122 protein-coding genes (2 of these 122 cut by a window edge) are annotated in these 112,450 nt (G+C 55.4%); 52 read left to right on the top strand and 70 right to left on the bottom strand.

From position 1 onward, the window contains the following. On the bottom strand, window positions 1-63 hold the 5' portion of the coding sequence (locus G523_RS0116065) for a diacylglycerol/lipid kinase family protein (RefSeq protein ID WP_022696091.1). 774 nt of this gene lie to the left of the window's left edge; the window shows 63 of its 837 coding nt (coding positions 1-63); the start codon lies at window positions 61-63; its stop codon lies off the left edge, out of view. 175 nt (window positions 64-238) lie between these two features. On the opposite strand from G523_RS0116065, the gene G523_RS20745 reads away from it, so the two are divergent. The 4 genes from G523_RS20745 to G523_RS0116045 all read left to right on the top strand — a co-directional run bounded on the left by G523_RS20745 (window position 239) and on the right by G523_RS0116045 (window position 2,706). Beyond that, window positions 239-412, top strand: coding sequence for a DUF1328 domain-containing protein (locus G523_RS20745; RefSeq protein ID WP_022696090.1), 174 nt, complete (start codon window positions 239-241; stop codon window positions 410-412). Window positions 413-484: 72 nt separating this feature from the next. Further along, window positions 485-673: a YqaE/Pmp3 family membrane protein gene (locus G523_RS0116055; RefSeq protein WP_022696089.1), complete on the top strand. Its 189-nt coding sequence runs from the start codon at window positions 485-487 to the stop codon at window positions 671-673. A gap of 112 nt (window positions 674-785) precedes the next feature. Further along, window positions 786-1,805, top strand: coding sequence for a tRNA dihydrouridine(20/20a) synthase DusA (dusA, locus tag G523_RS0116050; protein ID WP_022696088.1), 1,020 nt, complete (start codon window positions 786-788; stop codon window positions 1,803-1,805). Between the two features lie 76 nt (window positions 1,806-1,881). Further along, entirely contained in the window at window positions 1,882-2,706 is an 825-nt protein-coding gene (locus G523_RS0116045) for a sulfite exporter TauE/SafE family protein (protein ID WP_022696087.1), read from the top strand. A gap of 7 nt (window positions 2,707-2,713) precedes the next feature. Here G523_RS0116045 and G523_RS0116040 read toward each other — a convergent pair whose 3' ends face one another. Together G523_RS0116040 and G523_RS20740 are read right to left on the bottom strand one after the other, a co-directional pair. Continuing rightward, on the bottom strand, window positions 2,714-3,235 hold the full coding sequence (locus G523_RS0116040; protein WP_022696086.1) for a retropepsin-like aspartic protease family protein: 522 nt from the start codon (window positions 3,233-3,235) through the stop codon (window positions 2,714-2,716). A gap of 15 nt (window positions 3,236-3,250) precedes the next feature. Further along, window positions 3,251-3,448, bottom strand: coding sequence for a DUF1289 domain-containing protein (locus G523_RS20740; protein WP_081648862.1), 198 nt, complete (start codon window positions 3,446-3,448; stop codon window positions 3,251-3,253). Window positions 3,449-3,604: 156 nt separating this feature from the next. Here G523_RS20740 and G523_RS0116035 point away from each other — a divergent pair, with 156 nt between their 5' ends. The 7 genes from G523_RS0116035 to G523_RS0116000 all read left to right on the top strand — a co-directional run bounded on the left by G523_RS0116035 (window position 3,605) and on the right by G523_RS0116000 (window position 9,794). Further along, entirely contained in the window at window positions 3,605-4,588 is a 984-nt protein-coding gene (locus G523_RS0116035) for a nicotinate-nucleotide--dimethylbenzimidazole phosphoribosyltransferase (protein WP_022696085.1), read from the top strand. Between the two features lie 128 nt (window positions 4,589-4,716). Further along, on the top strand, window positions 4,717-5,907 hold the full coding sequence (locus tag G523_RS0116030; protein WP_022696084.1) for an acyl-CoA dehydrogenase family protein: 1,191 nt from the start codon (window positions 4,717-4,719) through the stop codon (window positions 5,905-5,907). Window positions 5,908-5,966: 59 nt separating this feature from the next. Next, complete coding sequence (locus G523_RS0116025) at window positions 5,967-7,124, top strand: acyl-CoA dehydrogenase family protein (protein WP_022696083.1); 1,158 nt, start codon at window positions 5,967-5,969, stop codon at window positions 7,122-7,124. 73 nt (window positions 7,125-7,197) lie between these two features. Continuing rightward, window positions 7,198-7,851 (top strand): hypothetical protein, encoded by a 654-nt coding sequence (locus G523_RS0116015; RefSeq protein ID WP_155802854.1) that lies wholly within the window; start codon window positions 7,198-7,200, stop codon window positions 7,849-7,851. A gap of 80 nt (window positions 7,852-7,931) precedes the next feature. After that, window positions 7,932-8,462 (top strand): hypothetical protein, encoded by a 531-nt coding sequence (locus tag G523_RS20505; RefSeq protein ID WP_022696081.1) that lies wholly within the window; start codon window positions 7,932-7,934, stop codon window positions 8,460-8,462. A gap of 71 nt (window positions 8,463-8,533) precedes the next feature. Beyond that, window positions 8,534-9,334, top strand: a complete 801-nt coding sequence (locus G523_RS0116005; protein WP_022696080.1) for a crotonase/enoyl-CoA hydratase family protein — start codon at window positions 8,534-8,536, stop codon at window positions 9,332-9,334. A gap of 82 nt (window positions 9,335-9,416) precedes the next feature. Next, window positions 9,417-9,794, top strand: coding sequence for a VOC family protein (locus G523_RS0116000; RefSeq protein WP_022696079.1), 378 nt, complete (start codon window positions 9,417-9,419; stop codon window positions 9,792-9,794). On the opposite strand, the gene bla is transcribed toward G523_RS0116000, so the two are convergent. The 10 genes from bla to G523_RS20500 form a co-directional block, all read right to left on the bottom strand. After that, window positions 9,791-10,768, bottom strand: a complete 978-nt coding sequence (bla, locus tag G523_RS0115995) for a subclass B3 metallo-beta-lactamase (protein ID WP_162141067.1) — start codon at window positions 10,766-10,768, stop codon at window positions 9,791-9,793. The two genes, G523_RS0116000 and bla, sit on opposite strands and share 4 nt — an antisense overlap. Before the next feature lie 89 nt (window positions 10,769-10,857). Next, the gene (locus G523_RS0115990; protein WP_022696077.1) at window positions 10,858-11,622 is read right to left on the bottom strand and encodes a peptidoglycan recognition protein family protein; all 765 of its coding nucleotides are present in this window, start codon (window positions 11,620-11,622) and stop codon (window positions 10,858-10,860) included. Further along, the gene (locus G523_RS0115985) at window positions 11,619-12,539 is read right to left on the bottom strand and encodes a DMT family transporter (protein ID WP_022696076.1); all 921 of its coding nucleotides are present in this window, start codon (window positions 12,537-12,539) and stop codon (window positions 11,619-11,621) included. The genes G523_RS0115990 and G523_RS0115985 overlap by 4 nt, the downstream gene beginning before the upstream one ends. A gap of 43 nt (window positions 12,540-12,582) precedes the next feature. Further along, on the bottom strand, window positions 12,583-13,506 hold the full coding sequence (locus G523_RS0115980; protein WP_022696075.1) for an RDD family protein: 924 nt from the start codon (window positions 13,504-13,506) through the stop codon (window positions 12,583-12,585). Continuing rightward, complete coding sequence (locus G523_RS0115975; RefSeq protein WP_022696074.1) at window positions 13,506-14,498, bottom strand: stage II sporulation protein M; 993 nt, start codon at window positions 14,496-14,498, stop codon at window positions 13,506-13,508. The genes G523_RS0115980 and G523_RS0115975 overlap by 1 nt, the downstream gene beginning before the upstream one ends. A 2-nt stretch (window positions 14,499-14,500) precedes the next feature. Then, window positions 14,501-15,808 (bottom strand): DUF58 domain-containing protein, encoded by a 1,308-nt coding sequence (locus tag G523_RS0115970; protein ID WP_022696073.1) that lies wholly within the window; start codon window positions 15,806-15,808, stop codon window positions 14,501-14,503. A gap of 3 nt (window positions 15,809-15,811) precedes the next feature. Beyond that, window positions 15,812-16,771: an AAA family ATPase gene (locus tag G523_RS0115965; RefSeq protein WP_022696072.1), complete on the bottom strand. Its 960-nt coding sequence runs from the start codon at window positions 16,769-16,771 to the stop codon at window positions 15,812-15,814. Continuing rightward, window positions 16,758-17,987, bottom strand: coding sequence for a hypothetical protein (locus G523_RS0115960; protein ID WP_022696071.1), 1,230 nt, complete (start codon window positions 17,985-17,987; stop codon window positions 16,758-16,760). The genes G523_RS0115965 and G523_RS0115960 overlap by 14 nt, the downstream gene beginning before the upstream one ends. Then, the gene (locus G523_RS0115955) at window positions 17,987-18,637 is read right to left on the bottom strand and encodes a hypothetical protein (protein WP_022696070.1); all 651 of its coding nucleotides are present in this window, start codon (window positions 18,635-18,637) and stop codon (window positions 17,987-17,989) included. Before G523_RS0115955 ends, G523_RS0115960 begins: the two co-directional genes overlap by 1 nt. A 155-nt stretch (window positions 18,638-18,792) precedes the next feature. Then, the gene (locus G523_RS20500) at window positions 18,793-19,329 is read right to left on the bottom strand and encodes an SPOR domain-containing protein (RefSeq protein ID WP_022696069.1); all 537 of its coding nucleotides are present in this window, start codon (window positions 19,327-19,329) and stop codon (window positions 18,793-18,795) included. 268 nt (window positions 19,330-19,597) lie between these two features. On the opposite strand from G523_RS20500, the gene G523_RS0115945 reads away from it, so the two are divergent. The 3 genes from G523_RS0115945 to G523_RS0115935 all read left to right on the top strand — a co-directional run bounded on the left by G523_RS0115945 (window position 19,598) and on the right by G523_RS0115935 (window position 21,056). Continuing rightward, window positions 19,598-20,074 carry a GAF domain-containing protein gene (locus tag G523_RS0115945; RefSeq protein ID WP_022696068.1) on the top strand — a complete coding sequence of 159 codons (477 nt, stop codon included), beginning with the start codon at window positions 19,598-19,600 and terminating at the stop codon, window positions 20,072-20,074. 10 nt (window positions 20,075-20,084) lie between these two features. After that, the gene (locus G523_RS21060; protein ID WP_022696067.1) at window positions 20,085-20,237 is read left to right on the top strand and encodes a hypothetical protein; all 153 of its coding nucleotides are present in this window, start codon (window positions 20,085-20,087) and stop codon (window positions 20,235-20,237) included. A gap of 69 nt (window positions 20,238-20,306) precedes the next feature. Beyond that, entirely contained in the window at window positions 20,307-21,056 is a 750-nt protein-coding gene (locus tag G523_RS0115935) for an SIR2 family NAD-dependent protein deacylase (RefSeq protein ID WP_022696066.1), read from the top strand. Here G523_RS0115935 and G523_RS0115930 read toward each other — a convergent pair. Further along, entirely contained in the window at window positions 21,053-21,469 is a 417-nt protein-coding gene (locus tag G523_RS0115930; protein WP_022696065.1) for a secondary thiamine-phosphate synthase enzyme YjbQ, read from the bottom strand. The genes G523_RS0115935 and G523_RS0115930 overlap by 4 nt on opposite strands. Before the next feature lie 41 nt (window positions 21,470-21,510). After that, entirely contained in the window at window positions 21,511-23,436 is a 1,926-nt protein-coding gene (pepF, locus tag G523_RS19700; protein WP_022696064.1) for an oligoendopeptidase F, read from the bottom strand. 194 nt (window positions 23,437-23,630) lie between these two features. On the opposite strand from pepF, the gene ypfJ reads away from it, so the two are divergent. Beyond that, window positions 23,631-24,485 (top strand): KPN_02809 family neutral zinc metallopeptidase, encoded by an 855-nt coding sequence (gene ypfJ / locus G523_RS0115920; protein WP_022696063.1) that lies wholly within the window; start codon window positions 23,631-23,633, stop codon window positions 24,483-24,485. Window positions 24,486-24,542: 57 nt separating this feature from the next. Here ypfJ and G523_RS0115915 read toward each other — a convergent pair whose 3' ends face one another. The 3 genes from G523_RS0115915 to G523_RS0115905 form a co-directional block, all read right to left on the bottom strand. Next, window positions 24,543-25,382 (bottom strand): aldo/keto reductase, encoded by an 840-nt coding sequence (locus G523_RS0115915; RefSeq protein WP_022696062.1) that lies wholly within the window; start codon window positions 25,380-25,382, stop codon window positions 24,543-24,545. A gap of 55 nt (window positions 25,383-25,437) precedes the next feature. Next, window positions 25,438-25,914 (bottom strand): DUF3775 domain-containing protein, encoded by a 477-nt coding sequence (locus G523_RS19695; protein WP_022696061.1) that lies wholly within the window; start codon window positions 25,912-25,914, stop codon window positions 25,438-25,440. A 66-nt stretch (window positions 25,915-25,980) separates the two neighbouring features. Next, on the bottom strand, window positions 25,981-26,445 hold the full coding sequence (locus G523_RS0115905; protein ID WP_022696060.1) for a DUF3775 domain-containing protein: 465 nt from the start codon (window positions 26,443-26,445) through the stop codon (window positions 25,981-25,983). A 158-nt stretch (window positions 26,446-26,603) separates the two neighbouring features. Here G523_RS0115905 and G523_RS0115900 point away from each other — a divergent pair, with 158 nt between their 5' ends. Next, the gene (locus tag G523_RS0115900; RefSeq protein ID WP_022696059.1) at window positions 26,604-27,125 is read left to right on the top strand and encodes a thioredoxin family protein; all 522 of its coding nucleotides are present in this window, start codon (window positions 26,604-26,606) and stop codon (window positions 27,123-27,125) included. Here the strand turns inward: G523_RS0115900 and G523_RS0115895 are convergent. The 9 genes from G523_RS0115895 to G523_RS0115855 all read right to left on the bottom strand — a co-directional run bounded on the left by G523_RS0115895 (window position 27,122) and on the right by G523_RS0115855 (window position 38,064). Then, complete coding sequence (locus tag G523_RS0115895) at window positions 27,122-27,487, bottom strand: hypothetical protein (RefSeq protein ID WP_022696058.1); 366 nt, start codon at window positions 27,485-27,487, stop codon at window positions 27,122-27,124. The genes G523_RS0115900 and G523_RS0115895 overlap by 4 nt on opposite strands. Before the next feature lie 45 nt (window positions 27,488-27,532). Further along, window positions 27,533-28,699: a flagellin N-terminal helical domain-containing protein gene (locus G523_RS21320; RefSeq protein ID WP_022696057.1), complete on the bottom strand. Its 1,167-nt coding sequence runs from the start codon at window positions 28,697-28,699 to the stop codon at window positions 27,533-27,535. A 185-nt stretch (window positions 28,700-28,884) separates the two neighbouring features. After that, window positions 28,885-30,315, bottom strand: a complete 1,431-nt coding sequence (locus tag G523_RS0115885) for a coniferyl aldehyde dehydrogenase (protein WP_027441822.1) — start codon at window positions 30,313-30,315, stop codon at window positions 28,885-28,887. A gap of 71 nt (window positions 30,316-30,386) precedes the next feature. Further along, window positions 30,387-31,169 (bottom strand): transglutaminase-like domain-containing protein, encoded by a 783-nt coding sequence (locus G523_RS0115880; protein WP_022696055.1) that lies wholly within the window; start codon window positions 31,167-31,169, stop codon window positions 30,387-30,389. Window positions 31,170-31,259: 90 nt separating this feature from the next. Further along, window positions 31,260-32,042 (bottom strand): hypothetical protein, encoded by a 783-nt coding sequence (locus G523_RS0115875; protein ID WP_155802852.1) that lies wholly within the window; start codon window positions 32,040-32,042, stop codon window positions 31,260-31,262. A 273-nt stretch (window positions 32,043-32,315) separates the two neighbouring features. Continuing rightward, on the bottom strand, window positions 32,316-32,957 hold the full coding sequence (locus G523_RS0115870; protein ID WP_022696053.1) for a hypothetical protein: 642 nt from the start codon (window positions 32,955-32,957) through the stop codon (window positions 32,316-32,318). 37 nt (window positions 32,958-32,994) lie between these two features. Further along, window positions 32,995-34,968, bottom strand: a complete 1,974-nt coding sequence (gene rpoD / locus G523_RS0115865; protein ID WP_022696052.1) for an RNA polymerase sigma factor RpoD — start codon at window positions 34,966-34,968, stop codon at window positions 32,995-32,997. Between the two features lie 51 nt (window positions 34,969-35,019). Continuing rightward, the gene (dnaG, locus tag G523_RS20490; RefSeq protein ID WP_022696051.1) at window positions 35,020-36,903 is read right to left on the bottom strand and encodes a DNA primase; all 1,884 of its coding nucleotides are present in this window, start codon (window positions 36,901-36,903) and stop codon (window positions 35,020-35,022) included. A gap of 132 nt (window positions 36,904-37,035) precedes the next feature. Next, complete coding sequence (locus G523_RS0115855; protein WP_155802850.1) at window positions 37,036-38,064, bottom strand: acyltransferase family protein; 1,029 nt, start codon at window positions 38,062-38,064, stop codon at window positions 37,036-37,038. Between the two features lie 167 nt (window positions 38,065-38,231). On the opposite strand from G523_RS0115855, the gene G523_RS19680 reads away from it, so the two are divergent. Together G523_RS19680 and G523_RS0115845 are read left to right on the top strand one after the other, a co-directional pair. Further along, window positions 38,232-38,798: a pyridoxamine 5'-phosphate oxidase family protein gene (locus G523_RS19680; RefSeq protein WP_022696049.1), complete on the top strand. Its 567-nt coding sequence runs from the start codon at window positions 38,232-38,234 to the stop codon at window positions 38,796-38,798. Then, on the top strand, window positions 38,795-39,196 hold the full coding sequence (locus G523_RS0115845; protein WP_022696048.1) for a VOC family protein: 402 nt from the start codon (window positions 38,795-38,797) through the stop codon (window positions 39,194-39,196). The genes G523_RS19680 and G523_RS0115845 overlap by 4 nt, the downstream gene beginning before the upstream one ends. Window positions 39,197-39,198: 2 nt before the next feature. Here the strand turns inward: G523_RS0115845 and G523_RS0115840 are convergent, their stop codons facing one another. Continuing rightward, window positions 39,199-40,218, bottom strand: a complete 1,020-nt coding sequence (locus G523_RS0115840; RefSeq protein ID WP_022696047.1) for an adenosine deaminase — start codon at window positions 40,216-40,218, stop codon at window positions 39,199-39,201. Window positions 40,219-40,391: 173 nt separating this feature from the next. Here G523_RS0115840 and metA point away from each other — a divergent pair, with 173 nt between their 5' ends. Further along, entirely contained in the window at window positions 40,392-41,330 is a 939-nt protein-coding gene (gene metA / locus G523_RS0115835; protein ID WP_022696046.1) for a homoserine O-acetyltransferase MetA, read from the top strand. 98 nt (window positions 41,331-41,428) lie between these two features. Then, window positions 41,429-42,199, top strand: coding sequence for a formyl transferase (locus G523_RS0115830; protein ID WP_022696045.1), 771 nt, complete (start codon window positions 41,429-41,431; stop codon window positions 42,197-42,199). Between the two features lie 7 nt (window positions 42,200-42,206). Here G523_RS0115830 and G523_RS0115825 read toward each other — a convergent pair whose 3' ends face one another. After that, a complete protein-coding gene (locus G523_RS0115825; protein ID WP_022696044.1) occupies window positions 42,207-42,692 on the bottom strand; it encodes a GatB/YqeY domain-containing protein in 486 nt (161 codons plus the stop codon). Between the two features lie 159 nt (window positions 42,693-42,851). Here G523_RS0115825 and carA point away from each other — a divergent pair, with 159 nt between their 5' ends. After that, the gene (carA, locus tag G523_RS0115820; protein ID WP_022696043.1) at window positions 42,852-44,048 is read left to right on the top strand and encodes a glutamine-hydrolyzing carbamoyl-phosphate synthase small subunit; all 1,197 of its coding nucleotides are present in this window, start codon (window positions 42,852-42,854) and stop codon (window positions 44,046-44,048) included. Between the two features lie 115 nt (window positions 44,049-44,163). Continuing rightward, window positions 44,164-45,483 carry a dicarboxylate/amino acid:cation symporter gene (locus G523_RS0115815; RefSeq protein ID WP_022696042.1) on the top strand — a complete coding sequence of 440 codons (1,320 nt, stop codon included), beginning with the start codon at window positions 44,164-44,166 and terminating at the stop codon, window positions 45,481-45,483. 46 nt (window positions 45,484-45,529) lie between these two features. Here G523_RS0115815 and G523_RS0115810 read toward each other — a convergent pair whose 3' ends face one another. After that, a complete protein-coding gene (locus G523_RS0115810; RefSeq protein WP_022696041.1) occupies window positions 45,530-46,327 on the bottom strand; it encodes a 16S rRNA (uracil(1498)-N(3))-methyltransferase in 798 nt (265 codons plus the stop codon). Window positions 46,328-46,417: 90 nt separating this feature from the next. On the opposite strand from G523_RS0115810, the gene ubiA reads away from it, so the two are divergent. After that, window positions 46,418-47,350 carry a 4-hydroxybenzoate octaprenyltransferase gene (gene ubiA / locus G523_RS0115805; protein WP_027441818.1) on the top strand — a complete coding sequence of 311 codons (933 nt, stop codon included), beginning with the start codon at window positions 46,418-46,420 and terminating at the stop codon, window positions 47,348-47,350. Between the two features lie 99 nt (window positions 47,351-47,449). Beyond that, window positions 47,450-48,391, top strand: coding sequence for a fatty acid desaturase family protein (locus G523_RS0115800; protein ID WP_233347318.1), 942 nt, complete (start codon window positions 47,450-47,452; stop codon window positions 48,389-48,391). Between the two features lie 39 nt (window positions 48,392-48,430). On the opposite strand, the gene G523_RS0115795 is transcribed toward G523_RS0115800, so the two are convergent. Both G523_RS0115795 and pyk read right to left on the bottom strand, forming a co-directional pair. Next, entirely contained in the window at window positions 48,431-49,663 is a 1,233-nt protein-coding gene (locus G523_RS0115795) for a serine hydrolase domain-containing protein (protein WP_022696038.1), read from the bottom strand. Window positions 49,664-49,743: 80 nt separating this feature from the next. Next, window positions 49,744-51,171, bottom strand: a complete 1,428-nt coding sequence (pyk, locus tag G523_RS0115790; RefSeq protein ID WP_022696037.1) for a pyruvate kinase — start codon at window positions 51,169-51,171, stop codon at window positions 49,744-49,746. A 149-nt stretch (window positions 51,172-51,320) separates the two neighbouring features. Between pyk and G523_RS0115785 the strand changes: the two genes are divergently transcribed. Continuing rightward, window positions 51,321-52,010 (top strand): DsbA family oxidoreductase, encoded by a 690-nt coding sequence (locus G523_RS0115785; protein WP_022696036.1) that lies wholly within the window; start codon window positions 51,321-51,323, stop codon window positions 52,008-52,010. Here the strand turns inward: G523_RS0115785 and G523_RS0115780 are convergent. The 6 genes from G523_RS0115780 to G523_RS0115755 all read right to left on the bottom strand — a co-directional run bounded on the left by G523_RS0115780 (window position 51,998) and on the right by G523_RS0115755 (window position 57,387). Further along, window positions 51,998-53,710: an ABC transporter ATP-binding protein gene (locus G523_RS0115780; protein ID WP_022696035.1), complete on the bottom strand. Its 1,713-nt coding sequence runs from the start codon at window positions 53,708-53,710 to the stop codon at window positions 51,998-52,000. The two genes, G523_RS0115785 and G523_RS0115780, sit on opposite strands and share 13 nt — an antisense overlap. Before the next feature lie 67 nt (window positions 53,711-53,777). Then, on the bottom strand, window positions 53,778-54,032 hold the full coding sequence (locus G523_RS0115775) for a DUF4170 domain-containing protein (RefSeq protein ID WP_022696034.1): 255 nt from the start codon (window positions 54,030-54,032) through the stop codon (window positions 53,778-53,780). A 39-nt stretch (window positions 54,033-54,071) separates the two neighbouring features. Next, on the bottom strand, window positions 54,072-54,890 hold the full coding sequence (locus tag G523_RS0115770; protein WP_022696033.1) for a 3'(2'),5'-bisphosphate nucleotidase CysQ: 819 nt from the start codon (window positions 54,888-54,890) through the stop codon (window positions 54,072-54,074). Further along, on the bottom strand, window positions 54,877-56,217 hold the full coding sequence (locus tag G523_RS0115765; protein WP_022696032.1) for a TldD/PmbA family protein: 1,341 nt from the start codon (window positions 56,215-56,217) through the stop codon (window positions 54,877-54,879). Before G523_RS0115765 ends, G523_RS0115770 begins: the two co-directional genes overlap by 14 nt. A gap of 92 nt (window positions 56,218-56,309) precedes the next feature. Beyond that, window positions 56,310-56,588: a hypothetical protein gene (locus G523_RS0115760; protein ID WP_022696031.1), complete on the bottom strand. Its 279-nt coding sequence runs from the start codon at window positions 56,586-56,588 to the stop codon at window positions 56,310-56,312. A gap of 79 nt (window positions 56,589-56,667) precedes the next feature. Further along, complete coding sequence (locus G523_RS0115755) at window positions 56,668-57,387, bottom strand: fused DSP-PTPase phosphatase/NAD kinase-like protein (protein WP_022696030.1); 720 nt, start codon at window positions 57,385-57,387, stop codon at window positions 56,668-56,670. A gap of 87 nt (window positions 57,388-57,474) precedes the next feature. Here G523_RS0115755 and G523_RS19675 point away from each other — a divergent pair, with 87 nt between their 5' ends. From G523_RS19675 to G523_RS0115730, 5 genes are all read left to right on the top strand, one after another. Continuing rightward, window positions 57,475-58,218 carry a lysophospholipid acyltransferase family protein gene (locus tag G523_RS19675; protein WP_022696029.1) on the top strand — a complete coding sequence of 248 codons (744 nt, stop codon included), beginning with the start codon at window positions 57,475-57,477 and terminating at the stop codon, window positions 58,216-58,218. Continuing rightward, window positions 58,215-59,492 (top strand): 3-deoxy-D-manno-octulosonic acid transferase, encoded by a 1,278-nt coding sequence (locus G523_RS19670; protein ID WP_022696028.1) that lies wholly within the window; start codon window positions 58,215-58,217, stop codon window positions 59,490-59,492. The genes G523_RS19675 and G523_RS19670 overlap by 4 nt, the downstream gene beginning before the upstream one ends. Next, on the top strand, window positions 59,489-60,478 hold the full coding sequence (gene lpxK, locus G523_RS0115740; RefSeq protein WP_022696027.1) for a tetraacyldisaccharide 4'-kinase: 990 nt from the start codon (window positions 59,489-59,491) through the stop codon (window positions 60,476-60,478). The genes G523_RS19670 and lpxK overlap by 4 nt, the downstream gene beginning before the upstream one ends. Beyond that, complete coding sequence (locus tag G523_RS0115735; protein ID WP_022696026.1) at window positions 60,475-61,434, top strand: lysophospholipid acyltransferase family protein; 960 nt, start codon at window positions 60,475-60,477, stop codon at window positions 61,432-61,434. Before lpxK ends, G523_RS0115735 begins: the two co-directional genes overlap by 4 nt. Window positions 61,435-61,524: 90 nt before the next feature. Then, on the top strand, window positions 61,525-63,237 hold the full coding sequence (locus G523_RS0115730; RefSeq protein ID WP_022696025.1) for a hypothetical protein: 1,713 nt from the start codon (window positions 61,525-61,527) through the stop codon (window positions 63,235-63,237). A 3-nt stretch (window positions 63,238-63,240) separates the two neighbouring features. Here the strand turns inward: G523_RS0115730 and G523_RS0115725 are convergent, their stop codons facing one another. Next, on the bottom strand, window positions 63,241-63,969 hold the full coding sequence (locus tag G523_RS0115725) for a sulfite exporter TauE/SafE family protein (RefSeq protein WP_267879333.1): 729 nt from the start codon (window positions 63,967-63,969) through the stop codon (window positions 63,241-63,243). A gap of 211 nt (window positions 63,970-64,180) precedes the next feature. Between G523_RS0115725 and G523_RS0115720 the strand changes: the two genes are divergently transcribed. Beyond that, entirely contained in the window at window positions 64,181-64,660 is a 480-nt protein-coding gene (locus G523_RS0115720; protein WP_022696023.1) for a hemerythrin domain-containing protein, read from the top strand. A gap of 15 nt (window positions 64,661-64,675) precedes the next feature. Here the strand turns inward: G523_RS0115720 and G523_RS21045 are convergent, their stop codons facing one another. Then, window positions 64,676-64,843, bottom strand: a complete 168-nt coding sequence (locus G523_RS21045; protein WP_022696022.1) for a hypothetical protein — start codon at window positions 64,841-64,843, stop codon at window positions 64,676-64,678. A 134-nt stretch (window positions 64,844-64,977) separates the two neighbouring features. Here G523_RS21045 and G523_RS0115710 point away from each other — a divergent pair, with 134 nt between their 5' ends. The 3 genes from G523_RS0115710 (at window position 64,978) to G523_RS19660 (ending at window position 67,594) form a co-directional block, all read left to right on the top strand. Beyond that, window positions 64,978-65,388 (top strand): DUF4345 family protein, encoded by a 411-nt coding sequence (locus G523_RS0115710; protein ID WP_022696021.1) that lies wholly within the window; start codon window positions 64,978-64,980, stop codon window positions 65,386-65,388. 52 nt (window positions 65,389-65,440) lie between these two features. Then, window positions 65,441-66,382: a pseudouridine synthase gene (locus G523_RS19665; RefSeq protein WP_022696020.1), complete on the top strand. Its 942-nt coding sequence runs from the start codon at window positions 65,441-65,443 to the stop codon at window positions 66,380-66,382. A 111-nt stretch (window positions 66,383-66,493) separates the two neighbouring features. Then, a complete protein-coding gene (locus G523_RS19660; protein ID WP_022696019.1) occupies window positions 66,494-67,594 on the top strand; it encodes a DUF2855 family protein in 1,101 nt (366 codons plus the stop codon). Window positions 67,595-67,597: 3 nt separating this feature from the next. On the opposite strand, the gene G523_RS0115695 is transcribed toward G523_RS19660, so the two are convergent. From G523_RS0115695 to G523_RS0115675, 5 genes are all read right to left on the bottom strand, one after another. Further along, on the bottom strand, window positions 67,598-68,491 hold the full coding sequence (locus G523_RS0115695) for an alpha/beta fold hydrolase (protein WP_022696018.1): 894 nt from the start codon (window positions 68,489-68,491) through the stop codon (window positions 67,598-67,600). Between the two features lie 23 nt (window positions 68,492-68,514). Next, window positions 68,515-69,795 (bottom strand): metal-dependent hydrolase family protein, encoded by a 1,281-nt coding sequence (locus G523_RS0115690; RefSeq protein WP_027441815.1) that lies wholly within the window; start codon window positions 69,793-69,795, stop codon window positions 68,515-68,517. A gap of 79 nt (window positions 69,796-69,874) precedes the next feature. After that, a complete protein-coding gene (locus G523_RS0115685) occupies window positions 69,875-70,990 on the bottom strand; it encodes an FAD-dependent oxidoreductase (protein ID WP_022696016.1) in 1,116 nt (371 codons plus the stop codon). 111 nt (window positions 70,991-71,101) lie between these two features. Then, window positions 71,102-71,626, bottom strand: coding sequence for a DUF1993 domain-containing protein (locus G523_RS0115680; protein WP_022696015.1), 525 nt, complete (start codon window positions 71,624-71,626; stop codon window positions 71,102-71,104). A 130-nt stretch (window positions 71,627-71,756) separates the two neighbouring features. Next, a complete protein-coding gene (locus tag G523_RS0115675; RefSeq protein ID WP_022696014.1) occupies window positions 71,757-72,701 on the bottom strand; it encodes a hypothetical protein in 945 nt (314 codons plus the stop codon). Window positions 72,702-72,831: 130 nt separating this feature from the next. Here G523_RS0115675 and G523_RS0115670 point away from each other — a divergent pair, with 130 nt between their 5' ends. Next, a complete protein-coding gene (locus G523_RS0115670) occupies window positions 72,832-73,626 on the top strand; it encodes a DUF1206 domain-containing protein (protein ID WP_022696013.1) in 795 nt (264 codons plus the stop codon). Here G523_RS0115670 and mtgA read toward each other — a convergent pair. After that, on the bottom strand, window positions 73,623-74,312 hold the full coding sequence (gene mtgA / locus G523_RS0115665; RefSeq protein WP_027441814.1) for a monofunctional biosynthetic peptidoglycan transglycosylase: 690 nt from the start codon (window positions 74,310-74,312) through the stop codon (window positions 73,623-73,625). The genes G523_RS0115670 and mtgA overlap by 4 nt on opposite strands. 234 nt (window positions 74,313-74,546) lie before the next feature. Beyond that, window positions 74,547-75,635 carry a phosphotransferase family protein gene (locus tag G523_RS0115660; RefSeq protein ID WP_022696011.1) on the bottom strand — a complete coding sequence of 363 codons (1,089 nt, stop codon included), beginning with the start codon at window positions 75,633-75,635 and terminating at the stop codon, window positions 74,547-74,549. Window positions 75,636-75,815: 180 nt separating this feature from the next. Here G523_RS0115660 and G523_RS0115655 point away from each other — a divergent pair, with 180 nt between their 5' ends. Continuing rightward, on the top strand, window positions 75,816-76,367 hold the full coding sequence (locus tag G523_RS0115655; protein ID WP_022696010.1) for a heme NO-binding domain-containing protein: 552 nt from the start codon (window positions 75,816-75,818) through the stop codon (window positions 76,365-76,367). Next, window positions 76,364-76,801, top strand: a complete 438-nt coding sequence (locus tag G523_RS0115650; RefSeq protein WP_022696009.1) for a histidine kinase — start codon at window positions 76,364-76,366, stop codon at window positions 76,799-76,801. The genes G523_RS0115655 and G523_RS0115650 overlap by 4 nt, the downstream gene beginning before the upstream one ends. Here G523_RS0115650 and purD read toward each other — a convergent pair. Beyond that, the gene (gene purD, locus G523_RS0115645) at window positions 76,765-78,048 is read right to left on the bottom strand and encodes a phosphoribosylamine--glycine ligase (RefSeq protein WP_022696008.1); all 1,284 of its coding nucleotides are present in this window, start codon (window positions 78,046-78,048) and stop codon (window positions 76,765-76,767) included. The genes G523_RS0115650 and purD overlap by 37 nt on opposite strands. Before the next feature lie 131 nt (window positions 78,049-78,179). On the opposite strand from purD, the gene G523_RS19655 reads away from it, so the two are divergent. Continuing rightward, on the top strand, window positions 78,180-78,560 hold the full coding sequence (locus G523_RS19655; RefSeq protein WP_022696007.1) for a c-type cytochrome: 381 nt from the start codon (window positions 78,180-78,182) through the stop codon (window positions 78,558-78,560). A 6-nt stretch (window positions 78,561-78,566) separates the two neighbouring features. Here G523_RS19655 and G523_RS19650 read toward each other — a convergent pair whose 3' ends face one another. Then, a complete protein-coding gene (locus G523_RS19650; protein ID WP_022696006.1) occupies window positions 78,567-79,445 on the bottom strand; it encodes a rhamnogalacturonan acetylesterase in 879 nt (292 codons plus the stop codon). A gap of 126 nt (window positions 79,446-79,571) precedes the next feature. Here G523_RS19650 and G523_RS21040 point away from each other — a divergent pair, with 126 nt between their 5' ends. Together G523_RS21040 and G523_RS20485 are read left to right on the top strand one after the other, a co-directional pair. After that, window positions 79,572-79,709: a hypothetical protein gene (locus tag G523_RS21040; protein WP_022696005.1), complete on the top strand. Its 138-nt coding sequence runs from the start codon at window positions 79,572-79,574 to the stop codon at window positions 79,707-79,709. 74 nt (window positions 79,710-79,783) lie between these two features. Then, on the top strand, window positions 79,784-80,548 hold the full coding sequence (locus tag G523_RS20485) for a CPBP family intramembrane glutamic endopeptidase (protein WP_162141065.1): 765 nt from the start codon (window positions 79,784-79,786) through the stop codon (window positions 80,546-80,548). Here G523_RS20485 and G523_RS0115620 read toward each other — a convergent pair. Then, the gene (locus G523_RS0115620) at window positions 80,520-81,458 is read right to left on the bottom strand and encodes a lipid II:glycine glycyltransferase FemX (protein WP_022696003.1); all 939 of its coding nucleotides are present in this window, start codon (window positions 81,456-81,458) and stop codon (window positions 80,520-80,522) included. The genes G523_RS20485 and G523_RS0115620 overlap by 29 nt on opposite strands. A gap of 158 nt (window positions 81,459-81,616) precedes the next feature. Between G523_RS0115620 and G523_RS0115615 the strand changes: the two genes are divergently transcribed. Then, window positions 81,617-81,802, top strand: a complete 186-nt coding sequence (locus G523_RS0115615) for a hypothetical protein (RefSeq protein WP_022696002.1) — start codon at window positions 81,617-81,619, stop codon at window positions 81,800-81,802. A 3-nt stretch (window positions 81,803-81,805) separates the two neighbouring features. Here the strand turns inward: G523_RS0115615 and G523_RS21145 are convergent, their stop codons facing one another. The 12 genes from G523_RS21145 to G523_RS19635 all read right to left on the bottom strand — a co-directional run bounded on the left by G523_RS21145 (window position 81,806) and on the right by G523_RS19635 (window position 92,847). Continuing rightward, window positions 81,806-81,961 carry a hypothetical protein gene (locus G523_RS21145; protein WP_022696001.1) on the bottom strand — a complete coding sequence of 52 codons (156 nt, stop codon included), beginning with the start codon at window positions 81,959-81,961 and terminating at the stop codon, window positions 81,806-81,808. Window positions 81,962-82,288: 327 nt separating this feature from the next. Further along, on the bottom strand, window positions 82,289-83,047 hold the full coding sequence (locus G523_RS0115605; protein WP_155802846.1) for a hypothetical protein: 759 nt from the start codon (window positions 83,045-83,047) through the stop codon (window positions 82,289-82,291). Window positions 83,048-83,389: 342 nt separating this feature from the next. Next, window positions 83,390-83,650, bottom strand: a complete 261-nt coding sequence (locus G523_RS0115600) for a hypothetical protein (protein ID WP_162141064.1) — start codon at window positions 83,648-83,650, stop codon at window positions 83,390-83,392. Between the two features lie 402 nt (window positions 83,651-84,052). Then, a complete protein-coding gene (locus tag G523_RS0115595; protein ID WP_155802842.1) occupies window positions 84,053-84,298 on the bottom strand; it encodes a hypothetical protein in 246 nt (81 codons plus the stop codon). Window positions 84,299-84,503: 205 nt separating this feature from the next. Then, the gene (locus G523_RS0115590; RefSeq protein ID WP_155802840.1) at window positions 84,504-85,244 is read right to left on the bottom strand and encodes a hypothetical protein; all 741 of its coding nucleotides are present in this window, start codon (window positions 85,242-85,244) and stop codon (window positions 84,504-84,506) included. A 92-nt stretch (window positions 85,245-85,336) separates the two neighbouring features. Beyond that, window positions 85,337-85,915, bottom strand: a complete 579-nt coding sequence (locus G523_RS0115585; RefSeq protein WP_022695996.1) for a hypothetical protein — start codon at window positions 85,913-85,915, stop codon at window positions 85,337-85,339. Window positions 85,916-85,946: 31 nt separating this feature from the next. Further along, a complete protein-coding gene (locus G523_RS0115580; protein WP_022695995.1) occupies window positions 85,947-86,981 on the bottom strand; it encodes a hypothetical protein in 1,035 nt (344 codons plus the stop codon). Between the two features lie 10 nt (window positions 86,982-86,991). Next, window positions 86,992-89,124 carry an excinuclease ABC subunit UvrB gene (uvrB, locus tag G523_RS0115575; protein ID WP_407674764.1) on the bottom strand — a complete coding sequence of 711 codons (2,133 nt, stop codon included), beginning with the start codon at window positions 89,122-89,124 and terminating at the stop codon, window positions 86,992-86,994. A 131-nt stretch (window positions 89,125-89,255) separates the two neighbouring features. Beyond that, entirely contained in the window at window positions 89,256-89,870 is a 615-nt protein-coding gene (locus G523_RS0115570; RefSeq protein WP_022695993.1) for a TetR/AcrR family transcriptional regulator, read from the bottom strand. Window positions 89,871-90,032: 162 nt separating this feature from the next. Continuing rightward, a complete protein-coding gene (locus tag G523_RS0115565; protein WP_022695992.1) occupies window positions 90,033-91,064 on the bottom strand; it encodes a threonine aldolase family protein in 1,032 nt (343 codons plus the stop codon). 11 nt (window positions 91,065-91,075) lie between these two features. After that, on the bottom strand, window positions 91,076-91,846 hold the full coding sequence (locus G523_RS0115560) for an SDR family oxidoreductase (RefSeq protein WP_022695991.1): 771 nt from the start codon (window positions 91,844-91,846) through the stop codon (window positions 91,076-91,078). Beyond that, the gene (locus tag G523_RS19635) at window positions 91,813-92,847 is read right to left on the bottom strand and encodes a sodium:calcium antiporter (RefSeq protein WP_022695990.1); all 1,035 of its coding nucleotides are present in this window, start codon (window positions 92,845-92,847) and stop codon (window positions 91,813-91,815) included. The genes G523_RS0115560 and G523_RS19635 overlap by 34 nt, the downstream gene beginning before the upstream one ends. Window positions 92,848-93,328: 481 nt before the next feature. Between G523_RS19635 and G523_RS0115545 the strand changes: the two genes are divergently transcribed. Further along, window positions 93,329-94,678 (top strand): globin-coupled sensor protein, encoded by a 1,350-nt coding sequence (locus G523_RS0115545; RefSeq protein ID WP_022695989.1) that lies wholly within the window; start codon window positions 93,329-93,331, stop codon window positions 94,676-94,678. Window positions 94,679-95,171: 493 nt separating this feature from the next. Here G523_RS0115545 and xseA read toward each other — a convergent pair whose 3' ends face one another. The 3 genes from xseA to G523_RS21035 form a co-directional block, all read right to left on the bottom strand. Beyond that, window positions 95,172-96,749, bottom strand: coding sequence for an exodeoxyribonuclease VII large subunit (xseA, locus tag G523_RS0115540; RefSeq protein ID WP_022695988.1), 1,578 nt, complete (start codon window positions 96,747-96,749; stop codon window positions 95,172-95,174). Window positions 96,750-97,183: 434 nt separating this feature from the next. Continuing rightward, window positions 97,184-97,849, bottom strand: a complete 666-nt coding sequence (locus tag G523_RS0115535; protein WP_022695987.1) for a hypothetical protein — start codon at window positions 97,847-97,849, stop codon at window positions 97,184-97,186. Window positions 97,850-98,089: 240 nt separating this feature from the next. After that, window positions 98,090-98,614, bottom strand: coding sequence for a hypothetical protein (locus G523_RS21035; protein ID WP_155802839.1), 525 nt, complete (start codon window positions 98,612-98,614; stop codon window positions 98,090-98,092). A 318-nt stretch (window positions 98,615-98,932) separates the two neighbouring features. Between G523_RS21035 and G523_RS20480 the strand changes: the two genes are divergently transcribed. Beyond that, a complete protein-coding gene (locus G523_RS20480; protein WP_022695984.1) occupies window positions 98,933-100,807 on the top strand; it encodes an ATP-binding response regulator in 1,875 nt (624 codons plus the stop codon). Between the two features lie 128 nt (window positions 100,808-100,935). Next, window positions 100,936-101,328 (top strand): response regulator, encoded by a 393-nt coding sequence (locus G523_RS0115515; RefSeq protein ID WP_022695983.1) that lies wholly within the window; start codon window positions 100,936-100,938, stop codon window positions 101,326-101,328. 9 nt (window positions 101,329-101,337) lie between these two features. Here G523_RS0115515 and G523_RS19625 read toward each other — a convergent pair whose 3' ends face one another. Beyond that, entirely contained in the window at window positions 101,338-102,129 is a 792-nt protein-coding gene (locus G523_RS19625) for a ZIP family metal transporter (protein WP_081648858.1), read from the bottom strand. Window positions 102,130-102,238: 109 nt separating this feature from the next. Between G523_RS19625 and G523_RS0115505 the strand changes: the two genes are divergently transcribed. From G523_RS0115505 to G523_RS21030, 5 genes are all read left to right on the top strand, one after another. Continuing rightward, window positions 102,239-102,892 (top strand): ZrgA family zinc uptake protein, encoded by a 654-nt coding sequence (locus tag G523_RS0115505; protein ID WP_022695981.1) that lies wholly within the window; start codon window positions 102,239-102,241, stop codon window positions 102,890-102,892. Window positions 102,893-102,903: 11 nt separating this feature from the next. Continuing rightward, complete coding sequence (locus G523_RS0115500) at window positions 102,904-103,608, top strand: ABC transporter ATP-binding protein (protein ID WP_022695980.1); 705 nt, start codon at window positions 102,904-102,906, stop codon at window positions 103,606-103,608. After that, a complete protein-coding gene (locus tag G523_RS0115495) occupies window positions 103,605-104,876 on the top strand; it encodes an ABC transporter permease (RefSeq protein WP_022695979.1) in 1,272 nt (423 codons plus the stop codon). Before G523_RS0115500 ends, G523_RS0115495 begins: the two co-directional genes overlap by 4 nt. Window positions 104,877-104,886: 10 nt before the next feature. Then, window positions 104,887-105,513: a DUF3299 domain-containing protein gene (locus G523_RS0115490; RefSeq protein ID WP_022695978.1), complete on the top strand. Its 627-nt coding sequence runs from the start codon at window positions 104,887-104,889 to the stop codon at window positions 105,511-105,513. Between the two features lie 280 nt (window positions 105,514-105,793). Further along, window positions 105,794-105,958: a hypothetical protein gene (locus G523_RS21030; protein ID WP_155802834.1), complete on the top strand. Its 165-nt coding sequence runs from the start codon at window positions 105,794-105,796 to the stop codon at window positions 105,956-105,958. On the opposite strand, the gene G523_RS21310 is transcribed toward G523_RS21030, so the two are convergent. After that, the gene (locus G523_RS21310) at window positions 105,948-106,463 is read right to left on the bottom strand and encodes a response regulator (protein ID WP_022695977.1); all 516 of its coding nucleotides are present in this window, start codon (window positions 106,461-106,463) and stop codon (window positions 105,948-105,950) included. The two genes, G523_RS21030 and G523_RS21310, sit on opposite strands and share 11 nt — an antisense overlap. 213 nt (window positions 106,464-106,676) lie before the next feature. On the opposite strand from G523_RS21310, the gene G523_RS21365 reads away from it, so the two are divergent. Then, on the top strand, window positions 106,677-107,639 hold the full coding sequence (locus G523_RS21365; RefSeq protein ID WP_051134878.1) for a cold-shock protein: 963 nt from the start codon (window positions 106,677-106,679) through the stop codon (window positions 107,637-107,639). 77 nt (window positions 107,640-107,716) lie between these two features. On the opposite strand, the gene G523_RS20475 is transcribed toward G523_RS21365, so the two are convergent. From G523_RS20475 to G523_RS19610, 3 genes are all read right to left on the bottom strand, one after another. Further along, a complete protein-coding gene (locus G523_RS20475) occupies window positions 107,717-108,448 on the bottom strand; it encodes an RDD family protein (protein ID WP_081648857.1) in 732 nt (243 codons plus the stop codon). A gap of 100 nt (window positions 108,449-108,548) precedes the next feature. Beyond that, window positions 108,549-109,184, bottom strand: coding sequence for a class I SAM-dependent methyltransferase (locus G523_RS0115470; RefSeq protein WP_022695975.1), 636 nt, complete (start codon window positions 109,182-109,184; stop codon window positions 108,549-108,551). 36 nt (window positions 109,185-109,220) lie between these two features. Further along, a complete protein-coding gene (locus tag G523_RS19610; RefSeq protein WP_022695974.1) occupies window positions 109,221-110,834 on the bottom strand; it encodes an ABC-F family ATP-binding cassette domain-containing protein in 1,614 nt (537 codons plus the stop codon). A gap of 327 nt (window positions 110,835-111,161) precedes the next feature. Here G523_RS19610 and G523_RS0115460 point away from each other — a divergent pair, with 327 nt between their 5' ends. Both G523_RS0115460 and G523_RS0115455 read left to right on the top strand, forming a co-directional pair. Continuing rightward, entirely contained in the window at window positions 111,162-111,602 is a 441-nt protein-coding gene (locus G523_RS0115460) for a hypothetical protein (protein WP_022695973.1), read from the top strand. Window positions 111,603-111,710: 108 nt separating this feature from the next. Beyond that, a protein-coding gene (locus tag G523_RS0115455) for a LysR family transcriptional regulator (RefSeq protein WP_022695972.1) crosses the window boundary here: on the top strand, window positions 111,711-112,450 show its 5' portion. It continues 199 nt past the right edge of the window; the window shows 740 of its 939 coding nt (coding positions 1-740); the start codon lies at window positions 111,711-111,713; its stop codon lies beyond the right edge, outside the window.

Raw genomic sequence — 112,450 nt, 5'->3', positions numbered from 1 at the left:
CAGAACATCTCCATTATCTGGAACCGAACCTGAGCGCGTATTTACAATGACCGAGAACTTCATGGATGTGAGATTCCGAATGACCGGACAATTCTCCCTTCAAAACAGACGTGTACGCCCGCAATAACGCCGCAGATTCAGGAAAGTTCCAATAATAAAAATCGGAACCGATGCCCTTTCCGGCGGTTGTTTTTGGCATAGGCGCAGTCACCGCGTCGCAACACATAGGAGACACATCATGCTCGGTTGGGCACTTGGATTTTTCATTCTGGCGATCATCGCCGCTGCATTCGGTTTTGGTGGTATTGCGGGTGCTTCCGCAGGTATCGCACAACTACTCTTCTTCGTATTCCTCGCGCTTCTCGTGATTACATTTGTTGCCCGCGCGGTCCGGGGTCGAAGCGTACTGTAGAGTTCGCAAACCAGACGCACTTTAATTGAGGCTCCTTTCGGAGCCTCTTTTACAAAGCAAAGGGAACACATCATGTCAGACATTCAATCTTCAAATTCGAGTTCAGACCTTCTTTTGATCATCATCGCCATCCTGCTTCCGCCTGTCGGCGTTGCACTCGCCCGCGGTATTGGTGGCGCATTTGTTCTGAACCTTATCCTCACCATTCTTGGTTACATTCCTGGCATCATTCATGCCGTCTGGGTCATCGCCCGGCGATAAACACCAGACCGATCCAACAAGCGCGCTCCGGCGCGCTTTTTGCGTTGTAGGACCGGTTCAGCTATAGGCGTCGAAAAACTTTGCGCCTGACCGACCGGACCTTCTTAAAAACATGCTGACACGCGACACCTATCGTTTCTCGGTTGCCCCGATGATGGACTGGACAGACCGGCATTGCCGCGCCTTCCACCGCGAATTGTCCGCCTGCGCCCTGCTATATTCCGAAATGGTCACCGCTGATGCCGTTATTCATGGCGAGCGCGAGCGACTGATCGGCTATTCAGACGCTGAACATCCGCTGGCGCTTCAGCTTGGCGGCAACGAACCGGCCAAGCTCGCTGAAGCTTCAAAAATTGCGGAAGATTTCGGCTATGACGAAGTCAATCTGAACTGCGGCTGCCCATCTGATCGGGTCCAGTCGGGAGCCTTTGGTGCCTGCCTGATGCGTGAGCCTCAGCTGGTCGCTGACTGTCTGGCTGCCATGCAGGACGCCGTCAAAATCCCTGTGACAGTCAAACACCGGATTGGCGTCGATGAGGACGAACCGCGCGAACGCCTGTTCGGTTTTGTAGAAACCGTATCGAAAAACTCACCCTGCACTGTGTTTCATGTTCATGCTCGCAAAGCCTGGTTGAAAGGCCTCTCTCCTAAAGAGAACCGCGAAATTCCGCCGCTGGATTACGACCTTGTCCATGAGCTGAAGACGGCTTATCCCGATCTGCTGATTACTCTGAATGGCGGTCTGGAGACTGTGGAACAAAGCCTGCCCCACCTCGATCATCTTGACGGGGTAATGCTTGGTCGCGCCGCCTATCACGACCCGACCATTCTTTTGCAGGTGGACAATACAATCTATGGCGCACCGACCCGACATGACGACATGCTGGACGCGTTGAAAGCCTATCGTGCTTATATCGCCTCCGAGCTTGCGAAGAAAACACCGCTGCACGCGATCACGCGTCACATCCTCGGTGCATTCAATGGCCGGCCAGGCGCTCGCCTCTGGCGTCGTCACCTCTCAGAGAATGCTCCGCGACGCGAAGCAGACATACAGGTCTTCGATGAAGCCCTCGCTATCGTGGAAGAGCAAATGGCCCGCGCAGAAGCCGCGCAAGAGGCACGCTCGGCCTGATCCACACAAGACGACCTCCCCGTAGCTTGATCAACTCTAAGCTTGCCTAAGCCTGCGCGCGCTGCAAATAGAGCGCATGATTGAAGCGCTTACTCCTTATCTGCCAATGCTGGCAGCCCTTGTCGCGGCCGGTGCGTTTGCTGGCCTGATTGCCGGTCTGTTCGGAATTGGTGGCGGCGTTGTGATCGTCCCGACGCTCGCCTTCGTCTTCACCCAGCTCGGCTATGAGAGCGTCGCCATGCACGCCGCAATCGGCTGTTCGCTTGCGACTATTGTTGCGACCTCCATCCGCTCGGCCATGTCTCACCACAAACGCGGCGCGGTCGATATGGATGTGGTGAAAGGCTGGGTGCCGTGGATCATGGTTGGGGCGGTCGCCGGTGCAGCCATTGCGGGTTATCTGCCGGGCGCCGCCCTGCGAGGCATTTTCGGCGCGATCCTGCTTCTGGTCTCGCTGCAGTTTATTCTGGGTCGTCCAGACTGGAAGCTGAGAGACAGCCTGCCAACGGGAATTGGCCGCTTTTCAATCGCCAGCAGCCTCGGTGCTCTTTCGGGCATTATGGGGATTGGCGGCGGTGTATTTGGCGTCACTCTGATGACGCTGTGCGGGCATTCTGTTCACCGTGCTGTCGGAACAGCGGCGGCCTTCGGTGCCGCGATCGGCCTACCAGCCGCCATTGGCTACGGGTTCACCGGTTTCGGCATAGACGGTCGACCACCCTTCTCAATCGGTTATCTGAATATACCAGCTATTCTGGTGATCGCGCTGATGACTACCAGCCTTGCCCCAGTAGGTGCTATGCTCGCGCACAAACTCAACGCGAAGACACTCCGCCGCGTCTTTGGATGTGTCATGATCCTCGTTGCGCTGAATATGGTGCGGATCGCGTTCGGCTTCTAGCGGAAAACTATTCGCGGATAATCATTGAGCTGGAGCGCACTTCATAGCTGTGAAGCTTGCCCATAAAGCTCATACCCAGAAGTGACTGTTGAAGATCGGATTCCAGCACCAGCGCTTCCACATCCTCAACCTCAACATTGCCGACCCGGATTTCGTCAAGCAGCACGAATGCGCCTCGCGTTCCACCGCCAGCCGTGCGGACTTCATACTGATAATCCAGCTCGTCCAGATCCACACCGATGCGACGCGCATCATCTCGCGTCAACGCGACCATGCTCGCACCGGTATCGACCATGAACCGGACGCGCGTGCCGTTGATATTCGTATCGGCCCAGAAGTGATTGTCATCGCCCTTGCGCAGCACTGCGGCATTCGGGCCAGGCGCTTCCGGGCGGAAGGACGCACGGCGCTCTTCTTCGGCGAGCTCTGCAGCTGCAGTTTCGCTGGCTTCGATCTGGTTGTTAGCGCGGATTGCGACCGCAACACTGACGCAGACCAGAACGAAAACGGGGATCGCAACTTTCATCATGAGTTTTGAGGGTCCTTACCCAAGTTTGCCCATTTCGCGCAGTGTTTCCAGACGCGCTTCAGACTCGTGTATAACGGCATCTCGTTGCTGATCGGTATATTTCGTCCATTGACTTATCTCTTTCAGAGTCCGGGCGCAGCCAAGACACCAACCGGTCGGACCATCAATGACGCAAACTTTGATGCACGGAGATTTTACTGGGGTGACACTCATGCGAGCAGTTTTCGCCTATGGCGCGTTTTCCCGCAAGTATGTTTCAGCTCGTAACAGGAATGTCACAGACTATATTTAAGGCCGGACCAGACGATGCACCGTTGCATTCGCAGTCATATCATCCATAACGGCACCAAACAGACCAGAAGTGTATCAATGACCGGCGATATTCCTACACCACTCGAAGACGTTCGCGACCTTGTTCTGAACCATCCTGTCGTAGACCTGCCGAAGGACTATAACTCAGATGGCAGCGTTCGCCGCTCCAAATATGGCCGCATCGAACGCCTTGGTGAGTGGATGGCAGCATGCCAGCGCCGCGAAAAGCCAAAGCTTGAGAAATCCACCATTGCGCTGTTCGCGGGTACACACGGCCTCGCAAAGCATGGTGTATCTGTCTCCGATTCAGGCGCGACCGAAGCCCGCGTCAAAGCACTTCAGGAAGGTAAGCTGGCAGCGAACGGTCTGGCGGCCATGTCGAATTCTGCGCTGCGCGTGTTCGAACTCGCGCTGGAATTGCCGACGAAAGACATCGCTGAAGCGCCTGCCATGTCTGCGCAGGAATGCGCGTCCACCATCGCCTTTGGCATGGAAGCAATTGCTGAAACCCCGGACGTTCTAGCTATTGGCGTGCTGGGCGTTGGGGGCGGCACCGCTGCGGCAGCAGTCGCGAACGGACTTTATGGCGGCGAGCCGCAGTACTGGGTCCGTGCCGGTCAGGGCGTTCCGGAGGAAGTGAATGTTGCGCGCGCGGATGTCATCCAGAAAGCGCTGCAGGCTCACCGTCATCATCTGAACTCACCGCTCGAAATTCTCCAGCACCTTGGCGGCCGCGAACTGGCGGCCTGTGTCGGCGCGATTATCGCAGCTCGCCATCAGGGTATTCCTGTGATTCTGGATGGCTTTGCGACAGCAGTAGCCGCGGGCGTTGTTCACGCCATCGAGCCGCGCGCAATCACACATGTGATTGCCGGACAGGCGACAAATCGTCCCGCTCACCAGGCAATTCTCGACCGTCTGGAAATGGAACCCCTGCTCGATTTGAAAATGCAGGCGGGTGAAGGCATGGGCGGAATGCTAGCAATGCCGTTATTACAGGCCGCTAGCATCGTTGCGAATTCCGGTGAAACAGAAAGCTGATAACCTACGGGCATAATCAGACGATTTGTCCTAATCTCCCTCGAATTAAGGCCTTCCCCCTGCGGCATCTTGAAGGCATAAGACTTCGACATATTATGACGCACTGAGACGTCATGGGAGAAACACATATGAACCTCGATTTTTCACCTGAGGACATTGCCTTTCGCGAAGAGGTAAGAGCCTTTATCGAAGAGAACTACCCTGAGGACATTAAGGGTAAGCACCGCGAAGAACTGACGAAAGAGCAGTTCCTGTCGTGGCACCAGATTCTCGGCAAAAAAGGCTGGTCTGTACCATCCTGGCCGACTCAGTACGGCGGTACTGGCTGGACACCGACACAGAAATACATCTGGTCAGAAGAGAATGCGCGCGCGGACACAATCATGCCGCTGCCATTCGCAGTCTCAATGGTAGGTCCGGTTATCTACACATTCGGCAGCCAGGAACATAAAGACCGTTTCCTTCCAGGAATCGTCGACGGCACAACATGGTGGTGTCAGGGCTTCTCCGAGCCGGGCGCTGGTTCCGACCTTGCTGGTCTGAAAACAACAGCTGTCCGCGACGGCGACGAGTGGGTCATTAACGGCCAGAAAACTTGGACGACACTTGGTCAGCACGCTGACTGGGGCTTCTTCCTTTGCCGCACAAACCCAGACGTGAAGAAGCAGGAAGGTATTTCCTTCATCCTCGTCAAGATGGACACTCCGGGCGTTGAAGTTCGCCCGATCATCATGACGGATGGCGGCCACGAAGTGAACGAAGTCTGGCTCACAGACGTTCGCGTTCCTGTCGACAACCTCGTTGGCGAAGAAAACAAAGGCTGGACTTACGCGAAGTTCCTGCTCGCTCACGAGCGTACAGGTATCGCAGGCGTTGCTCGCTCCAAGCGTGGCATTGAGCGTCTCCGCGAAATCGCGTCTACAGAATACGACAACGGCAAGCCACTGATCGAAAATCCTGACTTCGCAGAAAAAATCTCGAAGCTGGAAATCGACCTCACCGCACTCGAGTTCACAGAACTTCGCGGTCTTGCAGCTGTCGCAGCTGGTAAACCACCAGGACCTGAATCTTCCCTCCTGAAGATTAAAGGCACCGAGGTTCAGCAGCGTCTGACAGAGCTCACAATCGAAGCTGTCGGCAATTATGCGGCTCCATACTTCCGTGGTTTCCCGGAAGAAGGTGGCAACCGTTTCCCAATCGGGCCGGATTACGCGCACCACGCGCTGCCGGAATACCTGAACATGCGTAAGACCTCCATCTACGGCGGTTCTAACGAAATTCAGCGTAACATCATCGCAAAGGCTGTTCTGGGGCTTTAAGCGCCCCTGCAGCTTCGCAACAGATACAAAAATAAACCCGATTTTGGGGAGATATACTCGTGGATTTTAGCTTCACAGAAGAACAGAACATGATCCGGGACTCTCTGTCCCGCCTCATTAAAGACCAGTACGACTGGGAAACACGCAACAAGGTTCTCGCTTCAGAGAGCGGCTGGCGTCCGGAAATGTGGGCTCAGTTCGCTGAACTCGGCATTCTGATGGCTCCATTCTCCGAAGAAGATGGCGGCCTCGGCGGTAACGCGGTCGACGTTATGGTTGTTATGGAAGAGTTCGGTAAAGGCCTCGTGGTCGAGCCTTACGTACCGTCTGTCGTTCTCGGCGGCGGCTTCCTGAAGCATGCTGGCTCTACAGCGCAGAAAGAAAACTTCCTCGCACCAATGATGGGCGGCGAAGTTGTTCTGGCATTCGCTTATGCAGAACCAACATCACGCTTCAACCTGAACGACGTTACGACAACAGCGCGTGCGAACGGCTCTAACTACGTCCTGAACGGTCAGAAATCTGTCGTTCTCGGCGCACCTTGGGCAACGCACCTGATCGTGTCTGCACGTACATCAGGCGACCGTTTCGATGACAGCGGCATTTCGCTCTTCATCGTACCGAAAGACGCTGCTGGCATTTCCACACGCGACTACCCGACTATGGACGGTTACCGCGCGTCAGAAGTCTACTTCGAGAATGTTGAAGTTTCCGGCGACGACATGATCGGTGCAGAAGGTTCTGCTCTGCCACTCATCGAGAAAGTCTGCGACGAAGGCATCGCGGCGATCTCTGCGGAAGCATGTGGCGCAATGGAAATCGCGAACGCTGACACACTCGACTATGCGCGCCAGCGTAAGCAGTTCAACGTGCCGATTGCCTCTTTCCAGGTTCTCCAGCACCGCATGGTCGACATGTTCATTGAACAACAGCAGTCCATGTCCATGACCTATCAGGTCACGCTGCGCCTCGAAGAAGACGAAGCTACTCGTAAGAAAGCTGCGTCTGCTACGAAAGTTCAGATCGGTAACTCCGGCCGCTTCATCGGTCAGGCTGCAACCCAGATCCATGGCGGTATGGGCGTAACTGACGAGCTTCGCCTCGGCCACTACTTCAAGCGTCTGACGCTTATCGACACTCAGTTTGGTAATGTCGATTACCACCTGCGTCGCTATGCCAACCTCGCTGAAGGCGTTGTGAAAGCAGCTGCAGAATAACTGCACGCGCATCTTGATTTAAATGCCCACCTCGACTTCGTTGAGGTGGGCGTTTTTCTGCCGGGAGTCATTCATGTTCAGCAAGTTCAGTTCAGCCACAGCCATGCTTGCAGCCTTTGCCTGCACTGCCGGAACCGCATGGGCTGAGACCGCGCCGAACCTGCCTGTCGGTACGCGCCTTGCGTACGAGGTTACCGAAGCCAATTCGGTGTCAGACCGGATCGAACTTCAGGTGATCGGCGCGCACGGCCTCTGGACGATTTATCTCGGTGATCCGGGCGGACATGAATTCTACTATGCAGAGACGGCGTTTGGCCTCTTCTCTTCAGATTGCCTCCACCCTGAACTGCCGACAGACGAACGCATTGCCTCCACGCAGCAGACCATTCGTGACCTTGAGGCTGCAGATGCGCTCGATTTCACTATTGAGGGCACCACGCAGCGTGTAGAAGTCTCTGAAGCCTTTCCGTTTGAACCAACAGGTCTGGAGACTGAGCCAACCAGCGCGCGGACCATCACCGTCACCCATACCGAATACGACACTCCGATCATCTACACGGCCGACTCAGAAACCGGCATCGTCTATCGCGCACAGTGGACAGAAGGCTATTTCGACAAGCTGGTAGAGCTGGAACCAGACGACGCAGCCGCACTGGAAGCCCATAGCGCAGAAGACCTTCAATCGGTCTGCCCTCCCGTTTTCACTATTCGTGAGAGCGCCGAGTAAGCGCGAAGCCCGCCAGCTTGTAAAATCCCACCAGCCTGTCATCCTCCCCCGAGAAAGATGTTTCACGGGGGAATGCCATCATGTCAGCACTTCGGGCGATGCTTATCACGGGGATGATCTGCTTTGCGACACCTGCATTTGCGCAGTCTGCGGGCAATACGCCGCCCCCGCCCTGCACCGACGAAGCCTATTACCAGTTCGATTTCTGGCTGGGCGAGTGGGAGGTTTCCGGCCCGAATGGAAATCTCGCTGGCCACAACACGATTGAACGCGCTGAAAACGGCTGCCTGATCACCGAGAGCTGGGTGAATACAGCCGGTGGCACAGGCCAGAGCCTGAACTTCTACAATCCGGATACGGGCCTGTGGCGTCAGGTCTGGGTCAGTTCCGGCTCAATCATAGATTATACCGGCGGCCTGACCGAAACCGGCTCTATGAAGCTTGAAGGCACCATCACCTATCATGGTAATGGCACCAGCTTCCCCTTCACCGGCGAATGGACACCGAATGAAGACGGCTCCGTTACCCAGCATTTTGAACAGTACAATCCCGATACCGAAGACTGGGTTGTCTGGTTCACAGGGCGCTATGTGAGAACTGAAAACGAATAATGTAAGCCCGCTGCATATTGCATTTTGTCCCCAGTCGGGCAGAACCAGACCAGCATAATTGGGAGTGAAACATGCAGGACCTGCTTACAGTCGAGAAGCGCGGCAAAATTGCCATCATCACAATCAACCGCCCGGACCAGCTGAACCCTCTGGGCAAAGCAGGCGACGGCGATGCTTTTGTGGAAGTGACAAAGGAACTGGCAGCGGACAAAGAGCTGCGCTGCTGCATTCTCACTGGCGCAGGCCGTGCCTTTTCTGCGGGCGGAGACCTGAAGGCCATGAAAGAGCGCACAGGCGCTTTTGGCGGCACACCGGCTGAAGTCAAAGAAGGCTATACTGGCAACATCCACAAGATCGTGAACTCGCTCTGGAACTTTGAACTGCCCCTCATCGCGGCGGTAAATGGTCCTGCGGTTGGTCTTGGCTGCGACGTTGCCTGTATGGCGGACATGCGCATCATTGCGGACAGCGCACGTTTCGGCATGTCTTTCCTGCGCATCAACCTCATCCCGGGTGATGGCGGCTCATGGCTGATGCCACGCATTGTTGGCTTGTCCCGAGCGTCTGAGATGATCTTCACCGGCACGATGTACGACGCTGACACCGCAATCGAGTGGGGCTGGGCATCACAGAAAGTCTCTAACGAGGCTCTTATGGACGCGGCTATGGAGCTGGCAGAGAAAGTCGCTGCGCAGCCACCTATGGCGCTGCGCGCTGCAAAAATGCTGCTCCGCAAAGCGCAGAATGCGGACTATGCGACCATTATGGAAATGTCGGCGTCCCAACAAGCGCTCCAGCACCACACAGAAGACCATATTGAAGGTGTTACAGCGCTTCTTGAAAAGCGTGCGCCAAACTTCACGGGGAACTGATTTCCTGACACGCTGCTGACAGAATGCTGTCAGTAGTCTCGTACTACACCTCCTCTGTAGATCATACAGAGGAGGACATCACATGATCGCCTACGCAACCATCGGCGTATCTGACCTGAAGCGCGCTTACCCGTTTTATCAAGCTCTCGCGGACGAGCTTGAGGCCAAGCATTTTCTGGGCTCACTGGACGATTCCTTCATTGCATGGGTCGGTCCGAACCATGAGCCGGGTATCGGAATCACCCTGCCCTATAACGGTGAGCCACAGACTGTGGGCAACGGCATGATGATCGCGCTGGCGGCCAAAAATCCGGCGCAAGTCGACCGACTGTATGACATTGCCATCGCTCAGGGCGGAAGCTGCGAAGGAAAGCCCGGACCACGCGGCGACAATTTCTACGCTGCGTATTTCCGCGATCTTGACGGTAATAAACTGAACGCCTTCGTTCAAACGGCTTAATCGTCCTGCTCTTCCTGTTGGCGGCTCAGGGCAGCATTGAACTGAGCCTCCGACGCATCATTGAATCGTTGCAGCGCGCCCGCTTCCACGAAGGCAAGCTCCTCGCCTGCCAACAGGCGCTCATAACGGTCCAGCATTCCGAACATGCTCGAATGGAACGCCAGAAACACATCAGCATCAATGCTGCGCACACGCTCGAACGAGGCGCGATAATCATCCACCATGCCCGGATAGCTTTCCGGCGCGATGCGCTGGCCACCAAGGCTCGTGCTACAATGGAAGAAGGCCTGATGCGGATTACCGTCTTCATCGGTCACATCCATCAACCATGAGGTACAGCCCGGCGAGTGCCCCGGCATGACGACTGCGGTGAGCGTTGTGTCGCCAAGCGTGAGCTGATCGCCGTCCTGAATGATCTGATCCACACGAACAGGCGGAAATGGCATTGTGGAGGTCGGCCCGAAATCAATAGCGCCTGCTTCAAGGATGGGCGCGTCTTTTTCGCTGGCCACCATTACCGCATCCGACGCCTGCTGTAGAGCCGCAAGGCCGCCTGCATGGTCGATATGGGCGTGACTGTTCAAAAGATAACGTACATCGGCGATGTCATAACCAAGGGCAGCGATGTTCTCGAGGATCATTGGCGGGCTCTGCGGCAGAATACCGTCGATCAGAAAGTGCCCCTCATCTGTCGTGATGAGATAAGAACTCACGCTGGCTCCGCCCACATGATGGATATTGTCGATCACGGTGAATGGGGCATGCGGAGGCGCGAATACGCGCATAGCGTCCAACACGGGCGACTGGATGGCAAACTCGATCTCGTCCGGTGAAGCCAGAGGCGCGACATCATCCCTTTCACCTTCAGGTATCGGGATCAAAAGCTCCGCGTCTTCGACGGGCTGTGGCTCGGTCCTGTCCTGCGCGCAGGCAGCCATAATCATGGCCAGCGCCAGTATAGAAATCCGGTTCATATATGCGTCCTCCGTTTTGCGCATATGCAGCCTGAATGCGGACTTTTTGTTGTTCGTATTCCGCCGGCTCAAAGGTTGTTTTCAGTCAATCAGCGCGCTGATGCCAATGCCGCAACACGGCGGATGAGTTCGAATGTCAGCGGGTCGACTACGCCGGACACATCGCCCTGGTTCCATCGACGCTGAAACGCCATGACAACCTTCTCCGTCTGTTCTTCGAATGCGCCGGACACATCGATCGGATAACCAATCGCTTTCAGATCTTCCTGCAGTCCGGTCACGCGTTTGCCCCATGCGCCAAGTTTTAAAGGCGCATCCTTTTCGGAGAGCTTAACCAGCTCTCCCTCGTCCGGCAGCTCAGGCCAGAAGCCTACGCCGCGTGCCGCAAACTCTTCCCACGGGAAATGCTCGCCCGGATCATCCTTGCGATCGGGCGCAATATCGGAATGGCCGACAACACGATTCATCGGAATTTTGTGGCGCTCGATGATGGTGCGGCTGAGTTCAATCACCGCTTCGATCTGCACGCGGGAATAAGGCTGAAGGCTGCCATCCGGTAGCTTCACATTGTGACCGCCATTGACGATTTCGATCCCCACGGAGCGCGAATTGAGGTCGCCATCGCCCTGCCAGTTCGAGACGCCCGCATGCCATGCACGCATATCCTCCGGCACGAGCTGATAGATCACCCCGTCCACATCCACCATATAGTGCGCGGAAACCTGCGCTTTCTCATCTCGCATGCGCTCAAGTGCGGACGGGCCATCTTCCATGCCCGTGTAATGCAGCACGAGCATATCCACCGGAAAGCGGCGCTTATTCTGGTTGGGTGACGGAGCCTCGATGATCTTCATGTGCCACTCAGTAGTTTCTTAGCTACCGAAGCTAAAGGAAATTTGCTGTTCGGGCGCAAGGCAATGATCAAAACACCCAGCAGGGAAACCACACCGCCGATCAGAAATTTGACAGTGATTGTCTCTCCAAGGATCAGCACGCCAAAAGCCACGCCCCAGATCGGCGTCATAAGCGTGAGCGGCGAGAGAAGCGTCATTTCATGGCGGGTGATGAGCCAGTAAAACGATCCGTGCCCGAATATCGAAACACCAAACACGGCAAACAGGGTCGCCAGCCAGATCAGCAGACCACCATCAATAAAGGCCTGAAACTGTCCTGTGACCCCGCCCTCAAATCCATTGAGCAAAGCTGAGACAACCAATAGAGGCAGACACGACATTGCCCCCATCCATGCCTGCATATGTATCGCTGGCATGGGTGTGATCTGCTTCATCATGATCGCGCCCATTGCGCCAACGAACGCTGATCCAATCACAAAGAACAGTCCGACTTCCATATTAAAATTGCCCGGATCAATCGTGATGATAATCACCCCAAGGAAAGCCAGTACGATACCGAGCCCACGTCTCCAACGGACCTTCTCGCTAAGGAAGATGACAGACAGAATGGTTGTGAACGGTACGCCGAGCTGCCCGACGACAGCGGCGGCGCTTCCACTCGCATTCGCAAGACCGATAAAGAGCAGCGCAAAATGCGCCGAGCCCATGCATGTCGCGATCAGGAACAGCTTGCCCAGATTTTTGGGCACACGCCTGAACAGAATTGGCAGCAGAACCAGAGCGATAAGACCGAAGCGGAGCGCCGCATAAAACACCGGCTGCACATCAGAATTCAGGAACACCCATCGCGTGACGATGACATTCAGTCCCCAGACCATGCACACAAGGAAGAGCAGTCCGAAATCACGGATCGGCATGTCTGATCATCTCCAGAAGCTACCGACTGAGTGAGAATTGAGGTCAGGAAGACTCGCCGGTGTCGTATTTATCTTTTTTGCGATTCCCGAACAGCATGCGCGTCTCAAGCGTTTTACGCAATTGTTTATAGAAGGCTTCCAGAAACGGACCGTCTCTTTCCAGAGGTGCAGCTTCCCATCCGATACGCGCGCGAATGCGTGACGCTACGGCAGCTTTCACTTCGCCTGTCCCGCTGCGCAAAACGTCTTCCAGCACCTGCAATTCATGCTCACCATAGGTCTGCAATTGCTCCTGCGAGAAGACAAAAGCGTCGTCGTCTGCATTCGCGCTTGTGGAAGTCACATCCTTTGCGAGCTCCGGTTTCGGATTACGGATAACCCAGGTACCCGCGACGAGATCACCGCCCCGTAGCTTGTCTCGGTTAAACACCGGCATGAAGACAAATACGCCAAGCCAGACCAGAACCAGCAAGGTCATCATACCGTTGAGGGTATCGCCCCCCATTCCTGTCAGCAGAAAGGTGAAAGGCAGAAAGACTTCAAGCTCGCGCATTACATTACGGGCAAAAACAGCATTCGCCGTCAACTGGCGACCTTCGCGGGCTACCACGCGCAACTTCATAATGCGCTTACCCGGCGTCGCAGCGCGCCGGCCCATTTCGAAAATAGTAAAATAGAAGGCGCGAAGCATGAAAAAGAAGAGGTTGAACAGGATCTGCCCGATTTCAGCCCACTCACCGAAATAACCATCAGGAACGCCAAAAGCGATGATCATGCCGCCGACAATCAAGGTCACAAGCATGATACCAGCATCAATGAACAGCGCCCCTGCCCGCTCGCCCGCGTCAGCAAGACGAAGACGAATGACAGCGCCCTCCGGGGTCGTCACCTCACGCCACATACGGGCGTCATGCGCATTCGTCTGATAGCCCTGCGGCCGGGCTTTTTCTGCCTTAGCCCTCGCCATCAGCGTTTCGCCCCCGGACGTAGATAGAAATAGCTGAGCCAGCCCAGAAGCGAGACGCCTGCCACCATATAGCGCGTCAGGTCATCATTGATCAGTTGCCGCCCAAAGCCTTCGAGCAAGGCGGCAAGGAACAGCATAACGACAACGCCCATGCCGACATTGCCCGCGCGTTTACCTGCGTCTGCCATCGCGTCCACACGCCGCTTCTCCCCGGGAAAGGCGAGCGTTTTGCCAATAACAAGACCGGCTGCAGCCGCCAGAATAATGGCAAACAGCTCTGTCACGCCATGGATCATGAGCCAGCCTATAATCTCGAAGCCAAGCCCTTTGCTGACATAAAGCCCGACATACGCCCCCAGAATACAACCGTTATAGGCGAGCAGAATGGCCGTCGGTATGCCGACCATAAAGCCAAGCGCAAAGCATAACAGCGCCACCATCGTATTGTGCGTGAAGAGCTGGGAGGCGAACACACTCAGCATGCCCGCTATGTCCTCATCCTCGGTATAGAGGGTCGCACGTAGCGTTTCCTGCGAAGCCTCGGGAGTGCGCTCATCGAGGAATGCAGCAAACGGGTAGAACCATTCTGAATCGGAAAGCACGAGCATCATTACGATGAGCGCGAAACCAAACATGATCGCTGATGAGAGAATAGTCGCCCCGACCATGCTGCGCACAGCATCGGGCCAGTCGCGTCGGAAGAAGCTGCCAAACCGCTCCCAGAAGGAAACGCGCGGCCCGTACATGAAGAGATAGCCGCGCGTGCACAGCGTCTCCAGATAGGTGATCAGGTTCCGGTCCAGAGAGACCGCCCGCGCCGTCGAGAGGGAGGATACCGCCGTGCGATACAGTTGCGGCAGCGCCACCAGCTCGTCAGGCTTCAGCGCGTTCACGCCAGAGTTCTGGATACGCTCCAGAAGGCCTTCCAGCGCGCGCCAGTCGTCTTCTCTTTCTGCACGGAAGCGATAGCTCTTGAGATCAAGCTCGGACATGGTCAGATCCGCTCCTGTTGCAGAATAGTGAGATATCGGTTGAGCAGCGCAGACGAGAACTGATGCGCCGGTGCTTCCAGCACATCAATGCCAAGACGGGACAGGCGCTTGATCACGGTACGCCGCTCCTGAATGAGATTGTCTGCGATCACCGCGCGGGTCACATCTTCGGGCGTTTCAGGTTCTTTCACCGCGAGCGCTTCAAGGTCTTCATCCTTGAATACGGCAAATACAACCAGGTGGCGCTTAGCCAGCCGCGCTGCATTCTCGACCATGAGTTCGGCCTGCGCGGTATCGATAAAATCTGTGAACAGCACGATCAGCGAACGACGGTTCAAACCGGCAGAGAGACGCGTGAGCCCCAGCGTATAGTTCGCATCAAGCGTCGAATAGCTAAGACGCGCCATTTCAGACTGAAGCTTGCTGAACGCTGCATTACCGCGCACCAAACCGGTCATGACACGCGGCTGCGTATCAAAGCCATAAACGCCCACGCGATCACCTCCGCGCAGCGACGCGTAAGAGAGTAGCATTCCCGCATGAACTGCATGATCCAGGCGCGAAATGTCCCCGAGCGGTTCGCACATCAAACGGCCGGTATCATACGCCAGCACAATATTGTGGTTACGTTCCGTGCGATATTCTTTCGCCATCAGCGCCATGTGACGGGCTGATGCTTTCCAGTCCACGCTACGCCGGTCCATGCCCGGTACGAATTCGCGCATGGCATCGAATTCGGAGCCATCACCGCGATCAAACTGCGCCTTGATCCCGAAATCAGCTTCACGAGCGATCCAGCGCAGAGCATCGGACTGCAGCGTGCGAATATCCGGATTGATTGGCCGGGCCAGCTCAGCAGGCAGACGCATTTGTTTCCACGCCAGCCCGAGCGGGCCAGACCAGCGCATCCAGAGACTATCCAGCCGAGCCTCACCACGCCTCAGCATATGCAATTCGAACTCGGCCAGGCCCTCTGCACTCAGTATCACCGTTTCCGGTTGAACCACAGCTTCGTTGAATTCAGGGCGTACCTGAATAGAAGGCAGATAGTCACGCTTAGGATCACTGATCTTCAATGCAAACGGATTGCCTGTGCCCACAAAGAAAACAGGCGGAACATTAGTTTCCACATTCAGTGCACGAGACGAACGTGCCGCCATGGCATCAATCGAAATGAGCAATACAATCGCTGTAATGCCGGCAAAGCTCATCACCCACAGCGCTGGCGCAAGCCACGCAATGATCAGGAGCAACGGAATACCCGCGCCCGTCAGCATGATTGCCAGCTGAGATGGACGAATGCTTGCCATGAATCAGCGCGGCGCCTCGGTCTCTGAGAGGATGTCTGAAATCACGCTCTTAGCTGTTCGCCCTTCAATTTCGGCAGATGCAGACAGCACGACGCGGTGACACATGGCAGGCCCGGCCAGCTGTTTCACATCATCCGGAATGACATAGTCGCGGCCGGCCAGAGCTGCTTTCGCGCGTGACGCGACCGCAAGGTTCACCGCAGCGCGCGGCGAAACGCCTACATCCAGAAGGTTCGGTCGCTCACGCGACGCGCGCACCAGACGAACCGTATAGTCAATGATCTCGTCAGAGAGCGTAACCGAGCCGATATAATCAGAAGCCGCGCTCAGTTCATCCTTGGTGACCACTTGCTTGATACCAAGCTCTTCCATGGTCGGCATGCCAACGCCTTTGGCGTGAGATTGCACAATCCGGATTTCCTCTTCCGCGCTCGGATACGCCATTTCATGCTTGAACAGGAAGCGATCGAGCTGGGCTTCTGGCAGCGGATAAGTGCCTTGCTGCTCAATCGGGTTTTGTGTCGCCACCACCATGAAGTGATCACTGAGAAGGTGGGTTTCTCCATCAATGGTGACGCGGCGCTCCTGCATGGCTTCCAGCAAGGCAGCCTGTGTCTTTGGCGGCGTCCGGTTAATCTCGTCAGCGAGCAGAACTTCCGTGAAGATTGGTCCTTTGGTGAGCAGGAACTGACTGGTCTGGAAGTTGAAGAAGTTTGTGCCGAGCACATCGCCCGGCATCAGATCGGGCGTAAACTGGATGCGTCCGTAATCAAGCGCCAGACAAGCCGAGAAACACCGCGCAAGAAACGTCTTCGCAGTACCAGGCGGGCCTTCCAGAAGAAGGTGACCTTTAGAGAATAGCGCGATCAGCATGAGGTCGACCGCATCCGACTGACCCACAATCCCGCGGCCGATTTCGGCTTTCAGCTTTTCGCCAAGCGCTTGGATATCATTCGCGTTCATCGCTCATTTCCCTTTTCCAGACGTGAAAATCCTTCACGAAGTTCATCAACTGACTGTGTGTTCTGACTCTGGCCGGATCCGGCCATGGCGGTGCATCCGCGTGCTTAGCGCGCACGCGCGCCTCTCTTTGTTTGAGGATACGATCCATCTCTTCTATCGGCAGGTCTTCCGGATAACCGAGCTCTCGGATGATCATACGCCGTGCAAGCTTTGCATAATCGCCCGCCAGAGCCGGCTCGCGATTTGTCTGACGGAACAGCCCCGCCGTGCTCTCAATCAGCGACTGTCGCCCTGTCGCCGCAACGGGTGGCTCAGCCTGCGGACGGCCAAAGCGCATAAACGCGGCCCAACCAAGCAGGATCATTGTAGCAATTGCGAACAATGTTGCGCCGAGCAGCGGAGGCTCGAAGATCAGGCGCAGAAGATCGCGAGAGCGTTGGAAGCCGTGGATCGTCGTATCAAAAATCACGCTACGCACGTCAGACTTGGCGGAAAAATGCGCGATCATCCGAACGAACACTTCCGCATTTTCACGATGCGCAAGCCCGTGTGTGTTCATGAGTTCAGGATCAGATAAAATGTATATCCGCGTGCTGGGAACACGCCCCAAAAGAACGCCGCCATCAAGCGTGATGACCGGCTCGATGCCCTGAGGATGCAAGACCTGAACAGTGTCCGAGAAAACCACGGGCAGAGTTGATCCCATCATGTCAACTTCATCCGGCGCTTCTGTACGCTCAAGACTGATATCCCCGGACAGTGGTGCCAGCAGGTCGGCAAGGCGATTGATCGGTAGCGCAAATGTCTGACGGTAATGCCGCGGGTTTGACCGGTCACGCAGGCCGTTTCTCTTCGGCAAAACGACGAGAGTGGGTTCGCCATCACGGTCGAAATTGACTTCATCAAGGTCACGCGCATCATAAGCGCTGGCCGGCGTCAGAATGAGAAGCCCTTCACTCGCTCCGCCCCTGAGAACGCCGGTATCGCGGCTGATATCAACGTTATAGCCCTCGCGCGCTAGCAACTCTGAAGCAAAGTTATAGCCTAGCGCGGAGGTCGAATAGGCATGCAGGCCAGCTGCGCGGCGGTCCCGGAATTCGGGCGCGAATGCAGACAGTACAATCACTGATGCAAAGCTGATCGCCGCGATGAGCACCGCAATAAGCGCCGTTTTCGCGGAAATAATCGGCGTGGCGTTATCCGAAACCGAACTCATCAGAACGCTTCTCTTTGTGCGAAGACATCATAGTCCTTACGAGCCGCCTGATAGTCTTCCGACGTGAGATGCTGACCGGCAAATGCACTGCGCTCTACCGAGAGGATAAGACGCCGCAAAGCATTGCGTGATAGCTCTGGCATCTGGCCTAGTTCACCGATTTCCCGCCCAGTCAGCGACTTGCCTATCCGGTTTCGCACACGCTGCTGCATATCCTGAAAGGATGAGTGCAGGATAAGGCGTACAGCGGCATCGAAATCGCCTGTATCAGCCAAGGCGTCTGCACGTTTTAAAAGGTCTGAGGAGAACGACTCATCTGGTCGCAAATCCACGTCGGCGAGTTCGTCACGCGCATTGGCCGGTTTCCTGTCGCCAATGGTCTGGCGACGGTCCATGACGCCTTTGACGATGGAATAGATGATGTAGCCCACCAGCAAAACGGCAGCGCCGATCAACAGCACCCGCCATAGCGGACCAAGCGCAGCAATCATGTCTCCGATAGCACCGAATATGCGCCATCCCGGGTTTCGGTCCGGGTCGACGGCTTCAGGCGTCACGTCTATTGGATCGACGGGAAGCTCGAACTGATAGCTGCCATCGCTGCGCATCGCGGCATAGGCGTCATCAAAGCTTTCAGTTTCGTCCGGCATAAAGTCTCCCCACCGGATTCAGTTTGAGCGTGGAAAACGGCGAAAAGCAACCTCAAAGCAAGGCAATATTACGCAAACTTTTCGTACCGCTGAAATCACGAAAGGCCACACCCGTGGGGCATGGCCTTATATAAAACCTGACTGGCAAGATGCGCCTAGCTGGCGCGCGTTACAAAGCCCTCAAATCCGCGGGCCTTGATGAGGTCCAGCATAGGGGCCGCCTGTTCGCGGCTAACCCAGCCACCCAGCATCACCCGATAGATCGGACGACCGTTCGTGACCCCCTCAACAATGCGGGTTTCGCCATAGCGGCGCAGAGCGACCGCCTGCAGGTCTGCATTCGCATAAGAAGAGAACGCGCCCGCCTGAATGGCATACGCCATGCTCAGCGGTGCCGGTTCAGCAGGCGCTGGTGCATAAGACACCATTTGCGGCTCTCGCGCAGGCGCTGCCGGAGACGGCTCGCTGACAACGCCGGTAGAGGTCAGCGAAGATGTCGGCATTGCACGCGGTGCAGCGCGGCGAGGAAGCTCGGAAATGTAGGAGTCATAGCGCTGGCCCATCACCGACTGGGCATCTGCCAGTTCGATAGCCTCTGGCAGATCACGATACTCGATTTCAGCGCGTTGGGCTGATGCCGTCATCGCCCAGGCTGAAACAGCAACGCACACACTCACTGCTAAAATCTTCATGGCAGATAAGCCTCCCACCCTTCTGAGTTATAATATGAAGCGCATATTCAGTGCGCCCTCACCTCAACATCGTGATAGCTCTTTTAGATTAATAGCGACGTTTAGATGGTCATTCAAATTAGGCGGTCCGTTTTAAACCCTTCATTCAGGCCTGTGCGATGATGCGCCGATGCATCGGCTTCTCACAAAAAAGCGCGCAAATGCGACTGCCCCTTGAAGCGCCACGCGTTTCGATACACATGCACGCGATAAACGAGGAATGCCCGCTATGACCGATCAGGAACGCCAGACACGCTATGAGCAACTTCGCGAAGAAATCTTCGCTGTCGTTTCCGGCGAAACCTATCTGCCTGCGCGGCTTGCAACAGCCTCCTGCCTGCTGGCCGAGGCCTTCCGCCCACGCTTTTTCTGGACGGGGTTTTATGTTGTCGATCCGCTGAAATCTGAAGAGCTGGTAGTAGGGCCTTATGTCGGCACGCTCGGCTGCCTGCGCATTCCATTTACGCGCGGTGTTTGCGGTGCATGTGCTGCGAGCGGCGAAACCCAGCTTGTGCCGGATGTTCACGCGTTCCCTGGACACATTGCGTGCGACAGCCGTACAAACTCTGAAATTGTGGTTCCTGTCTTCAATGAAGATGGCACGCTTGCAGCCGTTCTCGACGTCGACTCTGAACAGCCTGACGCATTTGACGAAATCGACAAGGCAGGTCTCGAAGCGATTTGCGCCGGTCTCCTGACCGCGTAAAGATCAGGCCATGCTGCTCGTCATCGTTCTTCCCGCACTCATTATCGGCTGGTTCTTCTACCAGATGGGCCGTCGTGCACGCTGGAAGGAACAGCAGAGGAAGCTGAATAGCCGCCTCGATGATCCAAACACGATCGAACACCAGCCACGTAAAAAGAAATAGGCTGCACCCTTGCGTGCCCGCCCTACTCGCTGACACACTTACAGGCGTTCACAGTCGTAGGAGCCTTGTATGTCAGATGCCGCCCAACTCGCTGAAATGATTCAGAACGCAAACCGCGTCCTCATCTTCACGGGTGCTGGCATCTCCACCGAAAGCGGTATTCCGGATTTCAGAAGCCCCGGCGGCGTGTGGAGCAAGATGACTCCGATCTATTTTCAGGATTTTGTCGCCTCACGCGACCAGCGCCGCGAATCCTGGAGACGTGTCTTCAACAAGACAGCCGGCTGGACCGGCGCCAAACCAAATACCGGTCACTACGCCGTCGCTAAACTTGTGGATATGGGCAAGGTCTCACGTGTCGTGACGCAAAATGTCGATAATCTGCACCAGCACGCAGGCATTGATGATGACAAGGTTATCGAAATTCATGGCAATGCCAGTTACGCCAAATGCCTCAATTGCGGGAAACGCTATGAGTTTGATGATCTGAAACCACGCTATGAAGCGGATGAAGACCTCACCTGCCTATTTTGCGAGGGGCTTTTGAAATCGGCGACCATTTCATTCGGTCAGGCCATGCCGGAAGAAAAAATGGCACTTGCCGAAGCCGAAGCTGAAATCGCCGATCTGTGTCTGGCTATCGGCTCGTCGCTGGTCGTCTATCCCGCAGCGAATATTCCGATCATCGCCAAACAGACGGGCGCGCAATACGCCATCATTAATCGCGAGCCGACAGATCAGGACCCTTACGCCGATCTCGTTCTGAATACCGAGATCGGCCCGCTTCTGTCTGAGGTCATCGAGCTGCTGGAAGCCTAGTCTTCGCGGAAATGCGCGATCACACGGCGGGTATGCGGCGCGTTTCGATGCTCGAACAGATAAATGCCCTGCCAGGTGCCCAGCATCATCCGTCCGAACTGAACAGGAATGGATAGGTTCACCTGCGTGAGCGCCGACTTGATATGCGCAGGCATATCGTCAGGCCCCTCGGCGCGGTGACGTAGAAAACTCATCTGGGGATGATCAGAATCCGGCACGAGCCGCTCGAAGAACGCATTGAGATCGCGGATCACATCGGGATCGGCATTTTCCTGAATAGTGAGTGAGGCCGAAGTATGCTGGCAAAACAGTGTCAGAAGGCCGTCGCCCTGCCCGCGCAGGAAAACGGCCGCCTGATCGGTAAACTCATAAAGGCCCGGTCCACGGGTCGGAAGGGTCAGAACAGTCTGCATGCATTCTGTCTAACACCGGGCCTCATGATCGTGAAACGCTGTTATTCTTCTTCAGCTAGAAGCGCGTCCATGCGGTCCATAATGTCATTCATCCGGCGCACAACCGCTTCATACGGGTCAGGCTGGGTCATATCGAGACCTGCCTCATTGAGCAGGATCTGGTGCGGATAGTCTGAACCACCGGCACGCATGACATTTAGGAAGTTCTCACGCACCTGATCATCACCGGCCAGGAACTGTTCTGCAAACCAGACAGCACCTGAAATCGATGTCGCATACTGGTAGACATAAAACTCATAATAGAAGTGCGGAATGTAAGCCCACTCAATGCCGTATGGCTCGTCAATCGTCATCACGCCTTCTTCCTCGCCGTGATAGCGGCGCAGAAGGTCGAGATAGATTTCAGAGAAACGTGCACCAGTTAGCGGTTCGCCTGCCTCGGCAGCTTCGTGGATTGCAAGTTCGAACTCACCAAACATGGTTTGACGGAAGAAGGTACCACGCAGGCTTTCCAGTGCCTGACCAAGATAGAAGAGCTTTTCTTCCCGCGTCTCTGCATTCTCAATCATGTATTCCTGAAGCAGGATTTCGTTGATCGTGGATGCCATCTCCGCGATGAATGTCGAATAGCCTGCAGTTTCAAACGGCTGGTTCTGACGCGCCAGCTGGGTATGAACCGCATGGCCCCATTCATGAGAGAATGTGGAGAGCGAGTTAAAGTCGTCATTATGGTTTAGCAGGACGTACGGGTGCACGTCATAGGCTGAACCAGACATGTAAGCGCCCGTCTCTTTTCCTTCCTGCGGATGGGAGTGCATCCAGTCGCCATCAAGGCCTTCACGCAGCAAGCTCAGATATTCCTCACCAAACGGACGCAGAGACTCAAATGTAATCTCTTCAGATCGCGCGAGGTCAAACACGCCCGTGTCAGCTTCAATGATCGGTGGATAAATGTCGTAGTAACGAAGGTCGTCCACGCCGAGCATACGTCCGCGCAGTTCCAGATAACGGTGGAAGACGGGCAGCGCCGCGTTCACCTGATCCACGAGTTCTGTGTAGATTTCCGGTGGCAGCGCGTCGTCGAACATATTGCGCTCAAGCACGCTATCGAAGTTACGCGCACGTGCACGGAAGACTGCCGACAGAACCTGCGAGTTCAGCGTGGCGCCCATACCCGCTTCATAGTCATTCCAGGCGCCCCAGAACGTATCGAACACCAACTGACGGTCTTCACGGTTCGGGTGGGAACGATAGCGCGAATAAGCTGCCTGATTAAGACGCACTTCCGTACCATCAGACAGGGTAACCATCGGCCACTGAATAGATGCGTTCGCGAACAGGCTGTAGATTTCGTTCGGCTGTGACAGTGCGAGACCCGCCAGCGCCAGCAGCGCCTCACCATCTTCATCAAGCGTATGCGGTGCCTGACGCAGCGTGTCTTCCAGCTGGAAATGGAATGGCTCGAGCGCAGGCTCCGCGGCCATAAACTCGCGGACGCGCTCCTCACCGATGGAAAGGATTTCAGGCGACAGCCAGCTCACAGCCTCGGAGAAGGCCTGATAGAGCGACAATGCACGACCGAAACGCTCGAGGTTTTCAGACACACGCTGATCTTCATCCCGGCTAAGCGAGGAATAGACATAAAGACGGACAACTTCTTTTGCCGTGTCAGACATAGAGCGCATCGCATAGGCAAGACTTTGCGGACTCTCACCCAAGGTGCCCTGAAGTTCACTCAACGTCGCGACCTGCGCCTGCATGGCTGTGAACTCTTCGTCCCATGCTTCCGCGGACTCATAAAGAGCCGTCAGGTCCCAGACATATGTTTCAGATGTTTCGGTCGTTTCCGCCGCTGCGGCCTCGTCCTGAGGAAACGGTTCGGCGTGAGACACACCAGACAGCCCAGCAATCGCGAAGACTGCGACCGAGCAGACACCCATTTTCAGAAATGTTTTGAAATCAGCCATTCGAAAGCCCCAACTTTCCGTTAATCAATAAATCTTTTCACCATGAATGGAGTTTTCTGCCAAGCGCAGAACGCCAACCTGTCTTCGGTTTAATATTTGCGCTCATCTGGCGGGCAACGGTATTTCCTTGGTGACCACACTCAGAAGCTCCGCTAACTATATCTCAAACGGCATGTGAGCAGTGGGAGCGGTATATGCGCTGGAAAGACGGACGGACGAGCGGTCGGGTGGAAGACCGGCGGGGTATGCGCGGCGGCGCAGCAGCAGGTGGTGGTATTGGTGTCATCGCCATCGCGCTGATCGGCTATTTCGTATTCGGCATCAACCCAGAACAGACCATGCAGATCGCCAGCCAGTTCGGCGGCGCAGGCTCCTCAGAACAGCAGCAAGGCACGGCCGGAACACCTGAAGACGATGCAGGCATGTTCGTCGATGTTGTCGGCACAAATGCGAATGACGTCTGGCAACTCTTCCTGTCCGACTATCAGCCGCCAAATACTGTTCTCTACACGCAAGGCACCAATACAGGCTGCGGCTATGGACAGGCAGCTATGGGCCCATTCTACTGCCCGGCTGACCAAACAGTGTATCTCGACCTCTCCTTCTGGCAGGAAATGGAAACGCGTCTTGGCGCATCGGGCGCAGACTTTGCACGCGCCTATGTGATCGCGCACGAATTCGGCCACCATGTTCAGACGCTGACCGGCGCATCCCAGCGCGTACGTCAGGCACAGCAGAGTGCCCGCAGCGAGGCAGAGTCCAACCAGTATCTCGTCATGCTGGAACTACAGGCTGATTGCTATGCTGGCGTCTGGGCGGCGAATGCCGCACGCGTCTCTAACGGCAATGTTGCACTGGAACGTGGTGACCTGCAGGAAGGCCTGCAAACAGCGAATGCCATTGGCGACGATACACTCCAGCGAAATGCAGGTCAGCGCGTCACGCCCGAAGCCTTCACGCACGGCACCTCGGCGCAGCGTCAGGAATGGCTGATGCGAGGCTATAACTCTGGTGACCCAAACCAGTGTGACACCTTCTCCGAGCTTTAAGCTCACACAAAAAAGCCTCCCGCATGGGAGGCTTTTTCTTTTCGTTTCCTAATCGGATTACGCGGCGAGCGGATTGTCCCAGACCGGCGCAAAGTCCGGATCGACAATACGATCATGGTGCATACGCAGAGCTGAGATACACGCCATCTCATCGCCATCCAGATGGATTTCATCAATCGCAAAATTCTGGCGGATATGTTCCGGGTTTGAAGATCGCGGGATGGCGACAACGCCGGGCTGCTGCACAAACCAGCGCAGCACGATTTGCGCAGGTGTCACGCCATAGCGTTCAGCAATCATCTTGATCGTTTCATTCTTGAAGACACGTCCCTGCGCCAGTGGGCAATATGCCGTCAGCGCGCTGCCTTTATGGCCAGCTTCAGCCAGAAGCTTCGTCTGGTCGATGAACGGGTGGTACTCAACCTGATTGACCAGAATTGGCGCATCGGAGAGCTCTACGGCCTTATCAAACTGATCCCTGTTGAAGTTTGAAACACCAATATTCTTCGTCAGGCCCTGCTTGCGTGCATCATTGAGGGCGCCAATTGTTTCTTCCATCGGCACATCATCATTTGGCCAGTGCAGCAGAAGCAGATCGACCTCGCTCACGCCGAGGCGTTTCAGGCTTTCCTTGGTCGAAGACTGCAGGTCGCCGTCTTTAAACTGGTCGGTCCAGACCTTGGTTGTCAGGAAAAAATCTTCACGTGCAGTGCCGGCCGCCTGAATGCCATCGCCGACGGCCTTCTCGTTTTCATAAGCCTGCGCTGTATCAATGTGACGGTAACCTGTTTCCAGCGCCGTTTTCACGGCCTCCGTCGCGGTGTCGCCTTTCAGCTGCCAGGTACCAAAGCCAATGGATGGAATTTCAACGTCAAAATGTTTCGTGGTCAGTGTCATAAACACGTGCCTTTCTGTCTGAATAAATTGGAGGATTGGGAGTTCGATACGCTACTTATTTCAAAGCGCGCATCGGATCCGGGTTCTGATCGTGTGTCAGGATTTCAGCTTTCGCATCAGTCACATTGATGCCGAGCTCGGCAGCGCCGTTTTCAAGATGGTCCGCCAGCATCGGAATTTCGGAAAGGTAGTGCGATGTAGCAGTGCCATCGCGATCCTGAGCAATGCTCAGCGCTTCTTTCCATTCAGCGGCAGAATAATCACCGCGACCTACCCAGGTAAGCGCTACGAGGGTGTTTCGCTGCTCGTCACTCAGATTATTGATCGTCTTCTCAAGTGACATGCGTGCCGGATTGTCTAGCTGGTCTTCCAGCGCATCAATCATGCGGTCATCAGACCCGTTAGACGACTCGCGCGGATCACTTTCCGGTACAATCGCGCCAAAGGATTTGGCTCTGAGAATGATACCGGCCAGCGCGTTTTCAGAAATCGCGAGGTCATCAATTAAAGGGCCGGTTTCAATGGTTTTCATAATTTGCTCCTGCTTTGTCGTCTGCGAAACCAACGTGCAGGAGCAAAAATTGTTTCAGGACAGCGCCTAGAATTCGGCGCGCTTCTGAGGATGCGACATAGTCTGCGCTTCTGTCTCGGACAGGTTTATGCCCAACGCATCGGCGCCAGCCTCCAGATAATCGCCGAGCATTGGAATGCCAGCCAGATAGCCAGCCACATCGCCATTATCGCGTTCGGCAGCCATGGCGCGGGCCTCATCCCACTCGTCGGCATCGAAGTCACCGCGTCCAAGCCAGACAAGCGCAACCAGCGTTTCCTGCTCTTCCATGGAAAGGCTCTTAATGGCTTCTGTCAGCACCTGAAGGGCAGGATTGTCATCCTGATCCTCAAGCACAGAAATCTCGTCATCGTCGACGTCGTTAGAGCCCTCATCCTCATCAACCTCAGGCATGGTCGCATCGAATGTGCGGGCCTCAAGAATGATTGCGGCCAGCGTATTCTCCGAGACGCCCAGCTCCTCGACCTTAGGTCCGGTATCAATCGTCTTCACGGCAGTATCCTTTCTTTTATTGTGACTATACAATAACACCCATTCAGCGCCTATCTTCATGGCGTATTTGGTCGTAGCCCTCATTAATTTGAGAATGCCCTTCCCTCAACGGCCACGCACATCGTACTGATTGGCAGTAGAATTTTCGGGGAGCCATTATGCGTCGACTAACACTTCTTTCCGCCCTCATCGCGCCGCTATTCATGATCGCGGCTTGCGGCGGTTCGGATACGCCTGCGGAGACGTCAGCAGAGGCCGCGTACACACCGACGCCAATTACCCATATTAATGAGGATTTCAGCCCGGACGACGATCCGGTGGCAGACCTCGCAGAGGCTATGGAACTCGCTCAGGCCGAAGGCAAATACATCCTCATGGATGTTGGCGGCGAATGGTGCTCCTGGTGCCATCTGATCGATGCCTACATCGAAACCAACCAGCCGACGCATGAAGCATTTGCCTGCGCTTTCGTGGTTCTGAAAGTGAATTATTCAGACGAAAACGAGAATGAGGAATTCCTTTCGGCGTACCCTGAACGCCAAGGCTATCCGCACTTCTTCGTTCTGGATGCGCAGGGCGAGTTCGTCGCCTCACAGGGCACAGGCGAGCTGGAGGAAGGCCGTGGCTATAACGAAGAGGCTATGGTCGGCTTTGCCAACCAGTATTGCGAAAGCGCCTAGCGCCGGAACATATCTTTCAGCGTCTCGAATGTGCCGCGCGCATACTGGCTGACAGTCGGTGAGCGGCGCGTTGCGTGACGCGCAAAGTCGATACAGTTTGAACCGGCCAGATGGTAGTCATGCCCCAACCTGCGATGAGCGTTGTGATCGGCATGATAGCCATCTGCAGAGCTGCGCCGCGGATCGACCTGAACCTCGCGCCCCTGCGCAAACTCCTCGAAGGTCTGGGAAATCACCCCGCCGCGTTCGCCATTATTGGATACGATGCGGCCACCGAAGGTGACGACGCCATAATGGCGCAGAACACCCGCAAATCGCACGGAGACGACGTCGCCCGGCTCGAGATCATACTTATTCGTCATCGATAAACGATAAATGTATTTGTCGAGCCGGTCAATCAGAATTGATTAGCCGAACAGACGCAGCACCATGTTCGGAGCCTGATTGGCGATTGAGAGCGCCTGAACACCAAGCTGCTCTTTGGTCTGGATCGCAGAGAGACGCGCACTCTCGCGGGCCATATCCGCATCCACCATGCTGCCTTTGGTCTTCATCAGAACGTCATTCTTGATCTGGAGAAAATTGTTCTGAATGTCAGCGGCTTTGGCAAGCGAGCCGAGCTTGGACGAGTAATTTGCGAGGCCTGAAATCGTATTCTCGATAGAGGCGACCATGCCCGTATAATGGTAATGAAGGTCCTGCTTCGGATCGAAGGAGAACGGATCTTCTTCATAGCCCTCCACGCCGCCGTATGTCCGGCCGAGATAATCCGCCGCCGTTTCATCCGCCGCTTCAATTGTAACTTCCTGAGGCGGTGTGACCGAGCCATTGTGAACCGACCCCGACGTACTTCCATTCACGACACCGTTAAAAGTGCCATAGATATCGCCAGTATAATTGCCGTTTATGACACCGGTGAAATCGCCATAAATGTCGCCGTTATAGTCACCATTCACAACGCCCGACATGTCGCCATATGTCGTCCCGGAGAAGTCACCATTGACGACACCCGAAAAGTTACCCGTCACAGTCGCGCTATGGTTGGAGTTCACCACTCCAGTGAAATCGCCGGTGCGTGTAATGCCGTTTTCCAGAATGTCAGCCAGGTCGAAGCCTTCAATCGCGCTGAGCGATGTCGTTTCCAGCGTCAGGGTCGAGCCGTCCAGCAGATTGATATCGTTGAAAGCTGCGTTGCGCGCAACCGTCTGCGCCTGATCAAACAGCGCGTTAAAATCCTCGTTGAATGCTTTCAGCTGCTCGTACGTCATGGACTCATCAGTCATGGCGAGCGCTTTTTCCTTCATGTCGATCATGAGATCGGAAATACTGTCCAGAGCCGACAGGGTCACATCGAGTGTTGAGGAAACACGGTCCAGCTGGGACTGCTCGACACTGGCGGAAACCATGTCGGCATCGAGTCCTTTGGCGATGGCATAGATAGCGCCGTTATCCTTCGCGCTTGCCACGGCAAGCCCCGTATTGATCCGGCTTTGTATCTTGGACTTCTCAGAAGACGTCGCAGATAGATTCTGCAGTGCCGTCATGGCACCGTAATTGGTGTTTACGCTCAGCATTCTGCCTCGCCCTTAACCACGTTCCATTTTGGAACGTGCAAAAATTTTCCCGAGAACCCAGTCAGAGCCCCCCTCCTATTTCCTCCTATAAGACCAAGTATTTTACTCAGTGTTCCAGAGATCGATAAAATTTCATCGATCTCTGAATTTGTTCAGTCTTCTGAATTTGTTCCGGTTTTCAAATTCTAGCCTTTCAGGCGCCCCGCAAGCTGCTTGCGAAAGGTCTCGCCATAAGGCGGCCGAAACATCGCAAGAATTTCATTTCCGGTCTGCGTGTAGACCGATTTCTTGTGCGAAAATTCCTTAAAGCCATCATGGCCGTGATAAGAGCCCATACCGGATGGCCCGACCCCACCAAATGGCAGATCTTCCTGCGCGACATGGAAAATCACATCATTCACGGTAACGCCGCCAGAGGTCGTACTGTTCAACACTTTAGCTTCCTCAGCCTTGTCCGCGCCGAAGTAATAAAGCCCCAGCGGACGGTCATGCGCATTCACGTAGGACACCGCATCCTCAACGCCCTTATAGGTTTTCACCGGCAGCAGAGGGCCGAAAATCTCGTCCTTCATGATGTCCATATCGTCCGACGGATTCAGAACCAGTGTTGGCGGGATTTTATGGTGCGGCTGTTGGGAGAAGTTCTCGCCCGCCGGATTGATCTCCACGATTTCGCCGCCCTTGGCTTTGGCGTCTTCAAGATAGCCTTGCAGGCGATCATAATGGCGCTGGTTGATGACGGACGTATAGTCATCATTGTCCTTCAGCCCCGTTGGGAACATCTTCGCGACAGCCTTCTGCGAGGCATCAACAAAGGCACCTACGCTCTCTTCCAGCGTGAACACATAATCCGGTGCGAGACAGATCTGCCCCGCATTCAGCGCCTTGCCGTTCATGACGCGCGCAGCCGTTTTCTCCATATCTGCCGACCGGCCGATAATGACTGGCGATTTACCACCGAGCTCCAGCGTCAGCGGCACCAGGTTCTCCGCTGCTGCACGCATAACGTGATGGGCAATCGAGGTCGCGCCTGTGAAGATGATATGGTCAAACGGCAGAGCGCAGAACTCGCCGCCGACTTCCGGTCCACCGGTAATCACGGCAATCTCTTCCTCGTCGAACACTTCAGAGAACATCTTCTCCATCAGCGCAGAGGTTGCCTCAGTGAACTCGGAAGGCTTGATCATGGCACGGTTGCCCGCAGCCAGAATGTTCGCCAGCGGCGCAAAGGTGAGCTGAACCGGGAAGTTCCATGGCGAGATGACGCCAATAGTGCCCTTGGGCTGGTATTCCAGCCGCGCTTTAGCGCCCAGCAGGTTCAGCGGCGCTTCCACCTTACGCTTTTCAGGCTTCATCCATTTGCGAAGGTTCGCCTTGGAATGCTTGAGCGGCCCGAGCGAGGACACGACATCAGTAAAGGTCGTCTGGTCTTTAGAGCGATGTCCGAAATCCTCGCACAGCGCATCAGCAATCTCATCCTTGTATTTGATGAGCTGGCTGATGCAGCGGTCAATCCGGTCCATACGTAGTTCGGCAGATGGCGCGCCCTCACGAATGTGCGCGGCCTTCTGCTTGTCGAGGATTTCGCGCATCCGCGCTGCATTTCCTGAAGCCATTTGTCTCTCTCCCATGATCTTTTGGAGAGAGCTTAACCTGACGCAGGCGTCAGCAAAAGTATGACGCTAGGTCAGGCGACTTCAGCGACGAGAACAGACTGGCTCTGTAGCTCGGCATAGCCGAAAATCGTCATGAAGCTGATATCCGTCGCGTCACGGCCATAGGTAATACGCACAAGGCTCTCTTCAGCGGCCATGCCCGCCGGATCGATCAGGTGCCAGTTCCCATCCAGCCAGACTTCAACAACCGCATGGAAATCAGGCGGGTTCAGCCCCGGTGCATAGACAGACACCATGCGGGCAGGCACGCCCATCGCACGGGCGAGCGTGATCAGCACGTGGGAATAGTCACGGCAAACGCCCTGTCGCCGGAGGAAACTGTCTGTTGCCGTCGTGGAATTATCAGACGATCCAGGTACATATTCGAAATTGTGACGGATCCAGTCGGTCATTTCCAGTACGAGGTCCCCGCCGCTGCGATGGCCGAACTTGCTCATCGCATAGGTTTCCAGCTTATCGGATTCGCAATAACGGCTCGGAAACAGATAGTGGACAACATCAGGCGGCAGCTCACGGCGCGGCGGCACATCGAGGCCCGCTATAGAAAGCGGCGGGCGTTCCACATCAACCAACGCTTCATACCGGATCTGAACCCGATCATTCGCCTCAGTCCACTGACTTCGCCCCGGCGTGCCATGCTCCTGAAAGCTACGCAGCGGGGTCGCTTCTCCGGCAACCGTCAACTTATCCCGGACAAGCTTCTGATCTTTCATTGGAATGGCTTCCACCGCCAGCAGCACATCGGCTGGTTCAGGGAAAAAGTAATCGAGGTCTGCCGCAATCGACACACGCATGAATAGCTCCAGACAGAGTTAGCATTAAGTTCGGGAAATCTACTCCAGCGCTCTCAACACGTTCTGGTGTAACACGCAACCATAGTTCGACTAAGCGGGAAAATCCGCCGCATCAGGTGCAGTCTGGCCCTTAGTTTGAAGCCAGAACGGCTGGACACACCAATCCCCGCCCCAGCGCTTCATTTCCTGCATGAAAGTCAAAGCTATCTGGCCGATCTCCTGCTTGGTGACTGTCTGTAGATAGGTGTCATAAATCCAGCTTTGCTGCATCGGTTTAGTGAACCAGATTTCTAGGATCTGCCTATCCGGATCAGCTCTGTTCGGAACGGTCTTACAGCGCCAACGCCAGCTTTTTTCACCGAAACGCTGACGCCACTCAGCCAGTGCGGCTTCCAGTTCTTTGCGAAAAGCCTCCGCATCCACATCCGGCGATTTACAAATCCGGAACAGCACATGCATATCCACCAGATCATACCAGATATTGATCCATGTTTGGCGTTCGCCGTCGCTCAGGCAGTATTCAGCGCCGCGCCTCTGCGGACGTAGATTGTATTCCTTGTAATCGACTGCCTTTCCGACCCCCTCCATCTGATACGGAAAATTGATCCGAAACTCGTTTGGCAGTTCGAGCGTAAAAAAGCGCTCGACGCGCTTGGCGATCTGATTTTCCGGCATATAGCGACGTCCAAATGCCGCCACGAGAAAGGCAAAGAAGGCGGGAACGACAAGGCTCAGAAATGAGAGCGGTACGGCAGGGCTATCGATCACTACCTGGCAGATAACAGCATCTGCGATCAGCCATAGTCCAAGTACAATGAAAAAAAGAAAGCCGAGCAGCGTGCTGATGCGCACCCATGCCGGCATGTAGATCAAATTGTTTCCTGAAGGCCCGCCCGTCGTCATATTGGCATGCTTGCACAACCTCAATTATGCTGCAAGCTGGAGCGGTTACGCCTTGAAATGCTCCACGCCATCCGCGCCAGCGCGCTAGAACTCGCCCTCATCGCCCTGCACTTTCGCGTTCAGCAGCTTTGCAAGATTTAGTGCGATCAGTATCGCCTCAGGGATTCTCAATGTCCTCGCCAGAGATATACAAGCACGTCACAAACGAAAGAAGCTGCTCTCCTTCGTCATCCTATGTTCCGATTAAATATGAGGCTTCCAAAATCGGCCAAATGCCTCGCTGAGACCTGGCTCCGAGCGCTCCCGACCGATAATTTGGAACCGCGACAGATGCGGCAACCCAACGAGGCGTGCCGCTGCGCGCTCTGCAAACCTGATCTTAACCTCGCCCCAACCGGCCGGAGTGCAAGATTCATGACCAAAGCCGTAAATAGCCTTCACCGATCGAAAGACTTCACCACCGATGCAAATCACTAACGCCGGAGAAGTTCGCTCGAGTACCTCTGTCCACAATTCTAGACCAAAAGCGAGTTGCTCTCTTTGCCCTTTTAGCTGTTCCCAAGATGGCGATCGAAAAGGAACCAAATGCCCCGACAGCACGTCACGGGGGTCTGCGGCCAGCGCCTTAAATAATCGCTGAACTTGAATTTGCAGGGCACTCTGACCTACCGGTTTCCCTTCCCAGCTCTCATCGAAGTACGCGCTTCCGCTCTCACGACAGAAACTAGGGTTAATCAAATCGTCTTGAGACCCTCCCGGATTCAGGGTGATAAGAGCAATATTTGGAGATTTTGAAGATGCTAGTGTGCTTGTGAAAAATCTCCACCCCAACGAATGACCATCTGCTTCGTAACGGTTTTTGATTTTGTCTTTCAGATGTAACATCAGCAAAACGGGCGCCGAAGCGCCCGTCCTTTTTTTCTTAGGTGTCGAGGAAGCTGCGCAGTTTGCGCGAGCGGCTCGGATGCTTGAGCTTGCGAAGCGCTTTCGCCTCGATCTGACGAATACGCTCACGTGTTACCGAGAACTGCTGACCGACTTCTTCCAGCGTGTGGTCGGTGTTCATACCGATACCGAAGCGCATACGCAGGACACGTTCTTCACGCGGTGTGAGCGATGCCAGAACGCGCGTGGTTGTTTCACGCAGGTTAGACTGGATCGCCGCATCCACAGGCAGAAGCGCCGCCTTGTCTTCGATGAAGTCGCCAAGGTTTGAATCTTCGTCGTCACCAATCGGCGTTTCCAGAGAAATCGGCTCTTTCGCGATCTTGAGAACCTTGCGGATTTTCTCAAGCGGCAGACCAAGCTTTTCAGCCAGCTCTTCCGGTGTCGGCTCGCGACCAATCTCGTGCAGCATCTGGCGCTGTGTCCGGACGATTTTGTTAATCGTCTCGATCATATGCACAGGAATACGGATCGTCCGCGCCTGGTCCGCGATAGACCGTGTGATCGCCTGACGAATCCACCATGTCGCATACGTGGAGAACTTATAGCCGCGGCGATACTCGAACTTATCAACCGCTTTCATCAGGCCGATATTGCCTTCCTGAATGAGGTCAAGGAATTGCAGCCCGCGGTTTGTGTATTTCTTCGCGATGGAGATCACGAGACGCAGGTTTGCCTCGACCATCTCTTTCTTCGCAATGCGCGCCTCGCGCTCACCTTTTTGAACGGTCGAGACGATACGGCGGAAGTCATCAATCGGAATACCGATTTCCTGAGCCGTGTCAGAAATCTCACCGCGCAGGTTTTCAACCTTTTCGGCTTCGGCCGCCACGAAGCGTTCCCACTTCTTGGACTTGCCGCGTACGTCCTCAGACCAGTCAGGGTCGAGTTCGTGGCCGAGATAGGCTTCAAGGAAATCGCGACGCGGAACGCCATGCGCATCCGCCAGACGCATCAGCTTGCCTTCAAGGCCCATCAGACGCTTGTTAATGGCGTAAAGCTGCTCAACCAGCGCTTCGATACGCGCATTGTTGAGGTGCATGGTTTTCAGGTTTTCGATGATCTCGTTCTGGATGGAGCTTAACTTCTCCTGATCCTTGCTCGAGAGCTCCTTGCCTTCCATACGAAGACCAATGAGCTTTTCCTGGAGGGCCTGGAAGGTTTTGAATTCGCGTGCAATCTCGTCGAGCTTGGATGTCACGCCGTCACGGAGTTCAGCCTCCATGGCAGACATGGACATAGCCGCGCCTTCGTCTTCGTCGTCATCGTCGTCACGGCGGCGACGTTCACCGTCCTCGCCTTCTTCACCTTCTTCGGAGTTTTCGGACTCTTCTTCTTCCTCGTCCTCTTCTTCCTCTTCAGGCTCTGGCGGCGGATTTTCCGCGCCATAGGTCGCTTCGAGGTCGATAATGTCGCGCAGAAGAACGCGCTCATGTACAAGCTCGTCGCGCCAGACCATCATAGCTTCGAAGGTCAGCGGGCTTTCGCAGAGGCCACGGATCATCGCATCACGACCCGCCTCAATGCGTTTCGCGATCGCGATTTCGCCTTCACGTGAAAGCAGCTCGACAGAGCCCATTTCGCGCAGATACATGCGCACAGGGTCGTCTGTCCGGTCAGAACCGCGCGCATTACCTTTTGTCGTGGTAACCGCTTTAGAACCGCTTACCGTCGCGAGTTCTGTCTTTTTCTCGGTTTCTTCCTCGCCTTCTTCTTCAGAATCAACGACAGAGATACCCATCTCGGACAGTTGGGACATGATGTCCTCAATCTGGTCTGGATTCACTTCGTCGGAAGGCAGAACCTTGTTCAGCTCATCATGAGTGATGTAGCCGCGGGTTTTGGCTTTCTTTATGAATTTCTTGACGCTGGCGTCGCTGAGATCGAGGACCGGCCCGTCCTGTGTTTCGTTCTCAGTCTCTTCCTTATTGGCAGCAGCAGCCTTGCTCATGCAGTGTCTCTCCAGGTCGTGACCGGGTGCGCACGCCAGTCACCGGGGATTTTAAGAGCCCCATTTTTTCCTAGCCACTTCATCCATGCGGCGGATGGCGGCGTGTAAATCTGACTTCGCTTCCGGCGCAGAGTCTTCTTCCCCGCGCGTAAGATCGCGAATATCGGTCTTCAGACGGAGTTTTTCAACAACCCGTCTGCGTTCCAGAACATTAGAGTCAGCTCCAGAAGACCGAAGCTGTTGCTCATCCTGGGAAAGTTCATCCACTGCGCAAAACCGCTCAAGGGCACTTAGCCATTCCTGACCCTCTGGAGATGCGGGGTTCAGGGGAATTCCAGCCGGTTGTGTTCGCAGGAGTTGGATAGCTTGATCCTTCCCGAATAAACGTAGATGGCTTGTCAAGCCCGTTCGGTCAACCTCTTCACCACTTTCAAATAGGTCAAAAACTGCATCTTGCAGCCCTGCGACCACCGGATCGGGGAATCTGGCCACCGCCAAACGCTCTAATCCGGCTTTCAAAAGTTCCGGCGAATCAATCATCCTGATGAGGATTCTCACACCGCGCGGGTTAAGATTCAGTTCGGGTTTCCGGGATTTACCGCCCCCCGGGCCAAATGGCGTTTTACCGCCCTGTCGCCCCGGCCGGCGCATCTGGAAGAGGTAATCACGTAGCCGCTGGTGAAGCTCACGGCCATACGCCTTCTTCACACCCGCATGCTGGATATGGGCAACCGCATCATCAAGACGCTGTTCGAAACCCGCTTTACGTTCCGGCGTATCGAGCGGGCTTTGCTCCAATTCACGGTCCCATAGAAGATCGACCAATGGTTTGGCGTTCTTCAGAACTGCATGCATCTCTTCCTTGCCGCGCTCGCGGATGAGATCATCCGGATCGAGCCCATCAGGCAGAAGCGCAAAGAAGAGCGACCGGCCCGGCTCCAGATGCGGCAAGCCGCGATCAATCGCCTTATGTGCGGCGCGCACACCAGCCGCATCACCGTCAAAGCAAAGCACAGGCTCACCGCCCACCTTCCAGAGGAGAGAGAGCTGATCTTCAGTCAGGGCAGTACCGAGCGGCGCCACGGCATAATCAATGCCCGCCTCGCCAAGCGCGATGACATCCATATAGCCTTCGCAGACGACGAGGCCTTCGACATTCGCCATAGCTGCAGCTTCGCGCGCAGCTTTATAGCGGTAAAGCTGCGCCCCCTTATGGAAGAGTTCTGTTTCCGGCGAGTTCAGGTATTTCGGCTTGGCGTCCTTTTCCATGGCGCGGCCGCCAAAGGCGATCACCTTGCCGGTCGTGTCCTCGATGGGAAACATGACGCGCCCGCGGAACCGGTCATACGGGTCGCGGCCTGTATCAGGCTGGATGATCAGCCCCGCATCCAGCATGTCTTTCTGGCTGGCACCGGTTTTTGCCAGATATTCCTGCAAAGCCCGCCAGCTATCAGGCGCAAAGCCGAGGCGATATTTCTGCCAGCTCGAAGGCTGCAGCCCTCGCCCTTCCAGATAAGATCGCGCCTGCGCCCCGTCCGGACCACGCAATTGTTCTTCGAAATACCGGGTTGCCGCTTCGCAAACATCAATCAGACGGCCACGGCGCGAGCGTTCTGCTTTGGCTTGCGGTGTATCGCTCGGCAGCTGCATACCCGCTTCAGCGGCGAGCTTCTCAACGGCTTCAGCAAACGAGACGCGCTCGGTCTCCTGCAGGAAGGTGATCACATCGCCGAACTTGCCGGAGGAGAAGTCCTTGAAGAACTGCTTCTGGTCATTGACGTAGAAGCTTGGTGTCTTCTCGGCACTGAAGGGCGAAAGGCCAGACCATTCCTTGCCCTTTTTGACCAGTTTCACCTTGCGACCGACCACGTCCGAAATCCGAATGCGGGATTTCAGCTCGTTGAGGAACTGTTCATTGAAGCGATGGCCGACCATTGCGTGATATTACAGTTTATGGGCGGTTAATCCAGATGGGTTGCAGCCTACGAATGCTTTCTTTTGTGGATGCCCGAATTAGTTTTGCGCCTTGTCTTATGCAATTCGAAATCGCCTCCCATATGCTGTAGATCAGCCGACGTTTTCTGAAACAGCGCGACCCGGTCTGATCCTTCCCCGGATGGGCTCGATAAACCGTGCCGCCAACCAGTTTACGCCAAAGGCCAGGATCAAAATGAACGGGATACTCAGCGCGAGTATGTCGAACCCTCGTGCTTTGCCATCAAACACAAACTGGCTGACCAGAAAACCGACCTGCCAGTGCAGCAGGAAGATCGGATAAGCGAGATCGCCCAGCATCTTACTGATGCCGGTCGCGCGCATATTCAGAGACGAATGGCTGAACCCGACCATGATCACGATCATGAAGAGCAGGTTCAGATAGAAATAGAGATCGAAATTATCGGCAAAACGGCCCTCTACGAAGCCCGCGGCAATCATATTGCCGACCCAGAGCACACCGCCTGCGCCAGCTACCAGCATGGCCTGCACAGCCGACAAACGTTCAACGTAACCTCTCGCATGGAAAAGCGCAGCGCCCAGCGCGAATGGCAGAATAGCGGCGACGAACGGGTCATATCGCGCCAGCCATTCCGGATTGGTGAGAAAGGTCCACACATGATAGCCGACGCCCGCCGCTACGCCGAGCGCTGTGAAGAGCGCAGATCGTGAAATCAGCAGCCACAGCAGGAAGTAGTTGATCAGCTCAACACCGACCGACCATGCAGGTGGAACGAGACGGAAGCGCTGGTCGAGAAATTCAAATGGAAAAATGAACAGATTTCCGAGCCACGCACCAAGCGTTTCTCTGATCCGCCAGACAGGTTTCCAGGTTTCTGCCTCCGGAAGCAGGAAGATCATAATCAGCGTCGCCGCCGCTATGATGTAGTAGACGGGAAAAAGGCGTAAAAAACGGTTGATCGCGAAAGGCGCGAACCTGAACTCGTATGTTGTGTTCAGGATCAGCGTGATCAGATAGCCAGACAGTAGATAGAACCCGAACACCGCGAAAATGCCGGTATGGCTGGTAAATCGCGCACCTTCTGTGAGATGGGCCAACACAACAAGCCACGCCAGAAGAAACCTGAAACTACTCTGCACCCTGCCCTCTCAGACGCCATCCCGCTGATCAGCCAACTATGAGGGTAGCCGCAACGATCGGCAACTCATCTGTCGTACGGTCTCGAATATATTGTTCCACGTTCCGGAACACTGAGTGTCATTTTTTAGGAATTACCTATGATTTCCTAAAGAGCTATCTGTCGCTCATGACAGCCAACTATCTCAAAACCTTGCTCAGCCCGACCGCTCGCGCCCTTCAAACCTTCGATGGATCTCGCGAGCTTTACGCCAACATGGAAGCCAACGCGACGAACGGGGATGATCGCCTAACCTCCAGAGAGGCGACTTTCATCATGCAGCGTAACAGCTTCTACATGGCGAGTGTTACAGATGATGGATGGCCCTACGTCCAACATCGCGGCGGAGAGACGGGCTTTCTGCAGGTCATATCCCAGAGCCGTATCGGCTTTGCAGACCTTCGGGGCAACCGCCAGTTCATGTCGGCTGGCAATGTACGCGTAAATGACCGTGTTTCACTGTTTCTGATGGACTACCCAAACCGTCGCCGGCTGAAAATCGCCGGGCGCGGCGCTTATGTGACGGCGCAGGATGCCCCCGATTTCGTCTCCCAGATCGCTCTGCCCGCACACCGCGACAAAGCTATTGGTGCCTTCCTGATCAACATCGTCGCGTTCGACTGGAACTGCCCGCAATACATCACGCCGCGCTGGACGGCGGACGAACTCAAAGCCCAAAAGGAAATTTCAGAATGAGCACAACACTTGGCGTCCATCATGTCGGCCTGTCAGTACCGGACCTGAAAGCTGCGACCTGCTTTTTTGTAGAGGCTCTGGGCTTCAAAGAAGTGGGCGGAAAGCCGGATTACCCGTCTGTGTTCGTATCTGACGGCACCACCATGCTCACACTCTGGCAGATTGCCGAGCCGGAAGCCGCAACACAGTTCGACCGGAAAACGAATATCGGCCTTCACCATCTGGCACTGAAAGTCGCCGACAAATATCACCTCACCGCACTCCACTCTCAGCTCGCCGAGCGCGACGATGTCAGCATTGAGTTTGCGCCGGAACCGATCGTGTCAGGCGCGACAATCAATCACTTCATCTGCGCCATGCCTGGCGGCATTCGCATCGAGTTTACTGCAGCGGCCTGAGGCTAATGCCGGTGCTGCTCAAACACAGCATCGATCTGGTCGAGCGCAGCTTCCTTATCCACGTCGCTCAGAAACGAGCCAATAAAGCTGTTGCGCGCGAGCATGACGATCTCCGGCATAGACAAATCGAGCGCGTCTGCAATCGCCGTGTAATTGTCGTTCACATAGCCGCCAAAATAGGACGGGTCATCGGAATTCACGGTGACCCGCACCCCTGAGCGGAGGAGATGTGCCAGCGGATTCTCCGTAAGATCCGGCGTAACGCACAGGCGTTGATTGGAGAGCGGGCACATGGTCAGCGTCATGCCTGTCTCGATCAGATGGTCAATCAGTTCATCATCGCGGGCGGCAGCATTGCCATGGTCAATCCGGTCGATTTTGAGAAGGTTGAGCGCCTCCCATACATATTCTGGCGGGCCTTCTTCTCCGGCGTGAGCGACGAGTTTCAGACCGAGCGCCTTTGCTTCTTTGAAGACGCGTTCGAACTTGCTCGGCGGATGCCCCAGCTCTGAAGAATCGAGGCCGACCCCATCAATCTTTGCCAGATGAGGCGTCGCCACTTCGAGCAGAGCAAAGGCTTCCTCCTCGCTCAGATGGCGCAGGAAGCACATGATCAGCTTATTGGTGATGCCATGACGGATATGACCGTCCTCCAGCGCGCGTGTGATGCCAATAAGGACGGTTTCAAAGCTGACGCCGCGCTCCATATGAGCCTGCGGGTCAAAGAACACCTCAACATGGCGCACATTGTCTGCGGTAGCTTTCGACAGATAGGCCGAGGTGAGATCGTAAAAATCCTGCTCCTTCAGCAGAACGCCCATACCCTGATAATACAGGTCCAGAAAGTCCTGCAGGTTGGAGAAATCATAGGCCGCGCGGATTTCTTCAACCGAACCATATTTGAGCGTAACGCCGTTCCGCTTTGCCAGCTCGAACATCATCTCCGGCTCGAGTGAGCCTTCCAGGTGAAGGTGAAGCTCAGCCTTGGGAAGCTCTGCAATCAGGTCTTTCAGTTCGCCCATTTTCAGGCCTCCATTTTCGTGTAGCGCCCCTAGTCTAGCACAGATTTGAGCGTCTGGCCTCGCGGCGAAGTGAGGCCGCACACCCTGCTTTTGTTTGCATTCATGGCAAACACACCATTTAAGAGTACATCGTGCCCTGCACGGAGATTTTTAAGTTCGGAACAGATAAAAAAATGCCAATACGTATTCCTGATGGCCTGCCTGCACGCGAACACCTTCTGCAAGAAGGCGTGCGCGTTAAGACTGAACGCTTTGCCGATCGTCAGGACATCCGACCTATGCGCATCGGCCTGTTGAATCTGATGCCGAATAAAATCCGCACCGAACTTCAGATGGCACGCCTGATCGGCGCCTCGCCTCTTCAGGTCGAGTTTACGCTGGTTCGGGTTGGCGGCCACACACCGAAGAACACTTCGGCAGAGCATCTCCTGTCCTTTTATCAGACCTGGGATGAGATCAAGGACCAGAAGTTTGACGGCTTCATCATCACCGGCGCACCGGTCGAAACGCTCGAATTTGAAGACGTCACCTATTGGGACGAGATGAAGGAAATCTTCGACTGGACCGCCACCAACGTCCATTCGACGCTGAACATATGCTGGGGCGCCATGGCTGCGATCTGGCACTTCCATCGCGTGCCGAAATACGTACTCGACCGTAAACTGTTCGGCGTTTACCGCCACCACAATCTGGTGCCGTCCTCGCCCTACATGAACGGCTTTTCTGACGACTTCATGATCCCCGTCTCACGCTGGACGGAGTGCCGCGCAGAAGACGTTGAGAAGGTCGACGGGCTGGAAGTTCTGATGAATTCGGACGAGACGGGTCTCTGCATCGTTCACGAACGTAAGTGCAATCGCCTCTACGTGTTCAACCATATCGAGTATGATTCCACATCGCTTGCGGAAGAGTATTTCCGCGACATTGATGCCGGCATCGATATGCAGATCCCGCACAACTACTTCCCGGATGATGATCCGAAGCAACCGCCGCTCAACCGCTGGCGGTCACACGCGCATTTGTTGTTCGGCAACTGGATCAACAATATGTACCAGACCACGCCATACAGCACCGATCTCATCGGTCAGGAAGAACACGATCCGGGCTACTGAGCTGCCTGTTCACAGCCTTGTTATCCACATCCCCGGCGAGTAACTGACAAATTTGCACGGTTTCTGCATCTCCGGCCCTGAACAGCCGGAGATGTGCCATGACCGTACAGCCAAAAATCGTCGCCTTGTGTGCAGATGCCCCGCACGCGTGGATCATGATCAACGCGCTTCGAGAGAAGTTCGGGGACTTTCCCGTCATTCTTGAAAACGGCGAACCGGCGAAAACGTTCTGGAAACGACGCGCACGCATTCTCGGCCCGATGACGGTTGCCAGCATGCAGGCCGCACGCCTGCCGATCAAGCTGACCAAGCGCCGCACGCATGACGTCATCAACCGGATGATCGACGAGGAAAACCTTCAGCCGGCCATGCCGGAGATTGAGCACCTCATCCGCGTCTCCAGCGCAAACGACGCCGAAGCCATTGAAGCTCTGGAGCGCTTTGACCCGACTGCCGTGTTCGTCATCAATTGTCGTATGCTGAAGAAGAAGACACTGAACGCCATCAAAGCGCCGTTCATCAATTACCATTCAGGCATTAATCCGGCATATCGCGGCATGTTCGGAGGCTATTTCGCGCTGGCCAATGGCGAGCCGGAACATTTCGGCGCGACGGTTCACATCGTCGATGAAGGCGTCGATACCGGCGATATTCTCTACCAGTCGCAGGTACAGGCTCAACCGGATGACAACTTCCACACCTATATCTGGCGGATCGCTGCGGGATCGCGCGATATTGTCATGCAGGCGATGGATGATGCGGTGAATGGCGCGCTCACGCCTTACAGGGTCGAGATGCCATCCAAACAGTATTACGCGCCAACCTTCGGCGGCTATATCTGGAATGGTCTGACGAAGGGCGTCTGGTAGGCGATTATCAGCCGAGGGCTGCGCGCACCTTGCGACCCGCCTCGCAGCTGTCGAGCTGGTCAGGATAGCGGGATTTGAGTTCGGTCATGCAACGACCGAGATCTTTCAGGCTGCGGGCTTCAAGGTCGCCAATAACATCCTGAACGACTTCTTCGAGTTCTTCGCCAGCGATCGTCTTAGGCAGATAGCGCTGAAGGATTTCGAGTTCGTCACGCTCGCGGTCGGCCATTTCGATCCGACCTGCATTTTCGTAACGGTCCGCGGACTCTTCACGCTGGCGTACCATCAAAGACAGTACATCGCGGATTACTGAGTCGTCGCAGCCTTCACACTGGTCGTGCGCACGCGCATCCGCGTCACGGTCGTGAACCGCGCACATGGCAAGGCGCAGCGTCGCTGCTTCTACAGAATCACTATCGTCGGTTTCGGCGCGTGAAAGGTCAGCTTCCAACAGTGCGCGCAGTTTCGGCGTGTGTGTTTTCGTATCCGTCATATGGAATCAGTGCTTCTCTTGGCTTTCAATCTCAGTAAACGGCAGTTTCGTTGATATTATACTACGTTACCAGCTTGACGATTGTTCCCGCGAAAGATACTCCCTCGCGCGTTTGCCCGGCGGTCCTCACCGCGCCTTTTTGAACAAGGAAGCCCTATTATGCCTTTCCTCACCGAGAATCAAGAACAGATTGAAGCGACCGGCGCGCTGGTTCTGGCGAGCGGCGAGGTTTACTTCGGGCGCGGCAATGGTGCGACTGGAACAGCCATCGCAGAAGTCTGCTTCAACACAGCGATCACCGGATATCAGGAAATCCTGACGGACCCGTCTTACGCATCCCAGATGGTTGTCTTCACCTTCCCACACATTGGGAATGTCGGCGCAAACGATCAGGATCAGGAAGAAAGCTCTGTAAATGCAGAGAAAGCTGCGCGCGGCGCCATCTTCCGCGGCACGATTACGCCGCCATCAAACTGGCGCGCTGTGGACCATTTCGATGCCTGGCTGACGAAGAAAGGCATTGTCGGCCTGTCTGGCGTGGACACGCGTTCAATCACCCGACTCATCCGTGAAAAGGGCATGGTGAACGGCATTATTGCGCACATTTCACCAGACGAAACAGTTTCAATTGCTGATCTGAAGGCAGAACTTGCCGGATTTGCAGGCATGGAAGGCGCTGATCTGGCGAAGGTCGTCGGCCCGGACGCACAATACGCGCACGCCGAACAGAACTGGAAATGGGATTCAGGCTTTACAGCACTGGAAAGCGGTGACTTCCACGTCGTTGTCCTCGACTTCGGTGTGAAGAAGAACATTCTACGCAACCTGTCTGAAGTCGGCGCACGCTGCACGGTTCTCCCAGGCAATGCGACAGCTGAAGACGTGCTGGCACTCAAGCCGGACGGCGTTGTCCTGTCTAACGGTCCGGGTGATCCTGCAGCGACAGGCGTTTACGCCGTGCCGGAAATCCAAAAGCTTATCGCATCCGACCTGCCGATTCTCGGTATTTGTCTCGGTCACCAGATGCTGGCGCTCGCACTTGGTGCCAAAACTATGAAAATGGCTCAGGGCCACCATGGCGCAAACCATCCGGTAAAAGACCTCTCAACCGGCAAGGTAGAGATCGTCTCCATGAACCACGGCTTCACAGTCGATCCGGCAACCTTGCCAGAAGGCGTAGAGCAATCTCACGTGTCCCTGTTTGATGGCACAAACTCCGGTCTGCGCGTGGCAGGCAAGCCGATCATTTCGGTTCAGCACCACCCCGAAGCTTCACCTGGCCCACAGGATAGCTTCTATCTCTTCCGTCGCTTCGCTGATCTGATGTCTGCACACGGCGCAAAAGAGAGCGCTTAAGCATAACGGACCAATCAACAGGCAAGGCGCGCATCAGGGCGAACTTCGCATTGAAGTGAGTTGCTTTCGCTCAAAGACACTCTAGGCTCCCCTCAAACTTCTGAGGGGTAGACTGATGAAAGCCTGGTTCGAAATCACACTCTGGAAACGGGTCATGCTAGGCCTAGTGCTCGGCCTGTTAGTGGGCCTCGCGCTCTACTACCCAGCAGGCGAATGGACGGGTAACTCCGCCGCCGTAGCGAATTTCGCTGATACATGGCTTAAGCCATTCGGTGACGGCTTTGTACGCCTGATCAAAATGCTGGTCGTTCCGCTGATTTTCACCACGCTTGTTGCCGGCGTCACGGCGATGGGTGACCCGAAAAAGCTCGGCAGCCTCGGCGGTAAAGCCATCGCCCTGTATCTCGGCACCACCTTTATCGCCGTATCAATCGGCCTGTTAATGGGCACGATATTCCAGCCGGGCAATGGCGTAGAAATCCTCGCAGATACGAGTTCCCAAAGCGCGGTTAGCGACAGGATTTCGGCAGCGTCAGCAGCGGATGCAAGCATTGCAGACAAACTTCTGGCAATCATCCCGACCAACCCTGCTGAAGCCCTGGCTGCGCAAGACGTTCTGGGCATCATCTTCTTCGCGATCATTTTCGGCGTCGGCTGCCTGATGGCGAAAGAGAAAGCCAAGCCGGTTCAGTCCATGATCGAATCAGCGGCTGAAGTCATGATGAAGGTCACTGTGATGGTGATGGAACTTGCGCCTTTCGGCGTCTTCTTCCTGATGAGCTGGGTTATGGCGACCAAGGGCCTCGCGATCCTCGCCAATCTCGGTTTGCTCACCATCGGTCTCTATCTGGCATGTATCGTTCACATCGTTCTGGTATACGGCCTTGGTATCGTAAAAGGCATGCTGGGCCTGCCGTTCATGCGCTTCTTCGGCGGTATTCGTGATGCTCAGGCTGTCGCCTACTCCACCGCATCCAGCGCGGGCACACTTCCGGTGACGATTGAGAACGTTTCTGAAAACCTCGGTATCAAGAAATCAGTAGCTGCATCCGTGCTGCCGGTTGGCGCGACCGTGAACATGGACGGCACCGCGATCTATCTCGGAATGGTGGCTCTCTTCGCTGCGCAGGCGCTTGGCATCGACATGACACCGGCCATGTATCTGTCAGTAGCTCTGGGCGCGACGCTCACCTCCATCGGTGCGGCGGCGATCCCGAGCGCGGGCTTGCTGCTCGCCTCTGCGGTACTCTCATCCATCGGCGTGAGTGAAGAACAGTCGCTTCTGATCATCGCCATGATCTTCCCGTTTGACCGCCTGCTCGACATGATGCGCACCATGACGAATGTCACCGGTGATGCCGCAGTCGCCTCTGCCGTTGCAAAATGGGAAGGTGAACTCGACGAAGACGTGTTCCGCCACGAGGCGACACGTTAGGGCAAAAAGCTTGGGAGGAGCGCCGTCGCGGACAGAGCCTTTCAGACTATTCGTCTGTACCGGTTCCATCTCCGGCGGCGCGCCAATCCCCACAAATCGCCTGATACAAGGTCAGCGCCGCAACTGCCGCCGTTTCAGCCCGCAGGATACGCGGCCCTAACGAGACCGGATAAACGCCATCCAGCTTTCGCAGGATTTCGCGCTCTTTCGGTGAGAAGCCACCCTCTGGACCGATCAGAATGGCCGCCGAACCGACATGGTGTTCGTTCAAAACATCTGCCATCGGACGCGCACGATTATCTTCGCCGCCCCACTCAGTCGCCTCATCGTCACCGCGCTCGTCACAGTAATACACGCGGCGATCATCCGGCATATCTGATAGCGCCAGCATTAAAGGCTTGGCATCACATACACGCGGCATGTTCAGTCGCTCCGTCTGCTCTGCAGCCTCCATTGCGAGGCGCTCCAGACGGTCGGTCCGCACGCGTTCGGCCTGAGTAAATTCTGTGATCACCGGCTGGATAACTTCCACGCCCAGCTCGGTCGCTTTTTCAACGACGAAATCCGTCCGCGTTTTTTTGAGCGGCGCGAATAAAAGCTGAAGGTCCGTCAGCTTATGCTGTCCGCGCAATTGCTCTTCAACCTTCAGAATTCCGGCCGATTTTCCGAGGATTTCAGTGACACGAGCAAGCCATTCGCCATGCCGCCCATTGAAGACACGCACCTCGTTTCCAACCTCCAGACGCATCACACGGAAGAGGTATTTCGATTGCGCTTCATCCAGTGCAACTGGCCCGCCAGGAACAAGGTCAGTCGGTACGAAAAGTCGTGGCCGGGTAGTCATGGCAGAAGGTTTGGCATTCCTCTTCATAAAGGGCAAGAAAAACAGCTATAGTGTTATTTGGGACTCACAGACACTTCGGATTCGATGGGCATGACCGCACAGACCGCAAGACCAGCAGACGCGCCGCCATCTTGGGTGGACTATCTTCCGCAGTCCCTTCAGGGCTTTGCGCGTCTTTCGCGATTTGATCGCCCTATCGGTTTCTGGCTGCTCGCCATTCCATGCTGGATGGGTGTTGCCTTTGCTGGGCTTGATGTGGGCTGGCGCGCTACGAACCTGCTGTACGGTATTCTGTTTGGTATTGGCGCGATTGCTATGCGCGGCGCGGGCTGCACCATTAATGATCTGGCTGATGAAGACCTCGACCGACAGGTCGCCCGCACGGCTGAACGCCCGCTGCCATCCGGCGCGGTTACGCGAATGCAGGCTTATATTTGGCTGGCGGCGCAGCTCGCTGTCGGGCTGGTTGTTCTGCTCTTCCTCCCGCTTGCCGCTAAGGTCGTGGCTCTGCTCTCAATTCCGCTGGTCGTCGCCTACCCGTTCATGAAGCGGATCACCTGGTGGCCGCAGGCATGGCTCGGTATCACCTTCAATTGGGGCTTTCCGGTCGGATATTTTACCGCTGGCGGTAACGACTATTTCTGGGCGGCTCTGTTCTATCTCGGCCTGATCGCGTGGACGGTCGGCTATGACACCATCTATGCGCGTCAGGATGTGAAGGACGACGCGATTGTCGGCATCAAATCCACCGCGCGCCTGTTTGGAGACAAGACGCTTCCGGCGGTTGCAGCGATTTACGGACTGTGTGCCCTATTGATCGGCATTGCACTGTCTTATGGGGGGCCGCGCGTGCCCGGCGTGATGATCACCATCGCCTTCATGTGCCATCTGATCTGGCAGCTGGTTATGCTGAAAACCAAGGGTGATGCGGTCGCTCTGCAACTGTTCAAATCCAACCGTGATGCAGGCCTTCTCATCGTATTTGGTATTGTGGTCACCATCACGCTTTCAATGCTCGGCTAAGCACCTTCGCAAAAAGCTATACACAATAGCTAACGCAGCGTCACGATTGCGAGGCGTTTCGGGCGCTGGTATTTTGACGCCATGAGTACGCCTATTAAAATGAAACCACTGGAGATGTTCACTCAGGATGAGTGGGCCCGCCTCTGCAAACGTTCGGACCTTCTGGGGCTTGGTACAATCGTCCATGCCTGGGCCATTATTATCGCCGCCATGGCGATGTTTGCGGTCTGGCCAAACCTGGTTACATTTGTTCTCGCAGTCATGCTGATCGGCGCGCGACAGCTTGGTCTGGCCATTCTCATGCACGAGGCAGCTCATGGCGGTCTTGCGACGAATCACAAGCTTAATGACTGGGTGGGTCAGTGGCTTTGTGCGGCCCCTGTGGGCGCGCATCTGCGCAACTATCGGGATTATCACATCAGCCATCATAAGTACGCGCAGTCGGAAAAGGATCCGGACCTTATCCTGTCCGCTCCTTTTCCGATTACGCGGAAATCTCTCTGGCGAAAAATCCTCCGCGATATGACCGGCCAGACTTTTTACAAGCAACGTTCAAACCAGTTCATGAACGCGATGGGGATCGGCATCAAAAAGCAGAGAGGCCGCGAAAACCGCGCCCAGTCTGCGCGTGAAGCTGTCATTCCATTTCTGATCTCGAACGCGCTCATTGCGATCGTCATGACGCTGGCAATTGGCTGGTGGGCGTATCCTGTGCTCTGGCTTTTGCCGCTCGCGACGTGGAACCAGCTCGTCACACGACTTCGCAATATTGCAGAGCATGCCTGCCTTGATGGCTCGAACCATCCGATGCGGGTCGCCCGCACCACGCGCACCAACTTCCTCGAGCGCCTGTTCATCGCGCCTTACTGGGTCGCCTATCACTGCGAACACCACATGTTCATGCACATCCCCTGCTACAGGCTGGCAGAGGCGCACCGTATTCTCACCGAGAAGGGCACGGCTGAAGATATGGAAGTGAAGGAAGGTTATTGGCAGGTTCTGACCATCGCCAGTTCAAAGCCTGCTGCAACAGCCTCATAAGAAAAACGCTCCCTGCTGAAACAGGGAGCGTTTTTGTATCTACTCGATAATGCTCGAATATACGAATTGCTGGAATTGCGGCCGGATCGGATAGGATGATGACGGCATCATCTGCGTCATCTGGATCGCGATAATGTCTTCTACCGGATCAATCCAGAAGAAGGTGGAAGCAAGCCCGCCCCAGCTGAACGTGCCTTCAGAGCATGGCTGGTTCATCAGGATCTCATCAACTGTCACAGCGCCGCCAAGGCCAAACCCGTTGCCAGCCATATTGCTCTCGGAAAACATGGTGTCGCCCATACCGGCCATAGTCTTACCCTCTGGCAGATGGTTCATCATCATGTACTCGACTGTCTTAGGGCTTAGCAGACGCGCGCCATTCAGCTCGCCACCATTCGCGAGCATGCGGCAGAAATTATAGTAATCAGAAATCGTGGAGACGAGACCACCACCGCCGCTGAACAGACGCTGCGGGTCTTTACCCTCACGGCAATAAGACGAGCTACCATCGCCCTTATCGGCCAGCGTGATTTCCTTGGTCAGAGGATTGCGCGCATAGCAGGCCGCAAAGCGCGGCAGTTTCTCGGTCGGGATGGTAAAACCGGTATCGACCATGCCGAGCGGTTCGAAAATGCGCGTCTGGAAATATTCATCCAGCGACATGCCCGAGACGATCTCAACGAGATGACCCAGAACATCAATCGCAACAGAATAGTTCCAGCGGTCGCCCGGTGAGAAGACCAACGGAATTTCCGAGAGCACCTCGCACATCTCTGCAAGCGTGTAGTTCTGACGGATAACCTTCTTGTCGATATACTGCTTCTCGACAGGGTGAAGGCCGAGGAAGTCGTAGGTCAGGCCGGATGTGTGGAGGAACAGGTCCTTCACCGTCATCTCGCGGTCAGGGTCTTTCAGCTGCCCCTCGCCTGCCCAGACTTTCAGATTGGCAAAGCTCGGAATGTAGCGCGACACGGGATGCTCAAGGCGCAGAAGGCCTTCTTCAAAGCACATCATCGCCGCAACGCATGTCACCGGCTTCGTCATCGAATAGATTCGATAGATCGTGTCGGCGGTAACCGGTTCGCCCGTATCCCAGTTCTTCACGCCCTGACAGGACAGATGCGCGATCTCACCGCCGCGCGCGACCATCGTCGAGATGTTCGGCAGGCGTTTTGAGTCGAGATAATTCTTCTTGTAGAAGGCCGGTATCCGGTCCAGTCGCTCTTTTGAAAGGCCCAGCGTTTCCGGCTGGCTAACCTGATCAAATGGCATTGCGTTCTCCCTGAGTATTTTTCTGCGCGTAACCTCGCACCCTCAGTGAAAAACGCAATCACCCGTTTTGAATTTTAGCCCTAGCTATCATCCTCAATAGCGCCGATACGGCTGATCTTCAGCGTGTTGGTCTTACCTGACCGGCCGAACGGGAAGCCGGAGAGAATGACAATCCGTTCGCCATTTCTACCGCCTGCTTCAGATGCAAGCGTATCTGCACGCGCGATCATTTCGCCGAAGTCGGAAATGTCTTCAGTGACTTTCGCCGTCACGCCCCAGCAAAGTGACAAAGACTGCGCGACTTCCACATTCGGTGTTGCGGCCAGGATAGGCGCGCATGGCCGGTCACGCGCAAGGCGGCGCGCAGTTGAGCCTGTATTGGTGTAGGCCACCGCGAAACGGCACTCGAGCACTTCGGTAATCCGCCGCGCCGAAAGGCTCACCGCATCTGCAGTGGTCGAATGGTCTTCTTCGCTGTGAAAGATTGCGTAGCAGGCCGTTTCAGGATCGCGCTCGGTCGCTGAGATGACGCGGTCCATGATCGCTACCGCTGTTTGCGAGTGGCTGCCTACCGCTGTTTCTGCCGACAGCATCACGGCATCAGCGCCCTGGTTCACAGCCGAAGAAATATCAGAGGCTTCCGCGCGTGTCGGCGCTTTGGATTCGACCATGGATTCAAGCATATGCGTCGCAACAATGACCGGTTTGCCCACACGGCGGCAGGCACGAATGATACGACGCTGCATGATCGGCACATCCTCAACCGGACACTCAACACCCAGGTCGCCGCGCGCCACCATAATGGCGTCAGAGGCTTCGATAATCTCATCCAGATGATCAATCGCGGAGGGCTTTTCGATCTTGGAGATGATGCCCGCTTCGTCACCAATCAACTCGCGCGCTTCATGAACGTCAGAAGGCCGCTGCACGAAAGAGAGCGCGATGTAATCCACCTTCATGGAGAGCGCGAACTCGAGGTCCTCACGATCTTTCTCTGTAAGCGCAGAAATAGGCAGACTGCGGTCAGGGATGTTGATCCCCTTACGGTCCGACAGCGTGCCCATGGCATCGGCCCGCGCTAGCAAAACGTCACCATCACGGCCCGTCACCGTCATCTGTAGCTTGCCGTCATCGAGCTTGATCACCGCGCCTTCGTCCAGCGCATCGAACACTTCCTGATGCGGAACAGGAATAACGCCCTCTTCGGTCGTCGAGGCTGCGTTCACCAGCCGGTATTCCTGCCCGTATCGCAATTGGATCGAGCCGTCTTCAAACGTTCCAGTACGGATTTTAGGCCCTTGCAGGTCTGCAAAGATCGCCGTCGCAACGCCAGTCTCGATCTGCATCTCACGTATGGATTTCACAACATTGCGGAGCTTGTCATGCTGGCCGTGGCTCATATTCAGACGGAAGACATTCACCCCCGCCTCATGGATCATGCGAAGCATGTCGGGCGAAGACGTCGCCGGGCCAATAGTCGAAACAATCTTGCAGAGACGCTGGTGCATTCAATTTTCTCCCGATCGGCCCTTATGGTGAACCTTATTCCTCACCATAACAGTCACACGGTAAAGTGATAACGCTACCAGATGCATATCCTCTATGCAGAAGCGGACAGCCCGTGACACTTGCCAGCTTTCAGAGGTAGTCTAACGCCATGAGTGTACTTATCGAAATGGTCTCAGACCTTGTCTGCCCGTGGTGCTGGCTCGGCATGCGCCGTCTCAACGAAGCTATTGCGCTGATCGGCGATGAATTCCCTGTCGAAGTCATCTACCGCCCTTACCAGCTCGACCCGAACGTTCCGCGCGAAGGCATGCCCTATAAAGAGTATATGGCGGCCAAGTTTGGCGGCGTAGGCGATAGCGAAAAGAGCGCGCAGAAAGACCGTTTCTCTGCCATGCGTCAGATGCTGGAACAGTATGGCAAGGCGGAGGGCATTCCGTTCGAGTTCTCAGGCATTGAAGTGCGCCCGAACACACTGGACGCCCACCGTCTTCTTCGTTGGGCTCAGGGCCAGAACCTTGGCTATGGCATGAAGGAAGCCCTGTTCCACGCCTATTTCACAGACCACCGTGACATTGGCGATAAAGACGTTCTGGCTGATATCGGCGCGTCCGTCGGCATGGATCGTAATCTGCTGATCGACCTTCTCTCCCGCGACGCCGACCTTGAGAACGTCATGCGCGAAGAAGCCGCCTACCGTCAGATGGGGATTTCAGGGGTGCCGACTTACATCGCCAATCGCAAGGTTGCGGTTCAGGGCGCAGAAGAGGCAGAAAAGCTCGCTAAATTCCTGCGAACCGCGGCAACTGAATATCCGCTGGAGGCGGCTCAGTTCAGCTGAAGCTCTGCAAGGCGGGCATAAACGCCGCCGCTTGAGACGAGCTCATCATGGCTGCCGCTTTCAACGACGCGGCCATCTTCCACAACAACGATACGATCAGCGTTGCGCACCGTTGAAAGTCGGTGTGCGATAACAAGCGTCGTGCGGTCTTTTGAAAAATCCGCAAGCGCCGCCTGAACCTTGGCTTCAGAATCCGCATCAAGTGCAGACGTCGCCTCATCCAGCATCAGGATAGGCGCATCACGCAGAATAGCACGCGCAAGCGCAATGCGCTGGCGCTGACCGCCTGAGAGGTTACGCCCGAGCTCGCCAACCTGCGTTTCATAGCCGTCAGGCAGCGCCGCGATGAAGTCGGTTGCATTGGCGAGAGCAGCAGCGCGCTCAATCTCTTCACGGCGCGCACCCAGGCGCCCGAGCGCAATGTTTGCCGCGATCGTATCATCAAACAGCGCCGCATCCTGCGCTACCAGCGACATGTTGGCGCGAAGGTCTGCGCCTTTGACTGCTGTCACGGGCACATCATCGATTAGCACCTCGCCAGCGCTCGCGTCATATAGACGAAGCAGCAGATTGAAGACAGTCGACTTACCAGCCCCACTCGGACCGACAATCGCAACTGTTTCACCGGGATGAGCTTCGAAGCTCAGGCCTTTAAGCGCCAGCGACCCATCCGGATACGCAAACTCGACACCGTTAAAGCTGATCGCGCCTCTCACCTCGTTAAGAGGGCGCGCATCCGGTGCATCGCGGACAAGAGCCTCGTCATCAAGGACTTCGAATACACGGTCAGCCGCCGCGCCGCCTTCCTGAGCGACAGCATTGAGCGTGCCCAGTGCACGGATTTCAGGAGCAGCCAGACCGATCAGGCCAAGAAAACCGATAAAGTCACCAAGTGTGGAATCGCCCATGGAAATACGCCATGCAGAGAAGCCGAGCACACCGGCAATCGCAACACCTCCTGTCACCTCGAGGATGGGATCTACAGCCGCCTTATCGCGAAGAACCTTCAGATAAAGCGCTGCGCGTTCCATAAAGCCACGACCGACACGGTCTGTCTGATAGTCCTCAAGGCCATAGGCTTTCACCACGCGGCCGGACTGAAACCCTTCAGAGAGGAGCGAGGTCACCTCGCCTACCTGTTTCTGCGCCTGCTTGGCGCGTTTGCGCACGGAATTACCGAGTGCGATCACCGGGCCAAAGGCGATCGGATAAGCGACCAGCATGATCAGAGTGAGCTGCCAGTCGATCAGCAGCATGGACACGAATGCGCCGATAACCGTCACCACACCTTTGGTGAAGTTGTTGGCAACGCGAAGGCCTGCGTCGCGCATGGCATTAGTGTCGTTGATAAAGCGGGACACGAAGTCACCGCTGGCGGCAGAGCTAAGGCGCGCAAAGTCGCCGCGCGTCAGGCTCGCAAACTGCGCGTTCTGAACATCCACCAGCGATTTCTGGACGCCGGTATTGTTGAACAGTGTCATTCCATAAAGCGATCCCGCCCTCAGGATCGAGGCGATTATAATGCCTACAGTCAGAATGATGATCAGAGATACGCCCGGCATGCCGAAACGGTAGATCAGGCTCTCCGGGTCCAGCTCCGCGCCAATCAGCGCCTGAAGCGTGTCACCCACAAATTTGACAAGAACCATCTGCGTGACGCCTGCAAGAGACGTCACAACGGCGGCCAGAGTACCGGCCACAAACCACCCCAGATGAGAGGTGAAGAATTCACGGAAAAGGCGGGTCAGCCCCGCCTTTCTTTTTACCTCAGACGCTATGGTGCGCTCCCGTTTCCGGGTCGAGCAGCTTGTGAGCGTGCAGGATGAAGTAGCGGGTTTCAGCAGAGTCTACTGTGCGCTGCGCAGCAGATTTCCATGCGTCATACGCTGTTTTGTAATTCGGGAAGGCACCGACGAAATCGATCTGAGACAGATCTTCGAATTCAATGTCGGTTACGTCTTTCAGCTCACCACCGATTACGATGTGGAGAAGCTGTTGCTGGCTAATAGCTGAGTCGGTCATAGTGTCTGTCTCCAGGCATTAAGTCTGTTCGCGGCGGTATCACGAGTCGCCGGGTTCCGGCAGGACCAGATGATTGACCCGCTGCACAATGAGTTCGTGTACCACCGGACCTGCAGCAATCAAGCTCCGTTGGGATGCGACTTTCCGATTAAACACAAAATCGTCACCAATATGACAACTCACACGGCCACCCGCCTCTGCGATGATCAATGCCGCAGCGGCGACATCCCAATCGAACTTCTCGCGGAGAACGACAACAGCGTCCCAGCGGCCATCAGCAACGAGCGCCATGCGATATGCCGTAGCATTCGGCGTGACGTCAGGAAAGACGAGTTCCGGCCAGGGCACATCCCAATGGTCGGGCGAAAACATACGCGGATCGGCAATGATACGTGCCTTTTCCAGCTCCGGCTTCGGGCTGGAGGTAATGGTCTCGCCATTGCGCGTTGCGCCAAGGCCTTTGCCCGCGACGAATAACTCATTGAAGACCGGCGCATAAATGACGGCTGCCACAGGCTCGCCGAATTCCAGAATGGCCAGCGCGATACAGAAATGAGGCTTGCCTTCCATGAAGGCACGCGTGCCGTCAATCGGGTCGACGACGAACACGCAATCGCGGCTCAGGCGTTCCGGGCCGTCCTGAGTTTCCTCGGACAGCCAGCCATAATCAGGCCGCGCGCCGCGCAGCTTTTCTTCCAGAAACGTATTCACCGCCAGGTCGGCATCCGTAACCGGATGGTCTGGTTCTTTCTCCCAGATCTTCAGATCCGAGTGAAAATAGGTCATGGCGATATTGCCGGCCTCAAGGGCGGCGTCCCGCAGGAGATTTAGGTCAGCCTGCAGGTCAGCGGCCAGCAATCGTCATCCCCTCGACAAGCAGGCCCGGCGTGTTGGTGCGGTTGCGAAACTCAAGGTCGCTCGCCGGTACAAGGCGTTTGAACATCTCGATCAGATTGTCCGCCACAGTGATTTCAGACACAGGGAAGCTGTTGCCCTCACCATCATGCCAGATCCCTGATACGCCTACAGAATAGTCACCGGTATTCGGATTGATGCTAGGCCCGAACATCTCAGTGACCTGAAGACATTTGCCGACCGAAGAGATCAGTTCTTCCGGTGACTGACTGCCCGCGGGCATGTGCATGTTAGAAACTGAAATACCCGGCGGGTCACCAAAGCCCGGAGACGCGAACCCGTTCGGCTTGAGACCCAGCTGACGCGCGGACGGGCCATTCAAGAGCCATGTTGTCAGACGTCCGTCTTCCACAATCTTCGTCACCTGAACCGGACGGCCTTCGCCATCAAAGCGGCGGCTCCCCATGCCGAAGGCACGGAAAGGATCGTCAATCAGTTCGATGCCATCTGCGAACACCTGTTCGCCCAGCTTGTCCTTCAGAAAAGAGGTGCCACGGGCAATCGCTGCGCCCGAAATCGCGCCGATGAATGCGCCAATCAGACTGGCAGAGACGCGCTTGTCATAGAAGACAGCGGCTTTCTGGCTATCGATCTTCTGCGCGCCAAGGCGGGCAATCGTGCGCTCGCCCGCAACGCGTCCAATTTCAGCCGGTGTCGGGCGATCAATGCGGCGACGAGACGTGTAGCTCTCATAGTCGCGCTCCATAACGCCGTCGCGTTCTGCAATCGCAGACAGACCAACGCCGGAGAGAGAAGACGATTTGTGCGCGCGGAAACCGTTGGACGCCGCCAGCCAGACTTCACCAGCCGACCAGCTGGAGCCAGAGCCTGGAACATCTTTAATGCCCGGAACGGCACGAGCGGCGGCTTCGGCTTCAATCGCTTCAGCTTCCAGAACTTCCGGCTCGACAGGGTCATCGCCCCAGAGCTCGATCTCAGGCAGGTCACGCGCCAGCTCTTCAGGCGCGGCGATGCCCGCATACTGATCTTCAGGCGCGATCTTCGCCATGCTGACGCAGCGATCCACCAGAGCTTCCAGACCATCAGCGCTCAAATCCGAACCGGACACATGCGCCTGACGCTGACCAACGAAGCAGCGGAGCGACACACCGGTCGACTCATCACGCTCAATCGTTTCCAGCTTGCCCTCGCGCACGGTCACATCAACGCCGCGGGACCGGTCCATGCTGGCATCTGCTGATGTGGCACCAGCGGCCAGCGCTTTCTCAATCACACGATTGAGTGTCTCTTCGTAATTCGTATCGTTCATAGAATTCAGATGACCTGCGTCACCCCAAAATGCAACTGACCCCACCTGCGAAAAACAGGTGAGGCCAGAATTTTGTCGTCTGAAAGATCAGATTATTCTTTTTCGTGTTGCTCGACGATACGCAGCATGTCGTTCACGTCATCGCGGATATCCAGAAGCGTGATGATCAGACCAGCTGCCAGCGTTGCAATGACCCAGCCAAGGAACAGGCCGAAACCGGCAGAGACATATTTGTTCAGAAAGATGTCAGATCCCAGACGGTCTGCAAACACATCGCCGTTGATGTAGCCGGTTGCGCCCGCATAAAGAATAAATGCCGGATAGACGAGGTAGACCATCAGGCGAAAGCTGTTGATTACGAAGTATTTCATTGTGCCACTCCCACTTCCCAGAACAGAGCCTAGCCGAAGCTAAGACACTAGCCAATAATTGCCCCTGCAAATTCTGCGCCTATTCGCGACCGAGCAGCTCGTCAATTCGCAAATTGCCCCGACCGGACTCTTTGAAGGCCTTTTTAATCGCCTCAGGGTCGTAATACTTCTCCACCCATTCAAGGAATGGCGTCGGCTGGCGTTCGTTGAAGGCCGCATAGACTTCGAACACCGCATCCAGAATGCCGGTCTTGCCATGCTTCACATGGAGATATTTGAGAGAGAGCTGGTCGCGCGCCTCTTCAAGGCTGGTTTCCTCGCGGAGCAGCTTATAGAGCACAGACATAACGCCCGCACGGTCTGCACCTGACTTACAGTGCATCAGAGCTGGATATTCGATGCTATCGAACAGCTCTTTCGCTTCGAAGATACGCTCTTTTGTCGGCGTGTTGCGGGAGAAGACCTGAAAATCGACCAGAGTGATGCCATTGGTCTCGCAGGCTTCTTTTTCCAGCAAATAATAGCCTTTCGGGCTCTCACCGCGCAGGTTCAGAATTGTCTTGATACCCCGTTCGCGAGCATGTTCTGCCACCTGCTTCGGAGACGGCTGGTTAGAGCGCCACATCTCATCTGAAATCTGGTGCAGGTTCTGAAAGCGCAGACGCAGAAAACCGTGATCACCCCAATAGAGTTCGTTATTGGCGCGCTTGCGGCCTTTTTCCGTTGAGAGATCAATCGGGCCTTTCGCGGCCTCACGGGCGCGGCGACGGGCTTTCTGTTCGGGTGTTTTATTAAACATGACTGGCCCTTACCTCACCGAATTCTCAACGTAAATCTACCTTTTCCCCATTTGCGCAGACATGAAACACAGAGTAAGGCGAGAGCCATGAAATCTATTCTGCGTTCAGGCCCCGTGCAATCGACACTGGCCTTCCTGATCTGGGCCTATATGGCACTGATCGGACGGACCAATCGCTGGCATGTCGAAGGGCTGGAAAAAGTTGAACCACTCTGGGACGGTGATCAGGGGCTAATCGCGGCCAGCTGGCACTCGCGCATTCTTCTCCTGCCCGTCGGCTGGACGCGGTATATGCGTCATCGTGCAGGCAGCGATGGCAAGCTCGCCATTATGATCTCCATGTCCCGCGACGGTGAATTTGTCGCGCGCGCGGCTGAAAAGCTGGGCCTGAAAGTCATTCGCGGCTCGCGCGGCAACAAGAAGAAGCAGGACAAGGATAAAGGCGGCGCGGCGGCCATTCGTGAAACCGGCGAACTCCTGAAAGAAGGCGGCGCTGTCTGCATCACTATTGACGGCCCGCGCGGCCCACGTCAGCGCGCAAGCCTCGGCGCGGCTCTGCTGGCCCAGCGTCGCGGCGCGAAAATCGTGACATATGCCCTCGCCGCCAGCCCGGCCAAACGCCTCAACAGCTGGGATCGTTTCGTCATACCCTTCCCATTCACCAAGGGTGCGATTGTGATTGGCGACATTATCGAAGCGCCGCGCGGCGTTCCGGCTGAAGAGATCCGCCAGCGCATGGAAGATGCGCTCAACGCGGCCACACAGCGCGCTGAAGAACTCGTCGGCGGCACATATGAACCGCCAGAACCGCTGGAAGAGGAAACGGCATGACACTCGGGCTCGTCACCTATCGCACGCTGACAGCCGGCCTTGATCCCTTCCTGCCGCTCATTCTCAACAGCCGTGTCAAAAAGGGCAAAGAGAATCCGGACCGCCTACAGGAACGACGCGGCTATGCGAGCCGCAAACGTCCGGCTGGAAAGCTCGTTTGGATGCATGGCGCCAGTATTGGCGAAAGTCAGGTGCTGACCTTGCTCTATGAAGCGCTGAAAAAAAGCGCGCCCGACTTACATGCGGTCATCACCACACAAACCCAGACGTCCGCAGGCCTCATCGCGCGCAAAGACCTGCCAGACCTTGTCCATCAGATGGCGCCGATCGATACGCCCTTCGCGACCGAGCGCTTTCTAAAACACTGGAAGCCAGACCTCGCCATTGTCGCCGAAGGTGACATCTGGCCGAACATGCTGAGTAAGCTCGATAGAAAGCGTATCCCCCGCATGCTGGTGAATGCCCGCATGACGGAGAAGAGTCTTCAGGGCTGGGAACGCTATCCCTTGCTTGCCAAAAAACTTCTGGGCGGGTTCGAGCCAATCCTTCCAGCCAACCAGCGTACGATGGACGGGCTGCGCCACCTCACCGGCAAGCGCATGAAGCTCGCGGGCAATCTGAAATACGCTGCACCAGAACTCGCCGCAGACGAGGCAGAGCTAGACCGACTGCGCGCTGTTATCGGCAATCGCCCCGTCTTTGCGGCCCTCTCCACTCATCCGGGTGAAGAAGAGATGTTGGTCGAAGCGTTTGAGGAAATCCTCAAAGAACTACCAGACGCGCTGTTGATCATCGCGCCGCGCCACCCTGAACGTGCTGGCGACATTATGCCGGTGATTGGCGGCTATCCATTCTATCACCGCTTTCAGGAGAGAGCGCCGTCAGAAGGCGACCAGATATGGCTCTGCGACACGCTCGGCGAGCTGGGCCTCTGGATGCGGCTTGCAAACATCGTATTTCTGGGCGGCGGCAAGCCGGGCTCTGGTATTCTGGGTCACAACCCGATCGAAGCGCTCAAACTAGATCGCTATGTCCTTTCCGAGCCGGAGACGGACAATTTCAAGGCTGAATTCGCGGACATGACCGCGGCAGGCGCTGCCGAATTTGTCAGCGACGCACAGTCGCTCGCAGCCGCGGCCCTGCCATGGCTGAAGGGTGAGCGCACTTTTGAACCTGACACAGGCAAGCTTGCCTCCTATCTTTCAGGTGACAAACCGCTTCGCCTCGCCAAAGAAGCGGCGCTCAAACATCTGAAGATCGCAGCTGCGTCATGAGAGAACCCGCCTTCTGGCACCAGACAGACAAATACGCACGCAGCGCTGCACCGCTAACGCGCGCTTTGCTGACGCCGTTATCGGCTATTTATAGCTGGGCGGGTGCGCGCCGCATCGAGAAGACGGAGCCGAAAACCGTCTCTGCGAAGGTCATCTGTGTCGGCAATCTGACGCTTGGCGGGTCAGGCAAAACACCAATCGTTGCAGCGCTTCGCGACTATTTCTCCGCGCAAGGCCTGCGGGCTGCCTCCCTCTCACGCGGATATAAGGGCAGGCTAGAAGGGCCGCTAAAGGTCGACTTCAACGCGCACACCGCCGTCGATGTCGGTGATGAGGCTCTGATGCTGTCCTGTTCGGGTGAAGCATGGATTGGCAAGGACAAGGTGGAAGCCGGTAAAGCCATGAGCGCCGATGGCGTCGATATCATCCTCATGGATGATGGCCATCAGAACCCGACCCTCAACAAAGACCTCTCTGTCGTGGTGATTGATGGCGGCAATCCTTGCGGCAATGGCTTTGTCTTCCCGAAAGGCCCGCTGCGAGAGCCTGTCGAACGCGGACTCTCGCGCGCTGACGCTGTGATCGTCATGGGCGAGCTTACAGGCCTGTTCGACGAGCTTAAAAGCTTCGAAGGCCCGGTCGTTCAGGGCCACACCGTCTCCAATGGCCCGGTCGCGGATGGCCCGCTTCTCGCGTTTGCCGGTATTGGACGCCCCGCTAAATTCTTCGACACGCTGACCCGTGAAGGCGGCGATGTCGTCGACGAAGTGCCTTATCCGGACCACCACGCGTTCACGCAGGACGACATTGATTTCCTGCATGGTCTGGCCAGCGAACGCGGCGCACGCCTCATCACGACTGAAAAAGACTATGTGCGCCTAGAAAAAGCCCGGCGAGACGACATCTTAACCCATCCGGTTCATGCCGAGTTTGACCTTGCACCGCTAGAGCGCCTATTTGAGCCGCTCATCAGGAAAGATTCATGAGCAACGAGCAGCAATATATCCGCTCCAAAGACGTCGAGAACCGCGCAAGCTTCGGCCAGAAGCTGCTCTGGCAGATCGAGTCGATTGCATGGGATGTGATCTATTGGGGTCCGTTCAAAATGATGGGCGTCGACCGTGCTTCCAACTTTGGTGGCTGGTTCTTCAAAAAGCTCGGCCCGCTCACCAGCACGCATAAGACCGCGCTGAAAAACCTGCGCATGGCCTTCCCCGAATGGAGTGAAGAGCAGGTTGAAGCGACCGCGATGGAAGCATGGGAATGCTTTGGCCGCACGGCTGGCGAACTCCCTCACCTGCCTAAGATTGACCCTTATGAGGAAAATGGCCGCGTCGAGATTGTCGGCCTTGAGAACCTCGATGCCATCCGCGATTCCGATAAAGGTGCGGTCATGATTTCAGGGCACTTTGCCAATTGGGAAGTTATGGCAGCTACCATCTGCAACCGCGTGGAAGATGCCTACATCACCTATCGCGCGCTCAATAATCCGCATATCGACCGCAAGCTGAACAAGGTGCGCCACGACTATGGCACAGCCGTTCTGACGCCAAAGGGTATCGGCACGCGTGAAGTCATGAAGGCGCTCAAAGACAATAAAGCCGTCGGCCTGATGAATGATCAGAAATTCAATCAGGGTATCGCCGTTCCGTTCTTCGGAATTGAGGCCATGACGGCGCCAGGCCCGAGCCGGCTCGCCATCAAGTATGACGTTCCTATTGTGCCGTTTTCGACAGTCCGCACGGGTCCTGGCCGTTTCCGCGTGACTATTCATGACACCATCGTCCCCCAAAAAACCGGCGATCTTGAAGCGGATATCTACGCGACGGTTGAGCAGATCAATGCCTTCATGGAAGCGCGTGTCCGCGAAACACCGGGCCAGTGGTTCTGGATGCACCGCCGCTGGCCAAAGGAAGCTTGGCGTGAGGCCGGTGTCACCTAAAACAGCCCAGTGTAGCAGATATTGAGATTTACTTTTTGCTACCGAACCTTCAGATTATTCATGGGGTAATGAAGGGATCAGGGGCGAAAAGTGAGCGAGAGCGCGTTCCACAAACAATATCTGACACTCGACACAATAACCGATGCCGAGACCGCATTTCTTAAAGACGTCGTCGCGGGCAAGGTTCACGATGCGAAGGGTGCGAAGATCAGCCCGGAATTTGTACGAGACCTCCTTTTGAACGCTGCAAAAATCCCGTATGCCGAATTTGGTGTGGGCCTGAAGAACGCTGTCATCACCGGCACGCTGGTGCTATTTGGCGCGAACATTAACCGCGTCGTCTCATTTCAGCGCTGCACGTTCGTGGGCAATCTTGAAATCAACTACGCCGCGTTCAAAGCCCTGTTTCTGGACGGCTCGACCATGCGGCAACTCAAGGGCGTCCGAAGTCGTTTTGAGACGTCTCTTTATCTGCGGAGCTATTTTGACAAAAACGAAACCGACGAAAAGGGTATGTACTCGTTTCACCGTTTCGCCGCCGAAGGCGGCGTCGATGTTTCCGGCGCGCGCATTCAAGGTGCGTTCTCTGCGCGTGGCGCTCAGATTCACCCGGATGAGCGACGACATCGCGGCCTAAATCTCGATGATACGGATATCGGCTCTATCATTCTGGGTCCAAAAGGCTCGCCCGTGGGCGAAAGGCCGGACGCAGAAAACTCCCCAACAGAAACGCCGGAATTACCTGAAGACTTACGCCTCGCCGGACGCCAGGCCTCCAAGGAGGAGGACGACAGCTGGCGATACATAAAAACAGATCCGCACGGTCGGGACGTGGACGATTGCGTTGTCGTCGGGGGCATCACCCTGCAGCGGGCAAGATGCAATTCATTCACCGACAGCGAAGACCTCTATCAAACCATTTTAAAAATGCCGGACGGTAAGTCCGAACTTGTGCTTCGGGGGTTCACGTATCAGAGTCTTGGCCGACGTGCCCCGAGGGACATTCAGTTCAGAAAAAGATGGCTTCAGGCCGACGCGCGGCGCGAAGAAGCATTCGATCCTCAGCCTTATGAACAACTCGCGCACGTTCTGAAAAACAAGGGCGATTTACGCGCCAGCCAGTCCATTCTGATCAGCAAGGAACGACGTATTCTATGGACAGAGAATAGCCTAACCGGCGAGAAGCGTCACAAACCGACGGACTACTTCAACCCGATGGTGCTGATATCAGCCTTCGTCAGCGTCATCACGACGCCATGGACCGTGATCAGGGTGATCGCGCGCATATTAGCCAAGACCGTCGCGCGCGCCTTTATGGAGCCCATTGGGTATGGCTATCGCCCACACCAACTGATTCCGCTCGTCGCCGGTATTATTCTTATCGGCACAGTCGTCTTCAACCGCGCCTACGCTGCCGGTTGGATCAACCCGTCGAATCCGCTTATTTCGCGCTCTGAAGCCTGGCTCAATTGCTCCCTGCAGCAGATTGAAGACCCGTGGAGCCGGGAAGTTCTGATGATCCAGGATTCAGCCATCACGCTCTGTAAAAAAGCGCCGCTTGAAGAAGACGCCACCGAAGGTGAGCGCGCTCTGTATTTCTATCCAGATTTCCATAGTTTCTGGTACGCAATGGACGTTTTTCTGCCTATTCTGAACCTTCGGCAGGAGGATTACTGGCTACCGGAAGGTCATCATACCTGGGGGTCACTTCGGGCCTTCACGCACATTTTTACGCTGCTCGGATGGATTTTGAGTTCGCTGGGTATTGTGGGCGCGCTCAGCCATCTTAACCGCAACAGCTGAGTATCAGCGCGCCAGTAACTCGGTTACGCCCAGATAAATGATGATCAGGCCGGACGCGAGCAAAGCAAAGTTCAGATAGCGCCGGTAGGAGCTCTCATCGAAACTGCGCAGAGTTTTCTGCCCAAGAAAGGTTCCCAGCATCGATGCCACGATCGCTGCCAGCAGGACGACCCAATACTCAAATACCGACGCTCCAAGCAATCCAAACATGAGTATTTTGGAAAGATGTTGAAAAACAAGGCAGGCCGAGTGCGTGGCGGACAATTCTTCCTTCACCTCAAATCGGTCTTTCATGAGCGCCCACAACAATGGGCCTGACGCGCCGATGAAGGCGGTCACGAACCCGGTCACCAGACCCGAGCTGATAGCGCCAGGTCGCCAGCTGCGCATCACCCATGTCTTCGTTCGACTGAACACTCCGAGCACGTTCAGAATGATGTAAAGACCAATCACGATTTTCAGCCAGACGAACCCCGCCGACCTACCAATCAATACCGCAAGCGTCGTCATTGCGATTGAGGGAAGCACAAACTTGCTGACAAATCCGACACGTATCCACTGCCGCAGGCCGATCACCCGGAAGATGGCGGAGAAAGCCGATATCCAGGCATGCATGGGAATGAGATGAGATGCCGGAACAGTCGCGCCCGTCACGGCGAGCTGGAGCCCGCCTGTTGGGCCAATAGCTGCCACGAAGTAAGACACGCAGAATGTACCCAGAATGAGTAACAAAAAGGGAAGAAGATCGAGAATTTCGAGGTCTCCGGCATAGGCACATCTACCAGACGTTCGCTATTAGATTTCAGTCTGAACGTCCAGTGCGACGGTTCGGGCGACACCCCCAGCTCAGCGGATCAGCGTGCATAAACCCCACACAAGCGCCACTGTTTCTTGGAACTGCCCTGGCCCTCCTGCGTAAATTCAGCAACGCAAAGAGGACTTTATGACCAAGACAATCTACGACCTTCTGAAGAACGACCACGACAAACACCGCAAACTTATGGACGAGATTGCTGACACGTCCGGTGACAGCGAGGCGCGCCAGAAAGCATGGAAAGAATTCTTTTACGAAGTCAGCGCTCACGCGGCTGCCGAAGAAGAAGCGTTTTATGGACCTCTGATCAAAACTGAAGACGGCCAGCCACACGCGCGTCACTCCGTGGCGGAGCACCATGAGGTGGACGAGATGATGACCGAGCTGAATGAAACTGACATGAGTTCACCGGGCTGGCTGACAAAATTCAAAACCATGCGTCACCGCTATGAGCACCATATCGACGAGGAAGAAGAAGACATCTTCCCGGCGGCCAAAGAAGCGCTCGGCAAGGACGCACACGGCAAATACGGTCAGGAATTCATGCGCCGCAAAGATCGCGAACATGAGCTCGTCGACGAAAAAACTGACGCAGCACCTGACGAGTAAACCCTGGAGGCATGCCTAGCGGAAGAGGAAATATCCAGCTGTCCCGAACGCAACGCCTGCCATCACCCCTGCAAACACAAGCACCGACAGCGGATAGGCATCGATGCGCGCCCCCAGCGTTCTGAGCTCAGGCTTTTCGGTGCTGATCAATGCTGAAGTCGTCTCCGTTTGACGTTCTGTCATAGGCCTGCGGCTCCTTCCCCGGCACCAGCCTACCACAAGTCGAAACCACCTGCGAGATCACGATCACACAGGGCTGTTTTGACTTTGAACCGTATCGCCCCACTCTTATAAGATAATTTCACGGGGTGGACCGCATGATTGCTCAAGTCATTTCTTCGCTGACGCTCGCTTTTGGCGCCTGGATGGGGCTGTTTGCGATGCTGAAACCCGACTGGATATCACGCACGGTCGGGCTCACACCCATGGAGGGGCATAGCGAGGGCGCATCAGAGTTTCGTGGCACGCTGGGCGGCCTGTTTTTCTTCAGCCATCTGACCACGCTGGTACTGCTTTGGTATCTCGACCAGATGATCGCGCCAGTCATCGTCATCCCGCTCGCCGCGGCATGGGCTGGCTCAGGCATTGGCCGTATGCTCTCGATCTGGCGCGATGAAGGCACTAACACAAGACAGAACTGGATCTGGGTCGGGTTCGAGCTTGGCTTCAGCGTTCTTATCATTTTGCCATTCATCATGATGTTGCGCCTCATCCACATAACAGGATGACCTTTCGTGCGCGCCATGCTATTGGGCGCTCCTTATATTGAAAGGATACGCGATGACGGAGCGTCGGGAGACGGGCCGGGGTCGAAACATCGGACCCGCGCGCAACAAAGCTAAAGCCGCCCCAGAAGCAAAATGGGAAGACGGCGAACGTATTGCCAAATACCTCGCACATGCTGGCATCTGCTCCCGAAGGGAAGCAGAAACTCTTATTTCCGAGGGCAAGGTCATGGTGAATGGCGAGCGCCTCGACAGCCCGGCTGTCAAAGTGACGGCACGTGACCAGATCAAAGTCCGTGGAAAAATCGTGCGTCCGCCAGAAGCAACACGCATGTGGATGTACCACAAGCCGGCCGGCCTGATCACAGCGACGCGTGACCCTGAAGGTCGCCCGACGATTTTCGACCATTTGCCAAAATCCCTGCCACGCGTTGTGACTGTGGGTCGTCTCGACCTCACAACCGAAGGGCTGCTCCTGCTGACCAATGATGGCGAGCTGGCGCGTAAGATGGAGCTGCCAGCCACAGGTTTGGAGCGTCACTATCGCGCCCGTGCGCACGGCCGCGTGACGCCGGAGGCCCTCGAAGAGCTGAAGAAAGGCGTGATTGTCGATGGCGTTGAATACGCCTCAATCGATGCCACGCTGGAACGCACCACCGGCACGAATAACTGGCTGCACGTCATTCTGCGCGAAGGTAAAAACCGCGAAGTCCGTAAGGCGCTAGCATCCGTCGGACTTACCGTTAACCGCCTGATTCGTATCAAATATGGCCCGTTTGAACTCGCTGAACTGGCATCAGGAACGCTTGAAGAAGTGCCTGCTGAACAACTGGCACGTATTCTCGGCGAAGAGATCCGCACCCAGCGTATGTCTCAGGCACCAGAACGTCCGCAACGCGGTCAGCGCCCGAACGGTCCACGTGGTGGAGGCCCTCGAAACAGCGGCCCTCCCGGGCGTCGTCCCGGCGGTCAGAAAAAGCGCCCGCCGCGCCGCTAATTCCCCTCATACGGGCACCGATCGATAAAATTTCGCTTTTATTGGCAGACGGGATACCCCAAGTTATTGTGGTGAAGAGGTTTGGTTCTCTGCACCGCAGGAGTTAATGCGATGTCGTCTGACCATATTCGGTGCCTTGAGGTCGATAAAACCGATCTCGCACATACAAGAATATCTGATCGCACCGTAAAAGAGCTGCGAGACGGCGAAGTGCTGATGGGCATTGAGAACTTTGCCTTCACTGCTTCCAACATCGCCTATGCGCTGCATGGTGATAGCCGCAAATACTGGAAATTCTTTCCCGCCGCGAGCGCGGGCTGGGGCTGCATTCCAGCCTGGGGGTTTCTCACTGTGGAAGAGAGCCGCTGCGAGGATATCGAACCGGGCGAACGCTTTTTCGGCTTTGTGCCGACGGCCAGCAAATGGGTGTTTTCCCCCGATAAGACAGACGACAACGGCTTTCTTGACGGTTCGTCACACCGTGACCTGCTGCCTGAAACCTATAACCGGTATCACCGGTTGGGCGCCGACCCGACCTATCGCGCGGACTATGAGAACCAACAGCTCCTGTTCCGCCCGCTCTTTTTTACAGCCTTTCTGCTCGTACGACATTTAGAGCTGAATGATTTCTACGGCGCAGATCACATCGTCATCGCCAGCGCATCATGCAAAACCGCTATGGCGCTGTCATGGCTGCTGCGTCGCCGAGGCATCAAGACAACCGGCCTCACCTCTCACGCAGGCCGGGCTTTCGCCAAGAACAGCCAGAACTATGATGGCGTCGTACTGTACGAAGAGGCCAAAGATACGCTCACGCCAGAGCAGAGGTCAGTCCTTATCGACTTCTCAGGCCGTGATACGCTGTGTCAGGAGCTACACGATCTTTACGGTGACAATCTCGCCTATTGCATCCGTGCTGGCGAAACCGACTGGAAGGCCGCAATGGCCGCCTCCACCCCAGAGATGCAGCCCGGCCCTAACGCGATGGAGTTTGTGACGTCGCGCTATCTGGAAGATAATGATCTCGGCATAAATGCACGCGACCTCCGCGTCGATTTGGCAGAGGAGCTACTGGAGTTCTACGGCCATGCCTCTCGCTGGATCAAGACTGTGCGCGCGCTTGGCTCTGAAGCCGTACAGGAATGCTATGACCGTGTCCTCGCCGGCAAGACGCTCGCCAGCGAGGGTTTCGTTCTGAGCTTCGAGGTCTGAGCCCTAAGCGTGCTCTTTCGCAAATGGGATGACTTCAGCCAGCACAACCGGAACGGCTTTTGGCGGCATGTCATGGCCCCAGTCGGCAATCTCGACATAGCGCGCATTCGGAATACGTTTCGCAACGTCCTGTCCGCACTGAGGAAGTATCAGCGTATCGACCTCACCATGAACAACCAGTGTCGGCACAGAGAGCTCAGACAGGCGTTCATGCCATAGCGGCTGCGCCTGAATAGCGGCGAACTGTCGTGACAGACCAGCCGGACGATAAGCCCGGTCATACGCTGCGCCAGCCTTCTCTGCGAGTTCCTCATCAGTGGCCTGCAGGCTCGGGCCGGAGCCGATAACACGATTGGCTTTGATCGCATTGCGGATGATGTTTTCACGCGATGGCGGGTTCGGGCGCTCTGTCAGCACGGCATTCGCCTCCGGCGTAGACCGTTCCAGTGTTGGATCGCTGGACCATGTCATTGTCGGTATAATCGCTTTGACCGCGTCCGGGTGATTGAGCGCCAGCAACTGCGTGATCATGCCCCCCATGCTGACGCCCATCACGATAGCTGGCTTGGCGTCGAGCGCTTCAAGCAGGCCTGCAGCATCGGCTGCCATGTCTTCGAGAAGATACGGCGCATGATCTTTGGCGGTGCCATCCTTCAGGCCACCAAAGATTTTCTTCATGTCCGGAATGCCCAGCTCGTCAAACTGCTGGGACAGGCCGATATCACGATTGTCGAACCGGATGACGCGGAAGCCTTCATCGACAAGACCGTCGACGAATTCCTGGCTCCAGTTGATCATCTGACCGCCATAGCCGGAAATGAGAAGGAAAGGCGTGCCGAATTTAGAACCGAATTCTTCGTACTCGATCCCGGTCCCGTTAGCCGTGATGTGAGGCATTTACTGCTCCCTGATTCTTTTTGTTATTCAGGAAGTCTGTATACCTCTCCACGAGCCATGACAAAATCTACGTCCAGCAATTCTTCAATGTTCAACAGGGGATCTGCGGTAACCGCAATAATATCAGCCGACTTGCCAGCCTCGATTGTGCCAATCTCGTCTTCCAGCTGAATATGCTCGGCCGCAATCACTGTCGCCGCACGAATCGCCTCTTCCGGCTCAAAGCCAGCCTCGATCATATAGACGAACTCAAGCGCATTCTCACCGTGACGGGAGACACCTGTATCCGTACCAAATGCGATGCGCACACCGCCCTCATGGGCGCGGCGCAGCATGTCGATCATGAGCGGGCCAACAATGGCTGCCTTCTCGCGCGATGGCGCAGGCAACCATTCTTCATTCGTCCAGCCGGTCACCGTTACGCCCGCAATCACGGTCGGCACGAGTATGGCGTCATGCTCGAGGAAAAGCTCGATCGTCTCGTCATTGAGGTATGTGCCGTGCTCGATGGAATGCACACCAGCGCGCAGGGCTGCGTTAATCCCGTCCACACCATGCGCGTGCGCTGTAACGCGGCGGCCCATGCTCTCGGCCGCTTCCACAATCGCAACGAGCTCGTCATCAAACAGCTGCTGGCCGAGACCCGCACGCGTGTTGGAAAGCACCCCGCCGGTCGCCGTAATCTTGATGACGTCAGCCCCGCCACGAACGGCAAGACGCGTTGCGCGACGACAATCATCGGCGCCATCACATGCAAAATCGCTCTGGAAGATCTGCATCAGAGCGGGCGAGAAACCGTTCACATCGCCATGTCCACCGGTCGGCGTGATTGAGGCACCTGAAGCGCGAATGCGTGGGCCTGGAACGCGGCCATTCATGATCGCGTCGCGCAGAGAAAAGATCGCTTCGGGCGTTCCGCCCACATCCTGCACCGTCGTGAAGCCAGCCTGCAGCGTACGGCGCGCATGCATAGCACCATCAAACGCCTCATCCACTTCTGAATAGGTCAGCGCATTCAGACGCGCTGTCGGGCTGAACTCAGACAATAGATGCACGTGTGAGTCGATCAGGCCCGGCATGACATAGCTATCGGTCAGGTTGATCAGACGCTCGCCCGGATTAGGCGTCACATAGCCGTCTTCAATAGCAACGATCCGGTCATCGACGATGATAACCGTCTGTTCTTCCTGATACCCTTCACCCGGAACCGCCAGCAAATGTCCGGCGTGAATATATATTGTGTCGGCGTGAGCTGCGCCGGCAATCGCGCTGCCAAACAGGAGCGCTGCGGCGATGGATTTCATGGTCACTGGTTTCTTCCCCTGATCTTCCACGAATTGGAACATGGCCACCCATACTGGTCAATCAGAAGACAGGAGCAAGTTAAATACGAAGCCGCCCTGCCAGCTCCGCATGACCTTCGACCATACGTGTGATTTCAGCAGGGTTCGGGGTGCGGTCCCACTCGCGGTAATCCGACGTTCCGCCAAGCACAATGCCCGTTTTACGCGGGAACATGTACAACACGCCATTATCCGTCGGCGCGACATAGGAATATTTGATCTCTTCCTGCGGAAGAAGATGGGTGAGCTGGCCGCGCACCGGAAAGATATCTTCATCGCCAAACAGCACCCCTGCCCCAAGGCCGGTACAGTTCACAATGGTCTGTTCCGGCAGCGCCATAACCTCGGAGAGGTCGGCAAACTCCCTTTGGACGATGCGCGCACCGGCCAGCTGCGCGTCCTGCAGAATGGCATCAAGATAATAGTCCGGATCGATAATCATTGCCTTGGAGCGCTGCTGGTAAGCGTATCCGAACAGATTGCCTTCGGTGGTTCGCGTAAGCTCTGGATAAATGTCATCCCCGCCGGGAAGTCCTTCGGTCCAGTCACGCCTTTGCTGCATGCCGAGCGAGTGGTGGTCTGCCCAGTACACGCCATAGCCGGGCCGGTTCACATATGGAATGAAACCCAGCCATGCCTTACGGATGAGCTCCCTGTCCCACGCAAGAAATTCTGGCGTCGCCACCCTTCGGTCGAAATAGGTGGTCGGCATCCAGAGGACGCCTGCTATATTGGACGTCGTGTAAGGCGGAAGGTCGGCCGCATAGATCGTGACATTGTGCCCGCGCCGCGCGAGCGTCAGCGCCGCCGTCAGCCCCTGCACTCCGCAGCCGAGCACAGCCACATCCTCATGGCCTGCCTCGCTCGCATAGTCAGCGGCAACAACAGCCGTTCCCCAGGACATAGTTACGCCGCAGCCGCCATGACCATAGGAATGCACGACGGTCTTTTCGCCCAACGTCTCCCAATCGAGGCGATAGCCTTGAGGTCGATATGGGCGCAGACCGACGACCGTGCGCGTGACACGGTCAATGCGGGACAGAACAGGGGGAAAATCTGCCCAATACGGGCGGGAGCCGGTTTGAAGCGATACGCTGGCAGAACAGCCTGCCAGCGAAGCCGCACTCAATCCGGTCAGAAACTGACGTCTGCGCATGTTTCACTCTCCCCGAAAGCATCCCGGTTAGAATGGAGCGCGCAGAGCGCTGTGCAGTCAAGCAGCCATAGAGGCCAGCCTTAAAAGCCGGCCTCTATGCAGGAAATTCGATCAGCCCTGCTTGATCGCGAGCTTGCCGAGATAGTCCCGCTTGCCGAGCGTGACGCCCTTCATTCGCAGGATGTCGTAGGTCGTCGTCGCGTGGAAGTGGAAGTTCGGAACGGAGAAAGACATAAGAAAGTCCTCAGCCACGAACGGGATGGTCACATCCTTCATGGAGAAGACGACATCTTTACCTGCCATCGCGTTCACTTCGTCTGCTTCCACCGCTTTCAGGTCTGAAATCGTGTTTGCGACAATCTCTTCGAGACCGACATAGTCTGGGTCCGACATTGGCGGGATCGGGCTGAAAGTACCAGCGCGAATGCCTTCGATCGCACCAATCGAGTGCGTACGTACAGATTTCACCTGAAATGAAAGCGGCAGCATGTCACCGCAAAGGCGCTCATTCACAGCGCCATCGAGGTCAAGCGCATGCTGGTGATAGTGCTCGCGGCCCTTTTTCAGAACGTTGGCAATGGATTCTGCTGTGCGGATAAAGCCGGGAATGGTGGCATCATAAAGCGTGAATGACATGTGTGTGTCTCCCTGAAGTCTCACCCATACTTGGGCATGAAATGCGAGAGCGCAAACGGTATAACCGTGAAGATGCAAAAAAGGCTCCGGCGCAAACCGGAGCCTTTTCTAATTTCAGATAAATCAGACCCTAACCGACTTTTGCAACCAGCTCTTTTTCATAGTCCGGATAAGAGTTTTTCATGACCGCATGGTTCAGCAGCGTTTCTGCAATCTGGGTCGTTCCAGCCTTGTCGAAGATCTGCGAGCGCGTCCAATAGCTTTCCGTCCGCTTGCTGCCAGACATGGCAACAATCTCACGGCGGATCAGATATTCCTCACCCACAAACAGCGGGCCATTGATGTAACGCACTTCAAGGTCAGCGAAGAGGCCAATCGCCGGACGCTTGATCGGGAATTTCGCGTCATGAACTGTGTACTCGGCCAGAACTGACATCATTTCCGTCGGGATAATCGCACGGCCCCATGGGGAAGCTGAATCATCAGAATAAGCTGGTGAATTCTCAGTGATGGCGGCCAGTTTCTGCTTTAGAGAGAACGGGTAGAGCTTACCCATATGCTGGTCAGGTCCCATCGTCGCCATCTCATCAACAGCGCCTTTCATGCCGACATGCATGTCTTCCAGAATGATGAAGTGATCGAGCGGACGCAAATTTTCCATACGCTCTTCCAGCAGGGTCTTACCGCTGCCCAGTGTCGCGCTTGCTTCCAGAACCTGCGTGCCGTCGGCTTTCTCAGCCCAGCAACGAAGACGTGTCTGGTTTTCGTCAGATGGCAGCTCAACAAAGGCTTTCGTCTCTTCGCCCTCAACAACCATGTTTTTGAAGTGAGAGGAGAAGCAGCCCTTCTCAAACCAGTCCTTGCCCCAGATTTTTACCAGCAGCGGATCAAACAGGGAAAAGTGCGTCGGACCTTCAATCGGACCGGCTTTGAAGCCGAGCTTCTCAGCCATGGAATCATCGTGAATTGAGCCCGCGCCAGAGCCGTCATAGCTCTGTTCTTCCAGCATTTGTTTCGGCGCGCGCAGCGGGCCCGAGATGACGTTTCCGTCCTGAGTGATTGGCGTGTCAAACATCCCCGTGATCCTTTTATCCATGATTTCGTTGCGTCAGCGATACTTGGCTCACTCCACCAGATCAAGCAGGTTCGCGAAACTACGTCTCGCCCGTGCAACAAACTGCGAGCTTCAGGCGTTGATCATTTTAATGAACGCTCGTCTCAATCTCTCATTTGAAATCATGGCGCGTGCCGGCCTGTTTGCCCGCGCGATCGTCTATGCGCTGATTGCGTCCCTGCTTGTGGCAGCCATCATAGCGCCCGGCACACGCGATGAAGGTTATTCGCCGGGTGATACCTTCCGCCAGATTGAGCAGCATGTTCCCGGCCTTCTGCTGCTGGCCATGATTGCTGCCGGCCTTTTCCTTTACGCCCTCTGGCGCGGCATTCAGGCCGTTTTCGATACCTCCGATAAAGGCGATGAATTCATGGGTTGGTTTGCCAGACTCGGGATGATGTCATCAGGGCTCAGTTACCTGACCGTCGGTTTTGCGGCCCTGCTCGTTGTGCTCGACCGCGACGACCAGAGCGGCGGAGGCACGACCGAGACGTTCGCCAGCTACACGCTCTCTCAGATGTTCGGAAAATACCTTCTCATGCTGGGAGGACTGATCGTCCTGGCGATTGGCGTAGCGCAGGTCTGGCGAGCTGTGACCCATGCCTGGAAGCATGATCTGAAGCTGCCGTCCGACAGCAATATTGCATGTGCGCTGATCTCCGCAGCCATAGCAGGACGCGGTCTGCTGATCATGCTGGTTGGTGTGTTTCTCGTCTGGGCCGGATGGGTCGGCGACGCAGATGAAGCGCGTGGCATTGCAGGCCTGCTCGGCTGGCTGCGTGACCAGCCATTCGGGCTGATCCTCTACGCGCTCAGTGCAGCTTCTATTGCAAGCTATGGCTTCTACTCGCTGGTCGAAGCGAGATACATGAAGATCAGCCTTTAATCCAAAACACAGCTTGCCAGTCCGTCGCGTTGGACGATGCCCATGCGCTGCTGCAAGGTTGAAGCGCGGCCAGACACGTAATTGCCCGGCGGGTCGACGCGCCAGTCATTCGGATTGGGCAGAACTGCTGCCAGAAGCGCTGCCTGATATGGTGACAGATCAGCTGCCGACACACCGAAACGTGCCTGCGCAGCCGCCTCGGCGCCGTAAATTCCGTCCCCCCATTCTGCGATGTTGAGATAGGTTTCCATGATGCGCTCTTTGCCCCACACCGTCTCAATGACGAGGGTCATCCACGCCTCACCGGCTTTGCGGACATAGCCGCCGCCATTCCAGAAAAAGACGTTCTTCGCCGTCTGCTGCGATATGGTCGATGCGCCGCGCAAGCGTCCGCCTGCGCTTCGTTCACGAAGCGCCTGATTGATGGCATCCATATCGATGCCGCCATGACTGCAGAAGCGGGAATCCTCCGCAGCGATCACCGCGCGCACCAGATGCGGAGAGATTTCTTCAAGCGGCACAGAGCGGTGCTGTACATCGCGTCCGACCAGCGCCGAGCCCGTCATATTGAGCGTAGTGGGCGGCAGTACGAGCGTCAAAAGCAGCGCATACAGATGGATGAGCAAACCAAGCGCGAGCACACCGAGGCCGATACGCTTCGCCCAGCGCCAGGCGATAGCCCGCATGCGTGCAAAGTCTTCGTCCTGCCAGTATTCTGTCTGCGAGGTGCGCACAGGCGATGGCGCCGCGCTCTCTTCAATCCCGTTCAAACCGTGCCTCATCCACATTAAACGATGCGCGCATATGCGCTGCCATCTGGGCGGAAATAAGACGCCTGCGTGACCGATAAAGTTCCCCGAAACACGAAACCCCTCCGCGCCAGCAGAGGGGTTTCAGAGGTTTCATTTGCGGACGCAGGCTTAGTCTGCGAGGCCAGCTTTCTGCGCTTCGCCGTAAGCAAATTTCGCGAGAAGCGGCACGCGTTCGGCCATTTGCGCAGCGTTTGCGTTAGACGCGGTTCCGTCACGTACGCGGCCGACAATACCCTGAACAATGCCCGCCAGACGGAAGCCGTTATACGCGAAGTAATAGTGCACGTCCGGCATGCCGTTCAGGCCGCGATGCACGCAATACATGTCGATATATTCTTCCATCGTCGGAATGCCGTACGCATTCAGATCTTCGATGTTGGCCAGTGCGCCACGGCTGTCAGAGCTCGGCATCACCCAGTTCATCAGGTGATAGGTGAAATCTGCCAGCGGATCGCCAAGCGTAGACAGCTCCCAGTCCAGAACCGCGATGACTTTAGGCTCTGTCGGGTGGAGGATCATATTGTCGAGACGGTAATCACCGTGAACAATCGTCGTCGTCTCGCCAGCCGGAATATTCTTCGGCAGCCAGTCGATCAGCTTGTTCATTTCCGGAATGGTTGTCGTTTCAGACGCGACATACTGCTTCGTCCAGCGGTGGATCTGGCGAGCAACGTAATCGCCTTCCTTGCCGAAGCCTTCCAGGCCAGCCGCTTTCCAGTCCACATTATGGAGATCAGCGAAGGTTTTCACTTTCGCTTCGTAAATCGCGCGGCGCTCTGAAGGTTCATAATCCGGCAGTGTGCCATCCCACAGGATACGGCCGTCCACATTGTCCATCACGTAGAACATTGTGCCGACAACGCTCTCGTCTTCGCAGAGGCCATATGGCCGCGCGACAGGGAAACCGAGAGGATAAAGCGCATTGATCACGCGGAACTCACGGTCGACCGCGTGCGCGGACGGCAGCAGCTTGCCAGGCGGCTTACGGCGCATAACGTAAGCTTTTTTCGGAGTAATCAGCTTGAAGGTCGGGTTGGACTGGCCGCCTTTGAACTGGCGCACATCCATCGGACCTTCAAAGCCTTCAACATTCTCCGTCATCCACTGATAGAGATTGTCTTCGTTGAATTTGTGCGTGTCTGCGACTTCTTTCGTGCCGCTGAACATCTCTTGTGCTGATGCGCCATGAACTGACATGTGCGCGTCTCCCCTGCTGACTGACTGTTTTAATTCTTCGCGCGTGAACTTAGCGATTACTGTGCTTAACGCAATCCATTGCGTATAGTTGAATCACATCCCCGAATTCACTAACGACAAGAGCGAGTATTTTAACGCTTTCACGTTACTCTACGTCATCAGGAACAGGCGGAGAGAGCCGTGAAAGGACTGATTTTTACAGAGCTTCTGGCCATGGCCGATGAAGCGGTCGGCGAAGACCGGGTTGATCACGTCATCTCCGGATGCCCGCTCTCTGGCGGTGGCGCCTACAGCGCTGTTGGAAACTATCCGAGCTCCGATCTGCTCGCTCTCGTTCAGGGCCTCTCTACTGAAACAGGCTTGAGCGTAGGCGACCTGCAGAAAGCCTTCGGCCATTGGATGCTGAAGCATTTCTCCAGCAGTTATACCCATTTCTTCATCACGAAACGAACGGCCTTCGAACTCCTTGAGTCTGTGGAAGAAGAAATCCACGTCGAAGTCAAAAAGCTGCATCAGGATGTCGATCTGCCGACCTTCGAATCAACATTCCCCCGGCCCGGTGTGATGGTCCTCACCTATCGCTCGCGCCGCGGTCTGATCGATTTCTGCGAAGGTCTGATCGAAGCCACGCTGGACCATTACGGAGAAAAGGGCACGATCACCCGCGAAGTCAGCCAGCTTGAAAATCTGACCGTGGCGGACTTCACCATCACTCTGGAGGCGGTGAAGTGACCCAGCCACCTTCTGCCGTCCCTGACTTGGTGTCTCGCACCCGCTACAATCGCGAGAAAGCCGCTCGTAAAGAGGCAGAACAACTTCTTGAAGCTCGCAGCCGTGAGCTATACGAGGCCAACAGAAATCTGGCGGCGGCCCTCGAAAAAGAAAAACAGCTCGTCACGCTTCAATACGCGCTGATCACGTCCATCAATCACGAATTCCGTACACCGCTCACCGTCGTTGACGGCGTCGCAGCCCGCATTGAAAAAATCGCCGATGGTGACAATCGAGACCGCATCCTGGACAAATGCGGCCAGATCAGAAATTCAGTTCAGACCCTTACAGCACTGATTGAAAGCGCTCTGAAAGGCTTTGGAAACCGACGTGAAGACGTCGATATGCCAATTGGCGTTCAGCGTCTGACACGCCAGCCAATGTCGGAACGGTAAAACCCTTCCGGCCAATCAATGGCATTCACACCTGAATAGGCTCGCTGGAACGCCTCATCGATGGTGGGTGCAGTCGCAGTCACATTCAGAACACGCCCGCCAACTGCGATCAAAGCCCCATCCGGCGATACGTCCGTACCGGCATGAAAAACCTTCACGCCTTCGAGCTGTTCGGCCGTTTCAACGCCCTGAATTTCGGAGCCCTTCTCATAGGCTTCCGGATACCCCTTCGTCGCCATGACCACCGTCACAGCTGGATCAAACCCGCCTGCAGGAGCGAGCGCAGCAAAATCACGCGCTGAATATCCACCGGTAGAACTAGCCAGAAGTAGCGGCACGATATCGCCCTGAAGGCCCATCATCAGAACCTGACACTCAGGGTCACCGAAGCGGCAGTTATACTCAACGACCTTCGGGCCTTCTTCAGTGATCATGAGGCCGATATAGAGCACGCCCTGAAACTTTGCGTCTTCAGCGGCGAGACCTTTAAGCGATGGCACGACCACACGCTCCTTCACGTCTGCCATGAGCGCATCCGTCATGATTGGCGCAGGTGCATAAGCCCCCATGCCGCCTGTATTCGGACCCTTATCGCCATCAAAGGCACGCTTGTGGTCCTGCGCTGCAGGCAAGCAGAGGAAATTCTCACCGTCGGTGATGGCAAATACGCTCGCCTCTTCGCCCTGCATGAACTCTTCAATGACGAGCTCAGCAGACGCGTCACCGAACTGGCCATCCAGCATGGTTTTCACAGCGTCGTCAGCATCCGCGCGGCTCTCTGCAATCACCACACCTTTACCGGCCGCCAGACCATCAGCCTTAAGCACGTATGGCGCTTCCAGCGTATCGAGGAAGGCAGAAGCCGCCTCGACCGTCTTCACGCGCTGATACCGCGCGGTCGGAATGTCGTATTTCGCCATCAGGTCTTTAGAGAACCCTTTGGACGCTTCAATCTGCGCCGCTGCTGCGCTCGGGCCGAACACATCATAGCCAGCACCACGAAGGCGATCTGCCAGACCGTCCGCCAGAGGTTGTTCCGGCCCGACAATAATGAGATCAGGGTCGAGCTGCTTTGCGAGCTTCTCAAGACCATCCAGATCGGTCGCCTTTACGTCGAAGCATGGCCCGACATTGTGCATGCCCGGATTACCGGGCGCAGACCATACTTCATCAACCAGCGGAGACTGATTGATTTTCCAGGCAAGGGCGTGTTCGCGGCCGCCCGATCCGATCACCAGAATATTCATATGCCCCACATGTAAAACTGCTCACGTCCCGTCAAGCGATTTACAGGCCTGATGCGCATTCTGCTGACTTGCATGAACCGATTGCCTCTGTGATAGACTGAAGTGGGATTCACCTCAAAAGGCATGGTCATATGAAATCTGCAGCGCTTCTCTTTCCTGTCGCCGTCATCGCTCTGTCAGCCTGTTCGCAATCGGAAGAGACATCAACGGCGCCAGTTGACGCAATGATCGCTGAAGAACGTGCCGATCTGATTTCAGAGGGCCGCGCAATCGTCGAAGAAAACTGCACTGCCTGCCATGCCATCGGCGCTGAAGGTGACAGCCCGCGTCAGGACGCGCCGCCGCTTCGCACCGTGTTTGCCGAATTCGACGCTGAGGCCATTGGCGACGATTTCCGCGAAGGCATCCACGTAGGCGCGCTGGACATGCCGGATTTTGATTTCGGCCCGCTCGGAACGGAAGCGCTGATCGCCTATTTGCAGTCTATCCAGACTGAAGTACCGGCCGAATAACCAGCCCTACTCCCAGGCAACAGCCGCACACGCCAGCACATCTGCCGGTCGACCCGCTTCATCGGCAGGTTCATCGCTGATCGCCGTGTCACCGTGCAACCCAAACTCATTGCCTAAACGCTCAGCGATAATGCGCGCGACGCCGCACGCGCCCATCTCGGTGAAATGAGTGTTGTCTTCAATGCCATCTGGATAGCGCTCGACATAGGCAGGCAAACGCTCTGCGACCTCTTCCGCAGTGAGCCAGAGAAAGTCATTTTTCGTGGCGACGCGGCCCAGCGTTTCAAAATAATCCAGCGAAAGCTGCGCCAGATCGATGTAATCCACGCCAGCCTCCATCGCAGCATTGGAAGCGTTCTGCCGGTATAGCCCATGCGTTTCTACCATCGCAGGACCTTCCCAGAGCCTGCGCGCCGCAGAGGAGAGAATAACCGGTTCGCCGCCAGCTTCCAGCACGTCGGATGCGAAACTGATAAGATTCTCACGATACGCCCCTTCCGGCGCGGCGTAGCGTTCCGGCGCATCATCACGCGAGTCATTATGGCCGAAACTGATGAGAACGATATCTCCCGCCCCGACCTCATCTATCAGCGCGGCCCAACGGCCTTCATCGATATAGCTTTTCGTGCTGCGACCATTCACGGCCAGATTTAGCACCTCAACATCGTCCGGCAGGTAGTAATCAAGCACCTGCCCCCATCCGATCTGAGGCGCGCGTTCAGGAGGATAATCTGCCGCCGTTGAATCGCCTGCAATAATGATCCGCCCGGAAAGTTCAGGAAGTTGTGGCATAGGCGACACCGGCCCCTGATCATCGGCCTGCGCACAAGCTGCACTCATGCTCATTAGGGCGCCCAGAATAAATCGCGACGTCATCATCTTCATGAAATCCTCCCGTTTCTCTCCATAATTGCGCGAATGACACCGGTGTCAACATCGGCTTCCAGGAGAAAAATGAAACCCGAGAGGTGCTTCGTGCGTATACACTATGAACCGACAAAAGGAGTTATTATGAGCCGCACAAATCTTGAAACAAACGAAGCCCGCCAAGGTGAACGAGTGCCAGGGATGTTTCTTGTTCTGACGGTTTCTACAGCAATCGCTCTCGTGACGCTTGGTATTGGCGTGGCCGTTGTTGCCGCCGCATAGACTTATTGTAAATCGATATATCGCCCCTACATAGAACCCACACTTTACAGATTTGAGGGGCGATATTTATGGTTTTGACAAGCTGGATCATTTTGCTGATCAGCATCGCGTTTCTTGCCCACCAGGTATGGGACGACTTCAAAACATTTCCTGCTTTTGTTGAGGAAACCGACAGCGCCAAACGGCGGAAATACTTCCGTAAAATGCTGATCGAATCCTCGCTGAAATACGGTGTGGCGGCCATTATTGGCCTTGCCGCCCTATCCAGCCTGAATGGGCTGATAAACTATCCGGAAATTTTAAATGCTGCCCGGATGGAAAAACTGTCTTTCTTGGGCAGTACCAACGGCGAACTGGCACGTATAGGCTGGATCGTCGCGGCGGTTTTCTTCATCCCTCTCGCGGCCACAACCATTATCCCCTTTATCCAGAAAATCGAAGATCTGCCGAAAGGCGGCGCAGTCGCCCTTATGGCGCGCAACCAGAAGGAAGCTGGCTGGGGTTATCTATTGTCTTTGAACGCAGGCATTGTCGAAGAGATCGCCTTTCGTCTGCTGCTGCCGCTTGCGCTCTACTACATCACCGGAAACTTCATTCTATCCTATGTGATTGCAGCCTTGATGTTCGGGGTCGGGCACGCCTATCAGGGCTTTGGTGGCATAATCGCGACAACCGTTATCGGCCTGATCCTGACGGCGGTCTACGTGCTCACCGCTCAGCTGTGGCTCGTCGTCCTGATCCATGTTCTGGTCGATATTCGCGGGCTTGTTATTTTGCCGATCGGGCTTGGTCTGATGAAACCGGAAGAGGCTACACAAATACACCCGGACGCTGAATAAGGCTGCCGCCCGCACCAAGCTTGAAGCGGGCAATGCCCGCGCCGGAGGCTGTGTTTACGCCGCCAAGGTCCAGAACCGAATAGCCCTCTTCTTTCAGGCGCATCATCGCGTTCCAGAGGATCAGGTTATGAGCGCCAGCTTTGCGCCCCTCATCAGAGCTCCAGCCAATATGGTAGGTCGCCATAGCGCCATGCGCGAGGAACATCATCGCAGCAGCTTGCTCTTTGCCGAGATCAGCGCGAAAAATCCGCAGACCGCCGCGCTTGTCTCCGCCTTTGGCGCGTTGCTTGTCTTCCTGCCAGCGCTCAACGAGTGACGGAGGCAGGCCGTGATATTTCTTCTTCGCGCGCTGTTTCAGCTCTTCATCCAGCAACCATTGATACTGACCCGGCTTGTGGCCTGATGAGGTAAATTTCAGCTCGGACTTCTCAGCCGCGACGAGGCGGTTACGCCATTTGCCATCAAGGCTGGCACGCAGCTCGTCTTCGGATTTGGTCAGCTCGATCCGCACCGTCGCATCGCCGGTCATGACGCGCTTAAAGCCTGGCATCTCCATTGGCTCGTCAACAGTTATAGCCACCAGGCGCGGCCAGCGAAGTTTCAGCTCACGGCGCAGCGTACGCAGCGCGACCTGCTTTTCCGGCTCGGTCATCGGACGCACCCAGACAGGGCCGTAAGTACAGAGCGCAAAGCGGGCAATCATCGCAAACGGGCGGACAATGAACTGCGCGAGTCCGCAAATGTTACCGCTCGGATCATTCAGAGCAATGCGGATGACCTGAGCGCCGGTACGCACCAGCGCTTCGCCGTAGGACCAGTCCTGCTGGTAGGGCGCAGGCACGGCATTCAGCGCCGCATCCCATCGGGCGCGGGGCGTCTGATCAACGGAGATGGACCAGTGCTTGCTCATGAAAGAAAGAATTAAGCAGCTAGTATTAGTTTTTCGTTTATGAGCGCATCGGCGAGCTTCATTAAGTGTGCTCGCGTGCTGATCTCTCTTCGTTCGGGCACGCTGCGCCTTCGCGTTACTCGTGACCGGTAACACCTCACAAGGCGAGCAGACAAAGAATGCCCAAATCAAAGCTTCAGACGATTTCCGGTGAAACCATACCAGAGCCGCGCATTACTCTGATGGCGGTCTGGCTGGTCTTTCTGTGGGTGGGCCTGCCTATTCTGGTGATTGGCGGCCTGTTAGACCTCGCCGTGCAGCTCATCTTCGGCGTCTGCACGGGATTGTGGTGTATTGCGGGCTAGCCTCTAGCCTCTGCGGTCTCGGATCTTGCCCGAAAACGTCCATGAGAATGCCAGCGAGATAATCAGCGGCACCCATATCGGCAGCTCGCCCAGACCGGGCGCATTCAGAGCCTCTGCGAGATGGTCATCCACCAGCCACCAGAGCAAAAAGAGAAGCATTTCATAATCCTTGAATTTATCGCTAAACAATAATTGATTATCGATAAATAGTCAAGGATGGTTTATGCTCGGTGCTGATGTCTCTCAGGCTCGACGCACCTGCGCCTGAACGGTCGTTTGTGAATACCCAGAACCGAGATTAAATCCATCGCTCACGCCGCGCGGCGGCTCCGCGGGGGCGGGCTTTCGCCCGTCGGCCGGTCGGCCTCTGGTTTTACCTAGCGCAAGCACCGATTTTATTTCAGCGCGCCTCACGAGCAAAGCGAAGGCGCAGCACACCGAGATGAAATCGAGGAATCCGTGCGAGCAAACTAAAATACCGCGCGTTTAATCAAACCCACTATTCACCATCTCATCAGGCCTGATCGTCGCCGCGATCCGGTCCAGCCTGCGCAGCAATTCGGCGCGCGCATCTGCGATCTGCTCGAAGGAATAGAACACACCGTCCGGCTGCTCCTCTTCTTCGGGAACGCGCACCCGCTCCAGCGAGCGGGAGAGTGTATCTGCCATTTGCGTGGCCTTGGCTGCGGCTACGAAATTGCCTTGCATGATGGCATCCTCGGCAGCTCTGGCGGCGTTCGTGAGCGCCTCTTCCAGTCGCGCTTGGCGGGCTTTTTGAGAAGAGCCCTTCTCCCCTTGATTGGGAGAAGGGTTTGGGATGAGGGGTGTTGTAGACACCTTCTCCGAAAGCCCGGCTTGAGGGCGCATAGTGTCCCTCACCCCCACCCCCTCTCCCTCAAAGGGAGAGGGGAGCTTTCCCCAAGACTCACCACCCAGTCCGGGCAGCAAGCCAAGTGGCGGCGTCTCCATCTCGACCGGAGGGTTCATCCGACACCCTTCTGATCGGGGCGCCATACAAGAGACCACACAGGCGCAGGGTGATTTCGCCTCCGGCGAAAGACTCACCTGAGCATTTACTAAATCAGAGACCCGCCAGCCACCCTCGGCTGCCCAGCGCGCGATGGTAGAGGCCGGCACGCCGGTCGCCTCTGTGATCTGAACATTGGAATATCCCTCTTCCCGCAGCTCGCGGACTTTGGCTTTGGTCTGCGCCGTGTATGGCGCGCGTTTTGGATTATGTGTCATGAGTGAGAGTATGATCTAAAAGTCTCACGGTGGGATAAATTTGGGTTTTACCGGTGTGCTCGTGTGGCGCACCGAACAGCAGCCCTGAGCGCGCTCTATGCGAGCCAGAGGTTCGCGAGAGCAAACAAGAATGCACCGTGCAGGCGCAGCCGAGTCGAGCCACAGGTGAGACATAAAGGCGAACAAGGACAAATAATATGCCCGACACAAGCGCTCCCCAGTTCCGGGCAACCGTAGGTCGGTTCAAGCCCAACGGGGCGGAACCGACATCACGCCATTAGCTCACCCATTCATGTCGGCTCCGTCGTTCCGACTTGAGTCGACCTACGCGTCTACTACGAATTATACATCGTCCCAGTTGTCTGATCGTACTTCAAAAATATTTCTTTCGTGACTGTAGTAAACGACCCGACCCGAATTCAGCATTCCGAGAAATGTTTCAAAATCATCTCGATACAACATACCTTCCCCTTGCGTAGTCCCATCTTCCAACTTGCAACTAATTAGGCCGCCTTGCAGCGTACCCTGTCTCCAATTCGCACGCCAGGCGATTACTTTTTTGCTGATATATTGCTGTTCGCTTTGATCGATATCTTTCGGCAACATTCCCTCCATCACCTTGAATCGCATAGACAACATAAAGTTGATTTGAAGAAAATGTCATCCCGGAATGGCCGAAGGGCATATCCGGGACCCAGTACGACCAAACACTTCAATCTTCTGGGTCCCGGGTCTTCGCCCGGGATGACAATTCAAGGCGCCTCACCGCCCGAGCTTGCGAGGAACAAGCGCGAGCAAAACAAAAAACCTACCCCCTGAACCAGAAACCCCGGACGTCGCAGCGCGACGAGCCGGGGTTCAGTTATCTCTCAGGCTGGGTCCTGGTCCTGCTTACGCAAACCGGGATTTCTTGATGAGAGTGTGGTGCGCAAACCGTAAGGTGTCATCGAGAGCGAGAGCACTCCCGCCCGAAATGCACCAGAAAAAACCGCGCGAAGCGACCGTTTACAAGAAGCTCACACCGATCTGGATGAACGACGTAGCTGCCGCAATTACAATTGCCGATATTGCAATCCATGTAGCCGTTCGAGATGATTTCTCACTCTTTTCAACAGCCGCAGCGAAATCCTTCGTCAGCTGACTGAGCTGACTATTTGTTTTCTGAAGTGCTTCTTGCTGGTCAGCCATTTGATCCAACAGAAATTTGAAATGCTCGATCTGCCGTTCGTTCGCGGGAATAGCACCGTCCAAAAAGCGCTCTTCTCTCCACAGTCGGTTAGTCTGACTACAAAAATTCATTTAATCCTCCGATAAGAAGGACATGGGATCAAACGTGTTGAGATTTAAGTAGATGGCCCACAAAAGTTGAGAAACCGCGCGCAGCGACCATTTAAACAATAAAGTTATTCTGGCGAACTTCGTACCTCAGTACGCCTCACCTGCTGCCGGCATAGGATTACTCGTGCGAAGCGGCGTTTTGCTTGCTGACTAGCCCGACATCTCGACCTGTTGCCACAAATTTCTTGTAAGAGCTTTCTACCCGCTCGACCAAAGAATCAAGCGTTGAAGCAGCTTCGGTGTATCTCGGCGGCAAAACGCCCGTAACTTCGGAATCTATATCTGGAAGCATAAGGTACTGCGTCACCTTAATATGGTCACGCGGAACAAAAAAATTCTTATTCATGTGATCGGACAACTGCGCAAGATCGGCAGCAAAATCATCGAACGACTTTTGGACACGTGGATTCACGAATCTATTGGCTTCGTCTTCGAGCAGGCGCAGCATCTTGGAAACCCGGTCTCGGTCTTCACTCCAAATCCAACGATGGTTAAGATTATTCAAAATGGAATTTAGCCGATCCCAAGGCAATACCTCACGGGCCTCACGAAACAATTCCTTATCCTGAAGATACGTGCCAGCTGGCCGATTTTCAATTAACCGATCTCCGAGCAAAGTTAGCAGGCCCATCGCTACTAACATCACCGCGACGATCCACGCGACGTTTCCCTGCCTATCAAAGCCAACTGGCTGCAAAAAATATTCAAACAAGAGATCGTTGAAGTTTACGACAAGCAACATCAGTCCGAAGAGTATGACATATCCTGCATATCTCTGGATGCGCGGAGGCCGCAACTGACGCCATAAATCGAATGCCCATTCGAACCAGCGCTTGATACTGTCAATTCGGTCAGCCACCAGACGGTCATTCTCCATACTGTTGATTTGAATTTGGCTTTGATGCTTTGTCCATTAGTACGGCATACTGGGGAACAGCATTTCGCGTGCTATTAGAATGCCTTGTCTGCACGTTCCGACAAAAGATAAATTACGTGAAATGTTGCGAACAATATTGAGAAAGGCAAATATAGAAAAAAGCTAATTAATACGGTTTCGACGACCTTTGAACAGAGCGGCGAAAGAAACGAAAATACCGCCCCAATGCTCGGTGCATCGAACATATTCACAGCAGCGCCGGAATACAGCAGAACAATAAAGCTTGCTGTCGCCAAATACCCCGTTGCTAAAAGCATAACCTCTCTTAAAGATAATATCTTTTCGACTGGCTGTCCTCTAACCTTCACAATGAGCGTCGGCGCCGGTTCTGGCAGCTCAATATCAAGAAACCTGTTTCTGAGGCTAGCAATTGCCGCGAGCGCAGCAATGTAAAATCCCGGCAGCTGAAGAACGATACTAAAAACCAAATGAGCTAAACCAGTTGGCCCAACCACATCCGGAGGAAACGGCGACCAAGCTGTCAAAAGGGCGACCACAGTGCTTGCCAGTATTGGAAAAGTCCACAAAAGATTTCGTATATCTTTGTGTCGAATTGACCGATATCTCAAGCACTGCGAGATGAGCTTAATCATATTTTGTTCTTATTTTGTTCCATGTCGAATTTCAAGCATCTTTTTTGGTTGCGATAATCCTTTTGCATAGGTGCTCAACAACACCAGTCGAAGCGTCGGATAGACGAGGATCAATATTCTCCAACAAATGAGAGCGTACAAACTTCTTTTGACTAAAATTTTCAGTATCAAGATCGTACTGTACTGTGAAATCTTTGGTTCCGTCGTTCACGGTGAATTCAGCAGCAGACCAATCTTCTGCTGCGGCGTCCACAAGACAGAGCTGAATATCTTCCCATACGTTGCCTGTAAATTTCTTTAAATTCTTCTTATCTACTTTAAACTTTTGTTCGTGAGGCTGAGGATCCAAATAGCTGCGTTGGCCAAAACTGGATTGAACTTCAGTTTTAATCAGCTTTATTGACTTGAGTTGGCCGTCAGTAATCATTTTTATAAAGTCCAGAGAAGCATATCCAAACATATCAACTATAGGACGGTAACCCAACTTTTGTCGGTTTCTGCCGCCTTGCGGCGCCGTCAAATCGTATCCTTCAAAAAGCTTGTGCTCTGACTCTTTATGCGCGGAGTTTACAATGAAATTTATTAGGCCAACGATAAGCGTTCTACTGAGCGTTGGCACGTTCTCCAGCATCGCATAATAGGACTGATTGGTTTCATCTTGCGCATCCAGTTCGATCAGCAGATGGCACGTGTACTCACCATTTTCTCCGCTGAGCCTACCCGCCGTTCTCTGGGCATACGTTGACATGTCAGTATAGACTTTGTCTTGAAAGCGATCATCCATAACACCTAACAACAAGGCCACGTGAGTAGCTTCAGATATGTCATCAGTCGCCGATATCGCTTCGTCGGCTGCATCTCCGCGCAATGCGAAAAATTTGATGTCACGCAGGATTAATGTTTGTTGTCCTTTTTGGGTCTCGTATTTGTTGGAACCTTTTGCGACCGCGGTTTGCAGAAGCGGAATGACATCGCGGAGAGCAATATCCCAAGAAGCTTTTTCAGAACTCGATTTCATGAAAAAGTTGAAGTGAAACACTTTTCGTTCGTTATTCTTTATCTGCAATAGGTGCCCCTCACCCGATCAAATCTAAGTTCTCCTCCCTCAACTTCTTCAGCTCATCCCTCAACCGGGCAGCTTCTTCAAACTCAAGGTCGGCCGCCGCATCGCGCATGCGCTTTTCCAGATCCGCGATGACAGCCTGGAGATTGTGGCCAGAGCCGCCTGAGATTGCAACACTTTCCTCCTGCACGCCGCGCTTGCGCGACTTGCCGCCTTTGAGCTGGGTGCCGGAGCCGCGCTGGTCTGACGGGACAAAGCCTTCCAGAACATCTTTAATGCCGGAGAGCACTGTGACCGGCGTGATGCCGTGCTCCTCGTTATGGGCGATCTGTTTCGTGCGGCGTCGCTCTGTCTCTTCCATGGCGCGGGCCATGGAGCCGGTAACCTTATCGGCATAGAGGACGACCTTCGCCTCAGAGTTCCGGGCGGCGCGGCCAATCGTCTGCACCATGCTCGTCTCCGAGCGCAGGAAGCCTTCCTTATCCGCATCCAGAATGCCGACAAAGGCGCATTCGGGAATATCGAGCCCCTCTCGCAGGAGGTTGATGCCGATGAGCACATCGAACACGCCCATGCGCAGATCTCGAATGATCTCGATCCGCTCCACCGTGTCGATATCGGAGTGCATATAGCGGACCTTCACATCCTGCTCGGTCATGTATTCGGTGAGGTCTTCGGCCATTTTCTTCGTCAGCGTGGTGACGAGGGAGCGGAAGCCGCGCTCTGCGGTCGCCTTGCACTCGGCGATGACATCATCGACCTGATTGGTGGTGCCTGTGGAGACGGGGCGGACCTCGACCGGCGGGTCGACAAGGCCTGTCGGGCGGATGACCTGTTCTGAGAACACGCCGCCTGTGCGCTCCAGCTCCCACGGGCCGGGTGTGGCCGAGACATGGATGGTTTGCGGGCGCATGGCGTCCCATTCCTCGAATTTGAGGGGGCGGTTATCCATACAGCTTGGCAGGCGGAAGCCGTATTCGGCCAGCGTGCGTTTGCGGCTGAAGTCGCCCTTGTACATGGCGCCGAGCTGGGGAATGGTCTGGTGGGACTCGTCGGTGAAGACGATGGCGTTTTCTGGCAGGTATTCGAACAGGGTTGGCGGCGGCTCGCCCGGCTTGCGGCCGGTGAGATAGCGGGAATAGTTCTCAATGCCGTTACAGCTGCCGGTGGCCTGCAGCATTTCCAGATCGAAGGTGACGCGCTGTTCAATGCGCTGGGCTTCGAGCAGCTTGCCCTGCTCGTTAAAGGTGGCGATGGTTTTCTGCAGCTCGTCCTGGATCTTGTCGACGGCCTGATTGAGGGTCGGGCGCGGGGTGACATAGTGGGAGTTAGCGTAGACCTTGATCTTGGTCAGGGGCTGGATTTTCTTACCGGTGAGCGGGTCGAACTCGGAGATGTCCTCGATTTCGTCGCCGAAGAAGGAGATTTTCCAGGCGCGGTCCTCATAGTGGGTGGGGAAGATGTCGATGACATCGCCCTTCACGCGGAAGGTGCCACGGCCGAAGGCGGCGTCGTTGCGCTTGTACTGGAGGGCGACGAGGTCTTGCGTGACCTGTCGGGGGTCGATGCGCTGGCCGGCTTCCAGCTTGAAGGTCATGGCGGTGTAGGTCTCGACGGAGCCGATACCGTAAATGCAGGACACGGAGGCTACGATGATGACGTCGTCGCGCTCCAGCAGGCTACGGGTCGCTGAGTGGCGCATCCGGTCGATGGCCTCGTTGATGCTGGACTCTTTCTCGATATAGGTGTCCGAGCGCGGGACATACGCTTCCGGCTGGTAGTAGTCGTAATAGGAGACGAAAAATTCTACAGCGTTTTCAGGGAAGAAGTCCTTGAATTCGCCGTATAACTGCGCGGCGAGCGTCTTGTTCGGCGCAAGGATCAGAGCCGGACGCTGGGTGCGCTCAATGATGTTCGCCATGGTGAAGGTTTTGCCCGAGCCGGTAACACCAAGAAGAACCTGATCAAATTCGTCTTCGTCTTTGAGACCCGTCACGAGCTCGTCAATGGCCGTAGGCTGGTCACCCGCAGGCTGATATTTGGACTGCAGCTTAAAGACCTTGCCGCCTTCAGACTTCTCCCACTCGCGTTCGGGGCGGTGAGGCGTCCATTCAGACGGGGTCAGCACCTCGACGGCGCCGTCCATAATAAATTGCGAAGCTGGGGCTTCAGACATACCCCGATTACGTGATGATCCTGCCATGTCAGCAATATGGCGGCAGGGACCGGATAGTTCCAGTCAGATATTCATCTTCTGCTGACAGGAGGTGTCAGCAGTCAGCGTGCCATATCCGCTTCCATCGCATCGGCGAGGATTTTGAAGTGCGGCATGAGGAACTCAATACCCTCAGCAGACGTCATATGCGTCTGAAGCATGCGACGCAGTGCCTGTCCGTAGACAAAAAAGAATGTGAGCGGAACGAACTTCAGATAATGCTCAGAAAGCTTCGGGAATTTACTCTCCAAAATCTTCCGCTGAGCCAGACGAAACCCTTTCAGCCGATTATCAACCCGTTCCTGAGAGTCTACATCCCATGAGAACGAATTCGCCAGAACCGTGAGCGTCAGAGCAGGATGCACCAGATCGCGATCCATCTGCGTCTCAGCGAACCGGATAAGCAGCTGGGTCGGCGTCTTAATCTCTTCGTTCTTCATATCCAGGATGGACTGTTTCAGCTCTTCATTGCGCTGCTCGAACGCCTGTTGAAGCAATTCAGCCTTGCTACCAAAATACTGAATGATCAGCGCAGGCGACACGCTGGCCGCTTCCGCAATCTTCCGGATCGTCAATTTTTCGGTGCCAATGTCATTGATAAGATCAATGGTAGACGCGAAAATCCGCGCCCGTGTTTCGACCGACTTTCTATCACTTACGACGTCTTGTTCATTCATCGGCTTTTATGCCTTCCGCAGAAACGTATTTTTGTGTTCAGCCTGCATTATGATCAACACGTATGGAAAGACAGTTTCCGTCGAACCTACGCGCTAACTCGCCTCACCGGCTTACATTCTCCCGATTTTATACAATCGGAAGTTATATTCCCATAAACATGTTTACTTGTCTATCCGTCGACACGCGGCAGCCAGATCATCCACGTCCTTTTGAGACGTATTCCAATGGCAAACAAACCGCACAGACCCATCAATCCATTTATACGCACGTAGCCCTTGTGACAGCAGGCCCTCAAACAATTCGTCCGGCATATGAGCGAATACCTCATTGCCATCTACCGGATGCGCCAGACGCGCCCCCGCTTCACTTGTCAGAATCTCCGCGACGGCTTGCGCTTTTGCATTGGCGATGCGCGCGGAACCAAGCCAGAGATCGCCTTCCAGCATGGCCAGCGCCTGAGCCGAGAGATAACGCATTTTTGGCGGCAAATGCCCTGCCCGTTTTGCACGCGCCTGAAGTTGCGGAAATCGCTCAATCATATCGTTGAAAAGAACAATCAGCTCACAGCCGAGCGCACCGTTTTTGGTAAAGCCGAATGACATGAGATCGACCCCGGCCTTCCAGCTCATCGCTGCAGGCGGCTCCTCACCCGATACAAGTGCATTGGCAAATCGCGCACCGTCGAGATGCACTTTCAAATCCGCGGTGTGTGCAATCTGCGTGAGCGCAGCCGTTTCATCAGCGCTATATCGCGCCCCGGATTCAGTCAGGTTCGTAAGCGACAACGCGGCAGGCGGCGTTTCATGAACAAATCCGCGCTGAATGCCCGCACAAACGGATTTCACATCGTCAGGATTCAGCTTCGCGTGATCGCCGCCGCACAAATGCAGCTTTCCACCGCCAGTGAAGAATTCCGGTGCACCACGCTCGTCACGCTCTATGTGCGCTTCGCGATGGCAGATCACGCTTTCCATGGAGCCGCAAACAATGGATAGAGCCAACGCGTTTGCAGCGGTCCCGGACGCGATGGGAAGCACTTCAACATCGGTCTCGAAGCGCTCCGCGAGCGCCGCCTTCAGCTTCAGCGTTTCGCTGTCCGCCCCATAGCTTGGCTCAGTACCGGAATTTACCTGGTCCAGCGCCTCAAGGATTTGTGGGTGCGCAGGTGCAGACGTATCTGACGAAAAATCCACTTTGTGTGCCTTTAATCAATTGTGTCGACGACGTCGGGTGTCTGCCAGATGAGATGCTGACCACCATCAACAGCAATCATTTGCCCCGTGACAGCATCCGCATCGATAAGGAAGCGAACCGCCTTGACGATTTCGTCCGGATTGGCGCCGCGCTGCGTCAGCGTCGCTGCCACTTCTTTCTGAAACTCTTCTTCGGACTGGAACTCGTTTTTCAGAGTCGGCCCCGGGCCAATGCCGTTTACGCGGATATTCGGCGCGAGCCCCTGAGCGAGGGTTTTTGTTGCACTCCAGAGCGCAGACTTGGACAGCGTGTAGGTGAAGAAGCTTGGGTTCAGCTTCCAGACACGCTGATCAATCATATTAATGATCACACCACGCTGATCTTTACCCAGCATGGCTGCAAATTTCTGCGACAGAAGAATGGGCGCACGCAAATTGACGTCCATATGGAAATCCCAATTGTCGCGTGTGTGCGTCAGAATATCATCGTCTTCAAAGGTGGAGGCGTTATTGATCAGAAGCCCTAAATGCCCGCCAAGCGCATCGGCCGAGGCCTCAACCAGCCGCGCCGCATCATCTTCATCTGCCAGATCGGCCTGAACGAGCTCTGCCGCGCCGCCCACTTCACGCACAGCCTTAGCCGTCGCCTCGGCACCCTCTTTCGAACTGCGATAATGAATGGCGACGTCATAGCCGCGCTCGCCTAAAGCGACAGCAATAGCCCGACCAAGGCGCTGACCTGCGCCGGTTACGAGCGCCCGATTTGCGTGAGTGAGTTCCAAAGCATGCTCCACAGTCTGTCCGCTTCAACAAGAACCGAATCCCACCCCTGCCCCAGCAGATAGAAATGGTTCAGCCCAAACATATAGACCGCATAGCAGAGAACGAAGAAAATACCCGTTAGCCAGCCCATACGACGCCCTGAAAACACGCAAAGCAGGAACATGCCCATCGACACGCCCATGAACCAGTGATCGAGTTCGAAGAAAATTGGCGGCAGATCAACAGGCCCGAGAAGCGCGATAATACCGCCCGCAGCCAGAATGTTGAACATGACCGACCCTGCGACATTGCCCAGCACGACATCCGCCTGCTTACGGAATGCTGCCGCCATTGATGCAGCGAACTCAGGTAGGGACGTACCGACTGCGAGAAGCGTCAGCGCGATAAGTTCATCACCTACGCCAAATGTTGTGGCCAGCCCGGTCGCGCCCTCAATGGCAAAATGAGCACCAGCAGGCAGACCGACGACACCCAGTGCGATAAAGAGTGCTGTTCGCACCCAGCCTGGGAACGGCTCTTCAACTTCGTCTGCAATCAGCTCCTCCGGATTACCGCCCGGAGGGAAAATAAGTGCGGCCAGAATATAAAGACCGAGCCCGACCAGAAAGCCGATGCCAACAGCCGGAACCAGCCCTACGGTCGCGGTTGCCGTGAGCCAGGCCGCCGTCGCGAGCGCCGTAACGGTAACAGCACGCTTCAGGCCCGTTCCCCTGGTCGTCATCGGCATGATGAGCGCAGGGATACCTAACACAAGAAATATGTTGGCGATGTTCGAGCCAATGATGTTGCCGGTCGCAACACCTGGCGCGCCTTTCAACGTCGACTCGATCGCGACGAGCATTTCGGGCGCTGAACTGCCAAAGCCGACGATAAACACACTCGCCAGAATGTGAGACACGCCGAGACGCAGGGCGACCGCAACGGCGCCGCGCACAAGAAAATCCCCTGCGAAGACCAGAAAAACCAGCCCCGCTACGAGTAGCCCGAAATCAAAAAGCATTCAGTTAGAAGCAGACCTAGTCGAGGCGCTTCATGTCGATCAGGTTCAGAAGCGCGAAAACACCAAAAGCCAGACCGAGAGCAACAAATGCGTACATAACAAACTCCTGTTTTGCGTCGGTTTAGCGTGACTTATTCCGAAACGCGAGAGGCCAGAGTGCCGCAAACGTTATTTTGCCGGATTTTTTATCAATGACCTTCTGCAGACAGCAGAAACACACACTTCGTCGATAAATCCAGAAAGAACGACACAACCAATAATCGCCCCTGGGTAGAACTAGGAGCCAATAAAAAACAAAAACCAAACTAAACTGCACTTCAACCTCTCAAATACAGCGGGTGTTTTTTGTCCAACTCTCAAACACTTATAAAAATAGGTATTTGGTAACCATACTCGATTATCGCTAGCTACAACCTGCAGGGTTCCTACGGTAAACTCAGGGGACATTTTTATTAATACTTTTTACAGCGGGGGTATTCTCGTGAGCTCATCAACCGATTTGTCATCCCGTCTCAATTTTCTGAGACTTGACCTCGAAACAATAACGACGCTGCGAGAACTGCGAGCTCCGCTCGAAGATATCCTTCCGGACGTTCTTCGTGAGTTCTATGCTCACGTGGCAAAATATCCTGAGATTGAAAAATTCTTCGATTCCAAAGAACGCGTGGACTTCGCCGCCAACGCCCAATTCCGCCACTGGAAGGTGATCCTGACGGGAGACTTCTCTCCTGAGTACATCAAATCCGTCAAAACCATTGGCACGGTACATGCGCGCATCGGTCTTGAGCCACAATTCTACCTGGCAGGCTACACCTTCCTTGTAGACGAGACGCTGCATCGCCTGGGCGCAAAGTTCGCGAATAAGCGCAAGCTGACTGTCGACTATTCAAAAATCCACAAAATGCAGAGCGCGTTCCTTCGTGCAGCAATGCTCGACATGGATCTGGCTATCCACTTCTTCAATGAAGTTCGTCGTCAGGAAGCTCAACAGAAGACACTGGATTTGGCCGACCTCTTTGAAAAGGAAGTCCAGGCCGTTTCAGGTATCGTGTCCGCTGCTGCCGTCGAACTGGAAGCGAATTCACGTCAGATGACCGAGATCGCAGAGAGCACATATTCTCGCTCCGCCGATCTGTCAGCGTCCATCCTGCAGGCTTCCAACGGCGTCGAAGCCGCATCACGCTCTACAGAAGAGCTTGGCAATGCGGTTGGTGAAATCGCAGAACGCTCTGCAGAAGCGACCAAGGTCACCGCAAGCAGCGCAACAACGGCCGATGAGGCAAACCAGACAATCCAGCGCCTTTCAGCATCTGCCGACAAGGTGAGCGAAGTTGTATCTCTGATTTCCGACATCGCAGCGCAGACAAACCTTCTGGCTCTCAACGCTACGATTGAAAGCGCACGCGCAGGTGAAGCGGGCAAAGGTTTCGCTGTCGTCGCATCCGAAGTGAAGACACTTGCTAATGAAACCGCCAAGGCAACAGAAGAGATCAGCCGCCACATTCAGGAAATGCTGGATACGACCAACAGCGCCGTGAGCGCGATTGCGTCCATTCAGGCCTCGATCACGGAAGTGAACTCGGTGTCTTTGTCCATCAATGCAGCCATCGAAGAACAGACGTCATCCACCCGCGAGATTGCACGCAATACACGTGAGGCTGCGGTTGGTGCACGCTCTGTCAGCGACTCAATTGAAGAAGTCTCCCGCAGCGCCGAAAGCACGAAGAATGTTTCTGAACAGGTCGTTCAGGCATCGGCGGACCTTGGACGTCAGGCTACGACCCTGCAGGGTCAGGTGAACGACTTCCTCGCCCATATTCGCGCGTCTTAATTCGCCCCCCTCCCAAAAGTAAGACGATGCGTTTTGCCTCCGGCCAGCGTTTTTGGCCGGAGGCTTTTTATTTGACTAAGTGCCAAATCAAACCAAATGCAGTTTAGCGAGGCCGAAAGGCCAGACAAAATAAACAAAAATATTTCTTGTGAATAATCCCAACCTGCACTTTGACAGGCCCGCAAAATGCACAAATTTTAACTATGCAGTAATAAAGAACCGCCGTTTCGAACAAAACGCAGACGAACTACCTATAATTCCAATTTGTCGATAACAAAATTATCGAAAGACAAAATGTAAGTATAAACAAAAACGGCAGTTTTATTAACCTTCTTTCAATCTATCCATGTGAAATAGGTAGTGTCGAAAGACGAAGTGGTCCTGGACGTGCGTATCCCCCTCCCTCCCCCACACGTCCCGGTTCAGGCGACCGTCTCTGTTTCCTCCCCCCCCGACCGAGAGACGGTCGCCCTTTCGACCCTCAGATCAGACGCTAGAAAAGAGACCCTTGCGCGCCTTTAGGCGGCACGGCTTTTTTAGGTTTTGGGGCCGCTGGAGGCGCGCCGTCTGCCTGCGTCGTGACATCAACATCACCGTCAGCAAACTGAACCGTCATACGTTGGGCTGCGCGCGCAGAAGCCGCATCTCTGACCAGCTGCCCGTCTGCGCTCTTCACGACGGCATAACCACGCTTCAAAGTCGCCTGATAGGACAGCGCTTCGAGCATATTACCCGCTCGGGACAAGCGGTCCTCAAGTCGTGTCGCCTGCCGGTCGAACGCACGCGCCATACGATCCGCGGCCTGCTGGACTTCGCCCGTATCTTTCGTTTCACGCAGCAGCGCGTCTCCGCGCAATGACAGGCGCTTGGACACAGTCGCCAGCCGGCTTTCACCCAGCGTCGCCTGACGTGTCAGGCCCGCCGTGAGGCGCCTGGACGCCTGACTGACACGATCATCCAGCACCCGCAGGCTGGTCTCCAGCGTTTTCGGACGCAGACGCGGACCAGTCTGATCGAACATGGAGCGCTTTTTCAGAAGGGCAGCCTGCAAAGACTGGGTGAGACGCCCCTCGGCATAGTCGAACCGTTGCTGACGGGATTCCAGCAGCGCCGTCGGGCGCGGAAGGCGCGCAGCCACTGCCGTCAGCTCTCTTTCGCTACGCCGCGAGGTCTGTGTAAGACCGCGCATGAGGCGCTCGCCATAGGCGGTAACCGTCTGCACAAGCTCGGACCGCACCGGAACGGCAATCTCGGCCGCACCTGTTGGTGTCGGCGCTCGTCGATCTGACGCATAGTCGATCAGCGTGGTATCTGTTTCGTGCCCGACCGCTGAGATAAGCGGAATCTGCGAGGCCGCCGCCGCGCGAACAACGATCTCTTCATTGAATGGCCAGAGGTCCTCAATCGAGCCACCACCGCGGGCTACGATAATCACATCAGGGCGCGGCACGGGGCCGTCCGGCGTTAGCGCGTTAAAGCCCTCAATGCCCGCCGTGATCTGCTGGGCAGCGCGATCACCTTGAACAAGTGCCGGCCAGACAAGCACGTGAACCGGAAACCGGTCGGATATCCGGTGGAGAATATCACGAATGACCGCACCGGTCGGACTGGTCACCACGCCAATCACCTTCGGGAAATACGGCAGAGGCTGTTTGCGCGATGTTTCAAACAGGCCTTCGGCAGCGAGCTTCTTCTTACGCTCCTCCAGCAGCGCCATGAGCGCCCCGGCGCCGGCAGGGTTCATCGTATCTGCGATCAGCTGGTAGTTGGAGCGCCCCGGATAGGTCGACAGCTTCCCCTCGGCAACGACTTCCAATCCCTCCTCAGGCCGGAATGGCAGGCGCGACACGCTGCCCTTCCACATGATCGTATTGATGACGGCCTTATCGTCCTTGAGATCGGCATACATGTGACCGGACTTTGCAATCGTTACGCGGCCGAGTTCACCACGCACACGGACACGGTCATACGTTGTCTCGATGGTTCGCTTGATGGACCCCGCAAGCTCTGAAACGGATAGCTCGGGGAGATTGGCGGACGCGGGACGGTCGGAAGGAAAAAAGTCGCTCATACACGTTCATTAGCATGACTGACTGAGTCGCAAAGAGGGGATGGCGTGGCTCCACTGTTCCCCCGGAAAGGCGAAGCGGACGAGCGGAACAAGGCTAGCAATCAAACCATATGTCCGCAGGATCTCGTGAAGACGGGAACCCATGCTTAGATCTGACGGCGTGTTAAATTGGTCAATCTAAGCGTGGATACCCGCCTGCGCGGGTATCTGCGGTATTGCCCAATCTGCGCTCATCCCTGCGCAGGCAGTGATCTGGTGCAACATGTCTGGTCCAGATTCCCGCCTTCGCGGGAATGAGCGAAACACTACGAGCAACGCGAAGGCGCAGCCGGGGTGAGCCAATGGCGAACCGCAAAGGCGAGCAAACAAACATGCACGAGTATCGCCGCAAGGGATTCCCTGCCGCGCATGAGTTTTGATTTGAAAGAGTGAAGTCAGATAGCGAGTGAATGAATAAACGCCGCGCGATTTGGCGGCGGCCATGGCGCTGGCGATGTCGTGATGTGCTGACAAGACGGGAATGCCGGTTGCATCGGCTCATAAAACGCATGGGATATGCGTTCCGCAGGCTCTAGATAAGCCAACGCGCAGATGATCAAACGAGCCAGATGGCTCGCCAGTATTTCTGCGCGTTCAAAGTTTTCGATTGTGGTCTGAAGCCGGTCAGACAGCTCGGCCATTGAGTTGAGGTCACAGCCCTGAACGAGTTCTATGTGAGTCTCTGCTTCATGAGAGCAAACAGCACAGCCTTGAGCGCGCTCTATGCGCCCCAAAGGTGCGCGAGAGCAAACTAAATTGTCGGCTCCACCTTCGGCTTGAGCCGACCTACGCGTTTGTCGCTCACCCATCGGAGTACGCATCGCGTTAGCCGCGAAGGTAAAACCGGCCCGTTCCAGCTGGGTCGAGGCCAGCATACGTACATAGGAATGCACCATAGCGTCGGTTAAAATCACCATCCGAACGAGGTCATGCGGCGCGCGTATTTCGCCCGACGCGTGAAGCCGCAGGCACCAGGCATAAAGCCGCGCAAGGTTCAGCCCGATCAGCTGACCGATCGTCAGCGATGTATAATCAGGGGCAGATGATGGCGCGGGGGTCATACCCCAAGTTTAGGGTGGCGTGCGGTGGGGTTGGATTAGTTTTTGGGTTTTTAGTCGCGGGACGTACTGTCATCCCGGAATGTTTTGACGAAAAACATATCCGGGACCCAGCTGATACCAGAATACTATTCTGGGTCCCGGCTCTTCGCTTCGCTGCGGCCGGGATGACAATGAATTAGCCCCCAAGAAACCATGTACACCGCTTTGTTCTGGCGCATTGGCGAGAAGGAGCAGTAGATTTTAAAACGAAACTGAGCGCCGCTTATAGGCCAACGCTCGTCTTGAAGCATGCCGCAACTGCTGTGTTGGGCCATCAGAAGAACATTTTGCAAGAGCGCCAAGCAGACTAGGCGTCGTGTCGAGCTCTTCGGCCCAACTAATGGCTTTTTCTACCCAATACTCAGTCCCAATGTTAATTCCCGAGACGGCAAGTCCCTCAAAGGGAAATGTATCCACCAAACTCGTCGGCAGGTCGTTTTTTTGAAGGCTCTCAGCGAGCAAATCGAAGAGAGCCTTTCGACTGAAATCGAGCAGTGGCAACAGAAATATGGGGGGCACCGATGGATTTAATTCCGTCACAGATTGAGGACCCGGGACCACCCACCAACCACGTGATGACACCCCAGCGCTTATATTTAAACGCTCAATTGTCACCACAGGTGTCCATCTTATCATCTGGCTCTCGCAATTGCGCGAACGGCTTTCAAACCACTCGACATCCGACGAAATCAATTTTTCCACATGATGATCGAGTGGCTGTTTCAACCGCTTTCTTCCCAGTCATTTTGATCAACGCCGACTCTGCGTCTACTCATAAAAATAGCAAAATTTTTTTCGAACTTCAGAAAACAGAACTTCGTTTCACTGCCGCGTGCATTTAGCAGAGCAAATGCACCAGAAAAATGACGCATGGTCAGGCTCAGTCAGGTCATGGAAAACGAGGCAAATCCAGCAAAGCCCCGCACAAGATCAGCCCAAACCACACTTTACAATTAACTGTTTTTTAACCGTTTTCTCTAGTCACGCTAACAGGATAAAAAGACTTTTCTGCTCTAGTCTGCGCACACACCTGCGGAGATTAACATGAGTCAGAATGACAATGTACTGGATCAGGAAACCTATGACCGCGGCATCGCGGCGCTGGACCAGTATCTGAAACGGACATCAACGCGCTATGCGATCGTTCGGCTCGTGTGCAATCTCTGCTTCATGCCGCTGGTGGCGTTTGCGACGGATTTTCAGCATCTCGGGCTGATCGCAGCGTGGGCCGGCATCGTCATCCTGCTGGAGGCTGTCGCGGCTGTGCGCGTCTTCCGCTACTTCAAGAACAAAAAGACGATCGAGCTCGGTCCTGATGGTTCGATCAACGGCAAGATCTTATCTGCGCGCACGGTCTCGGTCATCCTCTACCTGCAGGTTTTAGTCCCCACACTTCTTATGACCTGGGCTTATGCTCTTCCGGGGCTATTCCTTTGGGCACTGCCTCAGCCTGCGCCGACTATCGGGGCCATGATGACCGTTGTGGTCATGATGAACGTGGCCGGCCAGCACACATTCAAATCAAGCCTGTCAATCTTTTCTGCAATCGTGCCGTCGATAGCTCTCCTACTGAACCTGCAAGCGCTATCAACAGCGAAATTCGAGCCCTACGCGCTCACATTCGGCGCACTCATCATCATTCAGTCTGTTGCGATTGCACGGGCTGGCCACCGGTCATTCGACCATATGCTAAACGTCATGTTCGAGAAGGATAAGGAAAAAGAAGCCCGCAAAAATGCGGACGAGGCTAATCTCGCAAAGTCGCAATTCCTGGCGAATATGAGCCATGAGCTCCGCACCCCGCTTAATGCGATCATCGGCTATAGCGAGATGATGATGGAAGACGCCGAAATGGATGCGCGCGACGCGGACGTTGAGGACCATAAGCGGATCATTCTGGCGGGCAAACGTCTTCTGCTGAACATCAATGACATTCTGGACTTCTCAAAGATTGAAGCAGGCCGCCTCGATACCGAGATTGGCCAGTTCAACCTCGACATCATGGTGAGAGAAGCCAGTGATACCCTGTATCCAATGCTGGCCGACAAACCGGTGAAGCTGACGATCGATCTTCCCGAAAACACGCCACTGGTCTGGTCTGACCGTCACCGCCTTGAGCAGTGCCTTCTGAACCTGCTGTCCAACGCAGCGAAGTTCACGCATGAGGGCGACATTGTTGTGCGCGGATACTCCAAAGAGATTGGCGGGTTTGACGGCTTTGTTCTCGAAGTGACGGATACCGGCATTGGCATGACAGAAAAGCAGCTCGACCGTGTTTTCAAGCCGTTCTCTCAGGCGGACGAATCCTTCACACGCAAATATGGCGGAACAGGCCTCGGCCTTGTGATTTCGCAACGCCTCATCCAGCTGCTTGGCGGCGAAATCAGCGTAGAGAGCGTTGAGGATAAAGGCTCCACATTCCGGCTCCATTTCCCGATCAATGTTCAATCGAGCACAAAAGGCCTTGACGAAGATACACAGGCAAACCGGGACCGTCCTGTCGTTCTGGTTATCGATGACGACGCCGACGTGCACGAACTTCTGTCTCGCGATCTGCAAACTATCGGGTTTGAACTTCACCACGCCCGCTCTGCCGAGCAAGGCCTACAGAAAATGCGTCAAAGCCAACCTGCGGCCGTTGTACTGGACGTGCATCTTCCCGGTAAAACGGGCATGGAACTTCTGCACGACATTCGCGCGAGCACAGACCTGAAAGATGTGCCTGTCATCATTCATACGGTCGATTCAGAACGAGCTAAATTCATCAAAGCCGGCGCAAACGCCTATTTGTGCAAGCCGGCCAGCCGCGAAGACATGGTCGCTGAAGTCGTCCGTCATGCGCGCCATGATCAACACCCTGCAAGTCGAGCCTCAAAGAAGTCAAAGACAAGGCCAAATACTGATCGCGCAAGCGCTTAGTTCTTTACATTATCCGCTGCAAAATTAAGACTTTAGAGACAGTGGAAGCGTACTATCACTATTAAACTGGCCTTGGATTTCACTTCCGAGACCTGATAAACGGGGACACACCCCAGGAGCTGGAAACCATGACCCGAATTCTCCTTGCTGAGGACAATGAGGACAATTTCAACATGCTGGCTCGCCGACTTTCACGTCAGGGCTTTATCGTCATTGGCGCAGAGAATGGCGAGATTGCTGTCGAAAAAGCGGCGTCAGAATCTCCAGATATTATCCTGATGGATATTTCCATGCCGGTCATGTCCGGCCTCGATGCGACGCGTGAGATCCGTGATAATCCCGCAACCCGTTCTCTGCCAATCGTCGCGCTGACGGCTCATGTGAGCAAGAAAGACCGCGACAGCTGCTTCGACGCCGGATGTGACGCTTTCGAAGGCAAGCCGATCAATTTCCGGAATCTGATGGAAACCATGTCCAACGTGCTGGCGATCAAAGGCAAGCAGCTGATTGCCGCCAGCTAGGTCAACTGTTTAATCGTGAACGTGCACGCCTTCGGTCGAATGATCGGAGGCGTATTCGTGTGTGCCATGCCCCACACCAGCCGTCCCGATGACAAGCGCAATGGCAATACCCACGCCGAGAGCCGGAATAGACCGGATTGGATGCTCCGCCTTCATATGAGCCATAAGCGGACCCGTGGAAACAAACAGCAAAAGCCCTGCGGAGACCGCAAACAGCAACGACAGAATGCTCATATCGACGGTGTATGCGAGCGGGATCATCGCGATAGTCCCAAGCGGCGTTGTGACACCCGCAGCGAGGAAGGCCAGAATGAAAGACAATCTGTTTGAAATGCCCGCAGCCCGCAACAGCGCAAATGTAATAATCGCTTCCGGAAACTCATGCAGCACGAGCCCCATCGTCGCATACAGCCCCGTATCCATGCCCTGAGAAAAGCTGATCGTGTAGATCATGCCATCAAGAAACGAGTGAATAGAGATGGCAATGAGCGGCGTCAGACCCGCTGCCAGCGTGCGCGGATCAGCGACCGGCAACAGCGTTCGCAGAATGTCGTGAACAAACAAGCCCAAGAAAAAGCCGCCCAGCATCAGATAAGATGCCAAAGGTCCACCAGCCAGCGCTTCGGGCGCCAGATGAGTAATTACCATTGTCAGCAGCAGTCCACTTGCTATCAAGGCAAAGACCGGTCCGTATTTCTGGCTCCAGTCACTGCGGATAGAGACTGTTATCAAACCCAGAGCTGCGATAAATGCAGCAAGACTGGTCAGAAACAGGGTGGCCAGCAAAGGCGTAGCAAACACGTCTTGAAAATACTCCGGAGCGGGCAGATGACGCGTATTGAACGTCTATCGAACTGCTTTATGTTATAATATCCACGCCCTATGTAGAAGAGGATGAGAGAGAATTCAAATGCCAATTGGACTTCTAGGGATAACTCTTCTGTCACTCATCGCCGCATCCGCTCACGATGATGCACCGCGTCAGGCCCGCGCGCACACTCACGGCGCCGGCGAGGCCTTCATTTTGCTGGAAGGAAACGACCTTTTCATTCAGATTGCGGCGCCTGCTGCAAACTTCCGGACGCCAGAAGGCACGCTCCTCTCTGTCACTGATCTTTCCGGTTACGACATGACGGAAGACTTCCTCTCTCTGCCATCACGCGCTCAATGCACGTTCCAGAGCCAGCAAGTAGAACAAGAGGGCTATGAGGGCGAAGACGCTGGCCAGCACGGGCATAGTCACGACGCATCACACGCAGATGATGACAATCACCGCACTGAAGCCGGACACGACCATCATGAACAGCATGGTGATCACCACCGGGACGGCGAGCATGTGGACCACAGTGACCACCACGCTGAGGTAGAGACACCTGTTGAACACGCAAACTTCCTCGTCACATTCGAAGCTGAATGTGAGCGCCCCGACCGTTTGTCTTCTGTAAATTTCGCGGTGTTTGAGGCCCTTCCGGGTTTTGAAACCCTCCAGACAACTTTCATGACCGACGGCGGCGCTGATGCAACGACGCTGTCCGCATCGAACCCAACGATGAGCCGTCCATAGCGGAGAGTAATTTGCCTCTACTCAGCCTGAAGAATGTCGAATTCGCCTGGCCGGGTGCGCCAGCTCTGCTTCGCGTCCCCGAGTTTCAACTCGAAGCAGGCGAGCATGTGTTTCTGCGCGGGCCGAGCGGCTCAGGTAAAAGCACACTTCTCGGGCTGATCGCTGGCGTGCTGACCGCAGATTCCGGGCAGATCGAGTTTGACGGTGAAGATCTGGCCAATGCCTCGAACGCTAAACGGGACCGTATCCGTGCGCGTGATATGGGCGTAATCTTCCAGCTGTTTAATCTACTGCCCTATCTGAGCGTGAAGGCGAATGTGACCCTTCCCTGCAAGCTTTCCGCCGAGCGTCGCAATCGGGTCGCCGAAACTGGCACTTCACCTGATGAAGAGGCCCGACGTCTGCTTGACCGGCTGGGTCTGAATGATGATCGCATACTCAACGGCAAGGTCTCGAACCTCTCCGTCGGCCAGCAGCAACGCGTTGCCGTCGCACGCGCCCTTATGGGCCGCCCGAAGCTGATTATCGCCGATGAACCAACCTCTGCGCTGGATACCAAAGCGCGCGATGCTTTCCTCGAACTTTTGAAGGAAGAAAGCGCGGCAGCCGGTTCAGCGCTGCTCTTCGTGAGCCATGACGAGCATCTGGGCACAGCGTTCAGCCGGATTGAAGACCTCGAAACACTGAACACAATCGCTGCGGAGGCCCGCGCATGAGCCTTTCAGCCCTCATCTCGCTTGCCTGGGCAAGCCTCTGGAACCGCCGCGCCTCTGCGCTCCTTACCATCACTGCCGTAGCCGTAAGTGTGATGCTGTTTCTCGGCGTCGATAAGCTGAAAACATCATCGGAAGAGAGCTTCCAGCAGACAATCACCGGCACGGACATGATTGTCGGCGCTCGCACCAGCTCGGTCAGCTTGGTGATGTTCACCGTCTTCCACATCGGAGATCCCGCAGCTGGCATGACGTGGGAAAGCTATGAATGGCTGCAAAGCCGCAGTGATATTGAATGGACCGTGCCGATTTCCCTCGGAGATTCCCATGATGGCTACCGCGTTGTCGGCACAGACCAGAGCTTTTTCGAGCACTACCAGTTCCGTGACCGCCAGAATGTCAGCTTTGCAGACGGTGTCCCGTTCGATGATCTTTATGATGTGGTCGTAGGCGCCGATGTCGCCGCAGAAAAAGGCTATGCTGTAGGAGACCAAATCGAGCTCTCACACGGCACGGGTCCGGTCAGCTTTCAGGACCATAGCGACCGGCCTTTCACAATCACTGGCATACTTGATGCGACCGGCACGCCCGTAGACGAGAGCGTTCTCGTCTCATTGCTTGCGATTGAAGCGATCCATGTCGGGTGGCAGAGCGGCGCGCCCTCACCGCTTGCGAATATGATGACCGCTGATGATGTGCGTCAGCTCAATCTCCGCCCGCATATTATCTCTTCTGCCCTTGTTGGCCTGAGTGACCGTCGCAGCACGCTGAATACCATGCGGGCTATCAACACCTATTCCCAGGAAGCGCTTGTCGCGGCGCCGCCAGCACAGGCAATTGCAGAGGTCTGGGAGCTGGTCGGCGTGGCCGGTAATGCGCTGATGGCTGTATCCGCGTTTGTGATCCTTGTCGGCCTCGTCTCGATCCTGACATCTATCCTGACCAGTCTGCGCGAACGCCGCCGTGAAATGGCTGTACTCCGCGCGATCGGTGCTGGCCCCGCACAGATCATGACGCTGCTCATCAGCGAAGCAGTGCTTCTGGCCGCAACAGGTGCGGCGTTTGGCATCGCACTTGTGTATCTTGCAAGCGCGCTGGCTGCCCCCATTTTTGAAGCGCGGTTTGGTATTGCGCTCGCGGGGACCTATCCCGGCATGACCGACCTGAAAGTTTTCCTGGCCGTCATCGTCACTGCTGGCGTTCTCGGCCTAATTCCGGCCATACAGGCCCTTAAGAATTCGCTCGCAGATGGACTGTCCATCAAACTCTGAGAGATACGATATGAATCAGAACCTCAAACTTCTTCTGGCAGCCATGGCCATTCCAATGGCGAGCTGCGGCATGCAAACCGAAGCTCAGCCACAGCAGAGCGATGCACCAGCTGCCGTAGAAGAACCGGTCCAGCAATCCGTATGGGAAGAGCCGGTTGACGCTGACGGGTATCTGGAAGTGATGTGGGAAGACTTGCTCCCGGAGGGTGAAGAAGAGCGCCTGCGCGAAATGTACGCCATGCAGATGCAGGAAATGCTCTCATCCGGCGAATATATCGCAGAAGGCGGCCCGAATGATGTTGGCGTCCAGATCGGCACCTACAACACGGTTGAAGAGCTGAACGGCCGCAAAATCAAAATGCCCGGCTACACCGTGCCGCTGGATTTCAGCCCGGCAGCCGAAATTGACGAATTCCTTCTGGTTCCAACGCTCGGCGCATGTGTACACGTGCCACCGCCACCGCCGAACCAGACTGTTTTCGCCCAGCTGTCTGAAACCATGCCGATCCGCGACATGCCACAGGCCGTCTGGATTCGCGGTACGCTGGTTGCTGACACCCAATCAACCGATCTTGCCGATGCCGCCTACACCATCATCGTCGACGACATTGAGGAATATCAGTACCGGCGTCGCTAACACCTTTTAGCAGCGGCAGAGTGTTAACGAAAAGGGCCGGACTGGTTTACCTTTTCGTTTCAAAATTAACATGGGCGGGCCATACGGCTCGCCTTTTTTGTTTACTGACGGTTTGCTGGAAATTTCAGCCAAAATTGGCCGAGTGCAGATAGAAATCCCTAAGCCGTTCAACAGATTATTAACGCGAGGCCGCTGCCAGAACGCCGGTCGTGAGAAATCATAGAAAACCATCATATTGCACCTCCGCGCGTCAGCGCGGGCGGAACTGAGGTCGTGCGCAATGAGAGATACATGGGGAAGACCAGAGCTTCACGAAGACTGGCTACCAATTGAAGACCAGATCGCAAAATCAGGCATGAAACTATTATTCGGTTTCTGGGTAACAATCGCCGCTTTCGCTGGCGCGTTCTGGTCACTCAATAGCGGATTGCCGTTCAGCGGATAGCAAAACAAACCTGTTTCAGGATCCCGGTGAGACTGGCCGGTGACATATCATTCTTGGACAGAAACCCATCCAGACTGGCGGGCAAGGCATCATAGCCAAGATCTTCCAGATCAGTGCCCGTCAGCAAGATCACTTTCGCCGAAGAGCACGCATTGATCTCGCGCAAAGGGTCTTCGAAGCGCTGATGCGGCGGTACTCGATTATCCAGAAAAACAAGATCAACCGGCTCTGACGCGAGCGTTTCGAGGCCGTCTTCCACGGTGTCTGCGTGTAAAAAAGTTACAGAAGCGAATTCTGTCAGCGCAAACAGGTGTCCCATCAGCCTCGCGATTGCGTGATTGTCGTCTATCAGCAGAACAGTAATGGGAAACTCCCGAAGATTGCCCTCACATGTTGAATATTTGAGTGTTTTTTTGATTCGGTTCCAGCACCAAATTTCATCAAGTCGAGAAGCATCATACTGCTGATCGCTAGAAATTCGCCACCGACAATCAAAAAGGCACATGATAAACGGCGTTTACCCGGAACGCTCAGGCAGGCCCTGACCTTTCACATGAAGCATTTTTCGTTGCTGAATCACGGTTTTTCGGGCATATTAATCGAGCCTTGAAGTGTTCTGCGATGATCAAGGCAAGAACAAGTTAGCACGCAGATGGAAATGCGAAGTACAGTAGAGAACAGGAAAACCTGACTTCGCGAGAGAGGACAGCATACAGATATGAGTTTTGACGACGACGAACCGCGCAGCGGGCGTGACGGTGGTCGTGGGCGCCGCCCTAAACGGGGTGGCCGCAGAGAGTTTGGCAACGACGATTTCGGCAGTAGTCCTTTCTCCGATCCATTTGATAATCCAGCTCCGAATGACTTCGGAAGTTCCAGAAATAATGAAGGCGGCTATCGCGGTGGCGGTGGCGGCGGCTATCGTAGCGGCGGTGATCGTGACGGCGGCGGCGGTGGATACCGTGGCGGCGGCGGTGGCGGCGGCTATCGTGGTGGCGGCGATCGTGACGGCGGTAGCGGCGGTGGATACCGCGGCGGCGGCGGTGGCGGCGGCTATCGCGGTGGCGGTGATCGTGACGGCGGCGGCGGTGGATACCGCGGCGGCGGTGGCGGCGGCTATCGTGGTGGCGGTGATCGTGACGGCGGTAGCGGCGGTGGATACCGCGGCGGCGGCGGCGGTGGCGGCGGCTATCGCGGTGGCGGTGATCGCGACGGCGGTGGCGGCGGTGGATACCGCGGCGGCGGCGGTGGCGGCGGCTATCGTGGTGGCGGTGATCGTGACGGCGGCGGCGGTGGATACCGTGGCGGCGGCGGTGGCGGCGGCTATCGCGGCGGTGGTGATCGTCCAGGCGGCGGCGGTGGTTTCCGCGGCGGTGGCGGCGGTGATCGTCCTCCTCGCCAACCGATGCAAATCGAAAAAGAAGGCCTCACAGGCACCGTTAAGTTCTTCAATCAGGAACGTGGCTTCGGCTTCATCACGCCTGACGAAGGCGGCGACGATGTGTTCGTACACATTTCTTCTGTCGAACGTTCCGGTCTGCCGGGTGTTGAAGACGGCATGAAGCTGATCTTCGACCTCGCAGCTGATGCGCGTGGCAAAGGCCCGAAAGCTGTGAACCTGAAACCGATTGATGGCGCAGCCGATGCTGGCGAAGAGCCGTCTTCTGGTGAAGAAGAATAAATACGGTTTTCAATCCGAATAAAGAAAAGGCCTGCTCAAACGAGCAGGCCTTTTTTCTTTGAGCGTGAGGGTTCGCCTCAGGCAAAAACCTGAGAGAAAGTCTCACTCGGCGCAGTCCCTTTTGTGCAGACGAGCGTTCCGCCCATCATATCGTGAAGGCCCTTCTTCTGCGGATTGAATGCGAGCATCCAGTATCCGATGGAGAACGGGATCACGTTCAGAATCAGGCGCCCTAACGTATTTCGCATGATGATCCCGCCAAGAGACGGCTTACCCATCTCGTTATTAGTCACAACAAGACCGCACATCATTTTTCCAAAGGTCGCCTGTAGCGAAGACGCTTCAAGCGCGATCGAATAAATGCCGCGCAGCACCGCATACATTAGCAAGTATTTCCAGATCACCAGTTCGCCCGCAGCACTGCCGGCGACCTGACCGACGACCTTACCACCCGGTCCAACCATTGGTGCGTCCATCTCAGCGACGAATGCAGGCCATGCGAGCATCGCAAACGGTAGCCCGACAATGAGACTGTCGACCAGATACGAGATGATCCTGATCCACGCGACCGGCTTTTCTCCGTACTTCTCAGAACCTTTCGAAGCAGACGGAACGCAGCCCGTTAAGTCCAGCGAGCCTGATGGCCGTTCGGACTTTATACCTAGTTGTGCTTCCAGAAAGGCCATCGCAGACGGCGACAGCTCTTCGTCACGTCTCATGCGCGCCATGTATGGACGCCCGCCATCCTGAAATCCGGATGTACGTTTTCCGAAATGTGAGCGCCCCTGCCCACTACCAAACTGACTCATCCCATCTCCCCGTGGAATTTTCCCCGGATAAAGTTAAGACAGAATACGATTTTTAAATGTTGATCGTATTTAGAAAAATTTTCAGAAAAATTCCGAGGCTCTAGTCGGGCGACTTCCGGCAAACGATGAAGCATGAACCTTTTGCAGGTTGCCAGAAGCGATCAATCCGAAAGCCCGTCTCATCAAGCTTCTGCTCAAGCTGGTCGGTAGAGAAATGAGTTGTCGACGGGGCTTTACCGATTGCGCGCATGACCGGAATAGCGAACTGCGTCACAGCGCCGTAATCAGAAAGGCAAGGCGTGCTTTGAATAAACACACCACCCGGCTTCAGGAGATCATGGATTTTGGCGATGACAGCCCAGGGATCTTCACACAGATGAAGCAGGTTAAGCGCCAGCACAGCATCGAAAGACTCGTCTTCCGCTTCAAAATCCTCAACGCTGGAATGCTGGAAGGTTATGTTCTCAATGCCGCTGGCATCCGCTTTGCGTCGACCATGTTCCAACATGGCGAGCGATAAGTCAGTCGCCAGAATGTGCTGAACAAAAGGCGCGTGCAGTAAGGCTGTAGAGCCAGTACCGCAACCGAACTCCAGCGCCTTCATCTCCGGGTTCAGATATGCCTGTGTCAGCGTGACCTTTTCCTGATACACTGCTTCGTCATCAATTTTTTTCGCGGCATAACGGTCTGCGATTTTATCCCAAAATCGCTGGTCACGCGTACTCTCAGCCTGCATTGTCAGATCCACTCCCCTAAAAACAATACGGGTATGTTATTGTTTTTCGATATTATCGTCAATCGATAATTTCTTGAGATTTATACCTTGTTCACAGCCAATGGCCTTCAGGAAGCGATCATCATGGCTCACCGCCAGAATGCCGCCTTTGAAGCCCACCAGAGCATGCTCGAGAATCTCGATTGAGTCGATATCCAGATGATTGGTCGGTTCATCCAGAATGAGCAGATGAGGCACTTCATTACCTCCCGTCATCATCGCAAGGCCGGCCCGCATCCGTTCGCCGCCACTCAGGCTCCCTGGCAGACGGTGGGCATCGGAGTTCCGGAAGGCGTATCGGGCCAGCAAGGTATGCGCATCGTTCACCGTCATGGAGGAATGCAACTCAAGAAGCTGATCGAGCAGCGGAACATCAGGTTTCAGTATGGATACATGCTGGTCCAGCATGGCAATGCGTATGTCGCCCAACTCGACTTGTGGCAGGATTTCATTGTCACCTCCCTTGAGTATCGTGCGCAGAAGCGTTGATTTACCTGCCCCGTTTTCACCGCGCACGGCCAGCCTGGCTGGTCCACGCATTTCAAAAGTCACAGCTTCGGAAATAGCCTCGCCATTCACGCTGGCTTGAAGCTTTACGACCGAAAGCAGCCTCTTATCAGATCCTACCTTCGGATCAGGCAGGTCTATCGTAAGCGGGGTCAGTATCTCGATCTGTTTTCGTGCCGTCTCAAGCTCGGCTTCAGCCTCATCGCGCTGACGGGCGGCCAGACCGGCATCACGCGCCGCGGTACCTTCTGCCCGTTCTTTCTGAGCATCCAGAAAGAGCTTGGACTGTGACCTCGACCGACGGGCGGCTTTTCCCACCGCTTCGCGGCGGGCTTTGCGCTCTGCCTGTTGCTGAATGCCGCGATTGGTCTGGGCAAGCTTCTTTCCTGCACGCTCGACGTCACTTTGCGCACGTTCCAGTTCAGCAGCGCGCGCGCCTTCGAAAGCGCTCCATCCCCCTGCATACATGCTCACGCCAATTGGCGAGAGATGGATGATACGGTCCATGCCTTCCAGCAATTGCCGGTCATGGCTCGCGATTATTGCTCCGCCTTTCCAGCTGGACAGGAAGTCCGCCACCAGTTGTCTGCCGGCTGCGTCGAGATTGTTTGTCGGCTCGTCCAATAAGAGAATATCGGGCTCATCGAGAATAAGCCGTGCGAGGTTCACCCGCGTCGCCTCGCCTCCACTAAGCGTACCAGTTGATCGCGTTAGCGGCTGCCCATTCAGGCCGACTTGCTCGAGCGCCAACTCCAAGCGCGCGGGCAGGGTCCAGTCAGCTTTGGCAAAATCATCCTCGGTGCCCTGACCGTTTTCAATACGGGTCAGGCATGCGAGTGCGCTTTCGACACCCAAAAGCCCAGCCAGGCTGGTGGCGCGCCCTTTGGGAGTCTGGTGCAGAATTCCGACACGCCCGGAAACGGCTATATGCCCTTGCGACGGCACAACCTCGCGCGACACAATGCGAAACAGCGTCGACTTGCCAGAGCCATTCCGGCCGACAAGGCCAATGCGCTCGGAACCAAGAGAAAATGAAAGATCGGAAAACAAGTGATGACCGTCGGGCGAGACGGCAGAAACAGCCTGCAATATAAGGAAAGACATGCGTGAACACTATGCAATTGTGGGAAGGATTTATGGTGCTTCCTAGTTGTTCACGTGTGCCTCCAAGAGTTGGTATGTCGCCCCTGTATATCGAAAAACAGAAAACATCAACCCTTTAATTTATATGGGTATTTGCGAGAGACCTGAAATAGCGTATAGCACGGTTATGAGTACGCATCGCACCACACAACAGATCCAGACAGGAAAGTCGCTTTCTTCTGCGAAGGCGTGCGTGTGTGTGATTGCCGGGCTGATCTAGCCCCAACTCCCCTCCCCGCCTTTCCGGCGGGTCTGTGTCAGGTTCGTCGGCCAAACAGGAACACTGACATGTGCACATCCGACAAAGACATTCTTCATATTGCGCACGGCCTACGCGATCGAACGCTACCGAAGCCGGAATGGACGCATAACGCTCACTTTGCCGCCGCTGTCTGGCTGATCCGCTCTCCCCTTGATGATGCAGAGCGCGATCTGCCTGACATGATCCGTCGCTATAATCTGGCCTGCGGAGTCGCGAATACAGACACTGAAGGCTATCACGAGACGATCACCCTCGCCTCGATCCGTATGGCCTCGCATGCGCTGAAAGGCTGCGAGGCGCTATGTCTGCATGAGGCTGTGAACCATGTTCTGAAATCGGGGCTCGACCGGGCCGACTGGATTTTCCGATACTGGTCCAGATACGTTCTGTTTACACCGGAAGCGCGCAGACGCTGGGTCGAACCTGACGTTGAGGCATTGCCTGTTGGAACGGCATGCCCCAAATAAAGACGCGAATTGTTATTTGTGACGATTTGACTACGCTCTGAAACTTTGTAACAGGCACAAGTCCTGATATCTTTTTTCAGTTGTATACTTTTTTGGAAGCACTCTCAGATGAATCTTGCAGGCGTTGATCTCAATCTCCTCGTCGTATTCGACGCACTCATGGTTGAGCGGAACACGACACGGGCCGGTGAACGCATTGGTATGTCACAGCCTGCAGTTTCCAAAGCACTGAACCGCCTGCGCCATCTCTGCAAAGATGACCTCTTCATTCGCTGCGCTGAAGGTATGAAGCCCACACCGCGCGCCATTGAACTGGCCATGCCGGTGCAACAGGCGCTGCAGGAGCTGTCCAACGCACTAGAGCCGAACGTGTTTGATCCGGCGACTGATGCCCGCGTCTTCCGCATTCTTACCAACGACCTCATCACCCGTCTGATGATGCCTGCCGTCATGGAACGTCTCGACAAGATTGCGCCGAACATCGAGCTGCACCTTTTCCCGGATGTGTCCAACGCGCTCAACCGCGTCGAGAAGAACGAGGTCGACATGGCGCTTATCACGCACGGCCCTCTCAGCGATCCTTTCGAGTCGGAAGTCCTGATTGAAGCGAGTGAGAGCGTCGTACTCATGCGCGAAGGCCATCCGCTCAACGAGGGCGAACTGACCCTCGACCGCCTGACAGAAGCCCGCCACGTCGTGGTGACACGCGCCGATACAGACGACAGCGTGATCGACAGCTATTATGAGCGCTACAATATTCCGCGCCGCATCGGCATCACAATCACACAGGTAATTGCAGGTCCGGCAATCGTCGCGGCATCCGACCTCGTTATGCTGGTACCACGTCG

This window comes from Ponticaulis koreensis DSM 19734, from assembly GCF_000420665.1.
GTDB lineage: Bacteria > Pseudomonadota > Alphaproteobacteria > Caulobacterales > Hyphomonadaceae > Ponticaulis > Ponticaulis koreensis.
Note: the sequence above shows the minus strand (reverse complement) of the source record. Positions and strands in the feature narration are given on the sequence as shown.

Bases quoted from the DNA above. Each gene is read 5' to 3' on its own strand.
- G523_RS0115970 (WP_022696073.1), bottom strand. From the start codon at position 15,808: ATGGCAAGCATTCGTCCATCTCAGCTGGCAATCATGCTGACGGGCGCG.
- G523_RS0115605 (WP_155802846.1), bottom strand. From the start codon at position 83,047: ATGACACATAATCCAAAACGCGCGCCATACACGGCGCAGACCAAAGCC.
- G523_RS0115620 (WP_022696003.1), bottom strand. From the start codon at position 81,458: ATGAGCAAGCACTGGTCCATCTCCGTTGATCAGACGCCCCGCGCCCGA.
- G523_RS21310 (WP_022695977.1), bottom strand. From the start codon at position 106,463: ATGTGCCTTTTTGATTGTCGGTGGCGAATTTCTAGCGATCAGCAGTAT.
- G523_RS0115505 (WP_022695981.1), top strand. From the start codon at position 102,239: ATGCCAATTGGACTTCTAGGGATAACTCTTCTGTCACTCATCGCCGCA.
- G523_RS21030 (WP_155802834.1), top strand. From the start codon at position 105,794: ATGAGAGATACATGGGGAAGACCAGAGCTTCACGAAGACTGGCTACCA.
- ypfJ (WP_022696063.1), top strand. From the start codon at position 23,631: ATGCGCTGGAAAGACGGACGGACGAGCGGTCGGGTGGAAGACCGGCGG.
- G523_RS20475 (WP_081648857.1), bottom strand. From the start codon at position 108,448: ATGAGTCAGTTTGGTAGTGGGCAGGGGCGCTCACATTTCGGAAAACGT.
- G523_RS0115800 (WP_233347318.1), top strand. From the start codon at position 47,450: ATGAAACCACTGGAGATGTTCACTCAGGATGAGTGGGCCCGCCTCTGC.
- G523_RS20505 (WP_022696081.1), top strand. From the start codon at position 7,932: ATGTCAGCACTTCGGGCGATGCTTATCACGGGGATGATCTGCTTTGCG.
- G523_RS21145 (WP_022696001.1), bottom strand. From the start codon at position 81,961: ATGCTTCTCTTTTTGCTCTGGTGGCTGGTGGATGACCATCTCGCAGAG.
- G523_RS0115695 (WP_022696018.1), bottom strand. From the start codon at position 68,491: ATGCCTCACATCACGGCTAACGGGACCGGGATCGAGTACGAAGAATTC.
- G523_RS0116000 (WP_022696079.1), top strand. From the start codon at position 9,417: ATGATCGCCTACGCAACCATCGGCGTATCTGACCTGAAGCGCGCTTAC.
- G523_RS0116030 (WP_022696084.1), top strand. From the start codon at position 4,717: ATGAACCTCGATTTTTCACCTGAGGACATTGCCTTTCGCGAAGAGGTA.
- G523_RS20745 (WP_022696090.1), top strand. From the start codon at position 239: ATGCTCGGTTGGGCACTTGGATTTTTCATTCTGGCGATCATCGCCGCT.
- purD (WP_022696008.1), bottom strand. From the start codon at position 78,048: ATGAATATTCTGGTGATCGGATCGGGCGGCCGCGAACACGCCCTTGCC.
- G523_RS0115845 (WP_022696048.1), top strand. From the start codon at position 38,795: ATGAGCACAACACTTGGCGTCCATCATGTCGGCCTGTCAGTACCGGAC.
- G523_RS0115900 (WP_022696059.1), top strand. From the start codon at position 26,604: ATGCGTCGACTAACACTTCTTTCCGCCCTCATCGCGCCGCTATTCATG.
- G523_RS0116055 (WP_022696089.1), top strand. From the start codon at position 485: ATGTCAGACATTCAATCTTCAAATTCGAGTTCAGACCTTCTTTTGATC.
- G523_RS0115955 (WP_022696070.1), bottom strand. From the start codon at position 18,637: ATGCCGGACGAAACTGAAAGCTTTGATGACGCCTATGCCGCGATGCGC.
- G523_RS0116040 (WP_022696086.1), bottom strand. From the start codon at position 3,235: ATGATGAAAGTTGCGATCCCCGTTTTCGTTCTGGTCTGCGTCAGTGTT.
- G523_RS0115490 (WP_022695978.1), top strand. From the start codon at position 104,887: ATGAATCAGAACCTCAAACTTCTTCTGGCAGCCATGGCCATTCCAATG.
- uvrB (WP_407674764.1), bottom strand. From the start codon at position 89,124: ATGGACGGCGCCGTCGAGGTGCTGACCCCGTCTGAATGGACGCCTCAC.
- G523_RS0115775 (WP_022696034.1), bottom strand. From the start codon at position 54,032: ATGACCGACTCAGCTATTAGCCAGCAACAGCTTCTCCACATCGTAATC.
- G523_RS0115840 (WP_022696047.1), bottom strand. From the start codon at position 40,218: ATGGGCGAACTGAAAGACCTGATTGCAGAGCTTCCCAAGGCTGAGCTT.
- G523_RS21045 (WP_022696022.1), bottom strand. From the start codon at position 64,843: ATGACAGAACGTCAAACGGAGACGACTTCAGCATTGATCAGCACCGAA.
- G523_RS19650 (WP_022696006.1), bottom strand. From the start codon at position 79,445: ATGAAGATGATGACGTCGCGATTTATTCTGGGCGCCCTAATGAGCATG.
- G523_RS0115990 (WP_022696077.1), bottom strand. From the start codon at position 11,622: ATGAAGATCATCGAGGCTCCGTCACCCAACCAGAATAAGCGCCGCTTT.
- G523_RS0115515 (WP_022695983.1), top strand. From the start codon at position 100,936: ATGACCCGAATTCTCCTTGCTGAGGACAATGAGGACAATTTCAACATG.
- G523_RS19675 (WP_022696029.1), top strand. From the start codon at position 57,475: ATGAAATCTATTCTGCGTTCAGGCCCCGTGCAATCGACACTGGCCTTC.
- G523_RS0115975 (WP_022696074.1), bottom strand. From the start codon at position 14,498: ATGTCCGAGCTTGATCTCAAGAGCTATCGCTTCCGTGCAGAAAGAGAA.
- pyk (WP_022696037.1), bottom strand. From the start codon at position 51,171: ATGCACCAGCGTCTCTGCAAGATTGTTTCGACTATTGGCCCGGCGACG.
- G523_RS19680 (WP_022696049.1), top strand. From the start codon at position 38,232: ATGACAGCCAACTATCTCAAAACCTTGCTCAGCCCGACCGCTCGCGCC.
- pepF (WP_022696064.1), bottom strand. From the start codon at position 23,436: ATGGCTGATTTCAAAACATTTCTGAAAATGGGTGTCTGCTCGGTCGCA.
- G523_RS0115795 (WP_022696038.1), bottom strand. From the start codon at position 49,663: ATGCCATTTGATCAGGTTAGCCAGCCGGAAACGCTGGGCCTTTCAAAA.
- G523_RS0115980 (WP_022696075.1), bottom strand. From the start codon at position 13,506: ATGGCGAGGGCTAAGGCAGAAAAAGCCCGGCCGCAGGGCTATCAGACG.
- G523_RS0115735 (WP_022696026.1), top strand. From the start codon at position 60,475: ATGAGCAACGAGCAGCAATATATCCGCTCCAAAGACGTCGAGAACCGC.
- G523_RS0115720 (WP_022696023.1), top strand. From the start codon at position 64,181: ATGACCAAGACAATCTACGACCTTCTGAAGAACGACCACGACAAACAC.
- dnaG (WP_022696051.1), bottom strand. From the start codon at position 36,903: ATGGTCGGCCATCGCTTCAATGAACAGTTCCTCAACGAGCTGAAATCC.
- G523_RS0115495 (WP_022695979.1), top strand. From the start codon at position 103,605: ATGAGCCTTTCAGCCCTCATCTCGCTTGCCTGGGCAAGCCTCTGGAAC.
- mtgA (WP_027441814.1), bottom strand. From the start codon at position 74,312: ATGCGGGCTATCGCCTGGCGCTGGGCGAAGCGTATCGGCCTCGGTGTG.
- G523_RS19610 (WP_022695974.1), bottom strand. From the start codon at position 110,834: ATGTCTTTCCTTATATTGCAGGCTGTTTCTGCCGTCTCGCCCGACGGT.
- G523_RS0115945 (WP_022696068.1), top strand. From the start codon at position 19,598: ATGACCGATCAGGAACGCCAGACACGCTATGAGCAACTTCGCGAAGAA.
- G523_RS0115825 (WP_022696044.1), bottom strand. From the start codon at position 42,692: ATGACGGATACGAAAACACACACGCCGAAACTGCGCGCACTGTTGGAA.
- G523_RS0115710 (WP_022696021.1), top strand. From the start codon at position 64,978: ATGATTGCTCAAGTCATTTCTTCGCTGACGCTCGCTTTTGGCGCCTGG.
- dusA (WP_022696088.1), top strand. From the start codon at position 786: ATGCTGACACGCGACACCTATCGTTTCTCGGTTGCCCCGATGATGGAC.
- G523_RS0115755 (WP_022696030.1), bottom strand. From the start codon at position 57,387: ATGTTTAATAAAACACCCGAACAGAAAGCCCGTCGCCGCGCCCGTGAG.
- G523_RS0116015 (WP_155802854.1), top strand. From the start codon at position 7,198: ATGTTCAGCAAGTTCAGTTCAGCCACAGCCATGCTTGCAGCCTTTGCC.
- G523_RS0115765 (WP_022696032.1), bottom strand. From the start codon at position 56,217: ATGAACGATACGAATTACGAAGAGACACTCAATCGTGTGATTGAGAAA.
- G523_RS0115870 (WP_022696053.1), bottom strand. From the start codon at position 32,957: ATGTTACATCTGAAAGACAAAATCAAAAACCGTTACGAAGCAGATGGT.
- G523_RS0115785 (WP_022696036.1), top strand. From the start codon at position 51,321: ATGAGTGTACTTATCGAAATGGTCTCAGACCTTGTCTGCCCGTGGTGC.
- G523_RS0115965 (WP_022696072.1), bottom strand. From the start codon at position 16,771: ATGAACGCGAATGATATCCAAGCGCTTGGCGAAAAGCTGAAAGCCGAA.
- G523_RS0115880 (WP_022696055.1), bottom strand. From the start codon at position 31,169: ATGCGTGTGTCGATTGCGGCAGACCTCGATTACTTTTTCCCTGAACCA.
- ubiA (WP_027441818.1), top strand. From the start codon at position 46,418: ATGACCGCACAGACCGCAAGACCAGCAGACGCGCCGCCATCTTGGGTG.
- G523_RS19670 (WP_022696028.1), top strand. From the start codon at position 58,215: ATGACACTCGGGCTCGTCACCTATCGCACGCTGACAGCCGGCCTTGAT.
- G523_RS21040 (WP_022696005.1), top strand. From the start codon at position 79,572: ATGAGCCGCACAAATCTTGAAACAAACGAAGCCCGCCAAGGTGAACGA.
- G523_RS0115460 (WP_022695973.1), top strand. From the start codon at position 111,162: ATGTGCACATCCGACAAAGACATTCTTCATATTGCGCACGGCCTACGC.
- metA (WP_022696046.1), top strand. From the start codon at position 40,392: ATGCCAATACGTATTCCTGATGGCCTGCCTGCACGCGAACACCTTCTG.
- G523_RS0115535 (WP_022695987.1), bottom strand. From the start codon at position 97,849: ATGACCCCCGCGCCATCATCTGCCCCTGATTATACATCGCTGACGATC.
- G523_RS0116005 (WP_022696080.1), top strand. From the start codon at position 8,534: ATGCAGGACCTGCTTACAGTCGAGAAGCGCGGCAAAATTGCCATCATC.
- G523_RS19660 (WP_022696019.1), top strand. From the start codon at position 66,494: ATGTCGTCTGACCATATTCGGTGCCTTGAGGTCGATAAAACCGATCTC.
- G523_RS0115675 (WP_022696014.1), bottom strand. From the start codon at position 72,701: ATGTTTGACACGCCAATCACTCAGGACGGAAACGTCATCTCGGGCCCG.
- G523_RS0115615 (WP_022696002.1), top strand. From the start codon at position 81,617: ATGCCCAAATCAAAGCTTCAGACGATTTCCGGTGAAACCATACCAGAG.
- G523_RS0115660 (WP_022696011.1), bottom strand. From the start codon at position 75,635: ATGTCAGTTCATGGCGCATCAGCACAAGAGATGTTCAGCGGCACGAAA.
- G523_RS19655 (WP_022696007.1), top strand. From the start codon at position 78,180: ATGAAATCTGCAGCGCTTCTCTTTCCTGTCGCCGTCATCGCTCTGTCA.
- G523_RS20740 (WP_081648862.1), bottom strand. From the start codon at position 3,448: ATGAGTGTCACCCCAGTAAAATCTCCGTGCATCAAAGTTTGCGTCATT.
- bla (WP_162141067.1), bottom strand. From the start codon at position 10,768: ATGAACCGGATTTCTATACTGGCGCTGGCCATGATTATGGCTGCCTGC.
- G523_RS0115915 (WP_022696062.1), bottom strand. From the start codon at position 25,382: ATGACACTGACCACGAAACATTTTGACGTTGAAATTCCATCCATTGGC.
- G523_RS0115930 (WP_022696065.1), bottom strand. From the start codon at position 21,469: ATGCAGACTGTTCTGACCCTTCCGACCCGTGGACCGGGCCTTTATGAG.
- G523_RS0116045 (WP_022696087.1), top strand. From the start codon at position 1,882: ATGATTGAAGCGCTTACTCCTTATCTGCCAATGCTGGCAGCCCTTGTC.
- G523_RS20480 (WP_022695984.1), top strand. From the start codon at position 98,933: ATGAGTCAGAATGACAATGTACTGGATCAGGAAACCTATGACCGCGGC.
- G523_RS0115830 (WP_022696045.1), top strand. From the start codon at position 41,429: ATGACCGTACAGCCAAAAATCGTCGCCTTGTGTGCAGATGCCCCGCAC.
- G523_RS0115810 (WP_022696041.1), bottom strand. From the start codon at position 46,327: ATGACTACCCGGCCACGACTTTTCGTACCGACTGACCTTGTTCCTGGC.
- G523_RS20500 (WP_022696069.1), bottom strand. From the start codon at position 19,329: ATGAAGATTTTAGCAGTGAGTGTGTGCGTTGCTGTTTCAGCCTGGGCG.
- G523_RS0115570 (WP_022695993.1), bottom strand. From the start codon at position 89,870: ATGAATGAACAAGACGTCGTAAGTGATAGAAAGTCGGTCGAAACACGG.
- G523_RS19635 (WP_022695990.1), bottom strand. From the start codon at position 92,847: ATGCTTTTTGATTTCGGGCTACTCGTAGCGGGGCTGGTTTTTCTGGTC.
- G523_RS0116035 (WP_022696085.1), top strand. From the start codon at position 3,605: ATGACCGGCGATATTCCTACACCACTCGAAGACGTTCGCGACCTTGTT.
- lpxK (WP_022696027.1), top strand. From the start codon at position 59,489: ATGAGAGAACCCGCCTTCTGGCACCAGACAGACAAATACGCACGCAGC.
- G523_RS0115895 (WP_022696058.1), bottom strand. From the start codon at position 27,487: ATGACGAATAAGTATGATCTCGAGCCGGGCGACGTCGTCTCCGTGCGA.
- G523_RS0115585 (WP_022695996.1), bottom strand. From the start codon at position 85,915: ATGATTAAGCTCATCTCGCAGTGCTTGAGATATCGGTCAATTCGACAC.
- G523_RS0115815 (WP_022696042.1), top strand. From the start codon at position 44,164: ATGAAAGCCTGGTTCGAAATCACACTCTGGAAACGGGTCATGCTAGGC.
- G523_RS0115670 (WP_022696013.1), top strand. From the start codon at position 72,832: ATGAACGCTCGTCTCAATCTCTCATTTGAAATCATGGCGCGTGCCGGC.
- G523_RS21060 (WP_022696067.1), top strand. From the start codon at position 20,085: ATGCTGCTCGTCATCGTTCTTCCCGCACTCATTATCGGCTGGTTCTTC.
- xseA (WP_022695988.1), bottom strand. From the start codon at position 96,749: ATGAGCGACTTTTTTCCTTCCGACCGTCCCGCGTCCGCCAATCTCCCC.
- rpoD (WP_022696052.1), bottom strand. From the start codon at position 34,968: ATGAGCAAGGCTGCTGCTGCCAATAAGGAAGAGACTGAGAACGAAACA.
- G523_RS19695 (WP_022696061.1), bottom strand. From the start codon at position 25,914: ATGAAAACCATTGAAACCGGCCCTTTAATTGATGACCTCGCGATTTCT.
- G523_RS0115985 (WP_022696076.1), bottom strand. From the start codon at position 12,539: ATGCCGATCCGTGATTTCGGACTGCTCTTCCTTGTGTGCATGGTCTGG.
- G523_RS0115960 (WP_022696071.1), bottom strand. From the start codon at position 17,987: ATGAGTTCGGTTTCGGATAACGCCACGCCGATTATTTCCGCGAAAACG.
- G523_RS0115885 (WP_027441822.1), bottom strand. From the start codon at position 30,315: ATGGCTTCAGGAAATGCAGCGCGGATGCGCGAAATCCTCGACAAGCAG.
- G523_RS0115760 (WP_022696031.1), bottom strand. From the start codon at position 56,588: ATGAAATACTTCGTAATCAACAGCTTTCGCCTGATGGTCTACCTCGTC.
- G523_RS0115685 (WP_022696016.1), bottom strand. From the start codon at position 70,990: ATGCGCAGACGTCAGTTTCTGACCGGATTGAGTGCGGCTTCGCTGGCA.
- G523_RS0115935 (WP_022696066.1), top strand. From the start codon at position 20,307: ATGTCAGATGCCGCCCAACTCGCTGAAATGATTCAGAACGCAAACCGC.
- G523_RS0115690 (WP_027441815.1), bottom strand. From the start codon at position 69,795: ATGAAATCCATCGCCGCAGCGCTCCTGTTTGGCAGCGCGATTGCCGGC.
- carA (WP_022696043.1), top strand. From the start codon at position 42,852: ATGCCTTTCCTCACCGAGAATCAAGAACAGATTGAAGCGACCGGCGCG.
- G523_RS0115680 (WP_022696015.1), bottom strand. From the start codon at position 71,626: ATGTCATTCACGCTTTATGATGCCACCATTCCCGGCTTTATCCGCACA.
- G523_RS21320 (WP_022696057.1), bottom strand. From the start codon at position 28,699: ATGCTGAGCGTAAACACCAATTACGGTGCCATGACGGCACTGCAGAAT.
- G523_RS21365 (WP_051134878.1), top strand. From the start codon at position 106,677: ATGAGTTTTGACGACGACGAACCGCGCAGCGGGCGTGACGGTGGTCGT.
- G523_RS0115470 (WP_022695975.1), bottom strand. From the start codon at position 109,184: ATGCAGGCTGAGAGTACGCGTGACCAGCGATTTTGGGATAAAATCGCA.
- G523_RS19665 (WP_022696020.1), top strand. From the start codon at position 65,441: ATGACGGAGCGTCGGGAGACGGGCCGGGGTCGAAACATCGGACCCGCG.